Origin of the sequence: Phocaeicola faecalis, assembly GCF_021730445.1 — a bacterium.
GTDB classification, from domain to species: domain Bacteria; phylum Bacteroidota; class Bacteroidia; order Bacteroidales; family Bacteroidaceae; genus Phocaeicola; species Phocaeicola faecalis.
In genome coordinates this window covers 1-104,522 of sequence record NZ_JADNRM010000016.1, presented here as the reverse complement: position 1 = coordinate 104,522, position 104,522 = coordinate 1, and the positions used below count along the sequence as shown (strand labels likewise).

94 protein-coding genes, 6 tRNA genes, 1 rRNA gene and 4 pseudogenes are annotated in these 104,522 nt (G+C 42.5%); 73 read left to right on the top strand and 32 right to left on the bottom strand.

Annotation, left to right across the window (positions count from 1 at the left end; genetic code table 11):
• The first annotated feature begins 35 nt into the window (after nt 1-35).
• The 6 genes from rrf (at nt 36) to der (ending at nt 4,530) form a co-directional block, all read left to right on the top strand.
• Nucleotides 36-146: ribosomal RNA gene (gene rrf / locus IR173_RS14165) — 5S ribosomal RNA — on the top strand.
• Nucleotides 147-335: 189 nt separating this feature from the next.
• Nucleotides 336-914 (top strand): YceD family protein, encoded by a 579-nt coding sequence (locus tag IR173_RS14160; protein WP_371315884.1) that lies wholly within the window; start codon nt 336-338, stop codon nt 912-914.
• An 11-nt stretch (nt 915-925) separates the two neighbouring features.
• Nucleotides 926-1,111: a 50S ribosomal protein L32 gene (rpmF, locus tag IR173_RS14155; protein WP_002562387.1), complete on the top strand. Its 186-nt coding sequence runs from the start codon at nt 926-928 to the stop codon at nt 1,109-1,111.
• Nucleotides 1,112-1,213: 102 nt separating this feature from the next.
• Nucleotides 1,214-2,218, top strand: a complete 1,005-nt coding sequence (locus IR173_RS14150; protein ID WP_005941347.1) for a beta-ketoacyl-ACP synthase III — start codon at nt 1,214-1,216, stop codon at nt 2,216-2,218.
• Nucleotides 2,219-2,301: 83 nt separating this feature from the next.
• Nucleotides 2,302-3,183 carry a GTPase Era gene (gene era, locus IR173_RS14145; protein ID WP_237040238.1) on the top strand — a complete coding sequence of 294 codons (882 nt, stop codon included), beginning with the start codon at nt 2,302-2,304 and terminating at the stop codon, nt 3,181-3,183.
• 33 nt (nt 3,184-3,216) lie between these two features.
• A complete protein-coding gene (der, locus tag IR173_RS14140; RefSeq protein ID WP_237040237.1) occupies nt 3,217-4,530 on the top strand; it encodes a ribosome biogenesis GTPase Der in 1,314 nt (437 codons plus the stop codon).
• A 173-nt stretch (nt 4,531-4,703) separates the two neighbouring features.
• Here the strand turns inward: der and IR173_RS14135 are convergent, their stop codons facing one another.
• The gene (locus IR173_RS14135) at nt 4,704-5,480 is read right to left on the bottom strand and encodes an ABC transporter ATP-binding protein (RefSeq protein ID WP_237040236.1); all 777 of its coding nucleotides are present in this window, start codon (nt 5,478-5,480) and stop codon (nt 4,704-4,706) included.
• The gene (locus tag IR173_RS14130; RefSeq protein WP_018452432.1) at nt 5,477-6,220 is read right to left on the bottom strand and encodes an MlaE family ABC transporter permease; all 744 of its coding nucleotides are present in this window, start codon (nt 6,218-6,220) and stop codon (nt 5,477-5,479) included. The genes IR173_RS14135 and IR173_RS14130 overlap by 4 nt, the downstream gene beginning before the upstream one ends.
• 128 nt (nt 6,221-6,348) lie before the next feature.
• Between IR173_RS14130 and lptB the strand changes: the two genes are divergently transcribed.
• Nucleotides 6,349-7,173 (top strand): LPS export ABC transporter ATP-binding protein, encoded by an 825-nt coding sequence (gene lptB / locus IR173_RS14125; protein WP_237040235.1) that lies wholly within the window; start codon nt 6,349-6,351, stop codon nt 7,171-7,173.
• Between the two features lie 196 nt (nt 7,174-7,369).
• Here lptB and IR173_RS14120 read toward each other — a convergent pair whose 3' ends face one another.
• Complete coding sequence (locus tag IR173_RS14120) at nt 7,370-7,618, bottom strand: RNA recognition motif domain-containing protein (protein ID WP_005941332.1); 249 nt, start codon at nt 7,616-7,618, stop codon at nt 7,370-7,372.
• A gap of 383 nt (nt 7,619-8,001) precedes the next feature.
• Here IR173_RS14120 and tig point away from each other — a divergent pair, with 383 nt between their 5' ends.
• The 13 genes from tig (at nt 8,002) to mutL (ending at nt 26,095) form a co-directional block, all read left to right on the top strand.
• The gene (gene tig / locus IR173_RS14115) at nt 8,002-9,357 is read left to right on the top strand and encodes a trigger factor (protein ID WP_237040234.1); all 1,356 of its coding nucleotides are present in this window, start codon (nt 8,002-8,004) and stop codon (nt 9,355-9,357) included.
• A 179-nt stretch (nt 9,358-9,536) separates the two neighbouring features.
• Nucleotides 9,537-10,208, top strand: a complete 672-nt coding sequence (clpP, locus tag IR173_RS14110; protein ID WP_237040233.1) for an ATP-dependent Clp endopeptidase proteolytic subunit ClpP — start codon at nt 9,537-9,539, stop codon at nt 10,206-10,208.
• Nucleotides 10,209-10,244: 36 nt separating this feature from the next.
• Entirely contained in the window at nt 10,245-11,492 is a 1,248-nt protein-coding gene (gene clpX / locus IR173_RS14105) for an ATP-dependent Clp protease ATP-binding subunit ClpX (protein WP_237040232.1), read from the top strand.
• Nucleotides 11,493-11,649: 157 nt separating this feature from the next.
• Entirely contained in the window at nt 11,650-13,830 is a 2,181-nt protein-coding gene (recQ, locus tag IR173_RS14100; RefSeq protein WP_237040231.1) for a DNA helicase RecQ, read from the top strand.
• A gap of 169 nt (nt 13,831-13,999) precedes the next feature.
• The gene (locus IR173_RS14095) at nt 14,000-14,356 is read left to right on the top strand and encodes a BlaI/MecI/CopY family transcriptional regulator (RefSeq protein WP_237040230.1); all 357 of its coding nucleotides are present in this window, start codon (nt 14,000-14,002) and stop codon (nt 14,354-14,356) included.
• Between the two features lie 18 nt (nt 14,357-14,374).
• Nucleotides 14,375-15,988: a M56 family metallopeptidase gene (locus IR173_RS14090; RefSeq protein WP_237040229.1), complete on the top strand. Its 1,614-nt coding sequence runs from the start codon at nt 14,375-14,377 to the stop codon at nt 15,986-15,988.
• A gap of 1,083 nt (nt 15,989-17,071) precedes the next feature.
• Entirely contained in the window at nt 17,072-18,547 is a 1,476-nt protein-coding gene (guaB, locus tag IR173_RS14085; protein ID WP_237040228.1) for an IMP dehydrogenase, read from the top strand.
• 12 nt (nt 18,548-18,559) lie between these two features.
• On the top strand, nt 18,560-19,930 hold the full coding sequence (locus IR173_RS14080; RefSeq protein WP_237040227.1) for a peptidylprolyl isomerase: 1,371 nt from the start codon (nt 18,560-18,562) through the stop codon (nt 19,928-19,930).
• A 36-nt stretch (nt 19,931-19,966) separates the two neighbouring features.
• Entirely contained in the window at nt 19,967-20,839 is an 873-nt protein-coding gene (locus IR173_RS14075) for a peptidyl-prolyl cis-trans isomerase (protein ID WP_237040226.1), read from the top strand.
• Between the two features lie 4 nt (nt 20,840-20,843).
• Nucleotides 20,844-22,205: a peptidylprolyl isomerase gene (locus tag IR173_RS14070; RefSeq protein WP_237040242.1), complete on the top strand. Its 1,362-nt coding sequence runs from the start codon at nt 20,844-20,846 to the stop codon at nt 22,203-22,205.
• A gap of 18 nt (nt 22,206-22,223) precedes the next feature.
• Complete coding sequence (locus tag IR173_RS14065; protein ID WP_237040225.1) at nt 22,224-23,894, top strand: OstA-like protein; 1,671 nt, start codon at nt 22,224-22,226, stop codon at nt 23,892-23,894.
• A gap of 2 nt (nt 23,895-23,896) precedes the next feature.
• Nucleotides 23,897-24,193: a hypothetical protein gene (locus tag IR173_RS14060; RefSeq protein WP_237040224.1), complete on the top strand. Its 297-nt coding sequence runs from the start codon at nt 23,897-23,899 to the stop codon at nt 24,191-24,193.
• Between the two features lie 21 nt (nt 24,194-24,214).
• Entirely contained in the window at nt 24,215-26,095 is a 1,881-nt protein-coding gene (gene mutL, locus IR173_RS14055) for a DNA mismatch repair endonuclease MutL (protein WP_237040223.1), read from the top strand.
• 75 nt (nt 26,096-26,170) lie between these two features.
• Here mutL and IR173_RS14050 read toward each other — a convergent pair whose 3' ends face one another.
• Both IR173_RS14050 and yaaA read right to left on the bottom strand, forming a co-directional pair.
• On the bottom strand, nt 26,171-27,370 hold the full coding sequence (locus IR173_RS14050; protein ID WP_237040222.1) for an OmpA family protein: 1,200 nt from the start codon (nt 27,368-27,370) through the stop codon (nt 26,171-26,173).
• Nucleotides 27,371-27,477: 107 nt separating this feature from the next.
• Nucleotides 27,478-28,245, bottom strand: a complete 768-nt coding sequence (gene yaaA, locus IR173_RS14045; RefSeq protein ID WP_237040221.1) for a peroxide stress protein YaaA — start codon at nt 28,243-28,245, stop codon at nt 27,478-27,480.
• 87 nt (nt 28,246-28,332) lie between these two features.
• On the opposite strand from yaaA, the gene IR173_RS14040 reads away from it, so the two are divergent.
• Both IR173_RS14040 and IR173_RS14035 read left to right on the top strand, forming a co-directional pair.
• Nucleotides 28,333-28,833, top strand: coding sequence for a TlpA family protein disulfide reductase (locus IR173_RS14040; RefSeq protein ID WP_237040220.1), 501 nt, complete (start codon nt 28,333-28,335; stop codon nt 28,831-28,833).
• Between the two features lie 40 nt (nt 28,834-28,873).
• A complete protein-coding gene (locus tag IR173_RS14035; protein WP_237040219.1) occupies nt 28,874-30,475 on the top strand; it encodes a beta-N-acetylhexosaminidase in 1,602 nt (533 codons plus the stop codon).
• A 147-nt stretch (nt 30,476-30,622) separates the two neighbouring features.
• Here IR173_RS14035 and IR173_RS14030 read toward each other — a convergent pair whose 3' ends face one another.
• Both IR173_RS14030 and IR173_RS14025 read right to left on the bottom strand, forming a co-directional pair.
• Nucleotides 30,623-31,876 (bottom strand): ABC transporter permease, encoded by a 1,254-nt coding sequence (locus IR173_RS14030; protein ID WP_237040218.1) that lies wholly within the window; start codon nt 31,874-31,876, stop codon nt 30,623-30,625.
• A 12-nt stretch (nt 31,877-31,888) separates the two neighbouring features.
• Nucleotides 31,889-32,809: an ABC transporter ATP-binding protein gene (locus tag IR173_RS14025; RefSeq protein ID WP_237040217.1), complete on the bottom strand. Its 921-nt coding sequence runs from the start codon at nt 32,807-32,809 to the stop codon at nt 31,889-31,891.
• Nucleotides 32,810-33,340: 531 nt separating this feature from the next.
• Between IR173_RS14025 and IR173_RS14020 the strand changes: the two genes are divergently transcribed.
• Both IR173_RS14020 and IR173_RS14015 read left to right on the top strand, forming a co-directional pair.
• On the top strand, nt 33,341-33,586 hold the full coding sequence (locus IR173_RS14020; RefSeq protein ID WP_237040216.1) for an NVEALA domain-containing protein: 246 nt from the start codon (nt 33,341-33,343) through the stop codon (nt 33,584-33,586).
• Between the two features lie 298 nt (nt 33,587-33,884).
• Nucleotides 33,885-35,003, top strand: a complete 1,119-nt coding sequence (locus IR173_RS14015; RefSeq protein ID WP_237040215.1) for a 6-bladed beta-propeller — start codon at nt 33,885-33,887, stop codon at nt 35,001-35,003.
• Between the two features lie 94 nt (nt 35,004-35,097).
• Here IR173_RS14015 and carB read toward each other — a convergent pair whose 3' ends face one another.
• Together carB and IR173_RS14005 are read right to left on the bottom strand one after the other, a co-directional pair.
• Nucleotides 35,098-38,319 (bottom strand): carbamoyl-phosphate synthase (glutamine-hydrolyzing) large subunit, encoded by a 3,222-nt coding sequence (carB, locus tag IR173_RS14010; protein WP_237040214.1) that lies wholly within the window; start codon nt 38,317-38,319, stop codon nt 35,098-35,100.
• 251 nt (nt 38,320-38,570) lie between these two features.
• Complete coding sequence (locus IR173_RS14005; RefSeq protein WP_237040213.1) at nt 38,571-39,350, bottom strand: hypothetical protein; 780 nt, start codon at nt 39,348-39,350, stop codon at nt 38,571-38,573.
• A gap of 100 nt (nt 39,351-39,450) precedes the next feature.
• Between IR173_RS14005 and trpS the strand changes: the two genes are divergently transcribed.
• From trpS to IR173_RS13975, 6 genes are all read left to right on the top strand, one after another.
• Complete coding sequence (gene trpS / locus IR173_RS14000; RefSeq protein ID WP_237040212.1) at nt 39,451-40,545, top strand: tryptophan--tRNA ligase; 1,095 nt, start codon at nt 39,451-39,453, stop codon at nt 40,543-40,545.
• A 315-nt stretch (nt 40,546-40,860) separates the two neighbouring features.
• A tRNA-Val gene (locus IR173_RS13995) sits at nt 40,861-40,935 on the top strand.
• A gap of 40 nt (nt 40,936-40,975) precedes the next feature.
• A tRNA-Val gene (locus IR173_RS13990) sits at nt 40,976-41,050 on the top strand.
• A gap of 39 nt (nt 41,051-41,089) precedes the next feature.
• Nucleotides 41,090-41,164, top strand: a tRNA-Val gene (locus tag IR173_RS13985).
• A 39-nt stretch (nt 41,165-41,203) separates the two neighbouring features.
• Nucleotides 41,204-41,278 (top strand) — tRNA-Val (locus IR173_RS13980).
• Between the two features lie 39 nt (nt 41,279-41,317).
• Nucleotides 41,318-41,392: transfer RNA gene (locus IR173_RS13975), tRNA-Val, on the top strand.
• 240 nt (nt 41,393-41,632) lie between these two features.
• On the opposite strand, the gene IR173_RS13970 is transcribed toward IR173_RS13975, so the two are convergent.
• From IR173_RS13970 to cysK, 10 genes are all read right to left on the bottom strand, one after another.
• The gene (locus IR173_RS13970; protein WP_237040211.1) at nt 41,633-42,652 is read right to left on the bottom strand and encodes a hypothetical protein; all 1,020 of its coding nucleotides are present in this window, start codon (nt 42,650-42,652) and stop codon (nt 41,633-41,635) included.
• Between the two features lie 32 nt (nt 42,653-42,684).
• A complete protein-coding gene (locus IR173_RS13965; RefSeq protein WP_237040210.1) occupies nt 42,685-43,029 on the bottom strand; it encodes a hypothetical protein in 345 nt (114 codons plus the stop codon).
• Between the two features lie 5 nt (nt 43,030-43,034).
• Entirely contained in the window at nt 43,035-43,382 is a 348-nt protein-coding gene (locus tag IR173_RS13960) for a hypothetical protein (RefSeq protein ID WP_237040209.1), read from the bottom strand.
• A gap of 17 nt (nt 43,383-43,399) precedes the next feature.
• Entirely contained in the window at nt 43,400-43,906 is a 507-nt protein-coding gene (locus tag IR173_RS13955; RefSeq protein ID WP_237040208.1) for a hypothetical protein, read from the bottom strand.
• Nucleotides 43,907-43,911: 5 nt separating this feature from the next.
• On the bottom strand, nt 43,912-44,604 hold the full coding sequence (locus IR173_RS13950; protein WP_237040207.1) for a hypothetical protein: 693 nt from the start codon (nt 44,602-44,604) through the stop codon (nt 43,912-43,914).
• Nucleotides 44,579-45,649 (bottom strand): toxin-antitoxin system YwqK family antitoxin, encoded by a 1,071-nt coding sequence (locus IR173_RS13945; RefSeq protein ID WP_237040206.1) that lies wholly within the window; start codon nt 45,647-45,649, stop codon nt 44,579-44,581. Before IR173_RS13945 ends, IR173_RS13950 begins: the two co-directional genes overlap by 26 nt.
• Nucleotides 45,650-45,743: 94 nt before the next feature.
• Nucleotides 45,744-46,268, bottom strand: coding sequence for a hypothetical protein (locus IR173_RS13940; RefSeq protein ID WP_237040205.1), 525 nt, complete (start codon nt 46,266-46,268; stop codon nt 45,744-45,746).
• Between the two features lie 168 nt (nt 46,269-46,436).
• Complete coding sequence (locus IR173_RS13935; RefSeq protein ID WP_237040204.1) at nt 46,437-48,176, bottom strand: tetratricopeptide repeat protein; 1,740 nt, start codon at nt 48,174-48,176, stop codon at nt 46,437-46,439.
• A gap of 206 nt (nt 48,177-48,382) precedes the next feature.
• Complete coding sequence (gene mnmA, locus IR173_RS13930) at nt 48,383-49,447, bottom strand: tRNA 2-thiouridine(34) synthase MnmA (protein WP_237040203.1); 1,065 nt, start codon at nt 49,445-49,447, stop codon at nt 48,383-48,385.
• Nucleotides 49,448-49,461: 14 nt separating this feature from the next.
• Entirely contained in the window at nt 49,462-50,421 is a 960-nt protein-coding gene (cysK, locus tag IR173_RS13925) for a cysteine synthase A (RefSeq protein WP_237040202.1), read from the bottom strand.
• A gap of 176 nt (nt 50,422-50,597) precedes the next feature.
• Between cysK and IR173_RS13920 the strand changes: the two genes are divergently transcribed.
• The 3 genes from IR173_RS13920 (at nt 50,598) to IR173_RS13910 (ending at nt 55,518) form a co-directional block, all read left to right on the top strand.
• The gene (locus IR173_RS13920; protein ID WP_237040241.1) at nt 50,598-51,509 is read left to right on the top strand and encodes an endonuclease/exonuclease/phosphatase family protein; all 912 of its coding nucleotides are present in this window, start codon (nt 50,598-50,600) and stop codon (nt 51,507-51,509) included.
• Nucleotides 51,510-51,540: 31 nt separating this feature from the next.
• Complete coding sequence (locus tag IR173_RS13915; protein WP_237040201.1) at nt 51,541-54,000, top strand: outer membrane protein assembly factor BamB family protein; 2,460 nt, start codon at nt 51,541-51,543, stop codon at nt 53,998-54,000.
• Nucleotides 54,001-54,237: 237 nt separating this feature from the next.
• A complete protein-coding gene (locus tag IR173_RS13910) occupies nt 54,238-55,518 on the top strand; it encodes a DEAD/DEAH box helicase (protein WP_237040200.1) in 1,281 nt (426 codons plus the stop codon).
• Nucleotides 55,519-55,592: 74 nt separating this feature from the next.
• Here the strand turns inward: IR173_RS13910 and IR173_RS13905 are convergent, their stop codons facing one another.
• From IR173_RS13905 to IR173_RS13895, 3 genes are all read right to left on the bottom strand, one after another.
• Complete coding sequence (locus IR173_RS13905; RefSeq protein ID WP_317207946.1) at nt 55,593-57,149, bottom strand: Lcl domain-containing protein; 1,557 nt, start codon at nt 57,147-57,149, stop codon at nt 55,593-55,595.
• 220 nt (nt 57,150-57,369) lie between these two features.
• Complete coding sequence (locus IR173_RS13900; protein WP_237040198.1) at nt 57,370-60,048, bottom strand: glycoside hydrolase family 2 TIM barrel-domain containing protein; 2,679 nt, start codon at nt 60,046-60,048, stop codon at nt 57,370-57,372.
• A 204-nt stretch (nt 60,049-60,252) separates the two neighbouring features.
• Nucleotides 60,253-60,325: transfer RNA gene (locus tag IR173_RS13895), tRNA-Met, on the bottom strand.
• A 232-nt stretch (nt 60,326-60,557) separates the two neighbouring features.
• Here IR173_RS13895 and IR173_RS13890 point away from each other — a divergent pair.
• From IR173_RS13890 to IR173_RS13880, 3 genes are read left to right on the top strand one after another with little or no spacing between them, the layout of a single operon-like run.
• Nucleotides 60,558-61,157, top strand: a complete 600-nt coding sequence (locus IR173_RS13890; RefSeq protein WP_237040197.1) for a TetR/AcrR family transcriptional regulator — start codon at nt 60,558-60,560, stop codon at nt 61,155-61,157.
• A 30-nt stretch (nt 61,158-61,187) separates the two neighbouring features.
• Entirely contained in the window at nt 61,188-61,934 is a 747-nt protein-coding gene (gene fabG, locus IR173_RS13885; RefSeq protein ID WP_237040196.1) for a 3-oxoacyl-[acyl-carrier-protein] reductase, read from the top strand.
• Nucleotides 61,935-61,941: 7 nt separating this feature from the next.
• A complete protein-coding gene (locus IR173_RS13880; protein WP_237040195.1) occupies nt 61,942-62,613 on the top strand; it encodes an RluA family pseudouridine synthase in 672 nt (223 codons plus the stop codon).
• Between the two features lie 61 nt (nt 62,614-62,674).
• Here the strand turns inward: IR173_RS13880 and IR173_RS13875 are convergent, their stop codons facing one another.
• Together IR173_RS13875 and IR173_RS13870 are read right to left on the bottom strand one after the other, a co-directional pair.
• Nucleotides 62,675-62,980, bottom strand: a complete 306-nt coding sequence (locus tag IR173_RS13875) for a hypothetical protein (RefSeq protein WP_237040194.1) — start codon at nt 62,978-62,980, stop codon at nt 62,675-62,677.
• Between the two features lie 195 nt (nt 62,981-63,175).
• Nucleotides 63,176-64,522 carry a sigma-54-dependent transcriptional regulator gene (locus tag IR173_RS13870; protein ID WP_237040240.1) on the bottom strand — a complete coding sequence of 449 codons (1,347 nt, stop codon included), beginning with the start codon at nt 64,520-64,522 and terminating at the stop codon, nt 63,176-63,178.
• A 151-nt stretch (nt 64,523-64,673) separates the two neighbouring features.
• Between IR173_RS13870 and IR173_RS18085 the strand changes: the two are divergent.
• Together IR173_RS18085 and IR173_RS13865 are read left to right on the top strand one after the other, a co-directional pair.
• Nucleotides 64,674-64,784 (top strand): annotated as a pseudogene (locus IR173_RS18085) (integrase); the annotation flags it as partial.
• A gap of 66 nt (nt 64,785-64,850) precedes the next feature.
• Nucleotides 64,851-65,978 carry a PDDEXK nuclease domain-containing protein gene (locus IR173_RS13865; RefSeq protein WP_237040193.1) on the top strand — a complete coding sequence of 376 codons (1,128 nt, stop codon included), beginning with the start codon at nt 64,851-64,853 and terminating at the stop codon, nt 65,976-65,978.
• A 20-nt stretch (nt 65,979-65,998) separates the two neighbouring features.
• Here the strand turns inward: IR173_RS13865 and IR173_RS13860 are convergent, their stop codons facing one another.
• Genes IR173_RS13860 through IR173_RS13845 form a run of 4 tightly spaced genes read right to left on the bottom strand, consistent with a single transcriptional unit; the run spans nt 65,999 to nt 71,953 of the window.
• Complete coding sequence (locus tag IR173_RS13860; protein WP_394800677.1) at nt 65,999-68,479, bottom strand: hybrid sensor histidine kinase/response regulator; 2,481 nt, start codon at nt 68,477-68,479, stop codon at nt 65,999-66,001.
• On the bottom strand, nt 68,455-69,786 hold the full coding sequence (locus IR173_RS13855; RefSeq protein ID WP_394800678.1) for an MATE family efflux transporter: 1,332 nt from the start codon (nt 69,784-69,786) through the stop codon (nt 68,455-68,457). Before IR173_RS13855 ends, IR173_RS13860 begins: the two co-directional genes overlap by 25 nt.
• Before the next feature lie 39 nt (nt 69,787-69,825).
• Nucleotides 69,826-71,085, bottom strand: a complete 1,260-nt coding sequence (locus IR173_RS13850) for a M16 family metallopeptidase (RefSeq protein WP_237040190.1) — start codon at nt 71,083-71,085, stop codon at nt 69,826-69,828.
• Between the two features lie 22 nt (nt 71,086-71,107).
• On the bottom strand, nt 71,108-71,953 hold the full coding sequence (locus IR173_RS13845) for a peptidylprolyl isomerase (protein ID WP_237040189.1): 846 nt from the start codon (nt 71,951-71,953) through the stop codon (nt 71,108-71,110).
• A 108-nt stretch (nt 71,954-72,061) separates the two neighbouring features.
• On the opposite strand from IR173_RS13845, the gene IR173_RS13840 reads away from it, so the two are divergent.
• The 10 genes and pseudogenes from IR173_RS13840 to IR173_RS13795 all read left to right on the top strand — a co-directional run bounded on the left by IR173_RS13840 (nt 72,062) and on the right by IR173_RS13795 (nt 76,953).
• Entirely contained in the window at nt 72,062-73,114 is a 1,053-nt protein-coding gene (locus IR173_RS13840; RefSeq protein ID WP_237040188.1) for a tyrosine-type recombinase/integrase, read from the top strand.
• A 336-nt stretch (nt 73,115-73,450) separates the two neighbouring features.
• Complete coding sequence (locus IR173_RS13835) at nt 73,451-74,011, top strand: UpxY family transcription antiterminator (RefSeq protein WP_237040187.1); 561 nt, start codon at nt 73,451-73,453, stop codon at nt 74,009-74,011.
• 13 nt (nt 74,012-74,024) lie between these two features.
• Nucleotides 74,025-74,576, top strand: coding sequence for a hypothetical protein (locus tag IR173_RS13830; protein ID WP_237040186.1), 552 nt, complete (start codon nt 74,025-74,027; stop codon nt 74,574-74,576).
• A 194-nt stretch (nt 74,577-74,770) separates the two neighbouring features.
• The gene (locus IR173_RS13825) at nt 74,771-75,031 is read left to right on the top strand and encodes a DUF3791 domain-containing protein (protein ID WP_237040185.1); all 261 of its coding nucleotides are present in this window, start codon (nt 74,771-74,773) and stop codon (nt 75,029-75,031) included.
• Nucleotides 75,028-75,324, top strand: a complete 297-nt coding sequence (locus IR173_RS13820) for a DUF3990 domain-containing protein (protein WP_237040184.1) — start codon at nt 75,028-75,030, stop codon at nt 75,322-75,324. The genes IR173_RS13825 and IR173_RS13820 overlap by 4 nt, the downstream gene beginning before the upstream one ends.
• A complete protein-coding gene (locus IR173_RS13815) occupies nt 75,224-75,430 on the top strand; it encodes a DUF3791 domain-containing protein (protein ID WP_237040183.1) in 207 nt (68 codons plus the stop codon). Before IR173_RS13820 ends, IR173_RS13815 begins: the two co-directional genes overlap by 101 nt.
• Before the next feature lie 50 nt (nt 75,431-75,480).
• Nucleotides 75,481-75,699, top strand: coding sequence for a helicase associated domain-containing protein (locus IR173_RS13810; protein ID WP_237040182.1), 219 nt, complete (start codon nt 75,481-75,483; stop codon nt 75,697-75,699).
• An 18-nt stretch (nt 75,700-75,717) separates the two neighbouring features.
• Nucleotides 75,718-76,036, top strand: a pseudogene (locus IR173_RS13805) (nucleotidyltransferase domain-containing protein).
• Between the two features lie 85 nt (nt 76,037-76,121).
• Complete coding sequence (locus IR173_RS13800; protein WP_237040181.1) at nt 76,122-76,544, top strand: hypothetical protein; 423 nt, start codon at nt 76,122-76,124, stop codon at nt 76,542-76,544.
• 7 nt (nt 76,545-76,551) lie between these two features.
• On the top strand, nt 76,552-76,953 hold the full coding sequence (locus tag IR173_RS13795; RefSeq protein ID WP_237040180.1) for a hypothetical protein: 402 nt from the start codon (nt 76,552-76,554) through the stop codon (nt 76,951-76,953).
• A gap of 533 nt (nt 76,954-77,486) precedes the next feature.
• On the opposite strand, the gene IR173_RS13790 is transcribed toward IR173_RS13795, so the two are convergent.
• Together IR173_RS13790 and IR173_RS13785 are read right to left on the bottom strand one after the other, a co-directional pair.
• Complete coding sequence (locus IR173_RS13790; protein WP_237040239.1) at nt 77,487-77,591, bottom strand: smalltalk protein; 105 nt, start codon at nt 77,589-77,591, stop codon at nt 77,487-77,489.
• Nucleotides 77,592-77,617: 26 nt separating this feature from the next.
• A complete protein-coding gene (locus IR173_RS13785; protein WP_237040179.1) occupies nt 77,618-78,091 on the bottom strand; it encodes an HU family DNA-binding protein in 474 nt (157 codons plus the stop codon).
• A gap of 273 nt (nt 78,092-78,364) precedes the next feature.
• Here IR173_RS13785 and IR173_RS13780 point away from each other — a divergent pair, with 273 nt between their 5' ends.
• Entirely contained in the window at nt 78,365-78,607 is a 243-nt protein-coding gene (locus tag IR173_RS13780; protein WP_237040178.1) for a DUF4248 domain-containing protein, read from the top strand.
• Between the two features lie 135 nt (nt 78,608-78,742).
• Here IR173_RS13780 and IR173_RS13775 read toward each other — a convergent pair whose 3' ends face one another.
• Together IR173_RS13775 and IR173_RS13770 are read right to left on the bottom strand one after the other, a co-directional pair.
• The gene (locus tag IR173_RS13775; protein WP_237040177.1) at nt 78,743-80,653 is read right to left on the bottom strand and encodes a bifunctional DNA primase/helicase; all 1,911 of its coding nucleotides are present in this window, start codon (nt 80,651-80,653) and stop codon (nt 78,743-78,745) included.
• 58 nt (nt 80,654-80,711) lie between these two features.
• Complete coding sequence (locus IR173_RS13770; RefSeq protein WP_237040176.1) at nt 80,712-81,776, bottom strand: hypothetical protein; 1,065 nt, start codon at nt 81,774-81,776, stop codon at nt 80,712-80,714.
• Nucleotides 81,777-81,898: 122 nt separating this feature from the next.
• On the opposite strand from IR173_RS13770, the gene IR173_RS13765 reads away from it, so the two are divergent.
• The 24 genes and pseudogenes from IR173_RS13765 to IR173_RS13655 all read left to right on the top strand — a co-directional run.
• A complete protein-coding gene (locus tag IR173_RS13765; protein ID WP_237040175.1) occupies nt 81,899-82,051 on the top strand; it encodes a hypothetical protein in 153 nt (50 codons plus the stop codon).
• Between the two features lie 17 nt (nt 82,052-82,068).
• Entirely contained in the window at nt 82,069-82,218 is a 150-nt protein-coding gene (locus tag IR173_RS13760; RefSeq protein ID WP_237040174.1) for a hypothetical protein, read from the top strand.
• Nucleotides 82,215-83,534 carry a UDP binding domain-containing protein gene (locus IR173_RS13755; RefSeq protein ID WP_237040172.1) on the top strand — a complete coding sequence of 440 codons (1,320 nt, stop codon included), beginning with the start codon at nt 82,215-82,217 and terminating at the stop codon, nt 83,532-83,534. The genes IR173_RS13760 and IR173_RS13755 overlap by 4 nt, the downstream gene beginning before the upstream one ends.
• A 62-nt stretch (nt 83,535-83,596) precedes the next feature.
• A complete protein-coding gene (locus tag IR173_RS13750; RefSeq protein WP_237040171.1) occupies nt 83,597-85,138 on the top strand; it encodes an MATE family efflux transporter in 1,542 nt (513 codons plus the stop codon).
• A complete protein-coding gene (locus IR173_RS18245; RefSeq protein WP_394800676.1) occupies nt 85,135-86,055 on the top strand; it encodes an acyltransferase family protein in 921 nt (306 codons plus the stop codon). The genes IR173_RS13750 and IR173_RS18245 overlap by 4 nt, the downstream gene beginning before the upstream one ends.
• 4 nt (nt 86,056-86,059) lie before the next feature.
• On the top strand, nt 86,060-86,890 hold the full coding sequence (locus IR173_RS13745; protein ID WP_237040170.1) for a hypothetical protein: 831 nt from the start codon (nt 86,060-86,062) through the stop codon (nt 86,888-86,890).
• Nucleotides 86,891-86,933: 43 nt separating this feature from the next.
• The gene (locus IR173_RS13740) at nt 86,934-87,794 is read left to right on the top strand and encodes a DUF6492 family protein (RefSeq protein WP_237040169.1); all 861 of its coding nucleotides are present in this window, start codon (nt 86,934-86,936) and stop codon (nt 87,792-87,794) included.
• Entirely contained in the window at nt 87,794-89,032 is a 1,239-nt protein-coding gene (locus IR173_RS13735; protein ID WP_237040168.1) for a hypothetical protein, read from the top strand. Before IR173_RS13740 ends, IR173_RS13735 begins: the two co-directional genes overlap by 1 nt.
• Before the next feature lie 235 nt (nt 89,033-89,267).
• Complete coding sequence (locus tag IR173_RS13730) at nt 89,268-90,404, top strand: glycosyltransferase family protein (protein WP_237040167.1); 1,137 nt, start codon at nt 89,268-89,270, stop codon at nt 90,402-90,404.
• 49 nt (nt 90,405-90,453) lie between these two features.
• Nucleotides 90,454-91,467 carry a glycosyltransferase family 92 protein gene (locus IR173_RS13725; protein WP_237040166.1) on the top strand — a complete coding sequence of 338 codons (1,014 nt, stop codon included), beginning with the start codon at nt 90,454-90,456 and terminating at the stop codon, nt 91,465-91,467.
• A gap of 20 nt (nt 91,468-91,487) precedes the next feature.
• Nucleotides 91,488-92,678: a glycosyltransferase gene (locus tag IR173_RS13720; RefSeq protein ID WP_237040165.1), complete on the top strand. Its 1,191-nt coding sequence runs from the start codon at nt 91,488-91,490 to the stop codon at nt 92,676-92,678.
• A gap of 2 nt (nt 92,679-92,680) precedes the next feature.
• Complete coding sequence (locus IR173_RS13715; protein ID WP_237040164.1) at nt 92,681-93,265, top strand: CatB-related O-acetyltransferase; 585 nt, start codon at nt 92,681-92,683, stop codon at nt 93,263-93,265.
• Between the two features lie 52 nt (nt 93,266-93,317).
• Complete coding sequence (locus tag IR173_RS13710) at nt 93,318-94,232, top strand: DUF4422 domain-containing protein (RefSeq protein ID WP_237040163.1); 915 nt, start codon at nt 93,318-93,320, stop codon at nt 94,230-94,232.
• The gene (glf, locus tag IR173_RS13705; protein WP_237040162.1) at nt 94,229-95,356 is read left to right on the top strand and encodes a UDP-galactopyranose mutase; all 1,128 of its coding nucleotides are present in this window, start codon (nt 94,229-94,231) and stop codon (nt 95,354-95,356) included. Before IR173_RS13710 ends, glf begins: the two co-directional genes overlap by 4 nt.
• A 170-nt stretch (nt 95,357-95,526) precedes the next feature.
• Nucleotides 95,527-96,291, top strand: coding sequence for a hypothetical protein (locus IR173_RS13700; protein ID WP_237040161.1), 765 nt, complete (start codon nt 95,527-95,529; stop codon nt 96,289-96,291).
• Nucleotides 96,292-96,334: 43 nt separating this feature from the next.
• The gene (locus tag IR173_RS13695; RefSeq protein WP_237040160.1) at nt 96,335-98,560 is read left to right on the top strand and encodes an NAD-dependent epimerase/dehydratase family protein; all 2,226 of its coding nucleotides are present in this window, start codon (nt 96,335-96,337) and stop codon (nt 98,558-98,560) included.
• Nucleotides 98,560-99,105, top strand: coding sequence for an LbetaH domain-containing protein (locus IR173_RS13690; RefSeq protein WP_237040159.1), 546 nt, complete (start codon nt 98,560-98,562; stop codon nt 99,103-99,105). The genes IR173_RS13695 and IR173_RS13690 overlap by 1 nt, the downstream gene beginning before the upstream one ends.
• A complete protein-coding gene (locus IR173_RS13685) occupies nt 99,102-100,124 on the top strand; it encodes an acyltransferase (RefSeq protein ID WP_237040158.1) in 1,023 nt (340 codons plus the stop codon). The genes IR173_RS13690 and IR173_RS13685 overlap by 4 nt, the downstream gene beginning before the upstream one ends.
• Nucleotides 100,121-101,029, top strand: coding sequence for a glycosyltransferase family 2 protein (locus IR173_RS13680; protein WP_237040157.1), 909 nt, complete (start codon nt 100,121-100,123; stop codon nt 101,027-101,029). The genes IR173_RS13685 and IR173_RS13680 overlap by 4 nt, the downstream gene beginning before the upstream one ends.
• A 57-nt stretch (nt 101,030-101,086) precedes the next feature.
• Nucleotides 101,087-101,836 (top strand): glycosyltransferase family 2 protein, encoded by a 750-nt coding sequence (locus tag IR173_RS13675; RefSeq protein ID WP_237040156.1) that lies wholly within the window; start codon nt 101,087-101,089, stop codon nt 101,834-101,836.
• Nucleotides 101,837-102,008: 172 nt separating this feature from the next.
• Nucleotides 102,009-102,197, top strand: a pseudogene (locus IR173_RS13670) (ATP-binding protein); the annotation flags it as partial.
• Nucleotides 102,198-102,299: 102 nt separating this feature from the next.
• Nucleotides 102,300-103,550 (top strand): AAA family ATPase, encoded by a 1,251-nt coding sequence (locus IR173_RS13665; protein WP_237040153.1) that lies wholly within the window; start codon nt 102,300-102,302, stop codon nt 103,548-103,550.
• Nucleotides 103,547-104,167, top strand: a complete 621-nt coding sequence (locus IR173_RS13660; protein WP_237040152.1) for a retron system putative HNH endonuclease — start codon at nt 103,547-103,549, stop codon at nt 104,165-104,167. Before IR173_RS13665 ends, IR173_RS13660 begins: the two co-directional genes overlap by 4 nt.
• A 112-nt stretch (nt 104,168-104,279) precedes the next feature.
• Nucleotides 104,280-104,522 (top strand): annotated as a pseudogene (locus tag IR173_RS13655) (capsule assembly Wzi family protein); the annotation flags it as partial.

Here is a 104,522-nt window from a genome sequence, read left to right as displayed (position 1 = left end):
ATTACTAATACAAGCTTACAATATGTCAACCTTCTTCAGGTGGCTATAGCGTGAGGGTTCCACCTCTTCCCATTCCGAACAGAGAAGTTAAGCCTCACCACGCCGATGGTACTGCGTAACAGTGGGAGAGTAGGTAGCTGCCGTTTTAATGAAAGCCTCCGGTTTTATGAACTGGGGGCTTTTTTATTTTTCTCCTCCTTTTTTTAGTAGGAGGAGAGGCTTTTGTAATAGATAAAACGGCCGAAAAAGGAGTTAAATTCAAAAATATCTGCCGATTATGGTATGATAATGGAATATTATTTGTATCTTTGTCGCCCGATTTATATAGTATTGCTTTGGGAAAGTTTGATAAATATAAGATAGAATTGAAGAATATGAAGGCGGACTCTGCTAAGTATGAGTTTACGCTGGATAATCAATTCTTTGTAGATCTGGATGGACCAGAAGTGCAAAAAGGAAAGCTGACAGTGGAGCTGAATGTGAAAAAGACATCTGGCGTTTTTTTGTTAGAGTTCCAGACTGAAGGTATTGTCATTGTACCATGTGACCGTTGTCTGGATGAAATGGAATTACCTATTTCGACATCAGATAAGCTGAAAGTCAAATTGGGGCCCTCATTTGCCGAAGAAGGTGATATTGTCGTGGTTCCTGAGGAAGACGGTTACATTAACATTGCATGGTTCTTGTATGAGTTCATAGCATTGAATATACCTATGAAACATGTGCATGCTCCGGGTAAATGTAATAAAGGCATGGTAGGCAAGCTGAGCAAACATTTGCGTACTTCAGGTGATGATGAGGAAGATGATGATATTGCAGTTGAATTACCCGAAGGTGAAGAAATAGGCAATGAAGAGCCTCAGGAAATAGATCCGAGATGGAATGAATTAAAGAAAATATTAGATAATAATTAAAGTTTAGAAAAATGGCACATCCTAAAAGAAGACAATCAAAAACGAGAACTGCAAAGAGAAGAACTCATGACAAGGCAGTTGCTCCTACTTTGGCTATCTGCCCTAACTGCGGCGAATGGCATGTTTACCACACTGTATGTGGAGCTTGCGGTTATTATAGAGGTAAGTTAGCAATCGAAAAAGAAGCTGCTGTTTAATCAGTAGCTTTAAACACGTTTGTACGTTTTATAAAATAAAGCCGGCGAGCTTCGGCTCTGTCGGCTGTTTTTATAAAGGGTACAAACTAATAATTTGGAATGATGGAAAAAATTAATGCAGTAATAACAGGAGTCGGTGGTTATGTACCTGATTATGTCTTGACGAATGAAGAAATCTCAAGAATGGTAGATACCAACGATGAATGGATTATGACTCGAATTGGAGTTAAAGAGAGACGTATCCTTAATGAGGAGGGATTGGGAACATCGTATATGGCGCGTAAGGCAGCCAAGCAACTGATGCAGAAAACCGGTTCAAATCCTGACGACATTGATGCGGTAATCGTAGCAACAACTACTCCTGACTATCATTTCCCTTCAACCGCTTCTATTCTGTGCGATAAGTTGGGATTGAAGAATGCATTTGCATTCGACTTACAGGCTGCGTGTTGTGGATTTTTGTACTTAATGGAAACAGCTGCTTCACTCATCGCATCTGGTAGACATAAAAAGATTATTATTGTTGGTGCTGATAAGATGTCGTCTATGGTAAACTACCAAGACCGTGCTACTTGCCCTATCTTTGGTGATGGCGCTGCAGCATGTATGGTAGAAGCTACTACAGAAGATTACGGAATAATGGATTCTATTCTGCGTACGGATGGTAAAGGTCTTCCTTTCCTTCACATGAAAGCAGGTGGGTCTGTATGTCCTCCTTCTTATTTCACGGTAGATCATAAAATGCATTATCTCTATCAGGAGGGTAGAACTGTTTTTAAATATGCTGTTTCAAATATGTCGGATATTACTGCGACTATTGCTGCAAACAATGGTTTGAATAAAGATAATATCGACTGGGTAATTCCTCATCAGGCGAACTTGCGCATCATTGATGCTGTTGCATCTCGCTTGGAAGTGCCCTTGGATAAGGTGATGATAAATATTCAGCGTTATGGAAATACCAGTGGGGCAACGCTTCCGTTGTGCCTTTGGGATTATGAAAAGCAGCTGAAGAAAGGAGATAACCTGATATTTACAGCATTCGGCGCAGGTTTCACCTATGGAGCCGTTTATGTGAAATGGGGTTACGATGGTAGTAAGAGATAATAATCATTAAACTACAAATACAAATGAACGCATCCATACTCAGATGCGTTTTTTTGTCTGTAACCAATAAATTATAAAAAATTATGCATAAGGCAGGGTTTGTAAATATAGTAGGAAATCCTAATGTGGGTAAGTCTACATTGATGAATTTGCTGGTAGGCGAACGCATCTCAATCGCTACGTTCAAGGCACAGACGACGCGTCATCGTATCATGGGTATTTTGAATACTGATGATATGCAGATTGTATTTTCGGATACCCCAGGAGTATTGAAGCCGAATTATAAGTTGCAGGAAAGTATGCTTAATTTTTCGGAGTCGGCGCTGGCAGATGCTGATGTGTTACTGTATGTGACTGATGTGATAGAGAAGCCCGACAAGAATCTGGAGTTTATCGAAAAGGTTCGTAAACTGCAAGTTCCTATCTTATTGCTGATTAATAAAATAGATTTGACTAATCAGGAAGATTTGGTAAAGCTGGTGGAAGAATGGCATGAACTGATTCCGCAAGCTGAAATTATTCCTATTTCGGCTACTTCGAAGTTTAATATAGATGTAGTGATGAAGCGCATCAAGGAATTGCTGCCCGATTCACCTCCTTATTTTGGTAAAGACCAATGGACTGATAAGCCGGCTCGTTTCTTTGTGACGGAGATTATCCGTGAAAAGATTTTGCTGTATTATGACAAGGAGATTCCTTACTCGGTAGAAGTAGTTGTAGAACAATTTAAAGAAGATGCAAAGAGCATTCATATCAGTGCGGTGATTTATGTGGAGCGTGATTCACAGAAAGGTATTATCATCGGTAAACAGGGCAAAGCATTGAAGAAAGTGGCAACAGAAGCACGTAAGACTTTAGAGCATTTCTTCCAGAAGTCTGTTTATCTTGAAACTTTTGTGAAAGTGGATAAGGACTGGAGAAGCTCTGACAAAGAACTGAAAAACTTTGGGTATCAATTGGATTAAAATCGACTGTGATAGCCGTAAACAAGAAAGAACATGGGAAATTTAGTAGCAATCGTAGGACGTCCCAATGTGGGAAAGTCTACACTTTTTAATCGTCTGACCAAGACTCGTCAGGCTATTGTAAATGAGCAGGCAGGAACAACCCGCGACCGCCAATATGGTAAGTCGGAATGGTTGGGACGTGAGTTCTCTGTCGTTGATACCGGCGGATGGGTAGTAAACTCGGATGATGTTTTTGAAGAGGAAATCCGCAAACAGGTATTGTTGGCCGTTGATGAAGCGGATGTGATTCTATTTGTTGTAGATGTGGTAAATGGAGTGACAGACCTTGATATGGAGGTGGCTGCCATCTTGCGTCGCACAAAGAAGCCGGTTATCATGGTAGCAAATAAGACTGACAACAATGACTTGCAATATAATGCAGCCGAATTTTATACGTTGGGACTTGATGACCCGTATTGTATTTCTGCCTTGAGTGGATTCGGCACAGGAGATTTAATGGACTTGATTGTAAGCAAGTTCAGTAAAGAAGGAGAAGAACTGTTGGACGAGGATATTCCCCGTTTTGCAGTGGTGGGCCGTCCGAATGCAGGAAAATCATCTATCGTAAATGCCTTTATCGGTGAAGACCGTAATATTGTGACAGAGATTGCCGGTACTACGCGTGACTCTATTTATACTCGTTACGAGAAGTTTGGTTTTGATTTCTATTTGGTGGATACCGCCGGTATTCGCAAAAAGAATAAAGTGACGGAAGATTTGGAATACTATTCCGTTATCCGCTCTATCCGCTCCATCGAAAATTCGGATGTATGTATCTTGATGATTGATGCAACCCGTGGTATAGAGGGACAGGATTTGAATATTTTTTCGCTTATCCAGCGTAATCAGAAGGGACTGGTAGTAGTAGTGAATAAATGGGATTTGATAGAGAATAAAGATGCCAAGGTGATGAAGACATACGAAGAGGCTATTCGTTCGCGTTTTGCTCCATTTGTGGACTTCCCTATCATATTTGCTTCTGCAATGACTAAACAACGCATTTTTAAAGTGCTGGAAATGGCTAAGGAGGTTTATCATGCCCGCACAACCCGTATTCCGACTGCTCGTCTGAATGAAGAAATGTTGCCGTTGATTGAGGCATATCCGCCCCCCTCAACAAAAGGAAAATATATTAAGATTAAATATTGTACACAGTTGCCTAATACACAAGTTCCTTCTTTTGTGTTCTTCGCTAATTTGCCTCAATATGTAAAGGATCCGTATAAACGTTTTCTTGAGAATAAGATGCGTGAGAAATGGGGACTTTCCGGTACTCCGATAAATATTTATATCAGACAGAAATAAAGTATTTAACATAAAATTCAAATGAGGTTGTTTCAGAATAAGAGAATGAGACAGCCTCATTGTTTTATTTCTGCATGGACGGAATGTTTCCATCCGAATACATAATGCGAACTGAATTGTTGTCATTCGGGCGAACATAAATATATAGTCCGCCCCTATGGTAGATAATTCCCTTATTTTTTCTTTTCTATTTCCCTAATCTCTTCTTCTTTTACTTTGCGCAATAAATCAGAAGCGAAAATAAAGTTGTTCAGGCGTTCATTTGTTGCTGTGAATACATCATTCTTAGTGCCTTCCCACTCTTTATGTCCTTGGTAGATGTAGAGAATACTGTCACCGATTCCCATTACAGAGTTCATATCGTGAGTATTGATAATCGTAGTCATGTTATATTCGGTAGTGATATCATGAATCAGTTCGTCGATTACCAACGATGTTTTAGGATCCAAGCCGGAGTTTGGTTCATCACAGAATAGATATTGCGGATTTAGTGCGATGGCACGTGCAATGGCAACACGCTTCTGCATACCGCCACTGATTTCTCCCGGGTACTTATTTTGAGCTTCAATCAGATTGACACGGTCAAGGCAGAATTGAGCACGCCTCAGACGGTCACGGTAAGTGTCGTTAGAGAACATATCGAGTGGAAACATCACATTTTCCAATACCGTAAGAGAGTCGAATAAGGCAGCACTTTGGAAAATCATTCCCATTTCGCGACGTAATGTCTTTTTCTCTTTCTTATTCATGCTTAGGAAGTTACGACCGTCATAGAGGATTTCCCCCCTTTCGGGTGTCAGCAGCCCTACGATACATTTCATCAATACCGTTTTTCCCGAACCGCTCTGACCGATAATCAGGTTGGTTTTTCCGTTATCAAAAATGGCATTGATATCTACCAATACATCTTTGCCTTCGAATGACTTATATAATGATTTAACTTGTATCATCCCATTAAAAGTTGTGTTAATACCAAGTCGGAGAACAGAATCAGTACACTGCTCATGACTACAGAATCTGTACTTGCCTTACCCACTGCAATGGAGCCGCCCTCTACTGTATAACCGAAGTAGGCTGATACACTGGAGATGATAAAAGCGAAGAACAATGACTTTATAAAACTACACCAGACAAACCATTCCTGGAAACTGTATTGCAAACCGTATTCCAAATCTTCCGCATTCAGTACCCCACCAAACCAGCAGGTGCAAAAGGCACCTATGATTCCGGAGAAAATACTAAAAATCACCAGAAAAGGAATCATAGTCATCAAAGCAGCAATTTTAGGCAGAATGAGATAACCTGCCGAATTGACTCCCATAATCTCAAGAGCGTCGATTTGCTGAGTTACCCGCATTGTTCCTATCTCTGAAGCAATGTTGGACCCGACCTTACCGGCAAGGATGAGACACATGATAGAGGACGAAAACTCCAACAACATGATTTCACGGGTAGTGTAACCTACTACGAAGCGCGGCATCCAAGGGCTTTCGATGTTTAATTTGATTTGAATGGTAATAACTGCACCAATGAAGAATGAAATCAGCAGCACAATGCCGATAGAATTTACTCCCAGTTGCACCATTTCATTGAGGTATTGTTTGAAAAACATTCTCATACGTTCCGGACGCGCAAAAGTACGTCCCATCAGTATGATGTATTTTCCTACAGTCGTTATGGGTCTTATCATCATAGTTTTCACAATTTCCTGCAAAAGTAGCCTTTTTTGTCTATATAAATGCAAAAGATGTTCTGATTTTCTGTTCTGTTATACGTTTCCTAAACTTTTTTAGTACTTTTGTCCCAAAATTCGTAGATATGTCAGAGCAGGAAATAGAACAACAAAATGTAATGCCTGAAAATGGCAAAATGGTATTGCGTACTGAAAATCTGGTAAAGAAGTACGGCAAACGTACTGTAGTGAGCCATGTTTCCTTTGATGTGAAGCAAGGAGAGATTGTCGGTTTGCTGGGGCCGAATGGGGCAGGTAAGACTACCTCTTTTTATATGACTACCGGTTTGATTGTACCCAATGAAGGACATATTTATTTGAATGATTTGGATATCACTTCTTATCCTGTGTACAAACGAGCTCAAAACGGTATCGGCTATTTGGCACAAGAAGCCTCTGTGTTCCGCAAAATGAGTGTGGAAGATAATATCGCTTCTGTTTTGGAACTGACAAAGACCAGTCCCGAATATCAAAAGGAGAAACTGGAAAGCTTGATAGCTGAGTTCCGCTTGCAAAAGGTGCGTAAGAATTTGGGAGACCAGTTGTCGGGAGGTGAGCGTCGTCGAACGGAGATAGCCCGTTGTCTGGCAATCGACCCAAAGTTTATTATGCTCGATGAACCGTTTGCCGGTGTAGACCCTATTGCAGTAGAGGATATACAGCATATTGTGTGGAAATTGAAAGACAAGAATATCGGAATCTTGATAACCGACCATAATGCATTGGAAACTCTGCGTTTGACTGACCGGGCCTATTTGTTGTTTGAAGGAAAGATTCTGTTCCAAGGCACGCCCGAAGAGTTGGCAGAGAATCCGGTTGTCCGTGAGAAATATCTGGGAACCAACTTTGTGCTTCGCCGTAAAGACTTCCAACTGGAAGAAGCCAATCGGAAACAGCAGATGCAAGGCTAAAAGATACATTAGTACGTATAGGCTTATGCGTTAGTACGTGTAGAGCTATGCGTACTAACGTGTGAGCCAACGCGTACGTACGTGTAAGCGGATGCGTCAGTCCCCTAAAATTGGCCGGATGATGTGCGGCAGAAAATTCCAAATAAAAAAGGCTGCGAATCCATTCGCAGCCTTTTTAGTCTGTATCAATCAGTAATTACATTCTTTTCGGTAATGCTTCTTTGATAACTAATTGACGGCCCATAAATTCAGAACCGTTCAGTTCGTTGATGGCTTTAGCAGCATCCTGGTCATCTTCCATTTCAACAAAAGCAAATCCTTTTGACTTACCTGTTTCACGGTCTTTGATAACCTTTACAGAAGTTACTACTCCGTAAGCAGACATTGCTTGTTCCAAATCTCCTTCCTTAACACGGTAGTTAAGGTTTCCAACATACATATTCATAGTGAAAAAATAAAAATAAATAAAATAAAAAATACTCTCTGAATGGTGATTATTAATGAGATAGGGGGATTAGAACAACAGAGAGTTTACGTAAGTGCTATGCGTACAGAAGTAAAACCTTGTAATAAAAATCACTAGCTATATTATCTATCACCAGTTCGACCACAAAGGAACGCATAAAATTTGAATAAGCAAGAAAAAAAGCGACTTTTTTTTCTTTTTTTTATTTGTGCCATTTTATTTGTCTTTTATCAGGCTACTTTCTATTGTCAATTAGTTTTTTTTAGCCTGTGTATTTGGTAATTGAAAGATTAAACACTAATTTTGCAACCTCTTTGATGAGAAAATCTGAAAGAAGTAACAATTAAATAAAATAAGTCAGAATGAATATTTCATTGCAAAACGTTGACAAGGTAAGTGCATTGCTTACTGTTAATATCGAAAAGGCCGATTATCAGGAAAAAGTAGAAAAAGTGTTGAAGACTTACCGTCAGAAAGCCAACATTCCGGGTTTCCGTAAAGGCATGGTACCTATGAGTCTTATCAAAAAGCAATTTGGTAAAGCTGTGCTTGCTGAAGAAGTTGATAAGCTGATGCAGGAAAAAGTAAACGAATATATCCGTGAAAACAAAGTGAATATGCTGGGTATGCCGTTGCCGAACGCTGAAAAGATGCAGCCGGTGGATTTCGACACTCAGGAAAACTTTGAGTTTGTATTCGATATTGCTTTGGCTCCTGAATTCAATGCTGAAATCACAAATCAGGATACTGTAGATTATTATACAATCGAAGTGGCTGACGAATTGGTGGAACAGCAGGTGAAAATGTACACTCAGCGTGCGGCTAAATATGATAAAGTAGAAGCCTACGAAGACAAAGACATGATTAAGGGGCTGTTGGCTGAGCTGGACGAAAACGGTAACACTAAAGAAGGTGGTATTCAGGTAGAAGGCGCCGTAATGATGCCGGCTTACATGAAGAACGATGACCAAAAAGCTATCTTCAACGGAGCTAAGGTTAATGACGTTTTGGTATTCAACCCTGCTACTGCATTTGATAACAACGAAGCAGAACTTTCTTCATTGCTGAAAATCAAGAAAGAAGAAGTTGCAGATGTTAAAGGTAACTTCAGCTTCCAAGTGGAAGAAATCACTCGCATGATTCCTGCAGAACTGAACCAGGAATTGTTCGACCAGGTATTTGGCAAAGACACAGTGAAGAGTGAAGAAGAATTCCGTGCAAAAATCAAAGAAGGAATTGCCGTTCAGTTTGAAGCGGACAGCAACTACAAGTTCTTGATGGATGTTCGTGATTACCTGACTAAGAGAGTAGGCAAACTTGAATTCCCGGATGCTTTGTTGAAGCGCATCATGTTGCTGAACAATGAAGAAAAGGGAGAAGCATTCGTAGCTGAAAACTACGACAAGAGCATCGAAGAACTGACTTGGCATCTGATTAAGGAACAGTTGATTGCTGCTAATGAAATCAAGGTGGAACAAGCAGACGTTTTGAATATGGCTAAAGAAGCTACCCGTCTTCAGTTCGCTCAGTATGGCATGTTGAACATTCCTGAAGAAATGCTCGAAAACTATGCAAAAGAAATGCTGAAAAAACAAGAAACGGTAGAATCTTTGGTAAACCGTGCCGTAGAAAGCAAACTGGCTGCTGCTTTGAAGGAAAAAGCAACTTTGAACCACAAGTCAGTTACAATGGAAGAATTCAACAAAATGTTTGAATAATATTTTTGGCAAGATAAGCATTGATTGCTAAATCTTACTAAAAAAGGGGGCTTTTGACCAGAAATTTTCGTTATAAGCAAAAGTTTCGATACGTCGACCGTATTTTTTTGTACTTTTGTTTGTTTGAAAAAATGGGGTTGAAAGCCTCTTTTTGTGAATAATAACTAAACCATTAAATTATGGATGATTTTAGAAAATTTGCTACCAAGCATTTAGGAATGAACAGCATGGTGCTGGACGATGTCATTAAGTCTCAAGGCGGATATCTGAACCCTTATATTTTGGAAGAACGTCAGTTGAACGTAACCCAGCTCGACGTATTTTCGCGTTTGATGATGGACAGAATTATCTTTCTGGGTACAGAAATCAATGACTATACGGCTAACACTCTCCAGGCTCAGCTCCTTTATCTGGATTCTGTAGATTCAGGAAAAGATATATCTATTTATATTAACTCGCCGGGTGGCTCTGTTTATGCCGGACTGGGTATTTATGACACCATGCAGTTTATCAATAGCGATGTAGCCACCATCTGTACCGGTATGGCCGCTTCGATGGCAGCAGTTTTGCTGGTTGCGGGAACTGAAGGAAAACGTTCGGCGCTGACACACTCCCGTGTAATGATTCATCAGCCGATGGGTGGCACTCAGGGCCAGGCTTCGGATATTGAAATTACAGCGCGTGAAATAATGAAGCTGAAGAAAGAACTTTATACAATCATAGCAGAACACTCGCATACTGATTTTGATAAGGTATGGGCAGATTCAGACCGTGATTATTGGATGACGGCTCAGGAGGCAAAAGAGTATGGTATGATTGATGAAGTGCTGTCTCGCAAGCCGGCTCTATAATATATAAGGTATAATTACATTAATATTAAGAGAAAATTGGAAGATAGTAAAACACCAAGAAACAAGAGAAAGTGCAGTTTTTGCGGACGCTCTGAAAATGAGGTAGGTTTTCTTATTACCGGCATGAACGGCTGTATTTGTGACAGTTGTTCCGAGCAGGCATACGAGATTACCAAAGAAGCCCTTCACCAGTCAAAAGGAAAAGCAGAAGAGCTCAACTTGAAAGAGTTGCCTAAACCGCAACAGATTAAAGAATTCCTGGACGAGTATGTCATCGGCCAGGATGATGCGAAAAGATATCTTTCGGTAGCCGTTTACAATCACTATAAGCGTTTGCTTCAGAAAGCGGACGAGGATGATGTGGAAATTGAAAAGTCCAATATCATCATGGTGGGTAGCACAGGAACCGGAAAGACATTGCTTGCCCGTACGATTGCAAAGCTATTGCATGTTCCTTTTACCATTGTTGATGCTACTGTTTTGACCGAAGCCGGATATGTGGGTGAAGATATTGAAAGCCTTCTGACCCGTTTGCTTCAAGTGGCGGATTACAATGTGCCCGAAGCTGAAAAAGGTATTGTATTCATAGATGAAATCGATAAGATAGCCCGTAAAGGGGACAATCCTTCCATCACTCGCGATGTAAGCGGTGAGGGAGTGCAGCAAGGTTTGTTGAAACTGTTGGAAGGCTCGGTAGTCAATGTCCCGCCCCAGGGCGGACGCAAGCACCCGGATCAGAAAATGATTCAGGTCAATACCAAAAATATTCTGTTCATTTGTGGCGGAGCATTCGACGGTATTGAGCGAAAGATAGCCCAGCGTCTCAACACTAATGTTGTAGGCTATAGTGCAGCCAAGGAAACGGTGAAAATAGACCGTAGTAATATGATGCAGTATATTGCACCCCAAGATTTGAAATCATTCGGACTGATACCCGAAATAATCGGTCGTCTGCCTATTCTTACTTATTTGAATCCGTTGGATAGAAACGCATTGCGCAGTATCCTTACGGAGCCAAAGAATTCTATTATCAAGCAGTACGTCAAACTGTTTAAAATGGATAAAATAGAATTGGTATTTCAGCCCGAAGTATTCGAATACATAGTTGACAAAGCTATCGAATACAAACTTGGAGCCCGTGGATTGCGTTCCATCGTAGAAACGATTATGATGGATATGATGTTTGAATTGCCATCAAAGAAGGTGAAAAGCTTTGAAGTAACGTTGGATTACGCTCAAAAACAGATGGATAAAGCAAATATTTCACGGCTGCAAAATGCTTAGTATCAATAGAATAAAGGGAGAGAGAAAGAAAAATGCAATTCTTCTGAAAAATATTACTCGAAATATTCGTGTAATTTGAGAACTTGTTTATAACTTTGTTAGACAACAAAAGATGTAAAAACAAGAACCGGGGAACCGCGAAAAACTATTTGATACAATGAAGGAGAATATAAATTTGACTAGCGCACTGAAAAAGTATTTTGGATTTGATACTTTCAAGGGAAACCAAGAAGCAATTATCCGTAATTTGCTGGCCGGGAATGATACATTTGTGTTAATGCCTACGGGCGGCGGAAAATCGTTATGTTATCAGTTGCCTTCACTCATCATGGAAGGAACGGCAATTGTCATATCTCCTTTAATTGCATTAATGAAAAATCAGGTGGATGCCATGCGTAACTTCAGCGAAGAAGACGGAGTGGCTCATTTCATCAATTCTTCATTAAACAAGTCGGCTATCGACCAAGTGAAATCAGATATTTTGAGTGGAAAGACCAAATTGCTCTATGTAGCTCCTGAGTCATTGACGAAGGAAGAGAATGTAGAGTTTCTGAGAGGTGTGAAGATTTCTTTCTATGCAGTAGACGAGGCGCACTGTATTTCGGAATGGGGGCATGATTTCCGTCCCGAGTACCGTCGGATTCGTCCTATTATAAATGAAATAGGAAAGGCGCCTGTCATTGCGCTTACGGCTACGGCTACTCCGAAAGTTCGTATGGATATCCAGAAGAATTTGGGAATGCTGGATGCGGCAGAGTTTAAATCTTCATTCAATCGTCCGAATCTTTATTACGAGGTACGCCCCAAGACGAATAATATCGACCGTGATATTATTAAGTTTATTAAGGCAAATCCCGGCAAGTCAGGCATTATTTATTGTCTGAGTCGTAAGAAAGTAGAAGAACTGGCAGAAATATTGCAAGCCAACGGCATCAATGCCCGCGCTTATCATGCCGGTATGGATTCGGCAACACGCACCGCCAATCAGGATGGTTTCCTGAAAGAAGACATCGACGTAATTGTAGCTACTATCGCATTTGGAATGGGTATTGACAAGCCTGATGTGCGTTTTGTGATACACTATGATATCCCCAAGAGTCTGGAAGGCTATTATCAGGAAACAGGTAGAGCCGGACGTGACGGGGGAGAAGGTATGTGCATTACATTCTATTCCAACAAAGACTTGCAGAAGCTGGAAAAGTTTATGCAGGGAAAACCGGTAGCCGAGCAGGAAATAGGTAAACAGCTATTGCTGGAAACAGCAGCTTATGCCGAGTCGTCGGTATGTCGTCGCAAATCGTTATTACATTATTTTGGAGAAGAGTTTACAGAAGATAATTGTGGAAATTGTGATAACTGTTTAAATCCTAAAAAGCAAGTGGAGGCTCAGGATTCATTGTGTGCCGTGATTGAAACAATCATAGCGGTAAAAGAAAACTTTAAAGCAGATTATATAATAGATATTCTTCTGGGTAAGGAAACTACGGAAGTACTTGCACACAAACATGAAGAGCTTGAAGTGTTCGGCTCTGGCATGGGTGAAGAAGATAAAACGTGGAATGCTGTCATTCGCCAAGCGTTGATAGCCGGTTATTTAAGCAAAGATGTCGAGAACTATGGATTGCTGAAGGTGACCTCTGAAGGTCATAAGTTCCTTAAGAATCCGAAATCGTTCAAGATAGTGGAAGATAATGATTTTGAAGAGGAAGAAGAAGAAACTCCGGTTCGGGGAGGCGCTTCATGTGCAGTAGACCCTGTGCTTTATTCCATGCTGAAAGATTTGCGCAAGAAGCTGTCGAAGAAGCTGGATGTTCCTCCTTATGTCATATTCCAGGATCCTTCTTTGGAGGCAATGGCGACCATCTATCCCGTTACGCTGGAAGAACTTCAGAATATTCCGGGTGTGGGTGCAGGCAAAGCTAAACGTTACGGTCAGGAGTTCTGTGTATTGATAAAGAAACACTGCGAAGAAAATGAGATTGAACGTCCTGAAGATTTGCGTGTCCGTACCGTTGCCAATAAGTCAAAGTTGAAGGTGTCTATCATCCAGTCAATCGACCGTAAGGTCGCTCTTGATGATATTGCCGTATCCAAAGGGTTGGAATTCAGCGAGCTGCTGGATGAGGTAGAAGCTATCGTGTATTCGGGTACTAAGCTGAATATTGACTACTTCCTCGAAGAAATTATGGATGAAGACCACTTGGATGACATCTACGATTACTTCAAAGAGTCTACGACCGATAAGATAGACGATGCAATGGAAGAGTTGGGTGATGACTATACCGAAGACGAAATCCGTCTGGTGCGTATCAAGTTCATTTCCGAAATGGCAAACTAATCAAAGGATTAATATATAAAGAAAGCCGGATTTCTACGAGGGAATCCGGCTTTTTTTATATCATATCGTTAATTACTATTAAATATAATACTTCTACTAATAGATTTAGTAGTTTGTATCAAACTTTGCTTATATTTGTACTGTGTCTAACCGATAAACAAAGAAAAGAATGAAGAAACTGACAGCGAAGGAAGAAGAGATAATGAATATCTTCTGGCAACACGGGCCGATGTTCATTCGTGAAATGCTGGCCTTTTATGAGGAACCCAAGCCTCACTATAATACGGTGGCTACATTGGTAAAACTGTTGGTCGAGAAAGGATTTGTTACTTTCCGTGTGTGGGGCAATAGTTATCGCTATGATGCGATAGTTTCGGAGAAAGAATACAAAGGGGCGGCGTTGAGCGATGTCATTTCGCAATATTACGACAACTCTTATACTCGGGTGGTGTCGCAGTTCATTGAGGAAGAGAAGATGGGGCTGGACGAGCTGAAGGCACTGATAGCAAAAATTGAAAAAGGATAGGAATAAAAGAAAAACGTCATGGCTGCCTTTGTCATTTATATATTGAAAAGCACCCTCTGCCTGTCTGTATTTTATTTGTGGTACCGGCTGCTATTCAGAGGAACCACTCATTTTCGGTTTAATCGCCGGATTTTAGTGTTGGGCTTGTTAGTGTGCTCATTACTTCCGCTGATACATTTCACTCTAGAGAAAGAATTACCAGTGCATCGTCCGTTGCGTATGTTGGACGAGGCATTGACTATAGTTGCTTTGCCTGAAAAGGGACAGGCTGAGGTAGGGGCGATTGTTCCTGCCGATACCGGAGAAGGTGTGTTTCTCTATCCCCGGTTTTTCTTTTTTCTTTATGCCGGAGGGTGTGCCTTTGTCCTGTGTCTGTTCTTGTCGGCATACATCCGTATGTGGCGTCTGATAAGAGGTGCTTCCACATTTCGTGAAAGCGGTGTGTGTTGGGCATTGACAGACAGGCAGGTAAGTCCTTTCAGCTGGGGAAATTACATTGTGATGAATCGTAAGGACTATGAGGCTTATCCGTTGATACGCCTGCACGAACAGATGCATGTGCTTCACGGTCACTCATGGGACGGCCTTTTGGTGCAGCTGTTGCAGGTTTTCCACTGGTTCAATCCGGTAGTGTGGCTGTGGCAGAAAGAGTTGCGCGACCTGCATGAGTATCAGGCAGACCATGAAGTAATCAGTCGTGGCATTGATGTAAAAACATATCAATTATTATTGGTGGAAAAAGCTGTGGGCACAAGGCTCTACTCTATGGCCTGCGGTTTTGACCATTGTTCACTTAAAAAACGTATAACTATGATGATGAAAAGAAAAACACCCGGATGGAAGCGCTTGTATATCTTGATAGCGTTTCCGTTGGCTGCGGGAGCCGTATTTGTGTTCGCCCAGCCTAAAGTAGATGCCACCTTACAGACAGTCGTGGCGGGACAGGCAACCGCGTGTGACAGCAGTTCGCTGGATATTTCGCTTTCGGCGGCTGATTATGCTGGACTGGCGGCAGATGCCGTGGCATTTGATGTGTATGTCAATCAGCGCAACCAGTTGATGATTGGTGCCTTCAACAAGATGGATGCGGTGAAGTTGGAAGGTCTGGCAGATGCCGTGTCGAAGAGGCTCGTCGCTGACTTCTCTTCCCGATATGCCAAGAGGAAGGATGTACCGGAGATGGTAGCCTGCATCACAGCCGACCGGAATGCGAAGATGGGCTGTGTTTACGAGGCCAAGCAGCAGATAAGCCGCGGATATGAGTTGGCGGTGCGCGAGTTGAGTGCAACCTATCCTGCCGGAGTGTTGCAGCATAACCTTTCCAGTCGGATTGTCTATAATCCTCCCCGGTCTTATGGAAATCCGGTTGCAGGGGTTTCGGATAAAAACCAACGTCTGGAAGGGTTTGGCATCACGATTTTCATGGAAGGAGAGAAGAAAGGAAGTCTGAAAGATTTTACTTTACAGGAATTGGAATCCGAAATAGCTTCCTTGCTCGAAGGAGCGGACGTATCGAAAAACGTGATATCCGTCGGGCTTAGTGTGCCGAAGGATGTGCAAGAAGGTATAATGCACGATGTCAAGCAGGTGCTGCGTAAGTTGTATCTGTTGAAGGTTGATACGGCTCATTGAATCTTGCGGGTTGGCTTCTGCCGATGATGGTGATGAAGTTGGGAAAAACTGCTTTCACACAAAACAAGGCATAACTTGTTGATATATAGTGCTGATAGGTGAAACGTACTATACGTTATGTGTGAAAGCGGATGCCACAGACTTTATTAGGGCGTCCCATCGTGGGCTGTCTTATTTTCTGTTGTAGTTACTGCTACTCCGAAAAGGCGGGTCAAGCCAAAAAGTGTGTTGGCATCATATTCTGAGAAAACTCGGGCCAGTCATTATTCTTGGGGATTTAATATATCAATCAAATACTGGGTCAATCTGAAAACCCTGTGGGTGATAAGCATGACCTCTGAGTTACAATGCTGACGTCCAATCAGGTGTTCGTCTGATGTACTTGATTTATAATACTTTGGAAGGATGTATGTTTTTAGCATTGCAAACTTTAAATGTTTCTCAAATATTATACCCACATACTTTTTGACTTGACCCCAAATACTTGTCTCCTGATGCTGTCTTCTTCGGTTTTCAACCCCTGCATGCGTTCTTGAGCTCCCTAAGTCGTTTCATTAGGCGGACTAAGCGTTTTCGTCCTTTCGGNGTCGTTTCATTAGGCGGACTAAGCGTTTTCGTCCTTTCGGTTATGCCTGTGTGTCCGTCGGATTACTACAGTCTCCGGCAGCGGACTGTATAGTCCGTTGCAGTGGACCGTACAGACTACTACAGTGGACTGTACAGTCCACTGCCGGAGTCTGTAATAATCTTCCGTTCAAAAGGTCTTGGCTGACCCTATGAAACGGCTTGTTCTTTCCTTTGTTTGTGATAGGATATTTACTCCCTCCCCAAGAATAATAAGTGACCCGGATTTTCTCAAACTATGATACCCGCACACTTTTTGACTTAATCCGCTTTATATACGTGAACGGAGGAGGATGCAAATGAATGGCTAATCAGATAATGGAGGCTTTGTCGGGGTAGGGTTGGTTATTGTTTCTGCTAAATTTTCTTTCACCTTAACAAAAAAATATTCTATCATTTTCCAGTATTGAATAAAACTCGTATATTTGCACGCAATAAATTCAAAACGCATTAAGCCCTATGTCATTTATTGCAGATAAAATTGTAATGGACGGATTGACTTACGACGATGTATTGTTAATCCCAGCCTATTCTGAAGTTTTACCCAAAGCAGTCGAACTCTCGACTAAGTTCTCACGCAACATCGAGTTAAAAGTACCTTTTGTGACCGCCGCTATGGATACGGTTACTGAGGCTAAAATGGCTATTGCCATTGCTCGTGAAGGCGGTATCGGTGTTATTCATAAAAACATGTCTATAGAAGAACAGGCACGCCAGGTAGCTATTGTGAAACGTGCTGAGAATGGTATGATTTATGATCCCGTAACTATCAAGAGAGGCTCTACCGTGAGAGATGCTTTGGCACTGATGGCTGAGTATAGAATCGGCGGTATTCCTGTTGTGGACGATGAAAGATATCTGGTAGGTATTGTTACCAATCGCGACCTCCGTTTTGAGAAAGATATGGATAAGCGTATTGATGAAGTGATGACGAAAGAGAATATCGTTACTACCAACCAGACTACCGATATGGAAGCTGCTTCACAAATTTTGCAGGAACATAAAATTGAGAAGTTGCCCGTAGTGGATAAAGACGGTAAACTGGTAGGCTTGATTACTTATAAGGATATAACAAAAGCGAAAGACAAGCCGATGGCTTGTAAAGATGCCAAAGGCAGGTTGCGCGTTGCTGCCGGTGTAGGTGTGACAGTGGATACACTCGACCGTATGCAGGCTTTGGTGGATGCCGGTGCTGATGCTATCGTTATTGATACAGCTCATGGACATTCTAAATATGTGATTGAAAAACTAAAAGAGGCAAAGAAACGCTTCCCGAACATTGATATTGTAGTAGGTAATATCGCTACCGGAGAAGCTGCAAAAGCATTGGTTGAAGCCGGTGCGGATGCAGTGAAAGTTGGTATCGGTCCGGGCTCTATCTGTACAACCCGCGTGGTGGCCGGTGTAGGTGTTCCTCAGTTGTCTGCTGTGTATGACGTAGCTAAGGCTTTGAAGGGTACAGGTGTTCCTTTGATAGCCGATGGTGGTTTGCGTTATTCGGGAGATGTCGTAAAGGCTTTGGCTGCCGGTGGATATAGTGTAATGATTGGTTCATTGGTTGCCGGAACAGAAGAATCTCCGGGTGATACGATTATCTTTAATGGCCGTAAGTTTAAGTCATATCGTGGTATGGGTTCTTTGGAAGCGATGGAGAATGGTTCAAAAGACCGTTATTTCCAGAGTGGAACTGCCGATGTGAAGAAATTGGTGCCGGAAGGTATTGCCGCACGTGTTCCCTATAAAGGCACTTTGTACGAAGTAATCTATCAGTTGGTGGGTGGTCTGCGTGCAGGTATGGGTTATTGCGGTGCTGCCAATATTGAGAAACTGCATGATGCCAAATTTACCCGCATTACTAATGCCGGTGTATTGGAAAGCCATCCGCATGATGTAGCTATCACTAGTGAGGCTCCTAATTACAGCCGTCCTCAATAAAATGAAAATATAATGCCGCGTTATTTGCTCGGTGTTCTCTTGCTTCTCCTTGTGTCTGTGTCTGAAGCGCAGGCGCAAGGAGATGTTATGTTGTATATTGACAGCAAGCCTGTTTATCGGTCTGAATTTGAATATTATTATCGGAAAGCTCCCAAGCAGACTCCCGAAGCTTATTTGCCTGCCTTTATCAACTATAAACTGAAGGTGAGATATGCCATGGATAGTGGTTTGGATACTGTGGCTGCTTTTCGCAGGCAACTTTCATTTTATGAAGGTCGTTTGGTAAAGTCGTATGTGGTGGATGCGGCTGGGGAGGAACGGGAGTCCCGTTCCATTTATGAACGGAATAAACGGCGTCTCCAGACAAATGATTGGGTGAGAATAGCTCATATCAGTAAATATTTGCCTCAAAATGCGACCCCTGCCGCAGAACAGGCGGCACAGGCTGTTATGGACTCCATCTATTCTGCATTGCAGGATGGGGCTGATTTTTCATGGTTGGCACGTCATTATTCAGATGATGCGGACAGCCGGCAAGTCGGAGGACTGTTGCCATGGATGCCCGTCAATAAGAATATGCAAGAATGGGTGGACAAACTGGCAGTGTTGGAAAAGAACAAAGTCTCGGTTCCTTTTTATTCTCCTTTAGGTCTTCATATTGTCAAGTGGGTGGAGCGTAAGCCTTTTGCCTCTTACGAGGATAAAAAGGAGGAAATACAGGAATATATGGAGCATGAAGGAGTTTCTTCTCCTTCGGTCAGAAAAGATGTTTTGGCTCTTTACCGGTCAGGCGCTTTGGCCGGGAAATATCCCGATTGGACGTTGCGTTGGCAAGAAGTGCATGATGGTCTGTTGGCCTCTTATCTTACCCGGAAGTATCAGGAGGGGGAGTATGCTTGTTCCGAAGCCGATTTGGAACGCTATTTCAAACAGCATAAATCAGATTATGCTTGGGAGTTGCCCCGGTATAAAGGAGCTGTTATTCATTGCAAGGATAAGAAAATGGCTTCTGCCATCAAGAAATACTTAAAGAAAAAGCCGGTGGAGGAGTGGAAATCCGCTTTAGAAAAGTTGATGATGAACGCATCGGTTCCGCAAGCAAGTATAGAAGTGGGAGTATTTATCATTGGAAAGAACCAATATGTGGATAAATTAGTCTTTAAGTGCGGAAGTTTTGAACAAGTTCCCGGTTTTTCTTATACTTTTGTGATGGGAAAGAAGCTGAAGAAGGGACCGGAGAACTATTTGGATGTAAAGGATGCGGTAATCCGTGATTATCAGGCTGTACATGAGGACTCTTGGATGAAAGATTTGAAACGGAAGTATAAGGTTGAAATAAACCAAGAGGTTTTAAAAACAGTTAATAATAACGGAAGTAATTAATTATTGCAGTATCTTCGTTCACTATTTTAATGCTTTATGAGTATCGTGAAAAACTGGGGAGTAATACTTGTGATTGCCGCTGCCATGACTGGATGCGGTCAGGAGCATAACCATAAAGGAAAAACTCCTTTAGTGGAAGTGTCCGGTGAATTTCTGTATAAGGAAGATTTGCAGGCGGCTCTTCCTCTCAATATATCGAAGGATGATAGTGTATTGTTTGCCGAACACTATATCAAGAATTGGATAGAGGATGCGCTGCTGTTTGATAAGGCGGAGGGGAATATTCCCGACAATGATAAAATCTCCAAACTGGTGGAGAACTATCGCCGTGCATTGATTATGCACACTTATCAAGAGGAGTTGGTGAATCAGAAATTGGCAAACGATATCAGTGAGGAGGAAATCAATGCTTATTATGAAAAGAACAAAGATTTGTTCCGACTGGATAACCCATTGGTCAAAGGACTTTTTATAAAGGTTCCTCTCACTTCTCCTGATTTGGGGAATGTGCGTGTGTGGTATCGGAAGAATAATCAGGACGCTATTGAAAAATTGGAGAAGTATAGTTTGCGTAATGCAGTGAGTTATGATTATTTTTATGACCGTTGGACGTCTGTGCCCGATGTGGCTGTCAAGATACCTTTGAAGGTGCTGGATACGGACGCAAGCTATTTGGATAAAAACAGGAATGTAGAAGTAAAGGACACGGCCTTTTGCTATTTCTTGCATATAGAAGATTTCTTGGGAAAGGATAAACAAAAGCCGTTGGACTTTGCCAGAGATGAAATAAAAGAGATTTTAATAAATCTGAAGCGTGTGGAGTTTATCAACAAGGTGAAAGAGGACTTGTATCAGCGGGCTTCGGATAGAAACAAGATTATTTATTATTATTTGAATTCAGATGAATAAATTGATGTGTACTAAAGTTTATGCACTGTTACTGATGCTGCTTGCTACTGTTTCTGTATATGGACAAGACAACGTTATAGACGAAGTCGTGTGGGTAGTAGGCGATGAGGCTATTCTTAAATCTGACGTAGAGAGTGAGCGGTTGAATGCCCAGTATGAAGGACGTAAGTTTGACGGTGACCCGTATTGTATAATTCCGGAGCAGCTTGCCGTCCAGAAATTGTTCCTTCATCAGGCAGCTATCGATAGTATCGAGGTTTCCGAACAGGAAGTAATCGGATTGGTGGAAAGACGTACGAATTGGCTCATCGAACAAGTAGGAGGTTCTAAAGAGAAATTGGAGGAATATTACAACAAGACTTCTACCCAGATTCGTGAGATGTTGCGTGAGAATGTGCGTGATGGAGAAACGGTGAGAAAGATGCAGCAGCATATTGTGGGAGAGATTAAGATAACTCCTGCCGAAGTGCGTCGTTATTTTAAGGATTTGCCGCAAGACAGTATTCCTTTCGTTCCTACTCAGGTGGAGGTACAGATTGTTACGTTGGAACCGAAAATACCATTGGAAGAAATTGAGCGTGTAAAGAAGACCTTGCGTGACTATACGGATGGCATTAATTCCGGCAAGATGTCATTTGCCACCTATGCCCGTTTTTATTCTGAAGATCCCGGAACGGCTCGTCGCGGCGGTGAGCTCGACTTTATGGGTAAAGGGGAATTGGTGCCCGAATATGCCAATGTCGCTTTTAACTTGCAGGATCCCAATAAGGTTTCGAAGATTGTGGAAACAGAGTTTGGCTTCCATATCATTCAGTTGATTGAAAAACGCGGTGACCGTATTAAGACCCGCCATATTCTGTTGAAGCCGAAAGTGGAGGAAAAGGACTTGGAGGCTGCACTGGTTCGTCTGGATTCCATTGCTGATGATATCCGTAACCAGAAATTCACTTTCGATGATGCGGCTACTTATATCTCGCAGGATAAGGATACAAAGAATAATCATGGTCTGATGGCTAACAAGAATACCGGTACGGCACGTTTTGAAATGCAGGATTTGGCACAGGTTTCTCAGGAAGTGGCCAAGGTGGTGGAAAACATGAACGTAGGCGAAATATCGAAAGCATTCACTATGATTAATGATAAAGGAAAAGAAGTGTGTGCTATCGTAAAACTAAAAAGCCGTATAAACGGACATAAGGCTACCATTACGGAAGACTATCAGCGTTTGAAGGCTATCGTCATGGAAAAACGTAGTGAAGATAAGCTTGAAAAGTGGATTAAAGAAAAGCAAAAACATACATACGTGCGTATTAATGAGAAGTGGCAGAAATGCGATTTTAAATATCCGGGTTGGATAAAAGAATAAAGTAGTATATTGAACCGTATGCTTGAAAAAAGAAAAAAAAATAACTCTTCGAGCAGGCATAGGATACTTTTGTTTAGTGTCCTGTGCCTGTTTGTCTTTTGCTTGTTGGCGCAGGTCAATCCCACAAAAAGGACTGAACCGAAGCCTGCCAAGAGCAAAGTGTATCTGTTACATTCCGATGTGTTGAAGAAAAGTCCTTTAAATCCTGATCCCGATGCACAGGTATTGGTCGGGAATGTGGCTTTTCGCCATGATAGTGTTTATATGTATTGTGACAGTGCTTGTTTTTATGAAAAGACCAATTCATTGGAGGCTTTTGATAATGTAAAAATGGTGCAGGGAGATACGTTGTTTTTGTATGGGGATTATCTCTTTTATGATGGCAATACACAGATTGCCCAAGTGCGCAACAATGTGCGCATGGAGAATAAGAATACTACGTTGCTGACCGATAGCCTGAACTATGACCGGATTTATAACCTTGGTTATTATTTTGATGGCGGTACGCTCATGGATGAAGAAAATGTGTTGACTTCGGAATGGGGAGAGTATAGTCCTGCCACTAAACAGTCGGTCTTTAACTATGATGTGAAACTGGTAAATCCTAAGTTTACATTGACTTCGGACACACTGCGTTACAATACGGCCAGCAAGATTGCCAATATTGTAGGGCCATCGAACATTGACAGTGACAATAATCATATCTACTCGGAATTGGGCTTCTATAATACGCAGATTGGTCAGGCAGAATTGCTGAATCGTTCTGTATTGACGAATGAGGGTAAGCGTTTGACGGGCGACAGCTTGTTTTATGACCGTGTGAAAGGATATGGGGAAGCTTTTGATAATGTGTTGTTTAATGATACCATTAATAAAAATATGCTTACCGGTGACTATTGTTATTACAATGAACTGACTAAATATGCCATTGCAACCCAAAAGGCGGTAGCGGTGGATTACTCACAGGGTGATAGTTTGTTTATGCATGCCGATACGTTGCAGATGTACACTTTCAATCTGAATACCGACTCTATCTTCCGTGAAACAAGAGCGTATCATAAAGTGCGTATGTATCGCACGGATGTGCAGGGAGTGTGTGATTCGCTGGTTTTTTCGTCCAAAGACAGCTGTCTGACTATGTATTATGACCCTATTCTTTGGAATAACAACCAGCAATTGTTAGGTGAGGAAATAATGATTTACATGAATGACAGTACTATTGATTGGGCGCATATTCACAATCAGGCACTATCTGTTGAAAAGTTGGATTCTGTCAATTATAATCAGGTGACCGGAAAAGATATCAAGGCATATTTCAAGAATGGAGAGATGCACCAGGTAGACGTAATCGGTTCGGTCCGTGTCATTTATTATCCGATGGAGAGCGACAGCACACTAATTGGCATGAATGTATCGGAGACAAGCCTTTTGAATATGTATCTGGAAAACCGGAAGATGAAAAAGATGGTTATGAGTCCGAAATCAAATGGAACTCTTTATCCGATGCTTCAACTTCCGCCGAATAAAATGAAACTGGAAAACTTTAATTGGTTCGACTATATCCGTCCGCTCAATAAAGAGGATATCTTTAACTGGCGCGGAAAGAAAGCCGGGCAGGAATTAAAGAAGAGTAATAGAGGTACTGCACCTTTGCCAAATCAAGACTTGTTTAATAAAAAGAAGAAATAACTATGGGAATGTTTAAAATGGAAAAGCCTCGCCGTTTCAACCACCAATATATATATGTGGACGAACGAAAAGAGAAATTGCAGAAGATGGAAGAGAACGCCAAGCGCGACTTGGGTATGCTTCCTCCGAAAGAGTTTTCCCCCGAAGACATTCGTGGAAAGTTTATTGAAGGAACCAAGCATCTGAAACGCAGAAAAGAGAGTGGACGCAGACCGTTGGCTTATGGGGCTTTGTTTGTTGCCATTGGCGTTCTACTTTTTATCTTGCATTATCTGGTGACCGGAGAATTAAATTTTTAATGAATCATTCGTAGTTGTATTATGAGCGATATCATACGTTTACTGCCGGATTCTGTCGCTAATCAAATAGCGGCAGGAGAGGTGATACAGCGTCCTGCATCTGTTATAAAAGAGCTGGTGGAGAATGCCATTGATGCCGGAGCGCAGCATATAGATGTATTGGTAACGGATGCCGGAAAGACTTCTATTCAGGTGATAGATGATGGTAAAGGGATGTCTGAAACCGATGCGCGTCTGTCTTTTGAACGCCATGCAACTTCTAAGATAAAGGAGGCGGCTGATTTGTTCGCTTTGCGGACGATGGGATTCCGTGGGGAAGCGTTGGCTTCTATTGCAGCGGTGGCACAAGTAGAGTTGCGCACGTGTACAGAAGGAGAGGAACTGGGTACTAAACTGGTTATTGCCGGTTCCAAGGTGGAAAGCCAGGAAGCCATATCGTGTCCCAAGGGCAGCAATTTCTGTGTGAAGAATCTGTTTTTTAATGTACCTGCGCGGCGTAAGTTCCTGAAATCCAATCAGACAGAGCTAAGCAATGTATTGACTGAGTTTGAACGCATTGCATTGGTCAACCCCAATGTGTCTTTCACTTTGTATCATAATGATGCTGAGTTGTTTAATCTTCCCGCCATTCAGTTGCGCCAACGCATCATGGGAGTGTTTGGGAAGAAAATTAATCAAGATCTTCTATCGTTGGATGTAGATACCACGATGGTGCGCGTCTCAGGCTTTGTCGGCCGGCCGGAAAGTGCCCGCAAGAAAGGAGCTCGCCAATACTTCTTTGTAAACGGACGTTATATGCGTCATCCTTATTTCCATAAAGCCATTATGGATGCATACGAGCATCTGATACCGGTAGGTGAACAAGTATCTTATTTTATTTACTTTGAGGTGGACCCTGGTAATATTGACGTAAATATTCACCCTACCAAGACGGAAATCAAATTTGAGAATGAACAGGCCATTTGGCAGATATTGGCAGCGGCTGTCAAGGAAACATTAGGTAAATTCAATGCTGTACCTTCCATTGATTTTGATACGGAGGGTATGCCGGATATCCCTGCATTCGAGAGTTCTCCTTATGCCGGAATACAGCCTCCGAAAACAACTTATAACCCGGATTACAATCCTTTCAATACGTCTGCTGTGCCTCCCTCTTCCTACTCCTCAAAGCCCACTCGTGATTGGGAACGGCTGTATGAGGGCGTGGAACAGCATGCGTCGGTCCAACATACGCAGATGTCTTATCCGGATGATGGGGATTATTTCACGGCATCTCCAATGGAGGAACCGGCTGCTCCCACTTTGTATGACAATTCGGAAGAGTCGGCAATGGGAGAGAAATCATCTCAACATTATCAGTTTAAAGGACGCTTTATCCTTACTTCCGTCAAATCAGGCTTGATGATTATCGATCAGCAACGGGCGCATATTCGTATTCTTTATGATCAATATCTGGAGCAGATAACACGTCGACAGGGAGCATCGCAGGGAATGTTATTTCCTGATATTGTGCAATTCCCGGTTTCGGAAGTACCTGTATTGCAAGAAATCATGGAAGATTTGTCATACTTGGGTTTTGAACTGACTGATTTGGGAGGTGGCAGTTATGCTATCAACGGCATACCTTCGGGTATTGAAGGTTTAAATCCGGTGGAACTGATTCAGAGTATGGTTCATACTGCCATTGAGAAGGGAGGTAAAGTGAAAGAAGAGGTGCAGAGTAATCTGGCTTTGACATTGGCTAAAGCTGCGGCTATTGTGCCGGGGCAGGTTTTGACGAACGAGGAAATGAATGGTTTGGTAGATGGGTTGTTTGCTGTAACTACTCCTAATTATACTCCTGACGGTAAAACCGTGTTGTCCGTGCTTCAGGAGGATGAGTTGGAAAAGCTGTTTAAATAAAATCTGACTATAAAAAGATAAGCCGCTTGGAAGCGATTCCAAGCGGCTTTGGCTTACCTTTTTTAAGGCAGAGTATTATTGGGCTTCGATAATTACACGACGGTTGAATGCCGGAGGAGTTAATGTATTAACGCCACCCATACCGCTAATAATCATATTGCTCTTGTTTACACCCAGTTTAACCAATTCGTTTGCAACTGTATTTGCACGGTCTTCACTCAATTGTTTATTCCATGATGCACTACCTGTGTCGCTGTCAGCATAACCGGTTACTTTCAGTTTGATGCCCGGATTGTCTTTTACTAAGTTGGCAATCTGTTGCAGGTTGACTACGCTGTTTTGAGGCAGAGTGGCAGAACCAATCTGGAAGAATACAGATTGCGGAACCGGAGTCAGCTGATTAACGGTAACTTGTTCTGTAACCACCTCATTAGGAGTATTTGCAAGTTGTGCCTTCAACTGGCGGTTTTGTTCGATTTGTTGAGCCAAAGCTGCATTGATAGCATCCATCTGAGATGCTGTAAGAGCCATCATAGCATCCACATCAGGAGCAGGTTTGAATCCTCTCTGCGGGAATTTATAGGTCACACCGACTGATGCGCCCAGCATAACGTCCAATCCTTTGTTCAGGGTCTTTCCGTCAAACTTGTTTTCAGCAGCCATACCATAAAGTTCCAAGTTCAAATCCCAAGCATCTGCCACATGGAAGGTATTAATCAAACCGAAGTTGAATGCTAATGAATTAAGGTGAGGTTTGTCATAAGAATGAGCGAAACCGAAACCTACAAACGGAACAGCATCGTATACACGGTCGGGATTATAACCGGCTAGCATATTGCTGATGTTGAATAAGATATCGCCGTGTAAGTTCATATAGTTGAACTTATCCTGATAGTATCCTTCACTCATCATATGAGGTTTGGAGTATGCAGAAGGTTCGCTTGAAAAACTCTTTGACTGTAAACCGCTATATTGCAAGCGTAATCCTAATCCGGGAGTAAACCATTTACCAATTGATACATTCAGGGCGGGAGCGATACGCTTGCCGAATTTGCCCAGGTCGGATTGGTCACCGAATAATACTTGTGCACCGCCTCCTACAGAGAAGAACCAATTATCAAAGAATCGATTGGTCTCTACTTTGTACTTATCTACCGGAACCTCCATAACATCTACGCTTTCGCTGACGATAGCGTTTTGTGATTTGTTGCTCTGCTGCGCGAACGTTGCAGAACTGATACTGGCGATTGCCAGTGCAAACATTAATTTTTTCATACTCATTTCTATTAGTTAAATTATTGTTTAGGTATATCTTCCCAATTTCAACTAAATAACATGAGCGTTGAAAAAAAGTTTGTGCGGCTTGAATATTTAATATTTTTTTATGAAAGAAGGCTAAAAAGGTAGTGCGACTCAGTGCTGCGTTCTGCATCAAAACTGAATCCTTCCCAATTGAATCCTTTTAATTCTTCAGGCTTTTCAATGCGGTTCTTGATGATATAGCGTGTCATTTCTCCTCTACACATTTTAGTATAAATAACGACAGTCGTTAATTTCCCTTTTTTCCAAACCTGAAATTCGGGTGTAATCACGCGTACCTGTTGTTCAATACGTTTCCAGTCGAAAAGGTCTTTCATTTCGTTGCTGGCAAGGTTGATTAATGTGCCTCCTTGTGCTTTGATGGACTTAATGAATTCATCAGTCAATATTGGTTTCCAATAATCAAACATGGATATTCCTCCATACTCTGGCAGTCTGACGTCTCCTTCCAATCTATAATTCTTTATCAGGTCAAGCGGACGAAGTAATCCATATAAAAAGGAAGTGATACGCAGATGATTTTGTATGTATTGAAAATCTTCTGCTGTAAAGTCTTGAGGACAGATACGTTTAAACACTATGCCTGTATAGGCTAACAAGGCAGGAAGAGCTTTGTTTTCTTCAGAACAGAAATCCTGAAAGCGAAGGTAATTTTCAGCGGCTATTTTACTGTTTACCCGCAACAGGCGTTCCAGTTCCTCGGCAGAGAACTGGGACATATTGAGTGCATGCTGAATGGCTTCAGCCTGAAATTGTGGCGTACTGGTGGTGGGAACTTTCACTTTAGAACGGTCCGTCATGGTCTTGGCACACGAAATAAAAGTCATCATAGGCTAAAAAATGATATTTCAGTCGGCAAATATAGGAAAAACAGATATATTTGTCTTTATTATATCGCGAATTAAATATTCAGAACTATGAAAATGAAAAAGTTAGGATTGTTATTGATGCTGATATGCGTCAGCTTTGCAGTGCATGCACAGGAATTGAAGAAGGGAGATAAGTTACCTGATTTTCAGTTGAAATCATCAGTTTATGGAAATGTTTCATCTGCTGATTTGAAGGGTAAGGTGGTATTGGTCAGTTTATTTGCCACTTGGTGTGGTCCATGCCAGTTGGAACTTGCAGAAGTGCAAAAAACGCTTTGGCCTAAATATAAGGATAATAAGGACTTTGTATTGTTGGTGATTGGCCGTGAGCATACGGACGAACAACTGAAGGTTTATAATGAGCGGAAGAAATTTACTTTCCCGTTGTATCCTGACCCTAAGCGTGAAGTTTTCTCACTCTTTGCTGAAAAATCTATCCCTCGTGCGTATCTGTTCAATAAGGAAGGAGAAGCAATTTATACTTCTATGGGGTATGAAAAGGAGGAGTTTAATCATTTGATGAACGCTATTGAAGAAGCTTTGAAGTAATCAAAAGCTATTATTGAAACTAATTTTAATTCTAATACTTATGAAAATCAAATCACTGATTGCCGTTTTGTTGTGTATTGTGGTGTGTAGCTCCTGTGAACAGCCGCCGGTAGAAGCGTATGTTGTGCTTCCCCAACCGCAAGAGATTAATTATGTTCAAGGTTTTGTGAAACTGAAGGATAAGCCGACAGTTGCTTACTCTAATGAATTGTCTAATGAGGCTCTGTTGTTGGCTTCTTACTTAAAGAATGATTTTGCAGTGGAGGCTAATTTGCAGGAAGGGAAAGACAAAGGGGATATTGTTCTTTCGTTGGATTCGACGGTCTTGCCTGACAAGAAAGGCGGATATGCATTGGAAGCTGCCGGAAGCCGGATTACAATTAAGGCTCCTGCTCCCGAAGGAGTGTTTAACGGTGTGCAGACTTTGCGTCAGATTATTAAAGAAAGAGAAGGACGCCTGACTGTTCAAAAAGCTTTGGTGACGGATTATCCGGCTTTCTCTTGGCGTGCATTCATGCTGGATGAAGGTCGGTATTTCAAAGGTAAAGAAGTGGTCCTCAACATGCTTGATAGAATGGCTGAGCTGAAGATGAATGTATTTCATTGGCATTTGACAGACGATCAGGGATGGCGTATTGAAATCAAGAAATATCCGAAGTTGACAGAAGTCGGTGCTTTCCGTGATTCTTCAGAGATTAATCATTTCCACAGCAATGTGTTTGATGGTAAGCCTCATGGTGGTTTTTATACTCAGGATGATATCAAGGAGGTAGTGGACTATGCTGCCAAGCGCCATATTATGATTGTCCCCGAAATAGAGATGCCGGGACATGCCAGTGCTGCTATTGCTTCTTATCCATGGCTGGGAACTACCGGAAAGCAGATTAAGGTGCCTTGTAACTTTGGTGTGCATTACAATGCTTATAATGTGGCCGACCCTCGTGTCATTCAATTTCAGGAAGATGTATTGGAGGAAGTGATTGCATTATTCCCTTCTCCGGTAATCCATATCGGTGGGGATGAATTGCGATATAATGCTTGGAAAGAATCGCCGATGGTGCGCAATTATATGAAGCAGAACAAGATTGCTTCACCGGCCGGACTACAAGTTTTCTTTACGAATAATATTTCTAACTTCCTGGCCTCAAAGAATCGGCACATGATGGGGTGGAATGAAATTACGGGTGCTCAGATTAATGATTATCAGCAGGATGGTACTGCTGCTTCACAGCAGCAATTGGCTCCCGGAACAATTGTTCATTTCTGGAAAGGCAATCCTGAATTAATTAAAGAGACAATAGAAAAAGGATATGATATCGTAAATTCTTATAATCGTTATACTTATCTGGACTATGACTATGGGTCTATTTCTTTGCAGAATGCGTATGAGTTCAATCCGATTCCCGAGGGACTGACAGAGGCGCAGAAAAGTAAGGTCTTGGGTATCGGTTGCCAGATGTGGGGCGAATTTATTCCTACAGTTGAAAGTATGAATAAAAAGATTTATCCGCGTCTTGCCGCATACGCCGAAGTAGGCTGGACAAGTCCATCCAATAAGGATTATGAGCGTTTCCGTAACTCGTTGGATTCATTTATCGGGCATTGGGAAAAGCTGGGTATTCAATTGGGTGAGTGGAAATAATAAAGAAGTGTGTCAAAACTCCCCTTTTATCGAAATCACCCTCGCTACAACTACCTGTGGCGAGGGTGACTTTTATTTATGAGAGTTTCGATACACCCTCGTTTCTTGTGAGAGTGCCCGATAGGGCTAGAGTGAAGTGAATGATATCTATTTATAAGAAATCCATTTAATCATTTCTTTGAGTGTCGGTTTCTTGCCATACATCAGGATACCTACACGATATATTTTTCCCGAAATCCAGATGAGTGCAAGTGCTGAGGCATAGAGCAGACAAAGTGAAAGAATGATTTGCCAAGTCGGTGCATCCAGCGGAACACGTACCATCATGACGATAGGGGAGGTAAACGGTATGAGAGAACACCAGAAAGCCAGCGGGCCGTCCGGGTTATCGCCACTGTAGATACCGGCGTAAAGGGAGAATATCATCAGTATCATAATGGGAGTCATAAACTGTTGCGAATCTTCCATGGCATTGATAGAGGCTCCGATGGCAGCAAAGATGGAGGCATAAATCAGGAATCCGCCGATGAAGTTCAGGGTAAAGAGGATTCCGAGCTTCAGCAGATTCAGGTTTTGTAAGGCGCTAATCATGCCTTCGGCACCTTTTAGAATGGCTGCATCTCCACCGAAAGTATTGTCGGCAATACCCAAAAGGATAACAAGCAGAACACCCCATATCAGCAGTTGGGTAATACCAACCAGACCAATGCCGATAATCTTGCCAAGCATCAGTTGAAGCGGCTTGACCGATGATACCATCAGCTCGACAATGCGGCTTGTCTTTTCTTCCATGACACTCTGCATCACCATGCCTCCATAAGACATAACGAACATATAGATAAGGAAGGTTAGTACCATACCGACGGCTATTGCAATGCCGGCGTTTGATTCGTTGGCGCTACCGTCTTCACTCCATTTGATGGTGCGTGCACTGTATCTCTTATCAAAGTCCTGCATGATATTTTGTAACTCGGGAATGTTATAACTGGTCAGCTTATCGTGTCTGATTTGTTCATTCAGCGTATTGTTTACTAATGACAGCAAGCCTTTAGTCACTTCTTTGCGCGAATAGATGGCGGCGGCGGTGGGATTCTGAATCAAGTCTTCTGTAATTTCCACTACAGCGTCTATGTGGGTAGTGTCACTCCGGTATTCGGGCAACATTTCTTGTCCGCTGATGAAATGATAAGACTCATCGTCTTTGAATTGTCCGATGTACTTCTGTGTGTGGTCAATGATTACTACTTGTTTTACTTCATCACTTTTCACTGTCGATAGCAGTGCGGGAACAAAAATGAGAGCTGCAAAGATGAACGGCATCAGGATGGTAAGAAGAATAAATGATTTCTTGCTTACTCGGTTCAGAAATTCACGTTGTATAATGATTAATATCTTGTTCATGACTTTTGGCGTTTAGTGTTTATCCAGACCTTCTACCGTGCGGATGAATATTTCGTTCATGGATGGCAGGCATTCGGTAAAGGAGATTATTTCGGTTTGTTGGGCTATTTGGGTCAGTAATGCCGAGTTGGACATATCCTGTCGTTTTTGTAGGGTATATCGGATTTCCTCTTCGGCGGGCTGACTGTCTACAATCTTGAACAGGGGAGATTCTTTCAAGGGCTGCCCTTTCGGAGTGCTCAGGGTATAGGTATTGGCCTTGAAGCGCGAACGCACCTCCTTTACATTACCTTGCAACACCACTTCCGAATGATTGATGAGCGCGATATTGTCACATATTTCTTCTACCGAAGCCATGTTGTGTGTGGAAAAGATGATGGTGTGTCCCTCTTTCTTCAGTTCCAGTATTTCACGCTTCAGCAGTTCGGCGTTCACAGGGTCGAAGCCGGAGAACGGTTCGTCAAATATCAGTAATTGGGGTTTATGCAATACGGTGATGATAAATTGCACCTTTTGCTGCATCCCTTTGGACAGTTCTTCCAACTTCTTATTCCACCACGGAGTAATTTCAAACTTCTCGAACCATATTTTCAGTCGTGAGCTGGCTTCTGCTTTGCTGAGACCTTTCAGTTGCGCCAGATAGATAGCCTGTTCGCCCACTTTCATTTTCTTATATAAACCGCGTTCTTCGGGCAGATAACCGATATGATAGATGTCTTCGGCTTGTGACAGATGTCCATTGAAGCGTACTTCTCCCGAATCGGGGGCTGTGATGCGGTTGATGATGCGGATGAGTGTAGTTTTGCCGGCACCGTTCGGCCCCAGCAATCCAAAGATTTGTCCTTCGGGGACCTGAATGCTGACACCATTCAGCGCAGTGTGGTTGGCAAAGCGTTTGACCACTTGATGCGTTTCTAAGAAAAAATTATTCATAGCTTTTTATGTTTGTTGTTTTGTTGAATCAAAATGTCAACGTTATATTTGTTTCGGCTAACTCGGGGACAAAGTTATGGATTTTTTCTTATAGCTGTGAGTGAAAAGGGAAAATAATTAGGTTGAATCGGATTTATGTCAAGAAGAAATAGCTGTCTCTACTTTTGCAGAATCCTAAAGGTAATCAGTAGGGAGCAGAGAATTTACTCCATCGGTATACAGAATTTCGAGAGCCTTCGCCAAGACGGTTATCATTTCAACTTCAAGACTCCCGGCATCTACAATCGGGGTGAATGGGCGGCGAGGCATGCGAAGGGGAAACCATTCATCTCGAAATGCCGATGAATAGGACAAAAACGGATGGGGGAAGGGGGAAATTCCTGTTTTGAAGAGAGGGGCACGGCTTCAAAGTGTACGTTGTTGGAGCTGTTGATGTAAGATAAAATAGGTTAACTTTTTTTTGTTGCGAAGAACAGCGTGACGGTTTATTTTTTAGCTTTGTTCATATATAAACTTTAAATATAATGATGTATGAAAAAGATTGTAGTTTTATTTGCTTTATTTCTAATTCTTGGTGCAAATATTTATTGGGATTGTATTGATTCAACAGGAAACTTGTCAGAACTTCAACTAGCAAATATTGAAGCTTTAGCAAGTGACGTAAGTGGAGCTTCCAATACGGGACCTAGAGAAAAAGAAAAATGCTATGGTGGTGGACATAAAATGGTGTGTCGTTGCATTAATTCCGAATCATGTACTGACGGTGATTGTTTTTAAACTAATTACAGTTCTGGTTGGTAATGTGCAAAAAATAACTTGGACATTTGAAAACTCTAATATTGAGCGTAAGAGTCTTTGCTCTTCAGAGGAATAGGCTTTTTATATCAACGCGTGAAAGGCCCAGTTTTTTTTTGTTATTGCTTGAGGCTATGAAACCAAGATACTTGTAGCTAACCTTGGAAATATAGGAAGGGTCGATGGCGAAGACGTTTCTTTGACCGATAAAATATTCGCTGGTGATTGAACCATTGAGTTTCATCCTGTTTATTGCATGAGTAATTATAATCCATTAGAAATGAAGAATAAATTTATACAGATATTTGTCCTAGGGCTATTATCTGCTTGCTCTGGGAATAAAGGTACTGTTGAACCTTTAAATTGTGATGTATATAAAGTAGAAATATCTCTTGATAATTCTTTTTACGATTCAATTACTAGTCATATTTCGGACACATCGTTCGTGATTCTGAAGGAAAAAGGTAACGTAATGTTCTCTTGTGCCGATAAAATAATGGAACATAACGACAAATATTATATTTTGGACAAAAGTTCATTACGAACTGTTGTATCTTTTAAAAAAGATGGAAGTCCTGTTGCTAGATATGGATGTACCGGACAAGGACCAGGAGAATATGTTTTTCCTTGGGATATGGATATAGACGAAACAGGAGTGTATGTGTTAGATACAAATTCAAAAAAGGTCATTCATTACACAGAATCTGGAAATCTGTTAAGTGAACGAAAAATCCCTTTTTTTGCAGATGCTTTTAAGCGGCTGGAAAATGGTAGTTTCATATTTAACATAACACCAAACGGTAAACAAATCCCTAGTTTAATTTATACGGATTCGTTAATGAATCCCATTGAGTACTCAATGCTTTATCAAGAAGGCTATGTAGGAGGATATACAACCAATGGAATTTTTACTTATAATAATTTAGGTTTATGTTTTTATCGCTCGCCTTCAGACTCTTTGTCAATATTAGATGAAAACGGGAAAGTTCAAAGCCTTATCGTTTTTGATTTTTTGGATAAAGCTGTCCCTCAAATAGCAAAAACGGACTATTTAGCCTTTAGCCAAAACAATCAATCGGGCGATTACTTGCATTTGGTTAACAGTCCTATCAGCGTTTCTGATAGTACTTGGATAGGACTTATTGAAGATGGGAATAGTCAATATACTATTATATTCAATCCTTTCAATAATAAATGTGGATGTAGAAAGTTTACAAAATCATCTTCTGTATATGATATTATAGAACCTATGTCCTCTGATGGCAAAGGGACTATTGTAAGTCTTATCAGCCAAGAACTGGAAAATATGTGCAGAGATTATGAATCACTACCTGACACTATAAGAAATGCGCTGAATGATGGAAATCGGATTTTGTTGATTAACAAATTTCATTTTTAACGTACTCCAATATTAGTCCCATAGTAGTATCTTATCAAAAAAAGAGGGTGTGTCAGATTGAAGACACACCCTCTTTTATATTTATCGGGAAGGATTATTTATAATCCTGCCAGCTCTTGATTTGAATATCCTTTTCGCTCATTTCGCAGAATGCTTCGATGAAAGCACTTGCCAGACGAGCATTGGTAATCAAAGGAATATTGTGGTCGATGGCTCCGCGACGAATCTTGTAACCGTTAGTCAATTCACGTTTAGAATGGTTCTTCGGAATATTGACAATCAGGTCGAACTTGTGTTCGGCAATCATTTTCATCACGTTATTCTCTGCATCGGGGCGTTCATCCGGCCAGTACACAGGAGTGGTGTTTACTCCGTGTGCATTCAGGAAAGTAGCAGTTCCGGCAGTTGCATAGATTGCGTATCCCTTGTCTGCCAACATGCGGCTGGCTTCCAGCAAATCTACCTTGGATTTGGTAGCACCTGACGAGAACATGACAGATTTCTGAGGAATCTTAAATCCTACAGCAATCAGTGAGTTCAGCAAGGCTTCATGGAAGTCATCGCCGATACAACCTACTTCACCGGTTGAAGACATATCTACGCCCAATACCGGGTCTGCCTTGTGCAAGCGTGAGAATGAGAACTGAGAAGCTTTTACACCAATCCAGTCAATGTCGAATGCCGACTTGTCCGGTTTGCTGTATGGAGCACCCAACATGATGCGGGTGGCTGTTTCAATAAAGTTACGTTTCAATACCTTAGAAACAAATGGGAATGAACGTGAGGCACGCAGGTTGCACTCAATCACTTTCACTTCGTTGTTCTTTGCCAGGAACTGCATATTGAACGGACCGGAAATATTCAGTTCTTTAGCGATGCGGCGACCGATTTTCTTGATGCGGCGGGCTGTCTCGAAATAAATCTTCTGTGCCGGGAATACCAATGTAGCGTCACCGGAGTGTACGCCTGCATATTCAATGTGTTCGGAGATGGCATATTCCACCACTTCACCGTTCTGGGCTACAGCATCAAACTCTATTTCTTTGGTTTCCTGCATAAACTGTGATACCACTACCGGATATTCCTTAGAAACTTCCTTCGCCATCTGCAAGAACTCTTTCAATTCGTCTTCGTTGTAGCATACGTTCATGGCAGCACCCGAGAGGACGTATGAAGGACGAACCAATACCGGATAGCCTACTTTGTTAACAAAATCTTCCATCTCTTCCAGACTGGTCAATTCTTTCCAAGCCGGTTGGTCAATGCCCAGTTGGTCGAGCATGGCCGAGAATTTATGACGGTTTTCAGCACGGTCGATAGACAGCGGTGAAGTTCCCAATACAGGTACGGACTGACGATGCAGTTTCATTGCCAGATTGTTGGGTATCTGTCCGCCTACCGATACGATAACGCCGCCCGGTTGTTCCAGGTCGATTACGTCAAGTACACGTTCGAATGAAAGTTCATCGAAGTACAGACGGTCACACATATCGTAGTCGGTAGAAACTGTTTCGGGGTTATAGTTAATCATGATGGATTTGTAACCCAGCTTGCGTGCAGTCTGGACGGCGTTCACAGAGCACCAGTCAAATTCTACGGAAGAACCGATGCGGTAAGCACCCGAACCCAATACGACTACTGATTTTTCGTTCTTATAATAATTGACATCATAACCTGTAGTAGCGTATGTCATATACAGGTAATTAGTCAGTTCGGGATGTTCTGACGCCACTGTATTGATACGTTTCACAGCCGGAAGAATATTCAAAGCCTTACGACGGGCACGTACAGCCAGGTTTTCTTTTTCCATATTGCCGTTTGCTTTCAACACGAAGCGTGCAATCTGGAAGTCGGAGAAGCCTAACACTTTAGCTTGGCGAAGTACATCTTCAGGCAAATCCTCTATCTTGTTATAAGTAGAAAGTTTAGCCTTATAGTCAACGATGTTTTTCAGCTTGCCCAGGAACCACGGGTCAATCTTGGTCAGCTCATGGATACGTTCAATGCTGTATCCTTCTTCCAATGCAGAAGCGATGGAGAAGATACGGAGGTCTGTCGGGTTAGCCAGTTCCTCATCCAAGTTTTCGAATTTGGTATGGTCGTTACCCACGAAACCGTGCATACCCTGACCAATCATGCGAAGACCTTTCTGAATGATTTCCTCGAAAGAACGTCCGATAGACATGATTTCACCTACCGACTTCATGCTGGAACCGATTTGGCGTGATACACCGGCAAACTTGGTCAAGTCCCAACGGGGAATCTTACAAATCAAATAATCCAATTGAGGAGCTTCGTATGCTGAGTTGGGAGTACCCATCTCGCCAATCTGGTCCAGTGTGTAACCCAAAGCGATTTTAGCGGCAACGAATGCCAAGGGGAAACCGGTAGCCTTGGAAGCCAGTGCGGAAGAACGGCTCAGACGCGCGTTTACTTCGATGACACGGTAGTCGTTGGTATCTGCATTGAAAGCGTACTGGATGTTACATTCACCCACAATACCCAAGTGACGGATACATTTTGTAGACAGTTCTTGCAGCATGGCCACTTGTTTTTCTGTCAGCGAGCAAGTGGGGGCCACCACGATAGACTCACCGGTGTGGATACCCAGCGGGTCGAAGTTTTCCATGCTTGCCACGGTGAAGCAATGGTCGTTGGCATCGCGGATTACTTCGAATTCAATTTCTTTCCAACCTTTCAATGATTCTTCAACCAGGATCTGTTTAGAGAACGCGAATGAGCTTTCCGCCAATTTGATGAAAGCTTCTTCGTCCGGACAGATACCGCTACCCAAACCACCTAATGCGTAGGCAGAGCGTACCATAACCGGATAACCGATTTCGCGGGCAGCCTTCAGAGCTTCTTCCATGCTTTCCACGGCGTGGCTCTTCGGGGTCTTCATCGGAATTTCATCCAGTTTCTTTACGAATAAATCACGGTCTTCAGTGTACATGATGGCTTCTACAGAGGTACCCAGTACTTCTACACCATATTTCTTTAACGTACCGTTCAGATAAAGTTCAGTACCGCAGTTCAGTGCAGTCTGACCACCGAAAGCCAATAAAATACCGTCCGGTTGTTCTTTCTTGATAATTTCTTCAACAAAGAAGGGAGTGACAGGAAGGAAATACACCTTGTCAGCTATACCTTCCGAAGTTTGAATAGTTGCGATGTTCGGATTTACCAACACCGAGTGAATACCTTCTTCGCGCAATGCTTTCAGCGCTTGTGAACCTGAGTAATCAAACTCTCCTGCCTGGCCGATTTTAAGGGCACCCGAACCCAATACCAGGACTTTCTTTAAATCCTTTTTCATTGAAAGTTTCTTTTTATAATAGTTGTTTTAATGTCGCTAAAATATAAAAAAAATGCGTCCATCCTCGTGAGAGGACTAACGCATTTGCTTTATGTCTATATTATCTTTGTTCCTGTAGGATACATAGCATCTTTAAATTTTGTGCAAAGTAACTACTTATTTCTAAGATAACAAAATAAATCAGGCTCTTTGTCAATGCCGATTGAGATAAAAATGAGAAATCTATGCCCGGAAGCTCACTTTCTGTATATTTATTCGATATTATCAGAATCGGCGTAATGCAAGAGAAAGGAATAGCCGGTGTTATTCATATCTATTAAGGTAATGTCTTTCAGTCTGCCGTCTTGCAAGAAACTATAGTCGTATGTATAGTAAGTGTCTTCTATGATATTCTCACTCCGTTTGCCCAGGATGCCTGCCAGTTGTCCGAATGTGTTTACTACGTTTACATAATTCTGGCGTTCGTCAATGCATTGCACCAGCGTGTTCAAATCAAGGCTGTAGTCATTGGCAATGGTGGATACTTTGTATTCACTGTTGTAAGTTCCCCTTGGCGTGGAAGTAATGGAGGACAGGTTTTTCTTGTTCCATTGGTATTCAAGCACTATTCCGTTATTGTTACTGCTTTTCAGGTATCCTTCATTATTATACGAATAGGTGATAGGACTGTCCTGATTGGAAAACTTGCACACATAGCTGCGTCCGTTCTCTAGAGTCGTGGTCATTTCCACCAACGGAGAGTTTTCCGAAGAGTAATTATAGCTTATTTGTGAATTGTCTCCATAGGAATAGTTTATGGTAGCCAGTGGAGCATTGCTGCGCACACCCGTCAGGCGTTTGTCTTTATCATAAGTAAAGTCAATATCACCTTCATAGCTGATGACATCGGTGATTTTATACACTTTAATTCCGGTAATGACTTTTGATGGGGCAGAAGACTTTTTATCATCGTCATCGGAACATGCAGCGAAAAATATGCTTGCAACAGAAATAAATAGAGCTAGTTTAATAGTTGGTCTTAGTTTATTCATAACAATTATTATATGTGAAATACAGATTCAAAGTTAAGTTATTGTGCTAGAATATTCCTATCTTTGCGTAATTTTTAATATAAGATAATATTTAAGAGATATGGGAAAAGAAAAAATCATATTGACTGGTGACCGTCCTACCGGAAGGTTGCATATCGGTCATTACGTAGGTTCATTGAAACGCCGGGTAGAGCTCCAGAACTCCGGATTGTATGATAAGACTTTTATTTTTATAGCAGATGCACAGGCTCTGACAGATAATATCGACAATCCTGAAAAGGTTCGTCAGAATGTTATTGAAGTGGCACTTGACTATATGGCTGTCGGCTTAGACCCTGCCAAGTCTACTATATTCATTCAGTCCCAGATTCCCGAACTTTGTGAGCTGACTTTCTATTACATGGATTTGGTTACCGTATCTCGTTTGCAGCGTAACCCTACGGTGAAGACAGAAATACAGATGCGTAATTTCGAGACAAGTATCCCTGTAGGCTTTTTTACCTATCCTATTAGTCAGGCAGCCGATATCACGGCATTCAGGGCTACAACCGTGCCGGTGGGAGAAGATCAGGAACCGATGATTGAGCAGACGCGTGAAATCGTCCGCCGGTTCAATCATATCTATGGTGATACGCTGGTAGAACCGGAAATCCTGTTGCCCGACAATGCTGCTTGTCTGCGGTTGCCGGGCACGGACGGAAAGGCAAAAATGAGTAAATCGTTGGGTAACTGTATCTATCTCTCCGATACAGCCGATGAGGTGGAAAAGAAAGTGAAGGGTATGTATACTGACCCGACCCATATCAAAGTATCCGATCCGGGTAAACTTGAAGGCAATACTGTCTTTACTTATTTGGATGCTTTCTGTAAACCTGAGCATTTTGAACGTTATTTGTCTGATTATCCTAACCTGGATGAATTGAAAGCACATTATACGCGTGGCGGTTTGGGAGATATGAAGGTAAAGAAATTCCTGGCAGCTATCATGCAAGAGGAACTGACTCCCATTCGTGAGCGCCGCAAGGAATTTGAAAAAGATATTCCGGCTATTTATGAGATGTTGCGTAAAGGATGTGAGACAGCTCGTGCAACAGCGGCAGAAACATTGGATGATGTACGCAAGGCCATGAAGATAAATTATTTCGATGATGCGGAGCTGATTGCTGAACAAGCAAAGCGTTTCGGACAAGAATAAAAACGCATCTTTGCACTGTATATGGAGCAAAGGGGTTGTGTCAAAACGTGGATAATGCTGTCGTTTCCTTCGTAGGGGCGAGGTTCGCTCGCCCGAAAACAGTTTACTTTGTGTCTTCGGGCAGGCAAACCCTGCCCCTACAACTGACGATTGGATAGGCTGGTTTTGTTTTGCCCCCCCCTGTATATTTTTATACCTTGTTAATCAGCGTGTTAGTAGTCACGATAAAAAATAAATGAAAAAATAATAGGAGAAAAGTTTGCAGTTATCAAAAAAAACCATACCTTTGCAACGCTTTTGAAAACAAGAGGCTATGGGCGTTTAGCTCAGCTGGTTCAGAGCATCTGCCTTACAAGCAGAGGGTCGGCGGTTCGAATCCGTCAACGCCCACTCCATCTTCACCTCTTGTTTTTATATAAAAGCAACCTTCGGGCGTTTAGCTCAGCTGGTTCAGAGCATCTGCCTTACAAGCAGAGGGTCGGCGGTTCGAATCCGTCAACGCCCACCGAAGAAAAATTAAATATTGCACGAGAAAGCAACTATCGGGCGTTTAGCTCAGCTGGTTCAGAGCATCTGCCTTACAAGCAGAGGGTCGGCGGTTCGAATCCGTCAACGCCCACCGAAGAAAAATTAAATATTGCACGAGAAAGCAACTATCGGGCGTTTAGCTCAGCTGGTTCAGAGCATCTGCCTTACAAGCAGAGGGTCGGCGGTTCGAATCCGTCAACGCCCACCGAAGAAAAATTAAATATTGCACGAGAAAGCAACTATCGGGCGTTTAGCTCAGCTGGTTCAGAGCATCTGCCTTACAAGCAGAGGGTCGGCGGTTCGAATCCGTCAACGCCCACCGAAGAAAGAGCTTCATAAGAAAATGTGTATTAGATTTTAAGATTAATTGCTGCGGGCTGACGTGAATACGTTGACTCGTTTTTTTATATATATACCTCTTGTTTGACATCCAACCTTCTGCATACGTTTAAAACTCCCTAAGTCGTTTCATTAGTCGGACTAAGCATTTTCGTCCTTTCGATTATGCCTGTCTGTCAGTCGAATTACTACAGTCTTCGGCAGTGGACTGTATAGTCCGTTACCGTAGACCGTACAGTCTGCTACAATGGACTGTACAGTCTATTATAGCAGACTGTAATAATCTTCCGTTTAAAAGGACTTGGTTGACCCTAAGAAACGGCTTACTCTTCCTTTGGTTAGTGATATGATATTTATATTGGTCTTTGCTTGTAGTTTTTAACAAATGCCCCTTTTCATCATATACTGAGACGGTTATATTTTTACTTCTTGGGCTTGAATTGATATGTATTTCTTTGAGCTTCCTGTTATTCCGGTAGTAGATGCTGTCTATCTGACATAAGTCCTCGATATTCCTAGTGCGAACTTCTATCCTTAGTTCTCCGTCTTTGTATTCTTTCCGGGTTTCATGAGGTGAGCCGTTAATGCTGGTCAGGACAATTACGGTATCTTTGTTCGCAGTGGTAGTTTCGCAAACAATCTCCTGCTTGCATTCGGAAGGGGGTAGTTTCTGTCGGGCTTCTTTGTAGGTAATTCCTTTGAAGAAGTATCTTTCCGTTTTCTCTCCGGTTATTAAATCGCTGTCCGTTGTTTGGACGATATCTCCATTGTGGTCATAAATGAAATAGCTTTCCGAGGCTTCCCTTTCTGTGGAAGTTTCTCCGATGAATAGATGCTTTGCATATTCCGGTTTATCTTTGGCATAATATTTTGTGAAAGAATAGAATGTGGTGTCTTTGCCGTCTTGCAAATGGAGTTCTTCTTTGATGTTTCCATGACAATTAATGGTGATTACATCGGAGCCGGAAAGCTCCGTGGCTATATAGTCCGAGTCATTGCTATGAAGATACCATTGCAAACGGTTAGAGATTTGTGTATATCCTTTATCTTTATCGTAGTATATCGTAAGCTTCTCCATGGCTTGTACATTCACCAGTCTGCCTATACTATCGTATGTGTTGTTGTATGTTGTGATTGAAACCGTATCATAGTGTTCTTGCGGTTTGGCGTTGTGATGGCAGGCATTGAGCAGTATTGCTATGCTCGGCAGAAGCAGGAAGATGCGTTTATTGAGTTTCATGTCTTTATAATTAGTTTATGGATATCCTGTGTCTATAGGAACGAAATATGTTTCTCTCCCGGTTTCACATATATTTCTCCATCCGAAGTTTCGATGATGATGGGGCATTTTCGTTTACTCTCCACGGGGGTAACTCTGGTAGTTGGCGGCTCGTCATGATTCCTGCCCACAATGTAGCGGTCTATCACCTCTCCATTATCATCGACCAGTTCAAAGGTGGTGAAAATGTAATCTCCCTTTTTACTGATATTAAAGCGTAGTTCTATCTCTTCATTCAACTTGAAATCGTCATCACTATATAATGTGTATGGGAGAATTTCTGTGGGAAAGAGCCTGATGAGCTTGGTGTCGGATATGATGATGATTACTTTTTTCATATCTTCTATTTATTTGCTTTTCGATATAATAGTACTGTAATGATAGCTCCTACGATAATAATGAATAATAGTAGTAATCCCAGTACATCATACCATATAAAGATATACCCTGCAATAATAAGGAATAACGGTAGTGCCAGTACGCCATGCCATGCACTGCCTGTATAGTGTCGGGCAAAAGAGCAACTGAAAGGACATACGAATAGACAAATCAGCAAAGCTTCAAAAACGTAGTCTAAAATCGGGAATGAGGTAGTACTACATCCTGAGAAAGAAGCTATTGTCATGCTTATTATCACTATTCCTGTGTATATGGCAATCATGGTGCCATAGAAAATTAGTTTCGCTTTCATTCTAATCATTTTATTTATTAATATTCCTGTGTTATAATTACGATGGTGCCCATACTAAGGTAGAGTAGTAGTGCCAATACGCCGTGCCATGCACTGCCTATATAGTAACGGGCATAAGAACAACTGATGCGGCATACGATTAAACAAGCTAATGCTTTATAAATCTGCTTATCAATATTGGTGGGGAATTCGCCCGGGTGTAACTTTGCGTCTAAAATCATGGTCACTACAATATATATGATAAGCATAATGCTATAGAAAATCAGTATTCGTTTAATAGGGGTACATTTACATACGGATGCAATCAGTATGATGGTAAAACTTACTAATGACATCCATGCTGCTATTTGCCAACCTATGCCGTAGGGACATAAAGGGTCAAAAGCTGCTATTACCCATAGAACAGCCAAAGCTGCTGCCGACCCACAGTCATCCGTATCTTGCAGGGCTTTGAGTACCAATGGAACAGTCAGAATGACTGCAATGGTAATCGATAATACTTTTATGTTTTTGGTCGGATTCATGTGCCTTACTTATTTTCAGTTACTTCTGTTCGTTCTCTTTTATATAGAAGATACGGATGACTGACCGGTTCTTCAGTATGATAGGTGATATAGACGGAATCACCGGTTACCTTGCTTATCTCAAAATTTGCTTGGTAATAGACGGGGCTTTCTCCTTTAGGAATAAACTGTCTTATGTCTATTTCCGTTTCGGACAACGTCTGCAAGTCGAGTAAGGTCAAATTTCCATCGGGGTTGGTCTTGTCGTCGGCATCCCGGTAGAGCAATAGGTCTGACGGGGTGTCGTAACCGCTTTCATAATACAGTTTGTCCTTGAAGAGATTCTTTCCGGTACTCTTCTCGTATAGGTACAAACGAACAGTGTATTGTGATTCCCATCGGTCTAATACGAAATACTTTTCGAAATCCATTCCGCTGTAACGCAAAGCATATTTATCAGCTTGTGTGCATTCTAGGGGTTCTTCTTCAATCAATCGCGTCTCATCCCCATGCTTTAAGGTGAACCTGCGTATGCTGTCCGGTGATAAGAAGACACAAAGCTCGTATCCTTGTTGTAGCTGATAAATGTCTTGCTTTACATTACATTTTTCCTGTGGACAAGCAGACATGCAAATACCGAATACCGGGAAACAACCGATGAGCAGCCTCTTGATTATTCTCGGCAAACGCGTTTTATTGCTTGTTTCCGTTACGGTCATACCGTTCCAGTGTAGTCCACGAACCGCTGCCGTTGGGACGTTCCGCTACGGCTTTCAGTTTGCCGTTATCGTAATATTCCTTACGATAGACTTCTGTATCGTTTTCGCAACGTCCTTCTTCACGCAAAGTTCCGTCTTCGTAGAAACGCTTGTAGGGGCCTTCCTCTTTGTTGGCTTTGTAAGTGCGTTCCGATTTCAACTTGCCGTTGCTGTAATATTCACGGCTGATGCCGTCACGCTTTCCGTTCAGGAAGTTTCTGGAGGTCTCTACCTTTCCGTTGGTAAAGTAATGCTTTTCTTCCCCGGTTTTCTCATCGGCCTTGTAGGTGGTCGAGACGGATGGCGTTCCGTCGTCGCGGTATTCTGTCCAGACACCTTCTTTCTTGCCGTCTTTGTAAGTACCCTTTTCGCGTGGCTTTCCGCTTGCCCATATTCTGGAATATTCTCCTGTCATTTTTCCGTTCTTAAAGCTACGGCGGCATGTGTAGTCACCTCTGTTGCTTGTGATGTGTTCCACCCAGTTGCCGTCCGGCAGTCCGTCTTTGTAGTAAGTGTCCAGAAGCAGTTTTCCATCTTCGCTGTAACGTCGGTCCGGTCCGTCCTGTACACCCATTTGGTAGCTGACTTCGGTTTCCACTTGTCCGTTCTGATAATAGGACTTGATGATGCCGTTCATCTTTCCGTCTATAAAGGTAGATTCCTGCGCCAAGGTTTTGCCGTCCGGATAGAACGCTTTACGATAGCCGTCCAAGTTACCGTTTTTGTAAGTACTTTCCTCAATTAACATATTGTTTTTGTAGTGTCGGTAAAGACCGTCAAACATTCCGTCCTTGAAGTTGGCGATGAGGTATTCTGAATGATAACCGTCGATGATACGGTGCTCGCCTTGCAGGAGAGCTTTTTCTTTATTCTGTTGGCGGAACAGTAATCGTCCGTCGCCATAGTTGATGACTGATACTTCGTCTATTTGATATACTTTCTCTTGTGCTGATGCGTTCAGCAGGGTCGCTCCGCATAGGAGGAACATTAAAAACATTTTCTTCATACCATAATAGTTTTGGGAATTATCTATTTCCCGGCAAAGAAAAGCAATATTATTGAATCAGAAGTCGTTTGGGAGTGTGCATATAGTGTGCATTTCAATACTGTTCGCTTTGGGAAAAGCTTTCAGGACAGTATTTCTTGATGATTGTTTCTACTTTCCGTTTCCATTTATTGGAAATTGTAATATCATATTCTTCAAAGCTTTCGTGTTTGAATATCCCATAGTTATAAGATAATATAAATGTGTTCCCGGCAATAAATAAATAACTGTTGAATGGGGGAATGACAGCATAATTAATAATGTCATTATTAATTAAAAAGCCTAATGCTCCTTTTCTATATGCGTCGGTAATTGTCTTCTTCTCTTTGGAGGTCAAAGGGATTACTTTGGTATTGTCGTAGGAAATATGGTAACCCTTGTAGGCATAGACATGTTTCCTGTCCACCAAGTACAGTGTGTCAGTCGTAATCAAAGTTTTTATCTCTGCTTCGTGCTTGGCTTGTAAATAAAGAAAAGTATCTATATCTGCTTGCTCTTGCTCTGTAAGTTTTCTTTGTGCATTGCAAACTGGTACTAACGTATTTAGCAGCCCCATAATCAATATAGTTCTAATGTTCATAATCCAATGGTATTAGCGTGAATCTTTCCGGATACCTTTTGCGCTTCTGCAATAAGAACCTTTCCGGCATGATACAGATTTCAATTAGCACCACAAATAAAGGCAATATCATTGAAGTATGACTCATTAGAGAGTGTGCATATAGTGTGCATTTTGGATGAAGACTACTTATAAGGATGCTATAAATTCGTCCCACTTTCCGGGAGCTCCTTTCTCCCTGAATACCTTTTCATAGAGTCTTCGGCGGGCAGACGAGATGGATTCTTTGGTGTGACTGGTCAGCCGGGCGATTTCTACGGGCGACATGTTTATCTTGAGCAGCAGACAGATGTGCAGTTCGTGTTCGCTGAGCTTGTGGTATCGGTTCAGTTTACCGGTGAAGTCGTCATAGACACCGTTCACGGTTTCTTCCAATGCCTTCCACTCTTCGCGGGTTATGGGGCGGTTGTCGGGCAAGATTTGTTCTTTGAGCAACCGGTAGATGTCCGATTTCTGTATGACGGAGTGCAGCATCCGCTGTTCGTCTTTCTCTATTTCGGCTTTTTTGTTGGCATAGAGGGTTAGTTCCTTTTGCATTTGCAATTGTTCCCCCAGTGCTTTGTCCGTTTCGCCGAGGGTTTGCAGTTGTTGTTCCAGAAAGGCTATCTTCTTCTTGTTTTCTTCAATGAAGAGGGTACTCTTTTGGTATTGTTCTTCTTTAAGGCGTTTGATATCTTCCAGTTGGGCATTCAGCAGTAACTGTTTCCGGCGGGTATGCTGCCAGTATAGCAAGAAGAGCAGGAGCAGGATGAGGCCGGATGCGATGGCATACATCATGATTTGTGTTTTCCGGATATTTTCAGTCTTCAGTGCATCGTTTTCTTTCTCCCGCACCCGATAGTTGTAGATGGCGTGCATCTTGCGGGTGGTTTCCAAATTCTCCAGTTTTGCTACCGAGTCGTTATATAGAAGGTATTGATTGAGGTACTTCATTGCTGCTTCTGGATTACCGCGCTCCAGAGATATGTTTCCCATGTGCAGGTAGGCGCTCCTTTTGCCATAGACATTTCCTACATCTTCTATCCGTTTGCAATAGTAGAGGGTGGAGTCCGGTTGTCCGGTGCGGTAGTAGTACTCTGCGGCAATGGAATAAGTGGACGACAATCCCGGAAGGTAGGAACTCGTGATGGCGATGTCCAGTGCTTGCTTGGCATTCTCCCAGTCTTCCAGTTGTATGCAGACGGCTGCAACCTGGCTTTCAATCATGTTTATCATGCGCTGGTTGTCCATGGCATAGGCCAGCTTTCTTGCTTCCCTGAAATAGTGCAAGGTGCTGTCCGGCTTCTCCAGTCCACGGTAGGCACTTCCTATATCCCTCAAACAGAACAGCATATCGATACTGTCTTTTCTCGATAAACCGTACTGATACCCTTCCTTCAATACTTCCAGTGCCTCCTCATAGAGTTCTTGAGAAAGCAGCAAGTAGCTTATCTGACTGTATATCTTGCCTTTCAGCGGTGATTCCGTATTTTGGGGCAGGGCTTCCATTGCTTTGTAGAAATAGGGTAATGCTTGTGGAGCGTCTCCCAGGTCACAATAGACTCTGCCGGCGTAGTAGTAGGCTTCGGGCAGATGGCGCTTGTCATCTTTCTCTATATAGTAGTTCAGGATGGGGAGTATAAGGCTGTCCGTGGTGTGAAGGATATATGCTTTGTCTTTGGCCTTGATACAGAGCAGGCGGTAATACATCCGCGTGGCTTCGGGGGCGGTAGTCATTTCTTCTTTAAGGTTTTCCAAAAAGAGGATGGCGCTGTCCGGCACCATGTTGGCCAAACTATCAGCAGTGCTGAGTGCATGTTGAACGGGCTTTTCGTTGCATGCATTGAGGCAGAGTAGGAGAAGGAAAAAGAAAGCTACCGATTTTATCATATTTTTGTCCTTTTATTCTTATAAAGAGATTGTCTTTATGTGTATTATTCCCTTTTTCGAACGGTAAAGGTAGTAAGATTAATCGGATAGCATTCTTTTAGCAGATAGATTTTAGATAGAGAAATTAAAATAAGATGAATTTATTCGTTTTTTTGTTTCTGAAAAAAACACATAAAGGGAACACGAGGAAAAGTGTAGGAAATAGGCTATGGCAAAATGATTTCACCGCTTCCCACACAAATTTCCGCATCTTTATCATATAGTACGCCGAACTGTCCGGGTGCAATGCCCTGCAAAGGTTCGTGGCTGTGGATTCGGAACAGGTCATCTTCCCGTGTCAGTATCCCTTTCATAAACGTATCGGTATGCCGGATTTTGAAAGAAACGTCTACAGGAGAATTTCCCTTCCATAAGTCCTCCGTGATGAAATGGAAACCGCGCAAGGCAAAGTCTGTACCGTATTGCTTTTCGGTATCATATCCGCGTGAAACATAGATTATGTTCTCGTCTATATCTTTGCGGATAACGAACCACGGTCCGCCGCTCAGTCCCAACCCTTTGCGCTGTCCTATGGTGTGGAACCAATATCCTTTGTGGGTGCCAATCCGTTTTCCTGTCTCCACTTCAATGATGGCTCCTTCTTTCTCGCCCAAAAAGCGGCGAAGGAAGTCATTATAATTGATTTTCCCCAGAAAGCAGATACCCTGACTGTCCTTGCGCCGTGCACTGGGCAGTTTGGCTTGCAAGGCAATATCCCTGACTTCATTTTTCATCAGTCCGCCAAGGGGAAACAGCAGTTTGGATACTTGCAGATAATCTATCTGTGCCAGGAAATCCGTTTGGTCCTTGACTGAATCTTGTGCGGTTCCGAGCCATATTTTCCCGTCTTTTTCAAGGATGCTGGCATAATGGCCGGTGGCTGTCTTGTCATACAGACGTCCGGCCTCCTGCTCGAAGCATCCGAATTTGATGAGTTTGTTGCACATTACATCCGGGTTGGGGGTGAGGCCGCGCTTCACTTTGTCGATGGTGTATGCCACGACATTGTCCCAGTATTGCCGGTGCAGGTCAATGATATTCAGGTTGAGGCCGTATCTGCGTGCGGTAGCCGTACACAGTTCGATGTCCTCTTCTGCGGTGCAGGTGAGGTCTTCATCACCGTCCATTCCGATTTTGATATAGAAAAGGTCGGGCTTATATCCTTGTTCGCAAAGGAGGTGTACGGCAACCGCGCTGTCGACTCCTCCTGAAATTAATGCAGCTATGTTCATTTTTATGTTTTGGGTCAATGATTATTAGACAGCGGATATTCTTCGGACGCATAGAGCACGGTCGACAGATATCTTTCTCCTGTATCGGGTAAGAGGACTACAATTTGTTTCCCCTCATTCTCGGGTAATTTAGCCAGTTCCAAAGCGGCATAGGCGGCAGCTCCCGATGAGATTCCTACCAGCAGTCCTTCTGTGGAAGACAATTCGCGTCCTGTGCGGATGGCATCATCGTCTTTTACACGGATTATTTTATCTACCAGGCTTCCGTTGTATATCTTGGGGACGAACCCTGCGCCGATACCTTGTATCTTGTGTGCTCCCGGTTGCCCGCCCGAAAGGACAGGGGAGTTGTCCGGTTCCACTGCTACGATTTGTATGTTGGGATTCTGTTTTTTCAATCCTTCCGCCACACCGGTCAATGTACCTCCGGTTCCTACTCCGGCAACAAAGATATCCACTTCCCCATCGGTGTCATCCCATATCTCCCGGGCGGTGGTGCGGACATGAACCGCAGGATTTGCCGGATTGTCGAACTGGCCTAAAATGACGGCTCCGGGTGTGGCCTTGCGCAGTTCTTCCGCTTTTTCTATGGCCCCTTTCATTCCTTTGCCACCTTCGGTCAGCACCAATTGTGCACCTGCCGCTTTTAATAAATTCTGGCGTTCCAGACTCATGGTTTCGGGCATGGTGAGTATGGCTTTGTAACCTTTTACTCGGGCAACCCACGCCAATCCCACACCTGTGTTGCCGCTGGTGGGTTCGATGATTACCGAACCGGGTTTCAGGATGCCTTTACTTTCCGCGTCTTCTATCATTGCAAGTGCGACACGGTCTTTTACGCTTCCGCCGGGATTGAAATATTCCAGTTTGGCAATTACTTGTGCTTTCGCACCTTGTTTTTTACTGAGGCGTGACAGTTCCAGGAGGGGAGTGCCTCCAATCAGTTCAGTCAATTGTTTTTTTATTCTTGCCATAATCTTTTGAATTATTAGTGGGTTATCTTTAATAATGCAAAGATAGGGGTTGATGTTCAGACAAACAATACCATATTTATGGTATATTTCTTTTGTGCGGTTTTCTTTTTGTACTACCTTTGTTACATGAAAAACGAAGCTAATCAATTATGCGAACACGAAAAACGATGATGTTTATGGCAGCACTTTGCCTGCTATGTTGCGTGGCTTGTACGCCGCAAAAGGATACTCCTAAAAAACTGAAAGTTCTCTCATGGAATGTGTGGCACGGCGGTCACTCTAAAACTTATCCGGGAAAAGGATGTGAAGGTACTGTCGGTATTCTCAAGAAGAGCGGGGCGGATGTGGTCTTGATGGTAGAGACATACGGCGCTGCTCCGATGGTGGCTGACTCACTGGGATATCAGTATCATTTAATTTCCAATAATCTATGTATCTACAGTCGTTATCCCATAGTTGAAAAGTATGCCTTCCCCGATAGCATCGGCACTTTTAACTTTGGCGGAGTAAAGATTGATATGGATGGCACTCCGGTGCGCATCTTCGACACTTGGTTGCATTATTTGCCCGATATGCGCTTGGCTCCCACCGACAAGTCGGAAGAAGAAATTCTGGCCTGGGAGACTGCCGGAACGAGGGATGACGAGATACGGAAGATTCTTTCCGTACTGAAACCGATGCTGGCGGAGGCCGATAGCATACCTGTCATCATGGGGGGAGATTTCAATGTACATTCGCATTTGGACTGGACAGAAGAGACGCGAAATTTGTATAATCACGGCGGGGCAGTCGTGCGTTGGCCGGTTTCTGTTGCGATGGAGAAAGCCGGCTTTAAGGATAGTTTCCGCGAAATGAATCCTGATGCGGCGGCCAAGTTGGGAGTGACCTGGCTGACTGACGCGGACTCTTTGGAAACGGAATGCCGGGCAGACCGTATCGACTTTATCTATTATCAGGGAAAGACCATACAGGCCACTACTTCAGAGTGTTATGATAACAGTCTGGGAAAGACATTCACTTTTGAGGGAGAGGATTTCTTCTATCCTTCTGACCATGGATTTGTTTTGTCCGAATTTGTTTTGAAATAGATTGTATGATTATTCAATTAAATATATACTGATGAAAAAGACTTTTTTAATTTCCTGCCTGTTGGCTGCTTCTTTTCCTGTGATGGCGGCATACACCGGGCATGTTTATGTAGACAAGAATAAGAACGGTGTGTTTGATAAGGGAGAGAAACCGATGTCCGGTGTCAAGGTATCTGACGGGCTGAATGTGGTGGAAACAGCTGCTGACGGTAGTTTTACGCTTCCCGGTCATGCCAGGGAACGTTTTATTTTTATTACTACTCCTTCCGGTTATAAGACCTATAACCGCCATTATCATAAGATAGAGGATAAGCAGGCTTCTTACGACTTTGGGCTGATGCCTTATGACGGAGGTTTGGGTAAGGATGGTTCCCATAAATATATTCATATTGCCGATACAGAGATTTTCAATACCAAGAATCATGATGAATGGGTAAATAATGTACGTGACTATGCAGCGAATGAGCATGCCGCTTTTATTATTCATACCGGTGATATCTGTTATGAGAAAGGGCTGAAAGAGCATATCAAGCTGATGAATACGGAGAATATGGATTGCCCAGTCTTCTATTGTATCGGAAACCATGACCTTGTCAAAGGTAAATACGGTGAAGAGCTTTTTGAAAATATCTACGGCCCTGTCTATTATTCGTTTGACGCCGGACGCGTGCATTACATTGTCACTCCGATGGCAGGCGGTGACCATGCTCCCGGTTATACTCGTGAGGATGTTTATCTTTGGCTGAAAAACGACCTTGCCCATGTAAAACCCGGAACGCCTATCATGGTGTTTAACCATGACTTGCTGACTTATGATGACACTTTTGTTTTTAAAGGAGACAACGGAGGTAGCATTAACCTGAACGAACATAACCTGAAAGCGTGGGTATATGGTCATTGGCACATTAATTATATAAAGAAGCAAGGAGATGTGTACAGTGTGTCTACCGCTACATTGGATAAGGGCGGGATTGACCATTCTACCAGTGCTTTCCGTGTAATGCACGTGGATAAGAACGGTGATTTCACTTCCGAACTCCGTTATTCTTATTTGGATAAGAATATCTGCATCGCTTCTCCTGCAGGTACTGCCTCTGCCAATCGTGTTCCTGTCACGGTAAATGTTTATTCGTCTGTAACTCCGGTGAAAGAGGTGGTTTATAGTTGTCTGCAAGACGGAAAAGCCATACTCAAAAACAAGAAACTCGCTCCGGCTACCGACTGGACCTGGAAGGGGGATATGCCTCTGTCTGCCAAGTATCAAGATAAGGAACTGACCCTGCAGGTGACGGCTCGTTTTAATAATGGTGAAACCGCTTATGCCGAAAGCGTCTTTACTGTCCAACCGGAACAGGTGAAAGTGTCATTGGGTGCCGACTGGAATAACTTGTTGGGAACTTCTGCCCATGTCGCTCCGGTTTGCCCGCCTTTGGAAGCCCCTCTGCAATTAGCCTGGACGAAGAACGTAGGAGCCAATATTTATATGACTTCTCCTTTGGTGCACAATGGCAAGGTATATATTGCTTCTGTTGACGAAAATCTGAAAGGCGAAGGTCATGTTTATGCCTTGGCCGGAGAAGACGGAGAAATACTGTGGAGTTATCCGGTCCGTAATTCCATAAAGAACACGATTGCAATAGACAAAGGTGTGGTTTTCGCTCAAGATGCACAAGGTTGGCTTTATGCCATCGATGCGGAAACGGGAAAACTCTGTTGGGAGAAACAACTTCCTGTCAACGGTTTGCCTGCATTGATTGACGGATTGGTGGCCAATGACGGTATCGTGTATGCCGGAGCGGGAAAAGGACTCGGTGCGTATGAAGCCCGTACCGGCAAACAGCTCTGGAAGAATGAAGATTGGGGACAGGGTGAAGGAACTACTACCACACTGACACAAGGCAACGGACTTTTAATCGGTTCCGTACAGTGGCGGGCACTTTATGGAAATGATGCCAAAACTGGAAAGAAATTGTGGGAAGCCAGTGATAACGGCTTGCGTAATCGCGGCTCATCGGTTGCCATGCATGGTTCGTTGTTGTATCTTATCTCCAACCAATCTTTCTTTATTCTCGAAGCAACTACCGGAAAGGTGATTGTCCGCAAACCTTTGCCTTATAATGTAGATGTGACTTCCACTCCGTTGCTTACCGACAAAGAGATTATTTTCGGTTCAGCAGAGAAGGGACTGATTGCGCTGGACAATGAAACGCTGGAAGAAAAATGGGTTTGTCCGGTGGGAGCAGGACTGGTCTATACCTGTCCTTATACCCGCAAGGGGGCGGCAACAATTGAAACCAGTCCGGTGCTGGCAGGAAATACCGTTTATGTGACCGCTTCGGACGGAGTGGTGTATGGCATCAATAAAAGTGATGGAAAGATTATTTGGAAATATGCTACCGGAGCACCTGTTTTCAGCTCTGTCGCTGTTTCTGGTAACGTATTGATTGCGGCGGATTTTGGAGGAAATGTCTATACATTCTGTGCCCGATAATCTTTCTTGCCGATTAGCTTATTCAAAAGCCTTTATATTATTGTTTTCTTTGTAAATGGCTTATATACAATGAATTATGGACGTATGGTGATACTGATTTCACCATACGCCCTCTTTATTGTCAATCTTGTTAAATAAGCATAAACTCTGTAGCCTGAATACCTTTGCAACCAATCATTCTCTTATCTTTGTAAAATAATAAATGAAAAGGCCGTGAGGCCCGCTTAATAATTTCAAATGACATTTAAAGAACTAGATCTTATAGAGCCGATATTGAAGGCTTTGGAACAAACCGGCTATACAACGCCGACCCCCATTCAGGAACAAGCAATTCCGGTATTATTAAAAGGTAAAGATTTGCTGGGATGTGCGCAGACAGGAACAGGAAAAACGGCAGCTTTTGCCATCCCCATTATTCAGGGACTTTATCAATCAGATAGTAAGAAAGGTATCAAGGCTTTGATACTCACCCCCACACGCGAACTGGCCATTCAGATAGGCGAGAGCTTTGATGCTTATGCCCGATATACACGTGTAAAGCATACGGTTATTTTTGGAGGGGTTCCTCCGAAACCGCAGATAGATGCATTGAAAAGGGGGGTGCAGGTATTGATTGCTACTCCGGGACGTTTGCTTGACTTGCAGGCGCAAGGATATATTTCCTTGAAAGGGCTTGATTATTTTGTGCTTGATGAGGCAGACCGTATGTTGGATATGGGCTTTATACATGATATAAAGCGCGTATTGAAACTGATTCCTGCCAAACGGCAGACTCTTTTCTTCTCTGCTACTATGCCGCCTGAGATAGAAAAATTGGCTAACTCCATTCTTACCTCTCCCGAAAAGGTGGAGGTGACTCCGGCTTCATCTACAGTGGATACCATCCAGCAAAGCGTTTACTTCGTAGAGAAAAACGAAAAAAAGGATTTGTTGCTCTATCTGCTGAAAGATAAGACGATAGAGTCGGTATTGATTTTTACCCGCACTAAATATGGGGCGGACAAGTTGGCAAAGATACTGAATAAGAACAGTGTGGTGGCAGAAGCTATTCATGGAAACAAATCGCAGAATGCACGCCAGCGGGCATTGAATAATTTTAAGGACCGGTCAACCCGTGTACTGATTGCAACGGATATTGCTGCCAGAGGTATCGACGTAAACCTGCTTTCCCATGTAATCAACTATGAATTGCCCAATATATCGGAAACGTATGTACACCGCATTGGCAGAACCGGACGTGCCGGACACGATGGGGTGGCAATTTCTTTTTGTGAATCGGAAGAATTGCCTTATCTGAAAGATATACAGAAGTTAATCGGATTGGAAATACCTGTGGTGAAAGAGCATCCTTTTATGACTACGGCCGGTGTGCAGCTTCAAAAAGAGAAGACTGAAGAGATAAAGGAGAAGGCAAAGGCAAATAAAGTATATCGTGGAAGCAAGAGTAATGGTGACTATTGGCGCAGAAAGAAACAGGCGCAGAATAAGAAGCCGGCGGCTGTTGCGGTGAAACAGTAATATTTGATTGTGCTTATATACTAAAAAAGGGATGTATCAAAACATCCCTTTTTTAGTGCTTGGCAGCTATGTGTTTAGAACATGGCTACCGGACGTGTATTGTAAGTACTTCCCTTACTGTTTGCCATTAATATTCCACTGAAGAAGTTCAAATACCAGGCCTTGTTTTTATTGCCTTCCGAAGAAGTCCAATAACTCTGCTGGTCGAAATCCTTGAAACATTCCTGCTTGGCATTGCATATCACACCGGCATGTTGTAACTCCCACAGCAGTGCCAGTTCGCCCACTGCCGGCAGATACCATTCGCCTGCGCCTTTTCCGGGTTTGCTGTATTGGTAGCAATAAGTTCCTGCCGGATAAGTAGAGGTGCTCTTGTTGATATAAGATGTATTTGTTGCTCCATTAAAGTCGCTCAGGATACCCTCCGACGGCCAGGCGGTAATCAGTCCCGTCTCTGTATCGATGGTCGTTCCTTTAATTTGTTCTTCGGCATTGTCAGAGAAATACGAATCTGCGGTGCCATTGAAATAAGGCAGGCAGCCGGTTTGCTGTGTACCATTGATAATGGTGTCGTTCTTCAATTCTTCGATATCCTCCGATTTGCTTGCCCATCTCACTCTGGTTTGTGCATTGGTCAGTGCCACGATACGTCCGTAGGGAGATGCGGTGAGTGTCTTGTCTATATTGCCGTTCTTGTCGTTTAGTGCATAAACAATACCGATACATGTTTTTTCTTCGTTCACTTCTGTAGAATAAGTACCGTCACTATAGTAGTAGTCACCTACTTTGGCAGGGGCTACCGGAGTGCAAGTAAGGGCGGTGGCTGTGTAATACTTTCCTTTTTCCAATGTGATGCTTTCTGCAGTTGAGGCTTCATAGATGTTGCCTGCATTGGTGACCAGGGTAAAATGTAGCTGTGCCGCCTCCGAAGGGAAGAAGGAAATATAAGCGCTGCCCGGCAGTCCGGCGTCATTCTTTATGGTAAAGCTTCCTTCTGTGGTGTTGCTGAATTCTCCATCTTTCAACTTTAAGGTTGCGTTGGAATAAAGTTTGCCTGCAGTGGCTGTCACGGTGATGCGTGAAATGTCGTTCAACGGTGTGCTTCCGTCCGTGGTGAACTCAAATTTTCCGATAGTCATCAGGCTTTTCATTTCGCAACTGCCTGAGCCGGATTGTGCAGTCATGGTCACCTTGCACAAAGCCCATGAATAATCATAATCTGCCACGCCTGCCAATGTTCCGTCCTGACCGGCAAGACTTAGTTTCTGCGTCAGTGTATCACTGCTGTTTGCTGTAATGGCATCAGCCGGATAAAATACTGCAATTTCTTTATCGTTTTTCACTTTATTCGAGATGTCGCCGGTAAATAAGTCGGTAGAAGTGGGCGACAGGGTGAAGATACTCTTCTTTACTCCTGTCAGGCTGGAGTGCATGGCTGCCAGTTGGGTACCTTCATTCCAATTGCCTTGCAGCATACCCGGAGTTGCAGCGTCGTTGCGTACTTCCAGCGAGGCTGTTAAGGAGAAAGGAACGGTAGATGTCGTATTCGACTTGTCGTTATCATCATCATCGCTGCATCCGAACATGCACAATGTAATGCCTAAAAGGAGAAATGTTTTTGCCTTTTTCATCATAGTTTTGCTTTTGCAAGTTTTTTATTTCAATCGGCAAAGGTAAATGTAATTTGTAGTCTTTTCAAATCTATTCAATGAAAGAAAGGCTTTTTTCGACGAATTAAGAGTTTTTGGTGATGAAAGACTCTACAATTTCGTTGAAAAGGGCTTCTGTCTTATTCTGGATTTTCAATTATCTTCTTACATTTACCGATTGCAGACTGAATTTTTATGGTGTTTACTTTTTCTCGCCGAAATCGGCTTGTTGTTGCTCCACTTCCTTCAGTTTCCGTTCGTTTTGTTCTCTTACTGCTTTTTCCTTTTCCAGCTCCTCTTTAGATTTGGCCGTGATTGGAAAGTACTGTGAATCAGATTCCATTGGGATAAGTGCTGCCTCTTCCTTTGAATAAATCAAAGGATATGCTGCGGGTTTGCTTTCCAGTTCCAATTCTGCAGCAACCGGCATTTGCGAACCTTCGAACAATACGCTGGCTGTTATCTTTATCTTGCCGGGTTTCAGAGTGGATTGTACCAATACCGGCGCTGTTCCCCATTTTACAGGAGCCGGATTAGCCAACACGTTTGCACCGCCGAGGATGCGCCCTTCACCTTCGATGTGGAACTTCACATAGTAATTGTTCAGGCGTTTGATGTTACCGTTTTTATCGGCAATGGCGGCTACCACCGTTACGAAGTCCGAACCGTCGGCTTTCAGTTCCGTGTTCTCATTATCTACCCAAAGAAGTAATTGGGAAGGGCGGCGTGCCGGACGTACTTTGTGGGTGGCTACCACTTTTCCGTCCATCAGTCCTTCTGCCAGCAGAAAGACTTCCTTCTGCTTTCCTTCTTTCATAGACATGTTTTTGTCTATCATAAAGTCGTATACATCCTTAAATGTGATGATTGGCGACGGCATTCCTTCGCGGGCTGCCGGTTTGGTATACGTCAGGGTCTTTCCTCCTTTATTATAAGTGAGGCGCACTTCGTCACAGTTGGAATATACGGTCACGTCTTTAGGAGAGAACGGTGTCATTTCGTGGGCGATATATACCATGGGGCCGGTCTCGAACAGGCGTTCTTGCTTTTCGGGCGAACGTTGCGCTTGGAACATATAATAAGAATACTTGGGCTGGCGGAACACATCCATCAATCCGCCGTAGAAGGGGTCGGGGTGATAGCCGCGCTGGTGGTCGAATGAATGCCACAGGCAGCCTCCCACGTGCTGTCGGGGGGTACGATAAAGTACGTCATAGCAAGTATATGGATAGCTAGGTGCTGCATAATGCCAGGCTTGGATAAGCATGGCCTGTTCTCCCCAGTTGCGGGCCACCCGGCTGGGAGAGTTATGAGAGTTCCAGTCGTCTACGTTATCTCCCCATTCACGGGTGAAGTAAGTGATTTTGGGGTCGAGCTTCTTTATAGCCCAGTCTTTGTCCGCATTGGCCGGATGGGTGAAAAGGACGGGATAGACTTCATGACCGCGCGCTTCGCTGTCGCAACCGGAGTAACAATAAGGATAAGGATATTCTTGTGCCACTAAGTCGAGTGTGTTTTTTGCAAAATCAGCCGGATACCAGGTTTCGTTCAGGATAGGTTCCCACAGCCATACGCAGGGATGATTACGGTCGCGACGGACCAGATTGCGGATGTCACTGTAAACGCGCTGGGCAAACTCGGGAGCGTCATTCCAGAATTGCCAGCCTGGGGTATTGACAATGACGAACAGGCCCAGTTCATCACAGGCATCCATAAAGGCAGGGTCTTGAGGGCAATGAGCGTTACGAATGACCTTCAGGCCGGCGTCGCGCAACTTTTTTGCATCACGCCAGTGAATACTGTTGGCTACTGCATTGCCTACCACAGCAAAATCCTGATGTCGGTTGGCGCCAATCAAAGGACGCTCGTAGGGTTTTCCGTTCAGCCAGAAACCATCTTTGCCCTTGAATTCAATGCTACGGATACCGATTCGGCGACGATAGCCGTCTACTGTGTTTCCTTCATTGTCGCGGATACGGACTATTAAATTATATAAGGTAGGGGTTTCGGGGCTCCAAAGCATCGGCTGCTTAACGATGATTTTATCTTTAGAGGTAATGGCTTTGCCGGGACGAACCTGCACTTTATCGTTTAAGAAAGCGACTTGCCGTCCGTCCGGCTGTTGCAGTTCATATTCCACTACGCCCGTAAAGGTCTTTTTGCCTTCATTGCGCACATGGGTTTTCAGCAGAACTTCCGCCGAGTTGTCGGACACTTTGTCGTAGGCAACGAAAAGGCCGCCTCCAGCCGTTTCGTTCTCAAAGTTGGGGTCGGTGATGAAGACGGAGTTATGGGCAATCAGCCAGCAGTCGCGATAAATGCCTCCGAAGTAAGTATAATCCAGCACATCCTGTGCTTTGCCGGGAGGATAACTGGGGTCATCGCTATTGTCGGTCCATACGGCTATGATGTTATCCGTTTCCCACTTCAGTGCATTCGTGATATCAACCACGACAGGCAGGTATCCTCCAAAGTGTTCGGCCAACAGTTTGCCGTTGACAAACACTTTGCTTTTTCCCATAATGGCTTCAAAATGGAGGAAAAGCTTTTTGCCTTTTAAAGCATCGGCAGGGGTGAAATGTTTGCGGTACCACGCTTCCCCTTGATAGTTGATGCAACCGCTGGCTTCGGTCGGCAGATATTCGATGCCGTTGGGAAGAGAGACCACCTCCCACTTCCGGTCATCGAAGTGGATAGCTTCGGCTCCCGGTGCCGCACCTTTGTGCAGTCGCCACGCGGGGTTCATGGAGAAGACATCGCGGCCGGAATTTGCCAGCCGATAGAAACCGGCAGTAGAGAATTCCGGTTGATGGGCCGCCTGCACTTTGCACAAAGGAAAGAGCAATAAGGCGATAAGATAAAGTAGAATACGTTGCTTCATAATAATAAATAGGGATTTATTTCCCAAAGATACAATATACTATGAGTCTATTCTAATCATGGCCGGTAATTTTATTATTTTTTCTTCGTTTAGCCGAAGCATTGGATAAATCTTGTGGGTGATAAGCGTGAACTAGAGTTGCCCCATTTTAGTGCAAGAGAGGGAAAAAAGAAAGAGAAGCAATATTGCTTCTCTTTCTCTTAGTTGCGGAGGCCTGACTCGAACAGACGACCTTTGGGTTATGAGCCCAACGAGCTACCAACTGCTCCACTCCGCGATGTTGTGTTTTTGATTACGGATGCAAAGGTACGGCTTTTTTCTTTAACTCCAAATGTTTCTTGAATATTTTTTTGAATTAAAATAGATAAACGATGTAAGTGGTTGATAATGAGTGTATGTTGTGAATGTTAATTAACATATACATGAATATTATACTTTAATTGTTTGTATGGTCCAAAGAAATGATGTAAATTTGCTCACATATATAAATAATGTGCAACTGAATCTATATGGCAGTATCAAAGACAAGAGCTAAATTGGTAGACGTTGCCCGTCAGCTTTTTGCTAAGAAGGGTGTAGATGACACTACGATGAACGATATAGCGGTGGCTTCCAAAAAAGGAAGACGCACCCTTTATACGTACTTCAAGAGCAAGGAGGATATCTACATGGCGGTGGTGGAATCTGAATTGGAAATGCTTTCGGACGCAATGGAACAAGTCGCAAAGAAAGATATCACTCCGGACGAAAAGATTTTAAAATTGATAGAGACGCATTTGGATTCTATTAAAATGGTCGTGTATAGAAACGGAACATTGCGTGCCGGTTTCTTCCGTAATATATGGCGTGTGGAAGCTGTGCGTAAAAACTTTGATGCAAAAGAAATCAAACTTTTCAAGCAAGTATTGGCAGACGGGAAAGACAAGGGACTTTTTGATATCGATAATGTAGACATCATAGCTGATATTGTGCATTATTGTATTAAGGGAATCGAAGTGCCGTATATCCGTGGACAGATAGCTGAAGAGCTGGATGATGAGACCGGCTGGGCGTATGTGGCGAAAATTGTATTCGGCGCTTTGGGACGTAAAAATATTGAAAAAGAATAATTTAATTAATAACGTAAAATAGAAAACAAAATGGGATTATTAACTGGAAAAACTGCGATTGTAACAGGTGCTGCTCGTGGTATTGGTAAAGCAATTGCGTTGAAGTTTGCTTCTGAAGGAGCAAATATTGCATTCACAGACTTGGTTATTGACGAAAATGGTCAGAATACTGAAAAAGAAATTGCTGCTTTGGGTGTGAAGGTAAAAGGGTATGCTTCTAACGCTGCAAACTTTGAAGATACAGAGAAAGTAGTTAACCAAATCAAGGAAGACTTCGGTTCTATTGATATTCTGGTCAACAATGCCGGTATCACGAAAGACAGCTTGATGATGCGTATGAGCGAAGCACAATGGGATGCAGTAATTGCGGTCAATCTGAAGTCTGCTTTTAACTTTATTCATGCTTGTACTCCTATCATGATGCGTCAGAAGAGTGGAAGCATTATCAATATGGCATCAGTGGTAGGCGTTCACGGAAATGCGGGCCAGTGTAACTACTCAGCTTCCAAAGCCGGTATGATTGGTTTGGCTAAGTCTATTGCTCAGGAACTGGGTTCTCGCGGTATCCGTGCCAATGCTATTGCTCCGGGCTTTATCATCACTGATATGACTGCCAAACTGAGTGACGAGGTAAAGGCTGAATGGGCTAAGAAGATTCCTTTGCGTCGTGGCGGTACGCCTGAAGATGTGGCTGACGTAGCTACGTTCCTTGCTTCTGATATGTCATCTTATGTATCCGGACAGGTGATTCAGGTTGATGGTGGTATGAATATGTAATCTTTGCATGACAGTCGTTTACGAAGATAATCATATAATCGTAGTCAGCAAGACTTCTTCTGAGATTGTTCAGGGTGACAAGACCGGCGATACTCCTTTGTCGGAAACGGTAAAGGCGTATCTGAAAGAAAAATATGCCAAGCCGGGAAATGTCTTTATAGGCGTTACTCATCGTTTGGATCGTCCCGTCAGCGGTTTGGTGGTTTTTGCCAAAACCAGTAAAGCGTTGGCACGGCTGAACGAAATGTTTCGTGATGGAGATGTGAAGAAAACCTATTGGGCGATAGTGAAAGAGTGTCCGAAGGAAACGGAAGGCGAATTGGTTCATTATCTGGTCCGCAATGAGAAACAGAATAAGTCCTATGCATACGATAAAGAAGTAAAGAACTCGAAGAAAGCGATACTTCATTATAAGCTTATCGGCCATTCACAGAACTATTATCTGTTGGAGGTGGATTTAAAGACAGGACGCCATCACCAGATACGTTGCCAGTTGGCAAAAATGGGGTGCCCCATTAAAGGTGATTTGAAATATGGCGCTCAGCGCTCCAACCCGGACGGTAGTATTTGTCTTCATGCACGGACGATAAAGTTCATTCATCCGGTTTCGAAAGAACCGATTGAACTGACGGCACCGGTGCCCGAAGGCAATTTGTGGAACGGTTTTGATATGGATTAAGAAACAGCAAAAAGGGAGTGCTTCACAGCATTCCCTTTTTTTCATTTTAGGCATCTTTCATTTACTTCAACACTTCTCCGCTTTCGCTGAAAAGTACAGTGCTCTCAGTACCCTCTTTGTCGGTTAAAACAACCTTATAGGTCTTTGTACCATCTTCTTTTGCTTCAACAGAAGCTTCTTTGATAGTTGAGTCTGCATAGTTTTTGGTAATGGCATCTTGGACGGCTGTCGGAAGGTCTTTTACTTCGATAGGAGTGAAGTCATTCACTGCTGCAACGGTTTCGATGCTTGCCGGTGTCATGTTATAGGCAAATACGCTTGTTCCAATTCCCATTACTAATGCTACTGCTACAAATAATTTTTTCATAATTGTAAGTTTTTACAGGTTAATGATTTATCTCGTTTGTTCTCTCTGATATTTAAAGAACAATTGGCATGCCAAACTATAATGTGATTTGTAATCCGTTGATTTATAAGGATTAATGTTTTTGCCGTGATGTGGGGAAATGTGGAAAGACGGGGAATGTGTGGAAAGAAGTGAGGAATTATTCCCCACTTCTTTTTATTGGATATTGTAGAGTTTCAGTTTATTGTACAGTGTCTTTCGGTCAATGCCTAATAAGAGGGCTGCTTTACTCTTGTTGTTTCCGGTTTGCTGAAGGGCTTCCAGAATGCGTTTTTTTTCAGTTGCTTCGTCGTGCAGGCTGAAGCTTGTACTTGTCGGAGAAACGTTGGGCGACTCGACCAATTCATTCCCCAGCTCTGTTAGGGTAATATAGTTGCCTTGTGCGAGCAGCGTGGCACGTCTCACGATATTCTTCAGTTGTCGAAGGTTGCCGGGCCACGAATAGGTTTGCAGTGCATTGCTGGCTGCTGCGTCAAAGCCTATCAGATGCCGGTCGAGTTCATGGTTGGCCTGATCCAGGAAGAAGTTGGCAAAGAGCAAGATATCTTCCTGTCGTTCTTTCAGGGACGGCATGCGCAAGGTAAACTCATTGATTCGATGGAAAAGGTCTTCGCGGAAGTTTCCTTTTTCAATGGCTTGCAGGAGATTCTCATTCGTAGCACTGATAAGCCGGACATTTACTTCTATCTCTTTATTGGAGCCCACGGGACGGATACGTCGTTCCTGCAGGGCACGCAGAAGCTGGATTTGTACTTCGTAGCTCAAATTTCCTATTTCATCAAGAAAGAGTGTGCCGCCATTGGCTTCAACGAAGGCGCCGGTCTTGTCGTGGAGTGCTCCGGTAAAGGAACCCTTCACATGACCGAAGAATTCGGAGGCTGCAAGTTCTTTGGGGATAGAGCCGCAGTCTATTGCAATAAATGGTTTGTCGGCACGTTTACTCAATTGATGGATGCGGTGGGCGACATACTCTTTACCGGTTCCGCTGGCCCCATTGATGAGGACAGACATGGGGGTAGGGGCAACTAAGCCTACATAATTGTATAGTTGGCGTGCTGCTTCACTTTCACCCTCCAGAAAGTTGGATGATGGAGCGACCGATACCGATGGGGCAGGATGGGAAGGCGTTGCAACGGTGTTTTTGCTTTGCAGCGCCTCATTTATTTTTTTTAACAGCACATCCGGTTGTACCGGTTTTGAAATATAGTCGTTGGCACCGTTTTTCATGGCTTGTACAGCACTTTGGATATCTGCATAGCCGGTCATGATGATAAGGGGAATCCGGTGCCCATGCTCTTTCATCCATGCAAGTAAGGAAATACCGTCCTGATCCGGCAGACGGAGGTCCGAAAGCACAAGGTCATAAGGTTGGGCGTCCAGTTGTTTTCGGGCACGTGCGCTACTGCCGGCAGTGTCTACCAGAAACCCTTTCTTTCCTAGCCATGTTTTTAGCATGGTGGCAAAAGTTAAATCGTCTTCTACTATTAGAATAGAGTGTGGCATTTTCATGTTTTTAATGGGACAAAGGTACTACAAATTCTTGATATATGGAAGAACGTGGAAGATGATTTGAGATACAGATGATTGCCTTGAAGGAACTGATTCAATCGTTTATCATGGGCTTTGACCGGTGCAAGGAGCCGTGAGGGGTTTCTTGTCGCAAGTGCAACGGCTACTTGGTCATGTCAAGATTGACACTACCTTACACTATGTTGTGGTCAATCAGACCAATGTAAAATTGGTACACTGTAAATACTTGACTTGAAGGGATTGAAAGCCAGTTAATTTTCCGTATCTTTGTAGTCTAAACGCAATTAAAATAGGTAACGATATGATAGTACCACCAAAGGCTGAATGGCAAGACTTTCTCTCTGAAAATTATATAAATTGGAGAAGAAAAATAATTTCATTGATAGAGCAATCCAAGTTGAAGGCTATCCTTAGCGTCAATACAGAATTACTTACTCTTTATTGGGAAATCGGCAACGACATTTTAACCAAGCAAAAGGAGCAAGGTTGGGGTACGAAAGTCATTACGCAATTATCAAAAGACCTCACGGAGAGGTTTCCTGATGATAGAGGCTACTCCGAGCGTAATTTGAAGTATATGAGAAAATTTGCGTTGAGTTATCCCGATTTCCCAATTGTGCAAGTGCCGCTTGCACAATTAGAACAGTTGCCAATTCGGAAAGCCGCACTTGCCGAATTGCCTTGCGATGAGAACGGAGTTGTGCAAGTGCCGCTTGCACAAATATCGTGGTATCACCATATGTCGCTCATTTCTAAAGTTCCGACAGAGGCGGAACGTGCGTTTTATATCATAGAAACCGCAGCCAACGGTTGGAGTCGTGACGTGATGCTTTCGCAGGTGGCAAGCGGTTACATCAAAGCCAAAGGTAATGCGATTACCAATTTTCAGCATACCTTGCCTGCTTACCAATCGGATTTGGCACAATATGCGTTCAAAGACCCATATAATTTCAGTTTCTTGGGTACGGTGGCTTTGCAGCGTGAACTTGACATCGAAAAGAATCTTGCCCGGCGTATCACCGATTTCCTCTTGGAAATGGGTAAAGGCTTTGCGTTCATTGGTCGGCAATATCATTTGGAGGTGGACGGTGATGACTACTATATCGATATTTTGATGTATCACTTACAACTGCACTGTTATGTGGTGGTGGAACTGAAAGCCGTGGAATTTGTACCTGAGTTTGTCAGCAAACTGAACTTTTATATTTCGGCGGTGGATGAATATGTGAAAGCCCCCGAGGACAAACCTACTATCGGTTTGCTTCTGTGCCGTTCAAAGAGCGACACCAAAGCACGTTTTGCCCTGCGTGGTATCACGCAACCATTGGGCATCGCACAATACGAAACTGAAAAGCTGTTTGAAGATGTGGCTTCCGCATTGCCGCAAATAGAAGATATTGAAAATCAGCTGGAGGAGTGTAATCGGTAACATTTAGTTTTGACACCCTCTTAAATCTGTTCTTCGGCTTGGCGGATTATTTCGTCTATTTCATCAAGGATGAATAGGGTTTTCTCGCGTATTTCGGAGGTCATTACAGTGGTTCCCCGCCTTTGTTCCAGCCAGGTGAGGGGTGCAATGGAAGTGTTGGCTCCCAGCATGGTAAATAAAGGTAAAAGCTTGTGTGCCATCGCGGTAATTCCTTCTGTCTCCTCTTTTTCGAGGGCGGCAGCCATGCAGCTTCGGTTTTTTTTTGTTTCAGACACGAAGGTGCGGATAATCTCTTTCGCTGCGGCGGGGTCATCTTCCGAGAACGCGGTAAGGGCTGAGAAGTCCAACGATGCCGGGACGGTGTGAGGGCTGTCATTCGTCGGTGGTTGCAATCCTTCGTTGCCGGTCTCTTCCAGGTCCGTCAAATCCTGTCGGATGGCTTGCGAAAGGGCCTCGAAAATTTCGTGTGTGTTAAAGGGCTTGTGCAGGCATCCGGCAAAGCCCTTCGAACGGAAATATTCGGCATCCATGTCACTGCGTGCGGTAATGGCAATAACGGGAATGTTTTTTGCCCGGTCAGCCGGAAGTGCACGGATGGCATCCAGCAGGTCGAAGCCGTTCATGGCAGGCATTTGTATGTCGGTCAGAAGGGCGTCGAATTTGTTTTCTTCCAATTGCCGGAAAAGCTCTTCGGGTTGTTCGCAACAGGTGATATGGATGGTGGGACGTTTAAGCATGGCAGCAGTCAATTGCAGTTGGATGCGGTCATCATCAATAAGGATAAAGTTCTTTATTCCTTCCTCCCTGTTATTCTTTTTGTCGGCATTGGGGGCTTGGGGCAGAGGGAGGTAGACATGGAATGTGCTGCCTTTTCCCGCTTCGCTTTCTATCCTGATGTCTCCTTCGAGTAGCAACACAAGTTTTCTCGTAATGGCCAGTCCCAGGCCGAAACCTTCTTGTCCTTGTGCGTTACGCAGGCGGGTAAACTCTTGGAAGATTCGTTTTTGTTCTTCTTCGCTGATTCCGCAACCGGTATCACTGATGCTGAAGTGCAGTTGTCCGTTTTCCAGTGCCGCACGGAGCGTGATGCTTCCCTTTTGTGTAAATTTCAATGCATTGGAGAGCAGGTTCTCCACTATCTGCCTGGTGCGGAACGGGTCGCCTATATATAAACGGTTCAGGGGTTCTCCACAGTCGTACTCCAATAACAGATGTTTGGCATTTGCCATCGGTTTGAAGCTTACATAAATGGTATCAAATAATTGATGAGGGTTGAATGTTACCCTGTTCACATCCATTTTGTGGGCATCCAGACGGTGAAAGTCCAATAAAGAGTTCACCAGACTCAGCAAATGTTTGGCGGAGCTTTGCATATTGTTGAGATAAAAACGCTGCCGTTCTTCTGTCGTGATTCGCTCCAACAGGTCGGTATAGCCTATAATGGAGCCCACCGGCGCTTTGATGTCGTGTGTAATGGTCAGCATTAACTTTTCGCGTGCCACCAGCAAGTCTTCGGCACGGCGTTTGGCCTTCTCCAACTCCCGGCGGTAATGATTGCTGCGTGTAATGTCTCGCCAGATAAAAATCAGGAATATGCTTGCCAGCAGCACGGCTACGATGGCTATGGCCTCTACGGTGCGTGCCGAACTTCTCCGGATTTCTTCCTCCTGCATCTGTTTGTGTCGGGCCATCTCCAGCCCTTCATCCTCGATGGTGCTTAACAGCTGGTTCACTTTCTGGCTCAGTTTTAAACCGCTGAGGCGCAGGGACTGTGTTCGTTGGTTGAGCCTCTTCAATTGCTGTTGTTGGGTGTCGGTCACACGGCTCTGCACGTCTTTCAGCAGTGTGACGACGGTATCGGCCGGGCTGTATGATTCGGTCAGTGTGTCTGTAAATTCTTCTTGAATCACATTGTTGACTTGGGTGGAGTCCCCTTTTCCGGGCGAGAACACTTCTCCCAGTCTTTTGAAAAATCCTTTCGGCTTCTTATGGATGGTGTAGGAATTGGTATGTGTCACGACTTTCCGCCTTACATGGGGCAGGCTGAGTAACGAATCCTGCTCGGCTATCAGCTCTTCGATGTGCTGTCGGTAAATCTTGTCGGTGCCTCCTTCCTGAATGGCGCGGAGAAGATTACGCATATTGCGTTCCTTCTCCATCAGAAACATCTCGACCGTATCCAGTCGGAGGGTCTGTATGCTGTCCGTCAGTAAGCTGCGCAATGAATCGACTGCGGCATTCGCCTTTTGCATGGAGGTTTTGTAGCGGGAGTATTGTCCTAGTTGGCCGGCGCTCAGAGATTGTCCGATAATCTCGGCTTGATAGAGCTGGCCGACAATCTCGTTGGTTACCCTCCGGCGTAAGTTCAATATGGTCTCGTTGTCGTCCGTTTCGGTCAATGCTTTCATTTCATGGTTGATGTACTGAATGGAAGCAAATAACAGAAACGTGAGCAGGATGTAGCCTGAAGCTACTTTCAGTTGTGTCGAGAGGCGTGGCATAGGCAAAAACTACGGAAACGTAAATAATACATGACGCCGGCGGTGGTAAGGCCAAACGGAAAAGCCATCCAGATGCCTATGATTCCCCAGTCCATTACGAAGCCGAAGAAATATCCGGCCGGCAGGGAGATAAGGAAATAGGCGATGAAGGCGATATACATCATAGGCTTTACATCTGCAATGCCTCGCAGTGCATTGGCAAAGTTGATTTGGAGTCCGTCACCGAATTGGTAGACAATGAACGGTATGATTAATTGTGCCACCATCACGCTTACCGCCTGGCTGTCGCTGAACCAGCCTCCCAGTTGATGCCGTAGCAGGAAAATGGGCAGCGCACCTATCAGGGCAATGCCCAGCATGATGTGGAAGCCCGAGTATGCGGTGCGGCGTACATTCACCCAGTCATTTTGTCCGTTGAAATTGCTGACACGCACAGCCACAGCCGCCCCCATTCCATAATACATCATAAAGCATACTTGCGAAATGGCAAGCATAATCTGATGTGCGGCAAGTGCTGTCGTTCCTATCCAGCCCACCATGATGGCGCTCAGGCTGAAGGATGCGGTTTCCATACCCATCTGCAGGGCGATAGGCCAGCCTAGCTTGTTCAGATAAACAAAATCGGCGCGGTTCACTTTGCTGTGCACAAATCCTTCTTTATATATATGATATCGTTTTGTACAGAAAAAGATGAAGGCAAACGCCACCACCATCATGATTCGGGAGGCGAGGGTAGAGATACCGGCACCGAGCAGTCCCAATTCAGGCATGCCTAACTTTCCGTAGATAAGGATGTAATTGCCTATGATATTCATGACATTACCGCCCAGCAACAGCCACATTGATACGCGGGTATCGGTGATGCCGTCGGCAAATTGCTTGAATGCATTAAACAGAAGGACAAACAGTAATGATATGAGCAGCACGATAAAGTAAGGTTTCATCAGCGGAAGCAACTCTTCGGGTTGTCCCAACTGATGGATATTCAGATAGAGCACCCACATGATAAAGGTGAGCAGTACTGCCAGCAGGACGTTGGCAAAGATACTGTTCTTGAGCATTCGTCCCACTACCGGTGTCTCACCGCGTCCGAACAGACTGCCGACAATGGGAGTCAGGCCATACGAAAAGCCGGTAGCAAAGATGATGGCCAGTGTGAACATATTGTTGACGAAACTGGCGGCAGCCAATTCGTTGGTGCTGTGATGTCCTATCATGAGCGTATCGGCAAAACCAAGGATAATGACACCCACTTGTCCGATGACAATGGGAATTCCGAGTGTAAATAGAGATTTGTAATGTTGAATGTATGTACGGTTCATAGGTTATATATTTTTTCCGTTCTCTTACGGCGTGCGGCTTGCATCTTTGGCGGCAGCTTTATAATACAATACGGAACAATTCCCCGGCAAAAATGTTCGTTTCGCCGCTTCCTTAATTTGTTCTTTCGTGACAGAACGATATTTCTCCACTTCCGTATTTATATCTTCAGCTTTTCCGATTAACTCGAAATAAGCCAGATTGGTGGCCACATTCAGGTAATTGAGATTGTTGAATATCTGTTCGCTTTCGTAGCGGTTCTTTACTTTTTCCAATTCGTTCTCGTCTATACAGCCTTCGGTCAGTAAGGCAAGTTCTTCCCACACAGCTCTTTCCGCTTCTTCCAGAGTCACTTCCGGTGCAGGTTTTCCCACGATATGGAACAGGCCCTCATCGATGCTTCCGGATATATACGCGTCAATGGAGTTGAACACTTGCTTTTCCTGTACCAAATGTTGTACGAAACGTGAGGAGCGTCCGCTGCTCAGCAAGTCGCTCAGCATATCAAATGCATAATAGTCGGGATGGTTGCGCGCACACATGTGGAAAGCCATATACAGGGCATCCACCGGCACATTCCGTTCCACACTCAGGCGGCGTTCCTCTGTCTGCACCGGTTCCATGGGGAGCGAACGGCGGGCGACGTGGCGGCAGGGAATCGGACTGAACCACTTCTCGGCCAGTGCCACTGTTTCTTCAAAAGTGATATGTCCCGCCACCGCCAGGATAGCATTGTCGGGAGCGTAATAGCGAAAAAAGAAAGCCTGCACCTCTTCAGGAGTAGCATTGGCGATGTGGCTGATTTCTTTTCCGATGGTAGGCCACCGGTAAGGGTGCACTTTGTAGGCTAATGCACGCAACAAATGAGAAGCATCACCGTAGGGCTGGTTCAGATTCCGTTGCTTGAACTCCTCTATCACCACTTGACGCTGCACCTCCAGACTGCGTGGGTTGAAATCCAGCGATAACATACGGTCACTTTCGAGCCAGAAACCTGTTTCCACATTTTGGCGCGGAAGAGTGATGTAGTAATTGGTGATATCGTTGTTGGTCCATGCATTATTCTCTCCGCCGGCGTTCTGCACCGGAGTGTCATAATCGGGCACATTGATGGAACCGCCGAACATCAGATGCTCAAACAAGTGAGCAAAGCCCGTATGTTCGGGGTCTTCATCGCGTGCACCCACATCATAGAGGATATTCAGTGCCACCATTTGGGTGGTGTTATCCTCCGAATGGACAATGCGCAGTCCGTTTGACAGGGTATGTCTGTTGATTTCTATCATTTTTTTTGCGGGTGACTTCGGTTTATTCTACAACAGTCGCTTTCAGGATGCGTATATTATCCAACGGACGGTCGGCACGGTTGGTCTTGGCAATCTCTATCTTCTCTACCGTTTCCATACCTTCCACCACTTCACCGAATACGGTGTACGAACCGTCCAGATGAGGTGCGCCTCCCACAGTGGTATAAGCCTGAATCTGCCGGGGAGTGAAATGGAACTTTTCTTCTTTATCCGCCATTGCCTGTGCTTGGGCTTCGAGTGTATCTTGCAAGGCATACAGTCCTTCCGTGTCACCGGCTTTACGCATTTTATAAATTTCTTTCATGTGCTTCTGTGCCAGACTGTCGAAAATCGCTTCCTCGCGTTGTTCATTAATCTTGTTCTCCATGCCGAGCAGTTGGGGCTCTGTAAATTTGCGTCCTGTCACGATATAGAACTGGCAGCCGGAAGAAGCCTTTTGCGGATTCACGTTGTCTCCCTCGCGGGCTGCTGCCAGTGCACCTTTGTGATGGAAGAATTTGGGAACGAATTCGGCCGGAACCGTATAGCCGACATCTCCGTTGCCCAACATGGCAGTATCAGATGCCGTTTTGCTGGTCGGGTCACCGGCTTGCACCATGAATTGCTTGATGACACGATGGAAGAGAGTACTGTCATACACACCTTCTTTGGTAAGTTTGATAAAGTTATCGCGATGCTTCGGTGTTTCGTTATACAGTTCCACAGTGATGTTTCCCATTGTTGTTTCCAGTTTTACCTGCGTACGCTTTTCGTTTTCCATTTGATGATTCTCTTTTTTTGAGCCGGCACCGCATGCTGTTATAAATGCGAAAGAGGCGGCTATCATTAATACTTTATTTATTTTCATGTTTATAATATATATGTATAAGTTTGCAGATGATAAAGTGGACAAATGTACAAAATAGTTTTGATGTTGCATAGATTGTCGTGTTATTAAAAAACAGAAAGTAGTGTTATGATAAAAATATATGTTCGTTTCAGCATTCGTGTGTGTAAAGAAAGTAAAAATAAGATTTCGTCTCCTTCTAAAGTGATAGATGTGCCGCAAGTGTCTTTTTTGAAGTTCGCCAGACAGGAAATAGCCCATGCCCATCAGATAGGATGCTACAGCATGGCGCGGAATTATGGTACAGCCGTCCGTTCCTTTCTTTGTTTTTATGGGCGTAAAGATATTTGTTTCCACGAAATCACCCCTTCGCTGATGCAGGATTACGAAAAGTGGCTCAAGTCACGTGTGGGCATGAGTACGGTTTCGTGTTATTTCCGCTCTCTCCGTGCTTTGTACAATAAGGCGGTCGAGCGCGAACTGTGTCGGCAAAAGTTTCCTTTTGCCAGAGTGTATACCGGTTATCCCAAAACAGAGAAGCGTTCTATCACGGTGTCCGAAGTGCGTAAACTTCAGGCTTTAAAGTTGGAAGCGGGCTCTTTTGTCGAGCTTGCCCGTAATCTTTTTATTATGAGTGTCCTGCTTTGTGGAATGCCGTTTGTCGACCTTGCCTTTCTCAAGAAGTCTCAGATAAAAAATAACATACTCACTTACAACCGTCATAAAACCAATTATACGGTGCGTATTCATTTGGAACCTTGTATGCATGCCATTCTCAATCGCTATGCAGAATCTTCCACCACTGATTATGTCTTTCCGTTAATAACCAGTTCGAATGAAAAGCTAGCTTACCGGCAATATAAGGGAAAACTGTGCTATTATAATAAAGTATTGAAAAAACTGGGACAAATGGCAAACATCAAGAGCGACCTCACTTCTTACGTGCCGCGCTATACCTGGGCAAGTGTCGCTTATCAATCCGGAGTGGAACTCCCTGTCATTGCAAAAGCACTGGGCCATGCTTCCTCCCAAACGTCTTTATATTATATACGCGGAATAGGTGATGAACGATTGCACGCTGCCAATGCACAATTAGCGGAGCAGTTTGTTAAAGTTTATAAAACCGGAAAAATGAAAAGAACAAAAAGCCGGGATGTGTGTTACTCCGCACAAGAGGTATGACCTCGCAGATTAAAGCATCATTGCTATAAACGCTGCAAAGGTATTAAATTCAGTTTACTACAGCAAATCTTACTTTTTTTGTTTTTATGCCCGAAAGTATCAAATAAGTTGTTTGCAGTCGTCTTGCTTAATCAAAAGTGTAGTTCGTATATCATTGATAAATAATCAGTTATAGTTTTTTCTTACCTCTTGTGCGGTGGTGCTTCAAAAGCTGTAATCTTTAATGGTAATTCAGAACTGCCTTCGAAATTCATTTTCGAGGAAAGGGAGAGGAGTATCATAAAAAGGATGCAGTGATAAAAGCTCCATTTAATATTTGTAATTATTCTAACATTAATGACAGAAACGAATTCCACTGAAGCAGAAAAGGTGGACGAAACTCCTTGGTACGCTATTCGTACCTTTAATTGTCAGGAACAGAAAGTCGTTGATTTCTTTGAAGGTGAATCACTTTACAGTTTTGTTCCGATGATGGATTCCGGCAAAGTGGTGGTGAAAGAGGGACAGAAACCGGAGCGTATATTGGTTCCGGCAATTCATAATCTAATCTTCTTAAAGAAAACGGCCTATAGAAAAGAGATAGCTGAAAAATTAGCTCGATGTCCGATACCGATTAGTCCTCTGAAACGGGAAGCCGATTCCGCTTTCTATGAAATCCCTGCTCGTGAAATGCTGGAAATGCGTATGCTTTGCGACCCCCGGTTCAATGCTCTCATTTTTGAGTTGCCCGAAAGCGGTGACATCACGGTTGGGCATGCAGTACGTATTTTGTCCGGTCCCTTTAAAGGCTTCACCGGGCGGCTTATCAGAAAAAGCAAGAAGTATTATTTCGTTAAAACAATAGCCGGTATAGGTGTGATGGTTCGCATCTCCCGTTGGAATTGTGAAACCTTATAAAAACAATAGCCATTTGGAACAGATAGAAGAAAAGAGTCTGGAGGAATTACTGTCCTGTGCAGAAAAATACTCTTCTTTGTATATGCTGATTTATACCGGTTCACCCGAATCAAAACCTGGTGAACAGCGTATGTGTCAGTCATATTTGAATGATATTTTCGTGCAGTTGGAGTTGCGTTATGCACAGGAGACAGACATAGAGCAACGTGCCCGCATCATCTGTGGCCTTTTCCGGATTATTCGCGAAACTATAGCCGTGGTTGACAGTGAAAAGGAACACCGTTGTTATCAGCTGTGCCATCACCTGCTCACCGATGCCTTAAGCCATTCGTTTGCCAGCGCTTCAGTCATGAAGTGCATTGCCGATTATCTTTACACTTGTGCCGACGAAGAAGATGAGCGCTTCTATAAGTTCTATCTTTTCCACCTTGACAACTGGACAAAAGAATGGGATGAGAAAGGCGGTTGGGAAGGCATAACGGCCGAAGAAGCTGATGCCCGCCTGGAGTTGATAGACATGAACTCCTATATGATGATAGGTGATTTATGCATTAATTTAATATAAATATCTACGAGAATTCTGTTTTCGCTCCCAATATAGATTCTCTCAAAGGCTTGGTGGCTGTTTTGGATGAAAATGATAATTATCGTCCAATAGTATCAGCTTTTAAACTAATAGCTAAAAAAACAATGAAAGCGATTAGGAAAAACGAAGAGTAATTTGTTTCTTTGCAATAGTAAACTTACAATCGCAGGATTATGGATAGCAGAGAATCAGAATTGAACAAGATACATTTTGCGGTAATGGCAATAGAATCGGCAGCAAAGGAGATGAATGTATCTCCGATGGAGATGTACCAACGTTTATTGCAAGTTGGCTTATTGCAACGTCTGATTTTGGATTGCTATGACGTGATGCACACGCAAAGTCTCAAACATGTAGCTGAGGATGTAGTGGAAGCTCTGCGAAATCATGAGAACCATCAGTCTGCATTCGAAAAAGAAAGGAAAGACTCATGATTACGCTGTATCATGGAACAACTCTTCAGTTAGAACATCCGTTGGCTAATGTAGGTCGTGAGGACCTTGATTTTGGTAAAGGCTTCTACATGACAGAGCTATGTAGTCAAGCTGAACGTTGGGCTGTACGTATGCAACTCATTCGCAATGTATCTCAAGCATGGGTAAATGTTTATAACTTTGATTTGAAAGATGAAAGCACAAGTGTTATGGCGAAAAATCAGTCGGATAGTCATGATGTTGGCAAATATTCTGCATGTTACTCCGGAACGTGCTCTTGGCATATTTTATAATACAAAGACATGTTCTATGTTGCATGACAGCCGTTATGGGCTTCACCTTATGAGCGACATCTATATCCTGAATGACATACTTCAAGAGTTGCAGGAAAAACAATAACCGCAGGTCAGAAAACGAGGCGGTGGCATAAATCCGGATTATTCATTATCATGTCAACAAGAGAAGAACAATGGCAAATCAATTATGAAAAGCTCAAGGAATATATCTTGGAGCATCATCATCTGCCCGACAAAAAGAAGGTAGAACACAGAGGCTTGCTCAATTGGTGGAAATATAATATGAAACTCATCAAACAAGGCAAGATGAGCGCTGAAAAGGAAAGCATGTTGAGGGAACTGGGGAATATGAGAGAAAAGCAGGCGGAGTGAATATACAACATTGTCCTCATGCAGAAAAATGAAATTCTTCATTCTATTCGTGAAACAGTTCTCAAGTAGTACCTTTGGATGGTCGGGTCGTACTGTTCGGGTTTCAGGCACGCGGAGACGCACATACGGAGTCTGATTGGGACATTCTTATCCTTTTAAACCAATCTCGCATAGGCGATGATGACTTTGACCGTGTGCCCATCCCTTGGTAGAATTGGGATGGAAGATAGGAGCCGAAATCAATTCGTTGCTCTACACCTATATGGATTGTGAGAAACGTAATTTTACTCCGTTTTATAAAAACGTGGAAACGGAAGGAATCGAATTATGTCATTAAGTATAGAAGAAAAAAAGTTAATTAGTTGCTGCTTACAAAAATAAGCAGTAATTTTGAAATACTGAAAATTGAAAATACAATCAAAATGTGCCAAACAGAATACATATCCCATTCTATCATTCGCTTGAGCAAGCGTTCTTTTGCCCGGCGAGTGGATATTTGTGTTCCGCAAGTTTCAGCGCACAAGAGAAGTTTGACCATACTCAATAACCAGCTGGACCAACTTTATGAGGAACTGTACAATGTCTATCCTTCTGTCACAAAAGATGATTACGGTCAGTTTTCTTATCAGTTGGGGTTGCTTATCGAAACGCTAAAAGGTTTGTATACATCCTATTGTCTAGAATCTTTTTATCCGCAAATCAAGGAACGTTGCGAACGCTTGCGTATGAATATATCAGCCATTGAAGAGATTGATTGTGATTTCAAACATTTTAAGGTTGGTATTTTTCAGAATCCCCGATACCAAAGTATCATCTCCGCAACCCGGTCTTTGGTCTCCAAATAACATTGTCATGACTGTTTTTTATAGTATTTCCTATTTTCGTAAGCGATTACAAAACTTACTTCAAGTCAAAAAAGGAGTTTATGCAGGTGTCGATAAAGAAGTGCACAATGCTTTTGCAAATGCTACCATAGAGGAAATACGCAACAATCGTGATATGATATTGGTAGATGATGCAATGGTCGTTGTTAAATTGCGAATGCCTGACAAGAAACACCAATTGGCTCGTAAAGATGGTTATCGACTGATATATATGGCTTATAAACAGGAAGAAAAAGTTGTTCTTCTTGATATATATCCTAAAAATGGCCCTCAACAACAACTTAGTCTTTCCGATGACGCTTTATTAGAATTATTGGACTGTTTTAATGTGGAATGTGCTGCCGGAGAATTAGTGGAATATATATTATAAATTGCTTCTTTGTGCGGCAGAGGCTTATCGTGAAAGTCTGGATATCAAGCAGACTGCCAATATCTTAAAAGCGGGTGAAAATGTTTGAAATCATCCCGTATCGTTAAGAATAAGTTCCGGCGATTATTATAATGCGAAATCCAGGTCTAAGCGTATAGCCCAGAATACGCAGTTTCTTTACATCAGGATGGCTACAATATACATCTTATGTATTATCGAAAGGAAAAAAGGAGTTGAGTGCTTGCGATTTACATGAAGAAGACAGAAAAATAAATGAAGTGATACGATAAAAAAAGGGGAGTGTGTCAAAACTAAACCAGCCTATCGTCAGCTGTAGGGGCAGGGTTTGCCTGCCCGAAAGCACAAAGTAAACTGTTTTCGGGCGAGCGAACCTCGCCCCTACGAACTACACGACAGCATTATCCACGTTTTGACACAACCCCCTTTCCCAAAAACGATTCATCGTCAGATGCTGCGGTGTTCCGCTTCCGCATCAAAGCAAGAACAAAGAATGATGATGAAATGCCGGCCGGCTAAATGCAACTTTGTATGCCTATGGCGCTGGCTATGGCGGTCGCCACAGCAATGATAACTTTGAGGATAATACCCCAGTTGGATTTTCTTTTCTGATTTTCCATACGAATAAAGTTTAGCGAGTGATACATTAAAGTTCCGGTTCGTTTTTGGGCTTCAGCAGGTCTGCCACGGCTTTTCCTTCCTTTTCGGCGCGTAGTGCGGCTGCTTGTGCGGCACGGCTGGCTACCGGCTGGAACTCCAGTGAACCGAAGATGGTTTTCAAGTCCTCACCGGGAATATACTGGATGTTTACCCCGGTGATGCGGGCGGCGGTAAAGTCGGCCAGATTGTCCGCACCTTCACTGATAATCTGGAGACGGAACTTGCCCAAGTCGCCAAAGTCTACTTGCTTGCCTTCGGTGAGGGCTTCCAACAGATTGTCTACGGTAGCGGTGAGGACGGCCACCACATCGGCGCGGCTCACGGTGGTCTGTGAGGAAATACGCTTGCTGAGTTGTTTCAAGGTAAGCTCTCCGTTTATTTGAGCTGTGGCGTAAGCCTTGGGACTTGCATCCTTTTCCTGCGGATTGGGACGTAATGCAACACTGTAATTTAATGCCATAATGATTCTGTTTTTTAATGGTTTATATAAATTGAACATGACAAAGATAACACTCCGTAAAGGGGAGATTGTGAAAGGGCGTAAACAGGCATGAGGATGTGTGACACACTGTGGCAGAAGGTGAAATAAAGTGAATTAAAGGCTTCGGATTATTTCTATATATGGACTATTTTCATTACATTTGCTATGAAGATAAACGATACGAAATCATTAATGTACAATGAGTAATTGATGATTTTAAGTTAGAATATTATAGTAAAAATAGTAAATGTTATGAAGGAAGAAGAAACGTATTTGGGCGAATGGCCGGTGAAACCTTATTATAAACGTGATTTGGCAGTGGGGTATGCCCCCGATATTACTCCTGTGGCGGCGTTGAACCGTCTTTCCGCCTGGATACACCATCACAAATTGCTCTATTATGCTTTGCTCGATTCGGGCTATGTGGAGAGACAGCGTATTTTCAATGCAGTGCAGGTGGAATTGATTTTCCATTATCTGGGAAGGCCGGGATAGGCGGTCGGATTTCGCGGCTGTCGGTATGGCAAATCACGTTAGTACGTGTAGGCTTATGCATACGTATGTATCGCCCCACACGTACGTACGTATGAGGCGATGCCACCGTATGTGTAAATTAGGCATTATCCATTCTCATCCGTTACTGCATTCTTCCTCGCTCTCGTGCTCTTCGTAGCGTCCGCAGGGCTGGCGGGTGTAGTACACGGTTCCTGTGCGGCACAGTTCCTGGTCGCGCACTTTCAACACATCCAGACGGGTGAAGGCACGGTTGGGTTCGTTTACGCGGGTGATGGAAAGAATGAAATCGGCCAGGTTCGCCCAGTTTGCACTGCCCGATATGGTGTACATGTTGATGTCCTCCATCTCGTTCTTGCCATCTATCTTCTTCAGGCTGCGCGGATGCGCCACAATGACTACCCAGATGTGGTGTTCGCGTCCCCACGACTGGAACCGGGTCAGCATCGACTTGATGCTCTGGGTCTCGGTCTCGGCTTTTCCGTTTTGTGCCTCTACAAAAAGATAGGGGTCAATGACCAGATATTTCAACGGCTGCCTGCGGCGCACCAAGTCAGCCCGGTGCAGGATGTTTCCGGGGGTGGGTGGCACTTCGTGCATATCCAGATGAATCATGTGAGTGTTCAGAAAATCAACATAGGGCGTCAGTTGTTCATCGGTATAGTCCGTGGTATTGGCTTTGCCCAGCATCAGGTGTACCAGGTGGGCGATATGCTTGTCCTTGTCCGGCACCTCGAAGGAGAGGTAGCACACGAAGCGTTCCGTGTCGCGCATGATGCGGCTGGTCAGGTCGTTCAGGAAATCTGTTTTTCCGCTGTTGGGCATCCCGGTCATGATAATCAGGCCGCCCGTGTCGGTGGGGTGGAAAATGCGGTCGGTCAGCGGTCCGTAGCCCACGCTGTAGCCGTGGTCGTATTTGCCGTGCAGCACGTCTATCACTTCCTTCCTGCGCTGTTCCACGGTGATGATATCGGTGGTTTGGCAGGCACAGGCATCGTCAATGACGGTTCGCACCACTTCGGTGCCGTAGAGCTTCATCACGTCGCCTATGTCCTTGCATCCTCCGGGCAGGACGGTGAAAAGGCAGCGCGCCCCGAAGTAGTCGGAAAGACGCTTTACCAGTGTGCGCCCGGGTAAGTCGGAGTCGCCGCAGATTACGATGTCCTGCACCTGGTCCAGCCAGGGGATGAAGGCCTCGAAGCATTTGGTCAGGTCGGTTGCCGCTCCCGATGGCACGCTGATGACATGGCGGTATCCCGCTTCCATCAGTATCAAGGCGTCTTTTCCGCCTTCCACGATGATGAGGCGGGGGATGATTTCCTCTTCCACCAGCAGCGGGTTGATGCAGTCAATGTTGTAGGGTGCGCATGGCGTGGTGGGCGAGTCCTGGCTCCAGAATTTGCTGTACGCGATGGGTTGTTCCTCTTCGGGGGATGGCGACTGGATGGGGCTGCATGAACGGTATTTGGCATTGACGGGACGTCCGTCTACGTAGTTCACGTAGGCGATGCAGGGAAAGACGGTGGAAGCCTGTTCGCGTTTGTCCTCACTGTCCTTGGTGATGCAGTAATGACGCAGACAGCCGATGTGTGCTGCAATGGCGGTAGCGAGGGAGATGCCCTGGTCGGCCAGATAACGGCGTGCCGCCAACTGGTCGGGGTCCGTACAGTCGGGCGACTCGTCCAGCGGCTTGATTTTTTGCAGCACGGTGGGGGCGAGGACTTTGTAGTCGCCCGGTAGCATGGGCACTTCGTTCACAGCGTTTTCCGTATGCCGGTTGTCCTGCGGGCGATATGTCGCGCCATTCGAGGGCGAATCCCCTTTGCGGTAAGCGAACATAGGTCGGTTGTCCTTGCAATAATCGGTCAGGATGCCATTGAAGTCGCATCCCGCATAGAAACAATGATAAAGTCCTTTGGCTTTTGAGATATACAGATGCATGGTGCCGCATTTAGGGCACCGGACGATGAAATTCTTTCCCGCATTCTTGCGGTCGGGAAAGTCGGAGAGAGAGTAGTAGGGTTTCATTTGAATTAAAAATTAAGAATTAAAAAATAAGAGACAGATGCCGGGTAACCGATACGGATTAGCCCATCCATTCGTTGGACAGTATGTTCCAGATGGAGGTGTCGGCAGGTCGTGGCGGTGCCTCCCGCGGTATTTCCACCTTTCCGTCTATGGGGTCGTCATAGTAACGCAAATCCTTGTCGGGGTCCTTCCATTCGAAGGGCGAGATGGGGCGGAATGCACGGAGCTTCCTGCGCTTTTCCTCTAGTTCCTTGCTTCGTTCGCTTTCCATCCGGGCCACGGCTTGTTCCAGCAGTGACTGTCCGTGGCTGGTCTTCATGAGGTTTTGCAGCCAGATGATTCTTCCCGTGTGCGGGTGGCGGGCAAAGCGGGGGTCAGCGTCAAAGTGCGGGATGAGAAATTGGTTGACCAAGACAATGAGTCCTTGCAACGCCCTTGGGCGGCTGTAGTGATGAAGGGCAGCGATTTTGTTGATAATCGGTACCAGTACCTGCTGCTTGTCTTTGGGCGTGGTGTTGAGTCGGTGGAAGAAGTCCTTGGCAGGCGACGATGAAGAATTTCCGCCGTCAGGCGTTTCCGCAGGAATCTCCGCAGGAGTCTTTTCGGCATCCGTTCCCTTGGAATTTTGCGCTTCCTTTCCGGCGGAAACTCCCTTACGGGAATCCTCCGGAGGATATATATTATTTATATTATATAATATATTACTATAAAAAGCAGAATCCTGCGCAGAATCCTGCGGTGTTTTCTGCGGTGAATCCTGCGGTGATTCCTGCGCAGAATTCTGCGGTGATTCCATTGGATTTCCATCCTTTTTGCGATACCATAACGGTGAGTAGAATGCGATGACCTTGGTGTGTGTCTCATCCCAAATTATTCCGAATGACTGGCAATTTGTAACAGCAGTCACCAGTGCCGATGTGTACGAAAATCGGAGTGATAACCGGATGTCATAGAAATTACAGAGCGGATAGATGCCTTCGGGGGTCATGTATGCCGACATACCCAAGTAGAGGTCCAGTAACTTGGTGATGGTGGGGTCGTTTACTCCCCGTCTTTTCCACTGGTGGATTATTTTCTGCACCTCGCTGATGGAGACGCTTTGTTTCAATGCTTTTATAGCCATGTGTGCTTTGTTTTTGTAATAATGACAGCGAAGTTACAAAGGAAAAAATAGAGTCGTCTGTCCACAGTGGACAGACAATTTTAGAACGGTTAGTATTATTAACGATATTTAAACATAGAAAAATGAAAGACAGGGATTTTTCAACGGAAAAGTTGGCTGAGAGCATCAAAACTCTTAGAAAGGCCGGTGGTGTCAATGTGAAGGAATTATGTAAATCCATCCACATGACGGAACGCAGTTACTACAGGGCTCTTAATAGCAAAGTGACAATCTAAATTTGTATGCTCCTATCATGCATTTCTTGGTAGAGAACTATGGCGACTGCGGACTGGACGAGGAGATAGAAGCGGTGAAAAGAGAGTGGTGGAATGTGGTGATGAAGAATTCGTGGGAGTATGCGGTAGAGGAGAAGAAAGATGAAGTGGAGGAGTTACCTATATGAATACATTTAAAGACTTGAAAATAGCAGTGGCCGGCACAGGCTACGTAGGCTTGAGCATTGCCACCCTGTTGGCACAACACCATGAGGTAAAGGCGGTGGACGTAGTGCCCGAAAAAGTGGAAAAGCTTAATAACAGAATTTCACCGATACAGGATGAATATATTGAGAAATATTTGGCGGAAAAGCCACTGAACCTGACAGCTACCCTTGATGGTCGCGAAGCCTACCGGGATGCCGACTTCGTAGTGATAGCTGCCCCCACCAACTATGATCCGGTAAGAAACTACTTTGATACCTCCCATGTGGAAGAAGTAATAGACCTGGTACTGGAAGTAAATCCTGATGCCGTAATGGTTATCAAGAGTACTATTCCTGTGGGTTATACCCGTAATCTTTACGTAAAGTATGCCAAGAGAGGAGTTAAGAAATTCAACCTCCTTTTTTCACCTGAGTTCCTTCGTGAAAGCAAGGCGTTGTATGACAATCTTTATCCAAGCCGGATTATTGTCGGTTATCCGAAGATTATTGACGCACCGGAATTTGCAGAAGAAAATGAAGCTATCAAGACAGTGACGGATGTTGACAACATGAAAGAAGCGGCGAAAATCTTTGCCGCCCTATTGCAAGAAGGAGCTCTCAAAAAAGATATTGATACTCTCTTTATGGGTATGAAAGAAGCGGAAGCCGTGAAGCTGTTTGCCAATACTTACTTGGCACTGCGTGTAAGCTATTTTAATGAATTGGACACATACGCTGAGATGAAAGGTCTTGATTCAAAAGCGATTATTGACGGTGTTGGTCTTGACCCGCGTATCGGCACGCATTACAATAATCCGTCCTTCGGATACGGTGGCTACTGTCTGCCCAAAGATACCAAGCAGCTTCTTGCCAATTACGCGGATGTTCCGGAGAATTTGATTGAAGCCATTGTGGAAAGTAACCGTACTCGCAAGGATTACATTGCAGATGCGGTGTTGCGCAAGGCGGGGTATTATAATGAAAACAGCAGTTACAATGCTGACTGTGAGCATACTTGTGTAATAGGCGTGTATCGCCTCACTATGAAGTCCAACTCTGATAACTTCCGTCAAAGTGCCATTCAGGGTATCATGAAGCGTATCAAGGCAAAGGGTGCCGAGGTGATTATTTACGAACCGACATTGGAGGACGGAACCACATTCTTTGGCAGCCGGATAGTAAATAGCCTTGATACTTTCAAACAACAGAGCCATGCTATTATAGCGAATCGCTATGACGAATGCTTGGAGGATGTGAAAGAGAAAGTTTATACTAGGGATATTTTTGGAAGAGACTAATACTTGTATGTTTGAAGCACTCTCTGAATTGATCTCATAGAAGCATCTTGAACAAAAAATATATGGGCACACATAATCCGCATGGAAGCAGTAGTATGAGAATAGCCAAGAACAGTGGTTTACTATACGTTCGCCAGTTGTTTGTGCTATTCATAGCTCTGTTCACCTCTCGTCTCACTTTGCAGATTTTGGGTGAGACTGATTTTGGTATCTATGCAGCAGTGGGTGGTGTAACTGCCATGTTGAGTGTCTTTACTGGTTCCATGGCAGGAAGTACACAGCGGTTCATGACATTTGAACTGGGGAAAGGCAATGGAGAATCATTCCGAAAGGTTTATTCTACAGCTTTCCTTATACACATTGCTATCGCTTTAATTTTAATTGTAACAGCGGAAACAGTAGGATTATGGTTTCTTTACAACAAAATGTCATTACCAACTGAAAGATTGGATGTAGCCTTTTGGGTATTCCAACTTTCGTTGCTAACTTGTGTCCTGAATATCATTAATGTACCCAACAGTGCGTCTATCATTGCCCATGAAGATATGGGTATGTTTGCATTCCTTGCAATCATCAGTGCAGTTTTGAAACTTATCTGTGTTTATATGCTCTCCGTTCTACCATGGGATAATTTAATTCTTTACGCCATTTTTCTAGCTTATATACAGATACAGGACCTTTCCATTTGTGCGATTATATGTCATCGTAAATATCCCGAAGCTAGATTCAGTCGGTTTATTGATGGCATTCTTATAAATCGCATGGTAAAGTTTGCTGGTTGGACAATCATTGCTAATCTTTCAACTATGGGGTTTGTGCAAGGCGTAAACTTATTGCTGAACATGTTTTTCGGGCCAATCCTCAACGCGGCTTATACTGTAGCCATGCAAGCTTATAGTGGCATTCGCTCATTTTGTAGCAGTTTTCAATTAGCATCTAATCCGCAAATAGTCAAGCTATATTCATTGGGTGATATTTCTTCCATGCATCGTTTAGTGATGACAACCTGCAAAATATCATTCTTTCTTATTATGTTTTTGTCTCTTCCATTTATGGTAAATGTAGACTTCATTTTGAAGTTATGGCTGGATATAGTGCCCAATCACACTCGGTCATTTTTCTTACTATTGCTTTTATTTGCTTACTTGGATGTATTTGCTTACCCTTTGGATGTAGCTGCACAAGCTACAGGACAAATCAGACAATACAACATATATACCTCATTAGTCATTATATCCGTACTGCCTGCAGCCTACATTGCTTTTCGCTTAGGTGCCATACCGGAAACTGTATATATGATGGCAATCGGAATGTCTGGCACTGGTCTTATGATTCGACTATTTTGTTTGAGTAAACTAATCAATCTTTCCAAACGACAATTCATCATTAAAGTTTTGATACGCTCCTTCGTGGTATTTCTTTTGTCACTTTCAGTTAGCTTTGGTGTAAAGCAAATGATACCCGACAACTTAATTGGAGTTGTTGGTTCTTTTATAATTTGTTTCTCTGCATCAGCAATTATTATATTTACTGTTGGCCTCACCCGCGACGAAAGGCTGTTTGTTAGTGAAGCACTAATCAAGATTAGAGATAAGTTTTTATGAAAAACCAACGAATTCAATGGATTGATTCCGCAAAAGGCTTTGGAATTCTATTGGTGGTGTATGCCCATCTTTTCGAATTTGGCACTTCACTAATCTATCTATTCCATATGCCTTTGTTCTTCATTCTTTCAGGAATCACTTTTCGGGAAGAGTCTTTAACAGATTGCTTGATAAAGAAAGGGCGTAGCCTGTTACTGCCATATATTGTATTTGCTATTCTGTTTGTTCCATTACGCATTCTCTATTTATTCATTACTGAAGGGAGCATGCCATCCATTGGGTTCCATTGTCTGTCTCGATCCTTTTTTGACGTTCTGTTGTGGTTCTTGTTTGCTCTTTTTGGAGTAACGGTCTTGATGACTATTGTAGCAAAAATTTGTAGGAAATGGATAGTATATGCAGTATGTCTATTGTCATTAATCGGTTATATCTCCGCACATCATACTCTTTGTTTGCCCTCATTGGTAACACAAGTTTTGCTTACCTTTGTGTTTTTGTATGTGGGGACGCTCATGAACAAGTCTCTTGGCCATAGGGGGAGGGAATGTTTAGCGTTCTTGGTTTCAATAGTAGTTTTTGCCATATCTTCAACATTTTCCCGACCTGGCACAGATATATCAATCTTGAGGGTACCTGAAAACCCATTAAGTTTTTACGCATCTGCACTGTCAGGAGGATTTGCAATCATATCATCGTGCAAGCTTATGTCTTCAATCTCTGTATTGACAAAAATCTTCTCCTATTTTGGAAAGCAGTCCTTATACATATTTGCATGTCACTGGCCATTCATCCAGCCGTTAAGATTAATATTGGGAGATTCCTGGATTTCCAGTTTATGTATTATGATTATTAGTATTACTCTATCAATTCTCATTGGTAATGTGCTAAAGCGTGCAATACCATTTATATTCAAATAGAATTATGTCCAAAAGAACAGTATTTATTTCATTTGCTAATTCAGACTTTGCCATGACTTTGGAAAGGTTGAAAAAGCAAATGTTATCTTGTAAAAACTTGCCATTTACCGAATACCATTTCTTTACAGAAAAGGATTTGGATAGAGACTTCATGCGCAAACTCAAGCCTTGGTTGTATCGTAGGGGCTTTGGCTATTGGCGTTGGAAATCCAATTTAGTAGACAGGGTTTTGTCCACATTAACTGATGGTGACATTCTGGTTTATGCCGATGCCGGATGTGATTTCAATGCTAAAGGATTGCCTCGTTTGATGCAGTATATTGATATGGCTAAAGCATCAACTTCTGGTATTGTTTGCTTTAGTGACAGATACAAAGAATATATGTATACAAAAAGTTCCACTGCGGCTTATTTACAAGCACTGCAATCAACTGAAATCATGCGGTCCAATCAATATTGGGGGGGGGTATTTATTCTCGTTAAAGGCGAAATAAGTACTCTCCTCGTGCATCGTTGGAAGGAGACTTGTTTGTTGCGCTCGGATTTGATAACAGACCAAGTTTCGGATATTCCCAACCACCCTTCTTTCATCGAACATCGACATGACCAATCCGTATTGAGTATCCTTGCCAAGCAACTAGGTGTTGAGGCATTGCCTCCTAGTGAGATTTCAAAAGAGAACTTTGAGAATATTCCTTTCTGCCCATCTCGTCATAAGGAGAAAGACAGAAAAACACAACTTGTTCGGCATCTTTTACTCCCCTTACGATATATCATAGGTCTATACCTTAAGTATTTCAAACATTTCTATTTTCACGGTCGCGTAGCCTGGTAATATGATTTATGGTAGATGCGTCGTGATTAAAATCTTAATCATTATGCATCAATTCGACGTAATTATCAGTGTAGGTGTAAAGGACGTTTTTATCGTACGTAAAGTGGTAAAATATGTGGCAAAGAATATAAGTCCCAGCAATATATACTTAATCACCAACCGAAGGTTTTTCAAGTTCTACAGTTCTAGTTTCATCTCATCTTATCATGTGACCTTGTTAGATGAATCACGATTGGTTGAAGGAATGAACATTCAGCATGTTTGTCAATTAGTAAATCAACACTTTGTGAATGGCATGCGCGGAGGCTGGTATTTCCAGCAATTCTTAAAGATGGCATTCGCACTCTCACCTTATGCAGAAAGTCATTATCTGATATGGGATGCAGATACCATCCCCACTTCTCCCATCAGTTTCTTTGATGAGGATGGCAAAATGTTAATTGCACAGAAGGAGGAATACAATCCACCATATTTTGAGACTATGAACCGATTGATTGGGATGGGAAAATCAGTAGAGTTTTCGTTTATTGCTGAGCACATGATGATTAAAACGATATATATGCGTGAACTTTTAAATAAAATATCGGAATCTGCTGTAAATGGAACAGTTTGGTATGAGAAAATCATTAATGCAACCAATTCCACTACAGGCTTGGCTTTTTCTGAATTTGAGACCTATGGAACCTATGTGTGGAATACCCACCCCGCTGATTTTTCCTTTCGTCAACTGCATACCATGCGAAAGGCCGGATTTCTATTTGGGCGTGCTATGACTACTCGCGAGATTGATTATTTTGATGGCGTAACGGATACCATATCATTGGAGGCAGGCCATATCCCTGCATTCCCTCGAAATATTTGCCAATATTGTCAATTGGCTTTTCTGCGTTTGCTAAAGCCATAATGAAATTAAATATGATTCCTTCTAAAGCATTAATAAGCCGCTATGAACTCCCTTTCTTTGCGGTATTTATTTATATTGTAGGTGTAATGATGGTATATGCTACTCAATTTCAAACTTTTTCGGCATTATACTACATAGGTCCTTTACTATTTCTATATAGTTTTAAAAGCCTAAATGTGTTGAATCGACTGCAGACTAGAAATATTCCTTGGATTTATTGGCTTTTGATGTCGGAAGTTTTTTTTATGTGGTTACGTTTTGATATCAACGGAGCAAATGGAGGAACTTTCCAAGATATTAATGGAGCGGGTGCAACATTTCTATTCATAACGATGATGTATCGTCCTTCCATGTTAAGATTGCGTTATGCCCAAAAATGGATATTGGCAATTATTGGAGTTGGCATCTTATACGCTATTTATTTCTGGAAAGATCTAGTTATGGGATCTTATTACATCTCAACTGGTGGCTTTTATGGTGATAACGGTGATCGATATGTTAATATGGCGATGTCAGTAGGTTATGCTTTGATGAGTTGTGGCTTTCTGTTAAGCATTCAGCATGTTCTTTCACCCAAAGTGAAATATTCTGTTCTGGGTGCTGCTGTTCTTGGACTGATTGTACTGATGGTAGCTGGTCGACGAGGTTATTCTGTACTAATGCTTTGTTTTATTATGCTATTTCTATACAGTACGATTATTTATTCTAAGGGGCGACAAAGATTTTATGCAATGATTTTTGGGACTTTCTTTGTTGTAGGTTCTGTATATTATTTTTTAGCTAATATGGATACTCAATTTGGTGTGTTGATGAATCGCATTGACACAGACTCTAGAACAGGAGTGTTTTATTATTGGGACAAAGAAATGGGCACCGACATGTTCAAATGGATTTTTGGAAAAGGTGTATCTGGAGGGTATTATGATGGCGATTTTTGTGCTCTACGTCCAGGCATAGAAAACGGCATCAGACATATGCTTTTAAAGGGAGGTGTACTCTACCTCATTCCATATATTATTATTGGTTTGAAGGCTGTATATTTAGCTCTTAGGAAGAGTAGAAGTCTTTTTATTAGGATGCTTGGGTTATACGTTCTGATTTGTATTTGTTTCCTTTATGTTTGGGGGACTCCTTCATTTTCCTTCCTGCATTTTTGTATGTGGGTGTCAATTGTATGGATTTATAATCCTCAAATACGTCGAATGACCGATGAGCAAATTATTCGTCATCTCTATTAGTTTTTCTTTTAATTGATAGGTCACTGGTATTTGATAGAAAAAAACTAAGTGAGTGATGAAAGGCGTGGTCATGTATATTTTAGTATGAACATTAAACATATATTTTAAAGGTATAGCTTCATTCCTTATTGTTCATTTGCTGGTATGGATTTCATGTGGTTGGATATATAATCTACGCATACGTAACATGAATGATAACCAATTCAACAAAGTATTCTTAAAATAATATTTTTATATGCAAATAAGTAATCAGTTATTAGTATACTCCCCCTTCATCAATGGGCATTATTTGGAATACATTCACCATATATACATAGGTGCGCTTGCTTTGAAACGACCTACTATTATAGTAGTTCCTAATTCGTTTCAAGAGCTCAGAGAACAATTTGATTGGCCTGAAAATGGGTTTGTGCATTTTAATTTTATCGCTGATGGACAGGTAGCAAAATTCAGTCGTTTAAACCTTTTTCGGCAGGCATTGAACTGTACGCTTATTCTGAGGAAATTGATTATCAAGTATCGTGTGAGCCAAGTGTTTGTAACAAATTTGGGGATTATGATGCCTTTTGTGGCCTTGTTTCTTCCTAGGGGAACAAGAGTTAGTGGGGTGCTTTATCGAATTTACCTCTATGAATGGGCTAAAAGTAATTGGAAGAAGCGAATGCAGGACGCATTAAAGTTTTATTTGATGGCACGTTGTAAGAGAATCGAGCATCCATTTCTTCTCAATGATGCAATTGCTTCTACTTATCTTAACCGAAAGTTTTATACGAAAAAATTTGAGGAAATCATTGATCCGATGAATGTAATCAATTACACCCCAAGAAATACTCGAAGCGAGCTTGGCGTAGATAAGAAGCAAAGGCTTTTCGTTCACTTGGGCGGATTGGGAGGTCGTAAAGGAACTATGAACATCATTGGAGCTATGGAGAAAATGACAATTGATGAACTAAAACAAAATGTATTTGTTTTTGCCGGGAAAGTGGGTAATGATATTAGAACTGAATTTTATCAACGTATTCAACCCTTACAAAAGAACGCTAATATTAAAATCTTTGATGCACGTATCCCTTTTGAACAAATGGCTGATTTATGCTATAGTTGCGATGCTATCCTTTTACCTTACTCGAATACCATGCAGAGTAGTGGTATTATCAGTTATGCATCCATGTTCGGTCATCCTGTAATTGGACCTTCCGATGGGCTATTGGGAAAGATTATTCGCAAATATCGGCTTGGATATGCTTGCGATGTTTCTTCTAATGGACTTCTTTGTGCTATCCGCCAGTTCAAACCCATAAGCATTGATTCACGCTATGTGGATTCACATACAATTGAGCTATTTTATCAAACGGTATATAAGCAAAATTAATAAACCAAGAGGCTGATTTGTAATTAGTTTCACAATTGAATATTTACGTATGAAAAAATATTTTAAATACTTCAAGTATCTCTACTTCTATAATGAACGTATTATTTTACCGCTAAAGCGCTCACTGAATAATTGGAGCTATTTGGTGTTTATTCTAATAAGCCCTATTTTAATAGTGAACTTTGTTCTTTCAGTAATTTATGAACATACTATCGGCGAGAGATTAGTACATTATCAGATGAAAAAGGATATGAAAGGTTCTTTTGTTCACGATATTGCAATCGTATCCATCAGTAAAAACGAAGGCCCTTATCTGCTGGAATGGATTGAGTTTCATAGAATTGTAGGTGTAACAAAATTCTTTTTTTATGATAATGATAGTGATGATAATACACGTGAACTACTTCAGCCATATATCGATTCTGGCATCGTTGACTATGTATTGGTTAAGGGCAAAGGACAGCAATTGAATGCATATAATGATGCCATACAGAAGCATAAAAATGAATGCAGGTGGATGGCATTTATTGACATGGATGAATATCTCATTCCTTCTCAAGGAGGAATGTTGGGAGAGACAATGCAAAGGCTTTTTGAAGGTAGAAATGATGGTGCAGCAGGAATTGGAGTGAACTGGGCAACATTCGGCACTAGTGGTCATAAAAACAGATTACCCCCCCCTATTACAGAAAAATTATTAAATCGTGCTGAGAATAATTATTGGACTAACTTTCACGTTAAGACGATTTGCAACCCTCGCCTTGTCGCCAATTACATCTCCCCTCATTATCCACATTATAGATTAGGAGCATATTCAATCTCTGATACAGGAAAGCGTCAATGGGGATGGAGTTTCAACGATGTACAATATAACAATTTGCGTATCAACCATTATTATTGTAAATCAGAAGAAGATTACCTAAAGAAGATTTCACGCGGTCTTGGAGATAGGGTTGGCAGTTATGATATAAGTAGATATAAATACTATGATAAAAATGACGTACACGACGAATTAATGTTGCGATATAAATCTGAATTGTCTAAACGTTTGAAATCTTTCTAAATAGAAATCAATACTTATCAATGAATATATTAGTTATTTCACATGTATATCCGGGTGGAGGTACGCCTCAGTCATTCACTCCGGTGGTGCATTACTTCACTCGCGAATGGGTAAAGCAAGGGCATAAGGTGATTGTGGTGAACCTCAGTACCTATTTTCCTTGTATCGTTTATCATTTACCTCCGTTTGTGAAGAAGTACTTGGTCAACAAGTTTCAGTCTGTACTTCCGGAAGAACGGTTGAACAAGGCTATTGATTTCAATTATGAGGGAGTGGACGTAATACGTGTACCCATATTCAAGTATAAGCCATCCATGGTGGTGCCCTATAAGCGGCAAGCCAAGCAAGCAGACTATATCATCGCCAAGTTGCAGGAACGTGGATTTGTGCCTGATGTAGCTGTAGGGCATTGGCAAAATCCGCTATATATCCTCTCGCGCATTAAGGCACATTATGGTTGCAGTACTGCTATGGTGCTGCATGGAGTGGTTTCGTTCGATAGGTATCCCAATTGGAAGAATTTGACTAGTCAGATTGATTTATGGGGGCTTCGCTCTGTTTGTATGACAGAAGTCTTTAATAAGTTGATGGGTACTGAGACTCCTCGATTCATCTGTGCATCGGGTATACCACAGTCCATTGTCAATCCGGAGGCTGATCTTATGCGATGGAACGACCGATATATCTATGTCGGCTTTCTGCTTGACCGTAAATACCCTGACGTGGTAATAAAGACATTACCTAAGGTGTATGGCCAGGATGATTACCATCTGGACGTTGTGGGCGGTGGCTTTATTGAGAACGAACTTCATGCTTTAATCAAGCAACTTGATGAAGAACGCCGTATCAGCATGACCGGGCGTAAACCTCGTGAGGAAGTAATTCTGATGCTTGATAGGGCCGATTGCTTTATCATGATTTCGCGCGATGAGGTGTTCGGTCTCGTTTATCTAGAAGCTATGGCAAGAGGATGCATTGTGGTGGCAAGCCGTGGTGAAGGTATGACAGGTATCATCGAGGACGGTGTGAATGGATTCCTTTGTGCTGCTGGCGATGAGGACGAATTGGCACAAATCGTGCAGAAGATTCGTTCGTTGCCCTCTGAAAATCGATTGGCAATACGGAAAGCAGCTATGAAGACAGCAAGTGAGTACACTGATTGGAAAGTGGCGGAAAGATATGCCGAGCAGTTATCTACCATAAAGAAATAATTATGAAGAAACTTATCAATTTACTGCGTCTGTTTAAAAGGCGTTATTATATCTGGAAATATGGATTGAAACAGGTTCATTCCACGTTTATTGCTGCTCCTCGATGCTCTATTGCAAAGGATTTCAAGGGGGAAGCTTATTCTTATGTAGGGCCGGGTTCGAGCATCTATCCGGGTGTGAGTGTAGGTAAATATACTATGATAGCGAATAATGTACATATTATCGGTGGTGACCATTGTTTTAATAAGGCAGGGATTCCTATCATCTTTTCAGGGCGAGAACCTCGTAAGGAGACTATTATCGGTAGTGATTGTTGGATAGGTGCTTATTCCGTTGTGATGACGGGGGTACAGATTGGCGATGGAGCCATTGTAGCCGCTGGGAGTGTAGTCACGAAGGATATACCTCCTTATGCTATTGTAGGAGGGGTGCCTACCAAGTTGATAAGGATGAGATTCAATGAAGATGAAATAAGAAAACATCAAGCTATGTTGGAAAAAGACTATACGGAATTGGACCATTCAACGCGTCAAATATTGCGTGGAAATATGAAGGATGGTTCCTTCATTATACCTCGGGGGGGGTAAATAGCTTTAATAATGTCATTATGCTGGTGCCCTTTACAGAAAGGAGGACTGCATGATGAAAAAGTTATTAACAATAGGAGTTGCATATCATAAAAATATGGAATTTGTAGATCAGGGACCTTATATTCCCATACAAGTTGGTGCAGTATATAATAAGGATCTTGGTATACAGAAGGACAGCGATGGGGATAACATTTCAGTGGACAATCCGTATTGTAGTGAGATGTCAGCGATGTATTGGATATGGAAGAATGTAGATGCTGACTATAAAGGATTATTTCACTATCGACGTTTCTTAACTTATAAAAAGGGAAATAGCTTAAAGATGATGCGTAATATAGTTTTGTATATAGCTTCTAAAGTGATTTCTCCTTTCATCCCTGATTCGAGATGCTTATGTAATTTCTCTTCCACTCTTGAAATACCACAAAGTGAAATCAATGAACATCTTGATATATTTGCCCATGACATATATAAAGATATTGAAAAGGGTCGGTATGATTTGTATTGCATGAAAAAGTTACATTATAGTACTTATACCATGCAAACTCATTTGAAAAAAGCAATAGGATTCTGGCATTATAATTATGTTGTGGACTTGATAGCAAAAGATTTTCCGGATTTTAATGTTTACTTTTCTCAAACATTAAAAGACAATAAGTTCGTATCGTGCAATATGATTATTGCAAAGTCAGATGTGTTCGATCAATATTGTAGACTAATGTTTGATATTAAGGACAAATATTTGCATCATATGAATGCTGGGATACCTAATGGAGTTATAAATATTGCAATGTTGCGCGATTTTGGATATATAGCTGAATTAATCACTGATGCATACGTAAGGATGATTTCTTCACGTAGATTAAAAGTTAAGTATTTGAACTGTATGTCTGTTGATATGAACGTGTCTGGCATGAGTTCTGTTCAGGCTTCTATGTGGAAAAGAATAAAAAAGAATCTATGACAAAACAATACGACTATCTTATAGTGGGTGCAGGGTTATTTGGTTCTGCATTTGCTTATTTTGCTAACAAATGGGGTAAGAAGTGCTTGGTTATTGACAAGCGCGAACACCTTGGAGGTAATGTGTATTGCGAGAAAGTGGAGGGAATTAATGTCCACAAATATGGGGCGCATATTTTCCATACTTCTAATAAGGAGGTATGGACGTTTGTCAATTCTATAGTAGAGTTCAACCGCTACACTAACTCACCAATAGCTAACTATAAAGGCCGATTCTATAATTTGCCCTTCAATATGAATACATTCTATCAAATGTGGGACGTGCATACTCCTGCTGAGGCTATGGCTAAACTGAATGAGCAGCGAGCAGAAGCACTTTCTGCTCTTAATGGTAGAGAACCGCAAAATCTTGAAGAACAGGCACAAATACTTATTGGGAAAGATATATATGAGGTTCTTATTAAGGGCTATACAGAGAAACAGTGGGGCAGAAAATGTACTGAGTTGCCTGCCTTTATCATCAAACGACTACCTGTGCGTCTAATTTTCGACAATAATTACTTTAACGATAAGTATCAAGGTATCCCTGTCGGTGGCTATAACAAGTTGATAGATGGCTTGTTGGCAGGAATTGAGACTCGGGTAAGTTGCGATTACTTCGCTCATCGTTCAGAACTGGACGCATTAGCAGATAGTGTGGTATATACAGGTGCACTCGATGAGTATTTTGATTACAGTGAGGGTAAACTGCAATATCGTACCGTTCGTTTTGATACATTTATTGAAGATATCGCGAACTATCAAGGTAATGCCGTAGTGAACTATACAGAACGAGACATACCCTATACTCGCATTATAGAGCATAAACACTTCGAGATGTTCGGACAAGCGGTGTTTGATTGTCCAAAGACTGTAATCAGTAAGGAATATTCCGCAGAGTGGAAACCAGGTATGGAGCCATACTATCCCATCAATGATGTAGCTAATTCTGCAATTTATGCAAAGTATCGCGAGAAGGCTGAGACTATTCCAAACTTGATTGTTGGTGGTAGATTGGCGGAGTATAAGTATTATGACATGGCTCCTACAGTGGAGAAAGTAATGGCATTGTTCTTAAAGAGATAGTAAGTCTTAATAAAAAATATGTAAATGAAACTTGTTTGTAAAATAGGGGGGGTAGTATTGCACTTTTCTTCCTTGGTGAAGTTGTTTTGCGTCTCTACGGCTTTGCCAATGCACCTCTTTTTGAGGAAAGTATTGCTTACGAATATATAGCTAAGCCCAATCAAGACATAATGCGATTTGGCAATCATATTCATTATAATTCTTATTCACAGCGAAGTGATGAGCTTGATACAACGAAAGTTATAATTCTAGGGCTGGGGGACTCGGTAATTTATGGAGGCGTACAAGTAGATCAGGATGACATTGCAACTTCGCTCTTTACGAAAGAAACCGGTATGCAAATGCTGAACATATCGGCAGGAAGCTGGGGGCCGGATAATTGTGCTGCTTATTTAAGAGAAAATGGGCTGTTTGGCGCAAAAACCATGTTCCTAGTTGTGAGCAGCCACGATGCACACGATAATATCAATCATCAACCGGTAGTGGGTGTACATCCCTCGTATCCTGACAAGCAATATCCATTGGCATGGGCTGAACTGTTGGAACGGTATGTGCTACCACGAGTGTTGCCACGGAAGAAAACGGCAGAGCCTGACCCTGACCAAAAAGTGCTTCGTGCAATTTCGAAAGATGGTACTGGCATAAAGAAAGATGGAGTAATTTTTAATCCTGGTTTTGATGAATTAAAGGTTATGGCTGATAAAGCTTCCATTCCCTTGATTGTATATCTGCATGCTGACCAAGAAGAACTGAAGCAGGGGCGATATAATGAGCAAGGGGAAGAGGTTATAGAGTGGGCTGAAAAAAATGAGGTTACTCTCGTGCGGGAATTGGATTATGGATTTACATCTCAGGATTATAGAGATGGGATTCACCTCAGCAAGAGCGGACAGCGTAAGTTGGCGGATATAATGAAAGAAATACTTCACCTCTGATAACGAGTAATCAACTTAATGTTATGTAATTGTTCAGTTGAAAATGAAAAAAGTATTAGTATGTGGTCATAAATCGTTTGTTGCAAGCGGAATGACTAAAACGTTTGATAAAGTTGGTATCACTTATGATTGCTTTTCACGTGGAGAAAATAACAGAGAAGCATATGTGGTGACAGGGGATGTGATGGATATGAATCATAATGCATTTCTTGATACTTATGATACTGTAATTAATTTCATTATCATAAAGGATGGAGGGGTTGAAGAAAACTTACGTTATATTAAATCTCTTCTTAAGTTTTGCAAAGAAAAGAAAGTCAAGAATCTGATTCAAATTTCTTCAATAAGTGTTTATCCCAACGAAGCTAGATATGTAAATGAAGAAAGTGAAATAGAAAAAGATTATCGTAATAAGGGTGGATATGCAAGTATAAAAGTGGCTGTGGATCATTATTTAGAGGAACATGTTCCCAGTGGATTGGTTGTATCTTATGTTCGTCCGGGATACATTTATACTAAAGATAAAAAGGCAAGTAAGGTTGGTATTTTAGTAACAAAATTGGGATTCAATATATTGTTAGGTGATAAGCTAACAACCTTGCCTTTAGTTTGTAGGGAAACTTTGCACAAAGGGCTTGTAAAGCTTGTCTTGATTGATAATAAACCTAAAGTGTGTCTGTTCCTGAATAAAAATGAGAATGAAGGGAAAAAATACAATTTTGTAAGAGATGAATGGAACGTCAAGCCTTGGTGTCTACCTGCTTGGTTACTTTTACCTATTGCCAAAATTCTTAAAGCAATTGGTATATTCAAACAACGTCATTATTTGAAGGTTGTTGGAGTTTTTAAACGAACGTGGTTTGATTCTTCCAATACGGAAAGGATTTTAGGTATTTCTTTCAAGAAGAAGGAAATAGCGGTACTTGGTGCTGGTACTTATGGTAGTTATACGTCAGACTTATTAGCTCGTGTTTATCCACATGAAAATATTACTCTTATTGATGTTGGAGATTCACACTTAAAGACTGAATCAGAGATAGGTTATATTTCACGTGTCGTGAATGCACCTTATGAAGGTTTGCAAAAAGCACGCTTCTTTGGTTATGGAGGGGCTTCTGCTAAATGGGGTGGTCAATTGCTTACCTTTACAGAAAATGATTTTGCCAATCCAACAGAGTTCATGAAAGGAATAGTAGCTCTTAATATAAAATACAAAGATCGAGTTTTGGCAAAATTTGGTTTGGAAAATAAAACTCAGGAGGTTAGATTGGAACAAAACCTGTTTACCAAGACGGGGATATGGCTGAGTTATTTTCATCGAAATCTTTTTATACATTTTAGGATTGCAAAGAATAAGAAGATTAAACTATTAAGTAATTCCCGTGTAATTAAACTCTTGAATGAAGGAAAACTGATTACTGGAATTGAATTAATTCAGCATGGACAACACAAGATGCTTGCTTTTGATCAGTATTTCTTAACGTCAGGAGCATTTGAGAGTAGTCGCCTTCTTGTTGAATCTGGATTGTCAAAACAAAAAGGGAAAATGACTTTCTCCGATCATCTTTCTCAGCGTGCTTTTAAGGTGAAGAGTGGTCCTCAAATGGGAGACCAGGATTTTACTTTTCATGTTCAAGGTGCTTCTTTGGTTACAAAACGATTTGTAGGTGAGATTGATGGTTACTCTTTTTATTCTCAGCCTATCTGCAATGAGGATTTCCCATTCTTTAGAGATTTGAAGAAACTATTGTTTGGGCATAAGTTTCGTGCTGGATTGTTGATGAACATTATTAAGAATATTCCTTCTTGTATCGCTTTTGCATGGAATATGATAATTCTAAAAAAAATGTATATCTACAAAAATGAGTTTTATCTCCAAATAGATATAGAGGCTCCACGAGAATCAGGTAAAATGAGTCTGAACAATGAAAAAGATGCGTTCGGCGAACGTAGTGTCGATGTTGACTTGACTATCATGCCTCAAACAGGTGAGTTGTTTACCAAAGCACGAGCTTGTGTGAAGTCTTATTTGGATAAAAATGGGGTTGTTTATGAAGAATTGCCTTTTAGTACTTCTGCAGAAAAGTATGAAGATGTATATCATCCTTTTGGAATGTTCTGTGATTTTAATAGTGTAGAGGATTATTTTCAATGCTTTGAAAATATGTTGGTGGTAAACACAGGAGTACTTCCTCGTGCCGGTGGTATAAATTCAACTTGTGCGGTTTTACCTTTAGTGGAAGAATATGTAAATAATGTAATGGAATAATGGGCTTTCAATCATTAAATATTGAAAAGGTATCTTTGACTAATAAAATGCTACGAGCTCTTTGGTACATTGTAAGATTTTTTCTATTTCGTCCATTTGGGACTAAATTGTTTTTGCCTTGGCGATTATTCTTATTAAAGTTGTTTGGGGCAAAAGTACATTGGGATTCGGGGGTATATAGCAGTACTGTCATCTGGGCACCTTGGAATTTGAGACTTGGGCATAATGCTTGGTTAGGTCCCAATGTAATTTGCTACAATCAAGCTCTGGTTACACTAGAAGATGATGTGACAGTTTCTCAGTACAGTTATTTATGTACTGCGGGGCATGAACTCTCTTGTAAAAATAGTAACCAAGGAGGATTGATTGTGGCTCCAATAACTTTGCATAAAGCCTCATGGATTGGGACTCGAGCATTCATTAGTATGGGAGTTGAGATTGGTGAAAATGCAGTAGTTGGGGCAACAGCTTCTGTTTATAAAGATGTTGAACCTGGGATGGTAGTTGGTGGTAACCCTGCAAAAATTATAAAAAGGAGATTATGAGCAAGGAGAAAATTGCTGGCGTAGAGTTTATTAGACTCTGTGCCACCATAGGAGTAATCATGAACCATGTAGGTATTTGTTGGATTTCTGCGTATGGTGATACTGCGACTGCTAACGAGGTGGCATTGTTTAAAACAATTAATGGTTTGGCTTTTTGGCCTGTGCCGCTCTTTATGATGATTACAGGATTCTTGCTCCTATCGAAGCAACCTATGGATTACAATAAAGCATTTTGCTATTTTAAACGAATTGCTATACTCTTATGCTTATTCGGAACATTATTTGCATCCATGGAGTTGTTCTTTAAAACTAAATCGTTGACTTTAGATTTGTTTGTTAACTCTTTTGTTGATATGATTCAAGGAAACACTTGGAATCATCTTTGGTATTTGTATATGTTATTAGGGATATATTTGATACTTCCAATCTTTAGTTGGAAAAATACCCCCCCCCCCCATTCCAGGCAGTTGCTGATTTTACTCTTGATAATATTCTTTTTTACATCCATATTACCATGCGTAAAACAAAATATTGGTATAGTCTTTCCACTTTCATCAGTTTATGTTGGCTATTTACTACTTGGCTATTTTTTATCAATAGAAAAAGTGAAAGATTGGTGTTCTTATTATTTGAAAGATGAATGTTGTATTTTGGTAATATTATTTCTATTTGTTTTGGTTGTAATAGAATACGCATTTGATATACGATTCCGCTTTTCTGGCTACACATCGCCATTCACTGTAATGCAGGTTACTTTGATGTTTATAATGGCGATGAGACGGAGAAAAATGATTGATAAAATTTGTTGTAATCCTTTTGTGAAAAACTTTAATAGATGCTCATTGGGTATCTATATAATTCATATGGTTTGGATTAATTTGATTATTAAAATGTTACATATTAATATCATGGGGCTCAATATTCTTATGATATTGATGACATCACTAGCTATTGTCATACTTTCTTGGATGTCAGTAAATGTTCTGATCAGACTTCCTATTTTAAAGAAATATATATGAAACAATCGATTGCAGCTGTCATTCTGACCAAGAATGAAGAAAAGCATATTGTTCGCTGTTTGAAATCGTTAAAAGGAATTTGTGATGACATCGTTGTCGTAGATTGTTTTAGTGACGACAGAACAACGGAACTAGCTAAAGAATATGGTGCAAGGGTAATCCAGCATGAGTGGATAAATTACGCCACACAGTTTAATTACGGTGTTTATGAGTGTGGCATTGCTACAGATTGGATATGGCGAATAGATGCAGATGAGTTTCTTGAGGGTGAACTTGGGACAGCTGTAAAAGAAGCTGTTAGCAAATGCTCAAATCAAGTCAATGGTGTGTATGTGCGTAAGCGTATTGACTTTATGAATCGTTCGCTATTGCATGGAGGGTGGTATCCCAGTTATCACTTGAAGGTGTTTCGTCGTGGACACGGTGATTGCGAAAATCGATGGATGGATGAGCATATTCGCATTTTCGATGGGTGTACTATTACGGTTGATGATGGAAATCAGGTAGACGCTAACTTGAATGACTTAACCTGGTGGACGGATAAGCATAATGGATATGCTACTCGTGAAATGGTGGATATGCTGATGATGCAATATGGTTTGGATGCTAAAGCGCAAGAAGTGATTCCTAAGTTTTTCGGAACTGAGGAACAACGCAAGCGTTGGCTTAAAATCAAGTACATCAAGTCACCGCTGTTCGTACGGCCTTTCATCAATTTTGTATGGCGATATATTTTGAAAGGCGGATTCCTAGATGGCAAAGAAGGCTTTATTTGGCACATATTACAAGGCTTTTGGTATAGAATGTTGGTTGATGCCAAAATTTATGAAATCAAGAAGCGTTTCAATTATAATGAAGAGGAGATAAAAAACTATCTCAAAGATAATTATTTAACAAAATACTGATTCGTTTGAAACTGGCCAGGGGGCTTCAGTTAATTATTTTTCCACATATACATATTTATGAAAGTATCTATTATTACTTCGTGCTACAATCGCGCGGGGACTATTCGTTGTGCCATAGAATCTGTATTGGCACAAGATTATCCCGACATTGAGTATATCATTGTGGACGGAGCATCAACAGACGGTTCGACTGAGATTATTCGCCAATACGAAGGCAGGGTGGCACGAATCATTTCCGAACCCGACCGGGGGATGTATGAGGCTATCAATAAAGGTATCCGTGCAGCTACCGGTGATATTGTCGGTCTGATGCACTCGGATGATTTTTTCTTTGACAATCATGTGGTATCGGACATTGTAAAGCGGTTTGAGGGAACAAATGCCGACTTTGTATATGGTGACGGACTTTTTGTGGATTGCAACGATACCAATCGGGTGGTGCGTAATTGGATTGGCGGAAGTTATCAACGCTGGAAAGTGAAATGCGGATGGCTTCCTTTGCATCCTACTTGTTATATCCGCAGGGATGTGATGTGGCGTGAGGGGTTGTATGATGAGAGTTATAAGATTGCTGCGGATACCGACTTGTTGGTACGTTATTTATACAAGAGCCGGTTGAAAGTGGAGTATCTGCGTAGATATATTGTGCGTATGCGTATGGGGGGATTAAGTACGGATAGTGAAAAGCGAAAAGCGATGTGGCATGAGGATATCCGGCTGTATCGTGCACATGGATTTTGCCCTGTCCCTACCAAGGTGATGAAGATGATGTGGAAAATCCCTCAGTTTATTACTGCAAAGTTTTAATGTGTTGGTATCCAATTTTGATGTTCTGTTATTATTCTCCACCCTCATTTGAGATAATAAAATAAATTATCCGGTTAGGATTTTCTCGTTGGATTTCGTCTGCAAACCTTTGTCCGGTCGGAATTGTTTATGTAACTTTGTAACAAGCAATGTTGCTGTATAAATGTGAGATGAAGCTATCATCCGGCGTATCGCTGAAGAGGGGCAGATTATAACGGAAGTGGAAGAGTCCTTCCCTGCCAAAGATTTGACTAATCCCGACATTTTCCCCAGTCTGCTGTTTTATTATGGCAAGAGGTTGATACTTTGCATTCTGAACAACAATGTGCGTAAACAGTATTATGAGTACCTGCGGGAGGAATAAGGTGCGTGCTGAAGAGGAAAGAAAAATGTAACAAACTTGAAAGTGCAGATGTTATTTCCGAAAAGAATTGTATATTTGTAGAATAAAGACATAAGCATTATGATTGTTACCGAACTTAATATATCCAATTTTAGAGGTATAGAGAATCTCTCTTTTGTGCCCAACCCTAAGTTAAATCTATTTATGGGTAGCAACGGAACTGGAAAAACCTCTATCCTAAAATCATTGTCTATTTTACTTTCATGGATGGTGGCACGCATTCGTGTGCAAAATGGAAAAGGTGTTTTGGTTGATTTGGACGATATACGAATTGGAGGCAGTGGTTGTAATCTAAGTCTGAAATTGGATACTTGCAAGGAGGGATGGAATCTTTATAGAAATGCGTTAGGCGCACCCAATGATAATAAACTGAAAACGAGTTTAACCGATATGATGAGGTATGTGCGTGAAGTTCAGGAACAGTTGGAAGTGAATGCGCCTCTTGTTATTTATTATCCGGTGACACGCTCTGTATTGGATATCCCATTGCGTGTGAGAAAGCATAAATTCAATACATTAGCTGCTTATGAAGGTGCATTGGAGGAAAGTAAAGCTAATTTCAGACGTTTCTTTGAATGGTATAGAGAAAGGGAGGATTTGGAAAATGAGGAATTCAGAAAGGCGAATATTAAAAAGTTTCCCTTTACAGGGGATTCACAGCTAAAGGCTGTGCGAAGAGCTTTGGACAATTTCTTTCCTCAGTTTACGGATTTGCATATACAGCGGAATCCATTGGCTATGATGTTGGATAAGAATGGTGTATCTTTCAAAATAAATCAATTGTCGGATGGGGAAAAGTGCTTTATTGCATTAGTGGCGGATTTATCACGCCGGTTGGCAATGGCGAACCCCACGATGGATAATCCCTTGGAGGGAAGAGGGATTGTGATGATAGATGAAGTGGATTTGCATTTGCATCCTAATTGGCAAATGATGGTGATACCTAAATTGATGGAGACTTTCCCAAATTGCCAGTTTTTTATTACAACGCATTCACCGCAAGTGGCTAATCATGTAATGGCTGAAAGCGTCTTTATACTGCAAAGTGTAGGGAATAAAATTTATATGAATAGACCGGCTTTCAGTTATGGAGCGAAGCCTGAATCAATCTATACGGCATTGATGGGATTGAAGTATACAAGGCCGGAGAGAGTGGCACAGGATATTGATGAATTATATAAGGATATAACAGATAAGAATCTGGAAGAGGCAAAGCGAAAACTGGATAAATTAAAAACCGGATTACCTAGTGATCCTGAACTGATGACTGCTGAAGGTTTAATTCGAAGAATAGAATTAATAGGAAAATGAAATATATTTCTAAGGACCCGGAACCACAGAATTTCAGTGCATGGAAGGCGGCCAATCCTGGTGCAACTTATCAGGATTTAGGAAAAAAGTCACCTGCAGTTAAACATCAGGTACATGATGCTCTTTTGAAAGAACAAGGATATATCTGTTGCTATTGCGAGCAAAGCATAAGTAGCTTGAATTCTCATATAGAACATTTTCGCCCCAAAGATGCCAATAAATTTCCCCATTTGCAATTGGATTATACTAATTTACATACTTCTTGCAATAAATATCCAACAAAGACGACTCCTGATATTTGTGGGGTGAAGAAGGATAATGAGTTTTCGGCTGATTTAATTTCTCCCTTAGAACCGGATTGCAGCAGTCATTTTAAATATAAACTGAACGGTACTATTGATGCTGCTACTCCCGGAGATAAAAGGGCTGAATATACTATCTCTTTATTAGGACTAGATGATAGTTTTCTGGATGCATTACGCTCTGCTACACTTTTACCTTTTCTATCGCCTACCTTGACAGTAGATGATTTAAGAATAATGAAAGAGAATTATCTTAAAAAGAAGTCTGATGGAAGTTTCAATCCGTTTTATACAATGATTGAGAATCTATTTTAGCCATAACCTCATAACCTGTTTTCTCGTATGAAGCTGTTTTTATAGTTTCAAGGGAGGACTTTGGGCTTTTTCATAAGTTATTAATCATATTAAATAGTAATTTATACAGCGAATGTATTGTAAATCAATTGGTTTATCTGTATTAGCTTTCTGTATTCCCCTCTGCCTGTCGGCACAGGAACAGGAAGCGTCCACTCCGTTTTCTTACCGTGTAGAGACTTCCGTCTCGGTTGCCGATGGCACGTATGCTCCGCTATGGCTCACCGCCAATCGTTATGGGCTGTCTTCGCAAGAGCCGAAAAGTGCTTATCTGCGTGCCGGTGTGCAATGGCAGAAGGAATGGCAACATGGATGG

Bases quoted from the DNA above. Each gene is read 5' to 3' on its own strand.
- rpmF (WP_002562387.1), top strand. From the start codon at position 926: ATGGCACATCCTAAAAGAAGACAATCAAAAACGAGAACTGCAAAGAGA.
- IR173_RS14150 (WP_005941347.1), top strand. From the start codon at position 1,214: ATGGAAAAAATTAATGCAGTAATAACAGGAGTCGGTGGTTATGTACCT.
- era (WP_237040238.1), top strand. From the start codon at position 2,302: ATGCATAAGGCAGGGTTTGTAAATATAGTAGGAAATCCTAATGTGGGT.
- der (WP_237040237.1), top strand. From the start codon at position 3,217: ATGGGAAATTTAGTAGCAATCGTAGGACGTCCCAATGTGGGAAAGTCT.
- IR173_RS14135 (WP_237040236.1), bottom strand. From the start codon at position 5,480: ATGATACAAGTTAAATCATTATATAAGTCATTCGAAGGCAAAGATGTA.
- IR173_RS14130 (WP_018452432.1), bottom strand. From the start codon at position 6,220: ATGATAAGACCCATAACGACTGTAGGAAAATACATCATACTGATGGGA.
- lptB (WP_237040235.1), top strand. From the start codon at position 6,349: ATGTCAGAGCAGGAAATAGAACAACAAAATGTAATGCCTGAAAATGGC.
- IR173_RS14120 (WP_005941332.1), bottom strand. From the start codon at position 7,618: ATGAATATGTATGTTGGAAACCTTAACTACCGTGTTAAGGAAGGAGAT.
- tig (WP_237040234.1), top strand. From the start codon at position 8,002: ATGAATATTTCATTGCAAAACGTTGACAAGGTAAGTGCATTGCTTACT.
- clpP (WP_237040233.1), top strand. From the start codon at position 9,537: ATGGATGATTTTAGAAAATTTGCTACCAAGCATTTAGGAATGAACAGC.
- recQ (WP_237040231.1), top strand. From the start codon at position 11,650: ATGAAGGAGAATATAAATTTGACTAGCGCACTGAAAAAGTATTTTGGA.
- IR173_RS14095 (WP_237040230.1), top strand. From the start codon at position 14,000: ATGAAGAAACTGACAGCGAAGGAAGAAGAGATAATGAATATCTTCTGG.
- IR173_RS14090 (WP_237040229.1), top strand. From the start codon at position 14,375: ATGGCTGCCTTTGTCATTTATATATTGAAAAGCACCCTCTGCCTGTCT.
- guaB (WP_237040228.1), top strand. From the start codon at position 17,072: ATGTCATTTATTGCAGATAAAATTGTAATGGACGGATTGACTTACGAC.
- IR173_RS14080 (WP_237040227.1), top strand. From the start codon at position 18,560: ATGCCGCGTTATTTGCTCGGTGTTCTCTTGCTTCTCCTTGTGTCTGTG.
- IR173_RS14075 (WP_237040226.1), top strand. From the start codon at position 19,967: ATGAGTATCGTGAAAAACTGGGGAGTAATACTTGTGATTGCCGCTGCC.
- IR173_RS14070 (WP_237040242.1), top strand. From the start codon at position 20,844: ATGTGTACTAAAGTTTATGCACTGTTACTGATGCTGCTTGCTACTGTT.
- IR173_RS14065 (WP_237040225.1), top strand. From the start codon at position 22,224: ATGCTTGAAAAAAGAAAAAAAAATAACTCTTCGAGCAGGCATAGGATA.
- IR173_RS14060 (WP_237040224.1), top strand. From the start codon at position 23,897: ATGGGAATGTTTAAAATGGAAAAGCCTCGCCGTTTCAACCACCAATAT.
- mutL (WP_237040223.1), top strand. From the start codon at position 24,215: ATGAGCGATATCATACGTTTACTGCCGGATTCTGTCGCTAATCAAATA.
- IR173_RS14050 (WP_237040222.1), bottom strand. From the start codon at position 27,370: ATGAAAAAATTAATGTTTGCACTGGCAATCGCCAGTATCAGTTCTGCA.
- yaaA (WP_237040221.1), bottom strand. From the start codon at position 28,245: ATGATGACTTTTATTTCGTGTGCCAAGACCATGACGGACCGTTCTAAA.
- IR173_RS14040 (WP_237040220.1), top strand. From the start codon at position 28,333: ATGAAAATGAAAAAGTTAGGATTGTTATTGATGCTGATATGCGTCAGC.
- IR173_RS14035 (WP_237040219.1), top strand. From the start codon at position 28,874: ATGAAAATCAAATCACTGATTGCCGTTTTGTTGTGTATTGTGGTGTGT.
- IR173_RS14030 (WP_237040218.1), bottom strand. From the start codon at position 31,876: ATGAACAAGATATTAATCATTATACAACGTGAATTTCTGAACCGAGTA.
- IR173_RS14025 (WP_237040217.1), bottom strand. From the start codon at position 32,809: ATGAATAATTTTTTCTTAGAAACGCATCAAGTGGTCAAACGCTTTGCC.
- IR173_RS14020 (WP_237040216.1), top strand. From the start codon at position 33,341: ATGAAAAAGATTGTAGTTTTATTTGCTTTATTTCTAATTCTTGGTGCA.
- IR173_RS14015 (WP_237040215.1), top strand. From the start codon at position 33,885: ATGAAGAATAAATTTATACAGATATTTGTCCTAGGGCTATTATCTGCT.
- carB (WP_237040214.1), bottom strand. From the start codon at position 38,319: ATGAAAAAGGATTTAAAGAAAGTCCTGGTATTGGGTTCGGGTGCCCTT.
- IR173_RS14005 (WP_237040213.1), bottom strand. From the start codon at position 39,350: ATGAATAAACTAAGACCAACTATTAAACTAGCTCTATTTATTTCTGTT.
- trpS (WP_237040212.1), top strand. From the start codon at position 39,451: ATGGGAAAAGAAAAAATCATATTGACTGGTGACCGTCCTACCGGAAGG.
- IR173_RS13970 (WP_237040211.1), bottom strand. From the start codon at position 42,652: ATGAAACTCAATAAACGCATCTTCCTGCTTCTGCCGAGCATAGCAATA.
- IR173_RS13965 (WP_237040210.1), bottom strand. From the start codon at position 43,029: ATGAAAAAAGTAATCATCATCATATCCGACACCAAGCTCATCAGGCTC.
- IR173_RS13960 (WP_237040209.1), bottom strand. From the start codon at position 43,382: ATGAAAGCGAAACTAATTTTCTATGGCACCATGATTGCCATATACACA.
- IR173_RS13955 (WP_237040208.1), bottom strand. From the start codon at position 43,906: ATGAATCCGACCAAAAACATAAAAGTATTATCGATTACCATTGCAGTC.
- IR173_RS13950 (WP_237040207.1), bottom strand. From the start codon at position 44,604: ATGACCGTAACGGAAACAAGCAATAAAACGCGTTTGCCGAGAATAATC.
- IR173_RS13945 (WP_237040206.1), bottom strand. From the start codon at position 45,649: ATGAAGAAAATGTTTTTAATGTTCCTCCTATGCGGAGCGACCCTGCTG.
- IR173_RS13940 (WP_237040205.1), bottom strand. From the start codon at position 46,268: ATGAACATTAGAACTATATTGATTATGGGGCTGCTAAATACGTTAGTA.
- IR173_RS13935 (WP_237040204.1), bottom strand. From the start codon at position 48,176: ATGATAAAATCGGTAGCTTTCTTTTTCCTTCTCCTACTCTGCCTCAAT.
- mnmA (WP_237040203.1), bottom strand. From the start codon at position 49,447: ATGAACATAGCTGCATTAATTTCAGGAGGAGTCGACAGCGCGGTTGCC.
- cysK (WP_237040202.1), bottom strand. From the start codon at position 50,421: ATGGCAAGAATAAAAAAACAATTGACTGAACTGATTGGAGGCACTCCC.
- IR173_RS13920 (WP_237040241.1), top strand. From the start codon at position 50,598: ATGGCAGCACTTTGCCTGCTATGTTGCGTGGCTTGTACGCCGCAAAAG.
- IR173_RS13915 (WP_237040201.1), top strand. From the start codon at position 51,541: ATGAAAAAGACTTTTTTAATTTCCTGCCTGTTGGCTGCTTCTTTTCCT.
- IR173_RS13910 (WP_237040200.1), top strand. From the start codon at position 54,238: ATGACATTTAAAGAACTAGATCTTATAGAGCCGATATTGAAGGCTTTG.
- IR173_RS13905 (WP_317207946.1), bottom strand. From the start codon at position 57,149: ATGAAAAAGGCAAAAACATTTCTCCTTTTAGGCATTACATTGTGCATG.
- IR173_RS13900 (WP_237040198.1), bottom strand. From the start codon at position 60,048: ATGAAGCAACGTATTCTACTTTATCTTATCGCCTTATTGCTCTTTCCT.
- IR173_RS13890 (WP_237040197.1), top strand. From the start codon at position 60,558: ATGGCAGTATCAAAGACAAGAGCTAAATTGGTAGACGTTGCCCGTCAG.
- fabG (WP_237040196.1), top strand. From the start codon at position 61,188: ATGGGATTATTAACTGGAAAAACTGCGATTGTAACAGGTGCTGCTCGT.
- IR173_RS13880 (WP_237040195.1), top strand. From the start codon at position 61,942: ATGACAGTCGTTTACGAAGATAATCATATAATCGTAGTCAGCAAGACT.
- IR173_RS13875 (WP_237040194.1), bottom strand. From the start codon at position 62,980: ATGAAAAAATTATTTGTAGCAGTAGCATTAGTAATGGGAATTGGAACA.
- IR173_RS13870 (WP_237040240.1), bottom strand. From the start codon at position 64,522: ATGCCACACTCTATTCTAATAGTAGAAGACGATTTAACTTTTGCCACC.
- IR173_RS13865 (WP_237040193.1), top strand. From the start codon at position 64,851: ATGATAGTACCACCAAAGGCTGAATGGCAAGACTTTCTCTCTGAAAAT.
- IR173_RS13860 (WP_394800677.1), bottom strand. From the start codon at position 68,479: ATGCCACGCCTCTCGACACAACTGAAAGTAGCTTCAGGCTACATCCTG.
- IR173_RS13850 (WP_237040190.1), bottom strand. From the start codon at position 71,085: ATGATAGAAATCAACAGACATACCCTGTCAAACGGACTGCGCATTGTC.
- IR173_RS13845 (WP_237040189.1), bottom strand. From the start codon at position 71,953: ATGAAAATAAATAAAGTATTAATGATAGCCGCCTCTTTCGCATTTATA.
- IR173_RS13840 (WP_237040188.1), top strand. From the start codon at position 72,062: ATGATAAAAATATATGTTCGTTTCAGCATTCGTGTGTGTAAAGAAAGT.
- IR173_RS13835 (WP_237040187.1), top strand. From the start codon at position 73,451: ATGACAGAAACGAATTCCACTGAAGCAGAAAAGGTGGACGAAACTCCT.
- IR173_RS13825 (WP_237040185.1), top strand. From the start codon at position 74,771: ATGGATAGCAGAGAATCAGAATTGAACAAGATACATTTTGCGGTAATG.
- IR173_RS13820 (WP_237040184.1), top strand. From the start codon at position 75,028: ATGATTACGCTGTATCATGGAACAACTCTTCAGTTAGAACATCCGTTG.
- IR173_RS13815 (WP_237040183.1), top strand. From the start codon at position 75,224: ATGAAAGCACAAGTGTTATGGCGAAAAATCAGTCGGATAGTCATGATG.
- IR173_RS13810 (WP_237040182.1), top strand. From the start codon at position 75,481: ATGTCAACAAGAGAAGAACAATGGCAAATCAATTATGAAAAGCTCAAG.
- IR173_RS13800 (WP_237040181.1), top strand. From the start codon at position 76,122: ATGTGCCAAACAGAATACATATCCCATTCTATCATTCGCTTGAGCAAG.
- IR173_RS13795 (WP_237040180.1), top strand. From the start codon at position 76,552: ATGACTGTTTTTTATAGTATTTCCTATTTTCGTAAGCGATTACAAAAC.
- IR173_RS13790 (WP_237040239.1), bottom strand. From the start codon at position 77,591: ATGGAAAATCAGAAAAGAAAATCCAACTGGGGTATTATCCTCAAAGTT.
- IR173_RS13785 (WP_237040179.1), bottom strand. From the start codon at position 78,091: ATGGCATTAAATTACAGTGTTGCATTACGTCCCAATCCGCAGGAAAAG.
- IR173_RS13780 (WP_237040178.1), top strand. From the start codon at position 78,365: ATGAAGGAAGAAGAAACGTATTTGGGCGAATGGCCGGTGAAACCTTAT.
- IR173_RS13775 (WP_237040177.1), bottom strand. From the start codon at position 80,653: ATGAAACCCTACTACTCTCTCTCCGACTTTCCCGACCGCAAGAATGCG.
- IR173_RS13770 (WP_237040176.1), bottom strand. From the start codon at position 81,776: ATGGCTATAAAAGCATTGAAACAAAGCGTCTCCATCAGCGAGGTGCAG.
- IR173_RS13765 (WP_237040175.1), top strand. From the start codon at position 81,899: ATGAAAGACAGGGATTTTTCAACGGAAAAGTTGGCTGAGAGCATCAAA.
- IR173_RS13760 (WP_237040174.1), top strand. From the start codon at position 82,069: ATGCATTTCTTGGTAGAGAACTATGGCGACTGCGGACTGGACGAGGAG.
- IR173_RS13755 (WP_237040172.1), top strand. From the start codon at position 82,215: ATGAATACATTTAAAGACTTGAAAATAGCAGTGGCCGGCACAGGCTAC.
- IR173_RS13750 (WP_237040171.1), top strand. From the start codon at position 83,597: ATGGGCACACATAATCCGCATGGAAGCAGTAGTATGAGAATAGCCAAG.
- IR173_RS18245 (WP_394800676.1), top strand. From the start codon at position 85,135: ATGAAAAACCAACGAATTCAATGGATTGATTCCGCAAAAGGCTTTGGA.
- IR173_RS13745 (WP_237040170.1), top strand. From the start codon at position 86,060: ATGTCCAAAAGAACAGTATTTATTTCATTTGCTAATTCAGACTTTGCC.
- IR173_RS13740 (WP_237040169.1), top strand. From the start codon at position 86,934: ATGCATCAATTCGACGTAATTATCAGTGTAGGTGTAAAGGACGTTTTT.
- IR173_RS13735 (WP_237040168.1), top strand. From the start codon at position 87,794: ATGAAATTAAATATGATTCCTTCTAAAGCATTAATAAGCCGCTATGAA.
- IR173_RS13730 (WP_237040167.1), top strand. From the start codon at position 89,268: ATGCAAATAAGTAATCAGTTATTAGTATACTCCCCCTTCATCAATGGG.
- IR173_RS13725 (WP_237040166.1), top strand. From the start codon at position 90,454: ATGAAAAAATATTTTAAATACTTCAAGTATCTCTACTTCTATAATGAA.
- IR173_RS13720 (WP_237040165.1), top strand. From the start codon at position 91,488: ATGAATATATTAGTTATTTCACATGTATATCCGGGTGGAGGTACGCCT.
- IR173_RS13715 (WP_237040164.1), top strand. From the start codon at position 92,681: ATGAAGAAACTTATCAATTTACTGCGTCTGTTTAAAAGGCGTTATTAT.
- IR173_RS13710 (WP_237040163.1), top strand. From the start codon at position 93,318: ATGATGAAAAAGTTATTAACAATAGGAGTTGCATATCATAAAAATATG.
- glf (WP_237040162.1), top strand. From the start codon at position 94,229: ATGACAAAACAATACGACTATCTTATAGTGGGTGCAGGGTTATTTGGT.
- IR173_RS13700 (WP_237040161.1), top strand. From the start codon at position 95,527: ATGCGATTTGGCAATCATATTCATTATAATTCTTATTCACAGCGAAGT.
- IR173_RS13695 (WP_237040160.1), top strand. From the start codon at position 96,335: ATGAAAAAAGTATTAGTATGTGGTCATAAATCGTTTGTTGCAAGCGGA.
- IR173_RS13690 (WP_237040159.1), top strand. From the start codon at position 98,560: ATGGGCTTTCAATCATTAAATATTGAAAAGGTATCTTTGACTAATAAA.
- IR173_RS13685 (WP_237040158.1), top strand. From the start codon at position 99,102: ATGAGCAAGGAGAAAATTGCTGGCGTAGAGTTTATTAGACTCTGTGCC.
- IR173_RS13680 (WP_237040157.1), top strand. From the start codon at position 100,121: ATGAAACAATCGATTGCAGCTGTCATTCTGACCAAGAATGAAGAAAAG.
- IR173_RS13675 (WP_237040156.1), top strand. From the start codon at position 101,087: ATGAAAGTATCTATTATTACTTCGTGCTACAATCGCGCGGGGACTATT.
- IR173_RS13665 (WP_237040153.1), top strand. From the start codon at position 102,300: ATGATTGTTACCGAACTTAATATATCCAATTTTAGAGGTATAGAGAAT.
- IR173_RS13660 (WP_237040152.1), top strand. From the start codon at position 103,547: ATGAAATATATTTCTAAGGACCCGGAACCACAGAATTTCAGTGCATGG.